The following is a 115,343-nucleotide window of genomic DNA, read 5'->3' as shown; positions in this document are numbered from 1 at the left end:
CTTGAGGACGTCCAGCACCACGGACTCGCCGACCTTGTGGCCCTCGGTGCGGGGCAGCCCGCGCTCCTTGGCCCAACGGCCGTTGCCGTCCATCACGATGGCGACGTGGCCGGGGACCAGCTCGCCGGGGAGCTTCGGGGGCCGTGCGCCGCTGGGGTGCGGGGTCGGGGGGACGTACGTCCTCTGCTTGCCGCCGCCGAAGAGCCGTCGCGCTGCCATGTGCTCACTTCTCCACGTATCTCATCGAGCGGATTCCCCGCTCCAGGTGCCACTGCAGATAGGCCGCGACCAGGCCGCTGCCCTCCCGCCAGTACCGCGGCTCACAGGCGTCGGCCGTCTGCCAGTCCCCTGACAACAGCGCCCCGAGCAGTACCAGTGTCTCAGGGGAGGGTACGGCACATCCGGGCACTCGGCAGTCCCCGCACAGCACCCCGCCCGCGGGGAGGGAGAAGAAACGGTTCGGCCCCTCCAGGCCGCACTTGGCGCAGTCGGTGAAGCTCGCGCCGTACCCGTTCACCGCGAGCGAGCGCAGCAGGAAGGCGTCCAGCACCAGGTGCGACTCGTGCAGCCCGGCCGCCAGCACGCGCAGCCCGCCGACCAGCAGCAGGTACTGCTGGACGGCCGGCTCGCCCTCGTTCTCGGCGAACCGCTCGGCGGTCTCCAGCATCGCGGTGCCGGCCGTGTAGCGGCCGTAGTCGGTGACGATCGAACCGCCGTACGGCGCGATGGTCTCCACCTGGGTGCAGAGCGGCAACCCGCGGCCGACCAGCTCACTCCCCCGGCTGAAGAACTGCACGTCCACGTGCGAGAACGGCTCCAGGCGGGCACCGAGCTTGGACTTGGTCTTCCGCACCCCCCGCGCGACCGCCCGCACCTTGCCGTGCTGGCGGGTCAGCAGGGTGATGATCCGATCGGCCTCGCCGAGCTTCTGCGCCCGCAGCACGACGCCGTCGTCCCGGAAAAGACTCATGGGGACCATTGTCCCCCACCCGCGCCCGGCGCCGGACAGCCGTGTTGCCCGCACCGGCGGCCGTGGGGGAGGCCCACAACGGTGCGGGTCACGGCGGGCCCGAGGTGGGGCGCAGGCCCGTTTTGTGGGGGATTCGAGATGGTCTACGGGGAGTCGGTCCACGGTGCTCGTGGACGGCCTACGGGTTCGCGGTCGGCCTTCGGGACGGAACGCCGCTACTTGTACGGCGCCCTGGTCGCCGCCTCCAGCAGCGCCCCGACCCGGGACTGCGGCAGGTCCAGGCAGCGCCCGACCGCGGCCAGCGCCTCGCGCTCCTGCGGCAGGTAGCGCCCGTCCGCCAGCGCGATGGCCGCGCCCTGCAGCAGCAGCCGCTCGCGGCCCTGCCGGGCCAGGTGCGGGGTGAGCGGTTCGAGCACCGCGTGCAGTTCGACGGCCAGGCCGCCGGACATCCCGTGGGCCTCGTGGAGTTCGCCGCCGAGCCCGGAGAGCGCGGCGAGCGAGGCCAGCACCTGGGCCTCGCCGCAGTCCTCGAACCCGGCCTCGCGCACCGCCGCGCAGGCCGCGTCGCGGGCCGCCCGGTGGGCGGTGCCGCCGGCCGCGAGCAGGGCCAGCGCGACGGTGTACTGGGCGTCCCGCAGCATCGCGCCGAGGCGCACGCAGGTGGGCTGCTCCAGGCTCTCCACGCCGTACCTGCCGTGGCAGCTGGTGCACTGCACACTGCCGATCACCGGGCCGAGCGGGGCCACCGGGGCCCCCAGCAACCGCAGCCACCGCCGGCCGTGCTGCCGGCGGTAGTTGCGGTCCCCGCCACAGCCCGGGCAGAAGAAGTCACCGAGAACGTCAGTCCGCCACCGCGGGCGAACACCCCACAACCTGGTCACGGCGCCACTCCCCAGACATGGCAGGCGGCCTGCTCGACGATGGGCAGGTCACGCGACCGGACACCGAGGCCGTCCCACCGACCCGGCTTTCCGGTGGATCGATGTTGCCACGGTTACCGGCACGTGTCAGTACCTCGAACGGCTTCCGATTCGAAAAAATGTGGCGCAGGCCACAACGGCAGGTGGACACGGCGAAGGGCCGCCCCGCGGGACGGCCCTTCGCACACCACCCGTTCGAATTAGCCCCGCTGCGAGCGGTTGACGGCGCTGATCATGGCCTTCAGCGAGGCCAGCACGGTGTTGCCGTCGATGCCCACGCCCCACAGCACCTTGCCGTCCACCGCGCACTCCACGTACGCGGCGGCCTGGGCGTCGCCGCCCTCGCTCAGCGCGTGCTCGGCGTAGTCCAGGACGCGCACGTCCACGCCGATCCGGGCCAGCGCGTCGGCGAAGGCCGAGACCGGGCCGTTGCCGGCACCGGTCAGCGTCACCGGCGCGCCGTCCACCAGGGCCTCGGCGGTCAGCGCGTCCCGGCCGTCCTCGGTGGTCAGGGTGCGCGAGCCGCTCAGCGAGATCCGGCCCCACGGGTTGTCGGTGGTCGGCAGGTACTCGTCCTCGAAGACCCGCCAGATCTCGGCCGGGCTGACCTCGCCGCCCTCGGCGTCGGTCTTGGCCTGGATGATCCGGGAGAACTCGATCTGCATCCGGCGCGGCAGGTCCAGCTTGTGGTCGTTCTTCAGCACGTACGCCACGCCGCCCTTGCCGGACTGGCTGTTGACCCGGATGACCGCCTCGTAGGTGCGGCCGACGTCCTTCGGGTCGATCGGCAGGTACGGCACGCCCCAGGCGTGCTCCTCCACCGGCACGCCCGCGGCCGCGGCGTCCGCCTCCAGGGCGTCGAAGCCCTTCTTGATGGCGTCCTGGTGCGAGCCGGAGAAGGAGGTGTACACCAGGTCGCCGGCGTACGGGTGGCGCGGGTGCACCTCCATCTGGTTGCAGTACTCGGCGGTGCGGCGCACCTCGTCGATGTCGGAGAAGTCGATCTGCGGGTCGATGCCCTGCGAGAACAGGTTCATCCCCAGCGTCACCAGGTCGACGTTGCCGGTCCGCTCGCCCTGCCCGAACAGGCAGCCCTCGATGCGGTCGGCACCCGCCAGGTAGGCCAGCTCGGCGGAGGCGACGGCGGTGCCGCGGTCGTTGTGCGGGTGCACCGACAGGCAGACGAACTCCCGGCGGGACAGGTGGCGCGACATCCACTCGAACTGGTCGGCCTGGACGTTCGGGGTGGCCCGCTCGACGGTGGCGGGCAGGTTCAGGATGATCTCGCGGCCCTCGCCCGGCTGCCAGACGTCCATGACCGCCTCGCAGACCTCCAGCGCGAAGTCCAGCTCGGTGTCGACGAAGATCTCCGGCGAGTACTGGTAGCCGAAGACGGTGTCGTCGCCCAGCAGCTTCTCCGCGTACTCCATCACCAGCCGGGTGCCCTCGGTGGCGATCGCCCTGGTGGCCGCCCGGTCGTTGCGGAACACCACCCGGCGGAACAGCGGCGCGGTCGCGTTGTACAGGTGGACGGTCGCCCGCGGGGCGCCGACCAGCGACTCCACGGTCTTCTCGATCAGTTCCTCGCGGGCCTGGGTCAGCACCGAGATGGTGACGTCCTCGGGGATCGCCCCCTCCTCGATCAGCGACCGTACGAAGGCGTGGTCGGTGGCCCCGGAGGACGGGAAGCCGACCTCGATCTCCTTGTAGCCCATCTTCACCAGCAGGTCGAACATCATGCGCTTGCGGGCCGGCGACATCGGGTCGATCAGCGCCTGGTTGCCGTCCCGCAGGTCGGTGGACAGCCAGCGCGGCGCCTTGGTGATCACCTGGTCCGGCCAGGTGCGGTCCGGCAGGTCGACGGTGCCGAACGGCTGGTAGCGCCCGTACCGCATGCCGGAGGAGTGCTGGCGCACCGAGGCGGCGGTGATCGGGGTGGGGCGGTCCACGAAGGGACGGCCGGCGGGGGCGGACACGGCGGAGTTCTGCTCGGTCATGGAGGTGACTCGGCTTCCTGTGATGCGTGGAGCGGGCGGGTCGGGGGTGGTCAACACCTGGTTGACACCGACTGGCCGGCCTCTGCTGCCGCTCGCGATACACCGTCGGATCGCCGATCGCGCGCACAGCACGTTCCCCGCGGCGAGGGTGCCGGCCCCAGTGGACTACAGGCCCTCGACGCGGCAGCTAAGAAGAAGCAGCCCGTTGCGCATGATGGCCCCAGCGTAACCCAGCGCCGCGCGCCCCCGAAGTGATCCGGGCTACCGTTCCACTCCTTGAGACACCGATCGGTCCCGACAAAGCTGGTGACAACCGGTCACCATGGCCTCACCCTGGGCGACATGACTGCAGCAGCACCGATCTGCACGATCGTCCCGCCGTACGTCCTGGACCGCCTCGCCGAGGCCGGTCACGAACCCGCCGCCCACTCCCTGGCCCTCGACGCCGCGCACCGCACGGCCCGACTCTCCCCCGCCCCGCCGGCGGCCGCCGTCCCGCCGGTCGCCGCCGCCCCGGGCCTGGACCGGGTGGTCTACGACGCCGGCCACGGCCAGCGGCTGCCCGGCCGCAGCGTACGCGGCGAGGGCGCGCCCGCGTCCTCCGACCGCTCCGTCAACCAGGCCTACGACGGCCTCGGCGCGACCTTCGCGCTCTACGCGGACGTCTTCGGCCGCCACTCGATCGACGACCGGAACCTGCGGCTGGACGCCAGCGTCCACTACGGCCGCAACTACGACAACGCCTTCTGGAACGGCCACCAGATGGTGTTCGGCGACGGCGACAACGTGGTGTTCGGCGACTTCACCGCCTGCGTCGACGTCATCGGCCACGAACTCACCCACGGCGTCACCCAGTTCACCGCCGGGCTGGACTACCAGGACCAGCCCGGCGCGCTCAACGAGTCGGTCTCCGACGTCTTCGGCTCGCTGGTCAAGCAGTACGCGCTGCACCAGGGCGCCGCCGACGCCGACTGGCTGATCGGCGCCGGGCTGCTCGCCCCGGGCGTCCAGGGCGTGGCGCTGCGCTCGATGAAGGCGCCCGGCACCGCCTACGACGACCCGCAGCTCGGCAAGGACCCGCAGCCCGCGCACATGCGGGACTACGTGAACACCACCCGGGACAACGGCGGGGTGCACATCAACTCCGGCATCCCCAACCACGCGTTCTACCTGCTGGCCACCGCGCTCGGCGGCTCGTCCTGGGAGCGCGCGGGGCGGATCTGGTACGACGCCCTGACCGGGGGCGCGCTGCCCGCCGACGCCGACTTCACCGACTTCGCCCGGGCCACCGTGGCCGCCGCCGGGGCCCGCTACCCCGACGACCGGTCGGTCGCGGACACCGTCACGGCGTCCTGGGCCCAGGTCGGGATCAGCCCGACCTGACCTCCGGCGCCGGTCCGGGGCGGCGGGGGGCGCGCCTGAAGGGTGGTTGAGACCGGGTTGAGGCGGGCTTAAGGTCACGGTCCGGGAAAAGCCCGGCAAACCCCCTCCCTGCGTAGCACCATGGACACCATGCGTATCCAGGTGACCCGGACCGGCGGCTTCGCGGGGATCGTCCGCCAGGCGGAGATCGACACCGCCGACCGCACGGACGCCCCGCACGTGCACGCACTCGCCCGCGAGGCCGTCGCGGGCGGGCTGCGCGCGCCCTCGTACGGGGTGCCGGACGGCTTCCACTACGAGATCACCGTCGACGGCCGGTCGGTGTACTGCGCCGACCCGAAGCTCACCGACTCGCAGCGGGAACTGGTCTCCCTGGTGCTGCGCGAGGGCGCCTAGCACCCGGCGCGACGGCGCGTCGCACCCCGGCGCGAGGGGGCTCAGCACCAGGGAGCCCCGGCGGTCAGAGCCAGCCGTCGAGCGCGGCCAGGAAGCCGGCCGGGTCGTCCCGGTGGACGGTGTGGCCCGTGCCGGGGACGGTGCGCACCTCGAAGCCCCGGGCGCGCAGTGCCTCGGCGCTCGCCGCGTCCACCAGCAGGCTGCGGTCGGCCAGCACCACCAGCGAGGGCACCGCCGGCCGGGCCGGCAGGTCCGAGCCGCGTTCGGCCATGGCCTGCGCCGAGTCCGGGTCCCAGGCGGCCACGGCGGCGAGTTCGGCGTCCACGTCGGCCGGTTCCCACTTGGGGCTGAGCGCGACGACCTGCTCCCGGGTGAGGTGCCTCAGCTCCGCCATCACCCGCGGGTCCATGCCGGACTGGGCGAACCGCCAGGCCGGGTCGACGTACACCGCGCGGGCCGGCTTGAGCCGCTCGACCGCGTCGGCCAGCGCGATGCCGCCCAGCGAGTGGCCGATGGCCAGCTCCGGTCCGGCCGGCACGGTCTCCAGCAGGTCCTCGGCGTACGCCTCCAGCGGGTAGCGCTCCAGCGGGCTCGCGCCGGTGCCGCGCGGGCTGGCCCCGTGCCCGCGCAGGTCGACGGCGACCACCCGGTAGCCCCGCTCGGCCAGCGCCGGGCCGACCAGCCGCCAGGTCCGGTGGTCGGACATGATGCCGTGCACCAGCACGGCCAGCCGGTCCCCGCTGCCCCACTCCCGGGTGTGCAACTTCATCGCGGTGTTCCCCTTCTGACGTCGCGTACGGCCGGGCCACGGCGAAGGCCCGCCCGGACGCACAACGTCCGGACGGGCCCCAGGCCTCCCGGCGGCGCGGACTCCCGCGCCCCGGGCTCGGATTCCGGGCTCAGAAGCCCAGCTTGCGCAGCTGCTTGGGGTCGCGCTGCCAGTCCTTGGCGACCTTGACGTGCAGGTCCAGGTAGACCGGCGTGCCGAGCAGCGCCTCGATGTGCTTGCGGGCGGTGGTGCCGACGTGCTTGAGCCGCGAGCCCTTGGCGCCGATCACGATCGCCTTCTGGCTCTGCCGCTCGATGTAGACGTTGGCGTGGATGTCCAGCAGCGGGCGGTCCGCCGGACGGCCCTCGCGCGGCAGCATCTCCTCGACCACCACGGCCAGCGAGTGCGGGAGTTCGTCGCGCACGCCCTCCAGCGCGGCCTCGCGGATCAGCTCGGCGACCATGATCTGCTCGGGCTCGTCGGTGAGGTCGCCCTCCGGGTAGAGCTGGTCGCCCTCCGGCAGCAGCTTGGTGAGCAGGTCGGCGACCAGCTCCACCTGCTTGTCGCCCACCGCGGAGACCGGGATGATCTCGGCCCACTCGAAGCCCAGCTCGACGCCGAGCTGCTGGATGGCGATGAGCTGTTCGGCCAGGCGCTTGGAGTCGACCAGGTCGGTCTTGGTGACGATGGCGACCTTCGGGGTCTTCTTGATCCCGGCGATCTCCTTGGCGATGAACTTGTCGCCGGGGCCGATCTTCTGGTCGGCGGGCAGGCAGAAGCCGATCACGTCGACCTCGGCCCAGGTGGTGCGGACCAGGTCGTTGAGGCGCTCGCCGAGCAGGGTGCGCGGCTTGTGCAGACCGGGGGTGTCGACCAGCACGAGCTGGGCGTCCGGGCGGTGCACGATGCCGCGCACGGTGTGCCGGGTGGTCTGCGGGCGGTCGGAGGTGATCGCGACCTTCGTCCCCACCAGGGCGTTGGTCAGGGTCGACTTGCCCGCGTTGGGCCGGCCGACGAAGCACGCGAACCCGGAGCGGTACGAGGAGGAAGGGGCATTCATGGGCTCCATTCTCCCTGATCACCGGAGCCCCGCTGTCCGGGCCCACCCCCCGGGGCGCCCGGAGGCGCGCTCAGCCCTTCTTCCCGCCCTTCCCGCCGGTGCCGTCGGTGGGGATCAGCGAGACCACCACCAGCACCAGCAGGAAGCCGAGCGAGCCGAACAGCCAGACCTCCGACCCGGTCTCCTGCCACTTGCCCAGCCCCATCACGAACAGCAGCAGCCCGGCGAAGAACGCCACCGCCCCCATGCCCCCAGCCCCCTCAGCGAGTCCCACTCCCCCGGTGAGACTATCCGCCGCCGGACCTGGCCGGGACCGTGCCGGGCGGTACCGCCGCCGAGGGCCCGCCCCGGGCCCCGGCCGGCCCTCGGCAGCCACGACGCCGGCCCCTCGCCGGCCCCGCACCGGGCCCCGGCACCAGCCCCGTACGGGCCCTCGCCGGGGACGGTCTCAGCGCGCCTCGGCGGACACCCGCAGCGTCCCGTCCGGCCCGGCCAGCAGCACCGGCGTCCCGGCCCCGCCCAGGTCCCGCACGGCCGCGAGGTCCGCCTCGGCCGGCTGCTGCGCCTCGCTCACCACGGCCGCCGCCTCCAGCGACCGGGCGCCGCTGGCCACCGCCATCGCCACCGCCGTCTGCAGGGCGCTCAGCCGCAGCGACTCCAGCGCGACCGTCCCGGCCACGTAGGTGCGTCCGGTCTCGTCACGCACCGCGGCCCCCTCGGCGACGCCGTTGCGGGCGCGGGCCGAGCGGGCCAGGGTGATGATCTTCTTGTCTTCGGGGTCGAGCTCGACGATGTCACTCATGCCGCCGAGCATAGGCACCCGGCGCCGGTCAGTGGCCGACCGGGTGGGTCCGCCCCGGGTTCGGCCTGAGGACCTTCACGAAGGTCTTCGGCCCGGTCGGCAGCGGCTCCTCCTGCTCGACGCGCTCGCGCCAGAACGGGTTGTCGTGCGGCAGGTGGCTGCTCACCCGGCCGTACATCCCGAAGGTCGTCAGGACGATCCCGAAGACGAACGCGAACAGCACGTTCGACATCCGGAAGTTGAGGATGTTCGCGTCCGGCCGCCCGAGCACCGTCAGCCCGTAGAAGCCGGACAGGACGAACAGCACGCCCGCCGCCATGTTGAGGTTGGACGCGAAGTTCCCGCCGATCACCGCCCCCAGCACCAGGATCGCGCCCACCACGATGGACAGGATGCTCAGCGCCCCGTTGGTCGACAGCCCGGCGATCCGGTCACCGTGGGTGGCCAGGAAGCCGGGGTGGTCGGCCAGCCCCAGGCATCCGAACACGATCAGGAAGATCCCCCCCAGCCCCGCTCCGATCCGCCACACCAGGGCGAGTCGGCGGTCGACGGGCTTCAGCGAGTCTTGCAGCTTCATGGCGGCCTCCAGAGCCCGGCCGTGGTCCGGCCGTGCCTAGCTGTAGGGATGGAGCTTCTCCATGTGCGGCGTCTCGTGCATGTAGAGCGAGCCGCACTGCTGGCAGCAGCGCAGCCCGGTGCCCCACTCCTGCTCGGGCCGCGTCTCGGCGTCGTGGGACACCGTCCGGCCGCAGAGCGCCGTCGACAGGTCCTCGTCCCGCACCACGTGCCAGGACTTGACTCCGCCGGCCGCCCCCTGCGGGCCGTACTCCGCGCGAAGTTTGTGCGTCATGCCCTCCATGGTCGCTCGGCGACCGCCCACCCGCTACTCGCCCGCCGGGACCCCGGCCCCGTCGGTGCCCCGGACGGGGGCGGCGACCATGGAGCCGATCCGGTTGCGGCGGCCGGCCGAGGACTCGGCGGTCAGCAGGATGCCGGTCAGGCCGCCGTCGACCGGCTCGGGCAGCGGGATCTCGCAGGACGAGCCGGGGATCGGCACCCGGCCCAGGTGCTTGGCCAGCAGGCCGCCGACGGTCTCGACGTCCTCGTCCTCCAGCTCGATGCCGAACAGCTCGCCCAGGTCCTCCACCAGCAGCCGGGCGGTGATCCGGTACGAGCCGTCGCCGAGGTCCTCCACCGGGGCGATCTCCCGGTCGTACTCGTCGGTGATCTCGCCGACGATCTCCTCCAGGATGTCCTCGATGGTGACCAGGCCGGCCGTGCCGCCGTACTCGTCGATCACGATCGCCACGTGCGAACGGCGCTGCTGCATCTCGCGCAGCAGGTCGCCGGCCGGCTTGGAGTCCGGGACGAAGACGGCCGGGCGCATCACCGCGCCGACCTCCTCGGACTCCGCCTCCCGGTTGATGTGGGTGCGCCGCACCAGGTCCTTGAGGTAGACGATGCCGACCACGTCGTCCTCGCTGTCGCCGACCACCGGGATCCGCGAGAAGCCCGAGCGCAGGGCCAGGGTGAGCGCCTGCCGGACGGTCTTGTGCCGCTCGATCATCACCAGGTCGGTGCGCGGCACCATCACCTCGCGCACGATGGTGTCGCCCAGCTCGAAGACCGAGTGCACCATCCGGCGCTCCTCGTCCTCGATCAGGTCGTCCTTCTCGGCGAGGTCCACCAGGGACCGCAGCTCCGCCTCGGAGGCGAACGGGCCCTCCCGGTAGCCCTTGCCCGGGGTCAGCGCGTTGCCGAGCAGGATCAGCAGCCGCGGGATCGGGCCCAGCACCGCCGCCAGCGGCAGCAGCACGAAGGAGGCCGCGGTCGCGGTGGTGAGCGGGTGCTGGCGCCCGATCGTGCGCGGCGAGACCCCCACCGCGACGAAGGACACCAGCACCATCACGCCGAACGCCAGCAGCACGGCCTGCCAGGTCGGGCTGACGTTGCGCACGCAGACCACGGTGACCAGGACGGCCGCCGCCATCTCGCTGGCCACCCGGATCAGGGTGGCCAGGTTGAGGTAGCGGATCGGGTCGGAGGCGACGGTCAGCAGCCGCGCGGAGCCGCGCCGGCCGCTGCGCACCGCCTCCTCCGCCCGGAACCGGGAGACCCGGGAGATGCCCGCCTCGGCGCACGCGGCCAGCCAGCCGAGCACGACGAGCAGCACGGCACCGAGGATGAAGCTCGTACTCTCACCACTCACAGGGGTTCGGGCTCCGCGCTCAGTGGGTGGTGGGGGCCGGGGAGATGCCGCCGAGGCCGCGGCCCGCCCGCCAGTCGTCCAGGATGCGCTTCTGGAGGGCGAACATCTCCTCCTCCTCCTCGGGCTCCTCGTGGTCGTAGCCGAGGACGTGCAGCACGCCGTGCACGGTGAGCAGTTGCAGCTCCTCGTCCATCGAGTGCTTGGAGGGGGCCGCCTTGCCCTGCTGCTCGGCGACCTCGGGGCAGAGCACGATGTCGCCGAGCAGGCCCTGCGGCAGCTCCTCGCCCTCCTTGCCGGGACGCAGCTCGTCCATCGGGAAGGACATCACGTCCGTGGGCCCGGGGAGGTCCATCCACTGGATGTGCAGCTCCTCCATCGCCGCACCGTCCACCAGGATCACGGACAGTTCGGACTGCGGGTGGATCCGCATCTTGTCCAGGGCGAAGCGGGCGACGTCGAGGATGGCTTCCTCGTCGGCGTCCCAACCGGACTCGTTGGCGATGTCGATCGACATGACGGGCTGTGTGCTCAGCTTTCGGTGCGATGGGACTGTCGGGGTGCGCGGGGCGCGGTGGCCTTGCCGGTGCGCCGCTGGGCGGGCTTGCGGGCCGCCGGTGCGGCGTCCTCGGCCTCCTGGCGGGCGTCCCAGCGCTCGTAGGCGTCCACGATCCGGCCGACCAGCTTGTGGCGGACCACGTCGGTGCTGGTGAGGACGGAGAAGTGGATGTCGGGCACGTCGGCCAGGATCTCCTGGACGACCTTGAGGCCGCTGCGGGTGCCGCCCGGGAGGTCGATCTGGCTGGTGTCGCCGGTGACCACCACCCGGGAGTTGAACCCGAGGCGGGTGAGGAACATCTTCATCTGCTCGGGCGAGGTGTTCTGGGCCTCGTCGAGGATGATGAAGGCGTCGTTGAGGGTGCGGCCGCGCATGTACGCGAGCGGGGCGACCTCGATGGTGCCGGCCGCCATCAGTCGCGGGATGGAGTCCGGGTCCATCATGTCGTGCAGCGCGTCGTACAGCGGGCGCAGGTACGGGTCGATCTTCTCGTAGAGGGTGCCGGGCAGGAAGCCCAGCCGCTCCCCCGCCTCGACCGCCGGACGGGTCAGGATGATCCGGTTGACCTCCTTGGCCTGGAGGGCCTGGACGGCCTTGGCCATCGCCAGGTAGGTCTTGCCGGTGCCGGCCGGGCCGAGGCCGAAGACGATCGTGTGTTTGTCGATCGCCTCGACGTAGCGCTGCTGGTTGAGGGTCTTCGGGCGGATCGTGCGGCCCCGGTTGGACAGGATGTTCGCGGTGAACACCTGGGAGGGCGCCGGGCTGTCCGGGTCCTGCTCCTGGCTGCGGAGCATGGCGATGGAGCGCTCCACGGAGTCCTCCGTCAGGGGCTGGCCGGTGCGCAGCACCAGCATCATCTCGTTCAGGAGCCGCTGGACGAGGGCGACCTCGGCCCGGGCCCCGGTGGCGGTCACCTCGTTGCCGCGCACGTGGATGTCGGCGGCGGGGAAGCCCCGCTCGATCACGCGCAGCAGCGAGTCCGCGGTGCCGAGCAGGGTGACCATCGGGTGCTTCTCGGGGATGACGATCCGGGTGCTGACGCGGCCGTCGTCGGCCGGTTCGGGGCGCGGCTGTCCGTTGGTACGGGTCTGCGATGTGTCACTCATAGGTCGGCGCTGGGGCCTGCCTCATCCCATCCGTGGTGTCGGGTGCCGCTCGGTGTCTCCGGGGCACCAGGGTACGCCGCGACCGTGATCGCCGTGGCGGGCGGCGGGGCCGCACCCGACGATGCTGCGGCAGTTCGCGGGCCGACGCGAACCCTTTTTCGGGCTGTTCACGACCTTCACAGCGCTCGCGGCGCGCCCGGTCTTCCCGACCCCGGCGCCGGGGGCGCTCGCGGCGGCCGCGGCGGTGGCGGCCGTCATGACGGGCGGCGGGCCGGGACGGGCACCCGGTCGAGGTCGGCGGCCAGCACCAGCTCCCCGTCGAAGTGCTTGCGGGCGTCGGCCAGGTGCTGGCCGAGGTCCGGGTAGCGCTGGGAGAAGTGGGTCAGCACCAGGGTGCGCACCCCAGCCTCGGCGGCGACCTTGGCCGCCTGCCCGGCGGTGAGGTGGCCGTGCTCCTCGGCGAGCCGGGCGTCGGCGTCGGTGAAGGTCGCCTCGACGACCAGCAGGTCGGCGCCCTCGGCGAGCCCGTGCACGCCCTCGCACAGCCGGGTGTCCATCACGAAGGCGAACTTCTGGCCCGGCCGCGGCTCGCTGACCTCGCCCAGGGTGACGGTGCGGCCGTCCACCTCGATCGCGCCCTCGTGCTGGAGGCGGCCCACCGCCGGGCCGCGCACGCCGGACGCGGCGAGCCGCTCCGGCACCAGCCGGCGGCCGTCCGGCTCGGACAGCCGGTAGCCGAAGGACTCCACCGGGTGGTCCAGCCGGACGGCGTCCAGCGCGAAGCGGGCGCCGGGCGCGGGCAGCGGCCCGGCCTCGTCGATCGGCCGGGGCCGCAGCACGGCCGTCTCGTGGTAGGCGGTGGAGTGCCGCAGCCGCTCGAAGTAGACCTCACCGGAGGCCGGGAAGTAGACGTCGACCGGGTGCGGGACCCGGTCCAGGTTGATCCGCTGGATCACCCCGGCGAGGCCCAGGCAGTGGTCCCCGTGGAAGTGGGTGACCGCGATCCTGGTGATCTGGGTGGCGGTGACCCCGGCGTGCAGCATCTGGCGCTGGGTGCCCTCGCCGGGGTCGAACAGCAGGCCCTCGCCGTCCCAGCGCAGCAGGTAGCCGTTGTGGTTGCGGTGCCGGGTGGGCACCTGGCTGGCGGTGCCGAGGACGACGAGTTCGCGCTGGGACACCTGCGGTCAGACCATGCGCTCGGTCATCGGCTTGCCGCCGAGCACGTGGACGTGCGCGTGGAAGACGGTCTGCCCGGCGCCCGCACCCGTGTTGAAGATCAGCCGGTAGTCCTCGATGCCCTCGTCCCTGGCCACCGCGCCCGCCTCGGCGAGCAGTTCGCCGGCGGTCTCCGGCTCGGCGGCGGCCAGCGCGGCCGCGTTCGGGTAGTGGACGTGCGGGATCACCAGCACGTGCACGGGCGCCTTGGGGGCGATGTCGCGGAAGGCGAGGATGCGCTCGGTCTTGCGCACCACGGTCGCCGGGATCTCGCCCGCCACGATCTTGCAGAACAGGCAGTCGGGCTGCGGCTCGCCGGCCATGGCTCTCTCCTCGGGATCGGTACGTCGGGTGGTGGGGCGGTACGGGCGCAGCCTAGCCGAGCCGGGCGACGGCCTGCTGGTACTCCTGGAGGTGCTTCCAGCGCACCGCGCGCATGCCGACGACGTCGCCGTCGTCGGTGTCGAAGTCCTCGGCGAGGAAGGCGACCGCGAGGATGACGAAGCCGAGCAGCCAGCGCCTGGTGAGCCGCCAGGTGTTCGGCCGCATCACGCCCTTGCGGCGCACCAGCCGCATCGCCATGATCCCCTTGCCCACGCTGAAGCCGGTCAGCCGGGCGAGCACCACCTGGTTGAGGAAGGACGTGCCGAGGCCGACCACCAGCAGCGCCACGAAGTAGGGCACCACCGGCCCGCCGCTCTGCACCGCGTGGCCGGCCATGTGCCGGGTCTTCGGGCGGCTGGCGGCGTTGGCGGCGACGAAGCCGAGGCCGACCGCGAACAGCCAGTCCAGCACGATCGCCAGGAACCGCCGGCCGCCGCCCGCCTCCTTGGGGCACGGCGGCAGTGCCGCCCGCCGCGGCTGCTCGGGCCGCGGGTGGGGGTTCGGGTACGGCTGGGCGTACCCCCGCGGCGGCTGGGCCTGCGGCGACGGGTAGCCGCCCTGCGGCGGGTACGGCTGCGGTGGGTACGGCTGGGCCGGCGGGTAGCCCTGCGGCCGCGCCGGCGGATGGGGCTGCGGCTGCTGTGCGTAAGGATTCTGGCCGTACTGCGGCGGCGGGTAGCCCTGCGCCATGTGGTTCCCCCGTGAGCTGTGGATCAAGAGCAGCCCCGCATCCTACCCACGCCCCGGGCTCCGGAGCAGGAGGTCGGACGGGCCGACTTCCCGCTCCGGAGCGCCGCCCGGCCGGCCGGTCAGAGCCAGGGCAGTGGCGGCGCCGTGCGGGCCGGGGTCTCGGCCAGCCCCGCCAGGGCGATCCGGACGCCCTCGGCCAGCTGCGGGTCCTCGCCGGCCGCCCAGTGGTGCGGGGCGAACGGCACCTCGACGTCCGGGTCGACCCCGTGGTTCTCCAGGCCCCAGCCGTAGTTCTCCAGCCAGAGCGCGTACTTGGGCTGGGTGACCAGGGTGCCGTCGACCAGCCGGTAGCGGCTGTCGATGCCGATCACCCCGCCCCAGGTGCGGGTGCCGACCACCGGGCCGATCCCGAGCGCCTGGACGGCGGCGTTGACCACGTCGCCGTCCGAGCCGGTGAACTCGTCGGCGAGCGCGACCACCGGCCCGCGCGGGGCGTCCGCCGGATAGGGCACCGGGTGGTCGGTGTCCCGGATGACGTCCCAGCCGATGATCCGGCGGGCCAGCTTCTCGATCACCAGCTGCGAGGTGTGGCCGCCGCGGTTCCCCCGGACGTCGACGACCAGGCCCTCCCTGGCCATCTCGGTGCTCAGGTCGCGGTGCAGCTGCGCCCAGCCGGCCGTCTGCATGTCGGGCAGGTGGAGGTAGCCCAGCCGCCCGCCGGACAGTTCGCGCACCGCGGCCCGCCGCCCGGCCACCCAGTCGTGGTAGCGCAGCGCCTCCTCGTCGGCGAGCGGGACGACCACCGGGTGGCGCCGGTCGGTGCCGTCCTTCCCGGCCACGGTCAGCTCGACCGGCTGCCCGGCGGTGCCGGCCAGCAGCGGGGCCGGCCCGGTGACCGGGTCCACCGGGCGGCCGTTGACGGCGAGCAGCGCGTCGCCCGGGCGGATAGCGGCGCCGGGCGCGGCCAGCGGCGAGCGGGCCCTGGGGTCGGAGGACTCCCCGGGCAGGATCCGCCCGATCCGCCACCGCTCGCCGTCCCGGACCAGGTCGGCGCCGAGCAGGCCCTGGCGCCGGGCCGGCTCGGTGTACCGGCCGTACGGCATCACGTAGGCGTGCGAGGTGCCGAGTTCGCCGTGCACCTCCCAGAGCAGGTCGACCAGTTCGTCGTGCGAGCCGACCCGCTCGACCAGCGGCCGGTAGCGCTCCAGCACCCCGTCCCAGTCGACGCCGGAGAGGTCGGGGCGCCAGAAGTTGTCCCGCATCAGCCGGCCGTTCTCGGCGTACATCTGCCGCCACTCGGCGGCCGGGTCGACGGTCACCCGCAGCCGGGCGAGGTCGACGGCGGTCTCCTCGTCGTCGCCGCCCTTGTGGTCGGCCGGGACGACCCGCAGCTCGCCCTCGTCCAGCACGGCCACCCGGGTGCCGTCCGCGCTGACCGCGAAGTCGTCCAGGCCGTGCACCAGCTGCTCGACCCGGCGCTTCCTCAGGTCGAAGCGCTCCAGCACCGGGCGGGGCCGGTCGTCGTCCAGGGACGCGGCCCCGTCGCCGAGTTCGCCGGTCAGCGGGGCCCTGGTCCAGAGCACGCCGTCCTTGGCCGCGGCCAGTTCCTCGAAGCGGCCGCCCTCGACCGGGAAGGGGACGATCCGGTCGGCGATGCCGTCCAGGTCCACCCTGGTCACCGGCGCGGCGCCGGCCGCCGCCTCCTCTCCGTCGGCCTTCCCGGCCTTCGGCTCGTCCTCCTCCCCGCCGAGCGGGCGCCCGGCCCGCTGCGGCCCGAACGGGGACGGCGTGTCGGCGGCCAGCGTGACCAGGTAGGGGCGGCAGCCGTTCGGGAAGGACAGGTCGAAGACGTGCGCGTCGTACACCGGGTCGAAGTTGCGCACCGACAGGAAGGCCAGGTAGCGGCCGTCCGCGGTGAAGGAGGGCGAGGTGTCCACGAAGCGCGGCTGGGTGACCTCGCCGACCGTCCGGGTGGCCAGGTTGGCCAGCACGATCTGGCGCAGCGAGTGCGGGCCCATCCCGCGCACCGGGCGCGACCAGGCCAGCCAGGCCGAGTCCGGGCTGAAGGCCGGCCCGCCGGGCTCGCCGTCGGCGCTGCGGTCCAGCTCGTGCACGGCGCCGTCGGCCAGCGTGACCAGCAGCAGCCGGCCGTCGTGCACGCCGAGCGCGGCCTGCTTGCCGTCCGGGGAGACCACCAGCGAGTTGACCCGGCCCAGCTGCCCCGCGGCGAGCCGGCGACGCTCCTCGCCGTGCAGGTCGGGGGCGAACTCCAGGGCGTCCTCGCCCTCGGCGTCGGTCACCCACAGCACGCCCTGGGCGCCGTCCTCGCCCGGCACCACCCGGACCAGGCGCCCGCGTACGCCCGGGGTCTCGTCCAGCACCCGGGCCGGGCCCTCGCGGTGGGTCAGCCAGTGCACGCTGCCGCGCACCACCACGGCGCTGCCCCGGCCGGTGCGGTCGGGGGCGACGGACTCCAGCCAGTGCGCGGCGGGCACCGGGCGGGGGCGGCGCCCGGCCCGGGGGCCGGCCAGCCGGACGTCCAGCCGGCGCGGCTCGGCGCCCTCCAGGTCGTCCAGCAGCCACAGGTCGCCGGCCCGGTGGAAGACCACCCGGGTGCCGTCGGTGGTGGCGTTCCGGGCGTAGAAGCCGTCGGGGTCGGTGGTGTGGCGGCGCAGGTCGGTGCCGTCCGGGCGGCTGGACCACAGCTCGCCGACGCCCTCGTGATCGGAGAGGAAGGCGATGCGCTCCCCGACCCAGAGCGGCGAGTCCAGCTGCCCGTCCAGCTCCGCGTGGACGCGGACGAACTCGTCCCGGCCGAGCCACAGCTTGCCGGCCCGCCCGCCCCGGTACCGCTTCCACCAGGCCGGGTCACGGCCGTTGACGCTGGCCAGCAGCACCCTCCCCCGGCCTTCGGCCGGGGGCGCCCCCATGTCGCCCGGCTCGAAGGCGATGCCGCCGACCGGCCCGTACGGCAGCCGCCGCGGCTCGCCGCCGTCCAGCGGCACGGCGTGCGCCCAGGTGCGGCGGAAGCCGGACTCGCCGGCGGCGGTGACCGCGATCGGGCGGCCGTCGGCGGCCCAGCCGAGCACCCGGGTCTGGTGGCTGCCCCAGTGGGTGAGCCGGCGCGACGGACCGCCGTCCACCGGCACCACGTGCACCTCGGGGGCGCCGTCCCGGGTGGAGGTGAAGGCGAGGTGCCGCCCGTCCGGGGAGAACCTCGGGTGGTGGACCGGCAGGTGGTCCGCCGTCAGCCGCCAGGCCCGGCCACCGTCCAGCGGGGCGAGCCAGAGGTCGTCCTCGGCGACGAAGGCGACCAGGTCGCCGTGCAGGTGGGGATGGCGCAGGTAGGCGCCGGCCGGGGTGCTCAGGGAGTCCGTCACCCGGCCAGCCTAGGCAGCCGCGCGTACGGTCCGCGCCGTTTTCGGCAGACTCCCGGCGCCGCCCGCGGACGGCCGTGACGCGCTCGCGCCGGGCGCCGTCCCGGGCGCCCCGGGCGCCCTGCGGGCGCGGTCAGGACCAGCGGCCGCTGCGCCCGAGCAGCAGTGCGCCGGCGGCCACCCCGGCGGTGGAGGTGCGCAGCACCGAGGGGCCCAGCCGGTACGGCTCGGCGCCCGCCTCGGCGAAGGCGGCCAGCTCCTCCGGGGAGACCCCGCCCTCGGGGCCGACCACCAGGACGATGTCCCCGGTCTCCGGCAGCCCGGCGTGCGCCAGCGGCTCGGCGCCCTCCTCGTGCAGCACGGCGGCGAACGCGGCCTGCGCCAGGACGGGGGTCAGCTGCCGGGTGGTCATGACGTCCCGGACCACGGGGAAGCGCAGCCGGCGGGACTGCTTGCCCGCCTCCCGGGCGGTGGCCCGCCACTTGGCGAGGGCCTTGCCGCCGCGCTCGCCCTTCCACTGGGTGATGCAGCGCGAGGCGGACCACGGGATCACCACGTCCACGCCGACCTCGGTCATGGTCTCCACGGCCAGCTCGCCGCGGTCGCCCTTGGGCAGCGCCTGGACGACGACGATCCGCGGCGCGGGCTCCGGCTCCCGGCGCACGGCGGCGACCGCCACGTCGATCTCGTCCTTGCCGAGCACCTCGGCGACCGTGCCGTCCACGCCGAGCCCCAGCCCGTCGGCCAGGGTCACCGCCTCGCCCGGCTGCAGCCGCTTCACCGCGGCCGCGTGGCGCCCCTCCGGGCCGTCCAGGCGCACCACGGCCCCGGGCACGGCGGCGGCGATCCGCTCGGTCTCGACGAAGAAGACGGGCGCGGTCATGGCGGGGACCTTTCCAGGAGGGGCCTGCGGCCGGAGAGGGGGAAACACCGGAGGGGTGCCGGGGGCTTCACCCCCCCGGCACCCCTCCGCGGACGGCTACCGGCCGTTGAAGGCGTCCTTCAGCCGGGAGAACAGGCCCTGCTGGCCCGGCGCGAACTGGCCGGACGGCCGCTCCTCGCCGCGCAGCACCGCGAGGCGGCGCAGCAGCTCCTCCTGCTCGGCGTCGAGCTTGCTGGGCGTCTTCACCTCGACGTGCACTATCAGGTCGCCCCGGCCGCCGCCCCGCAGGTGCGTGATGCCCCGGCCGTGCAGCGGGATCGACTGGCCGGACTGGGTGCCGGGCCGGATGTCGACCTCCTCCAGGCCGTCCAGGGTCTGCAGCGGCACCTGGGTGCCGAGCGCGGCCGCCGTCATCGGGATGGTGACGGTGCAGTGCAGGTCGTCCCCGCGCCGCTGGAAGATGTTGTGGGTGGTCTCGGCGATCTCCACGTACAGGTCGCCGGCCGGGCCGCCGCCGGGGCCGACCTCGCCCTCGCCGGCCAGCTGGATCCGGGTGCCGTTGTCGACACCGGCCGGGATCTTGACGGTCAGGGTGCGGCGGGCGCGGACCCGGCCGTCGCCGGCGCACTCCGGGCACGGGGTCGGCACGACGGTGCCGAAGCCCTGGCACTGCGGGCAGGGGCGGGAGGTCATGACCTGGCCCAGGAAGGACCGGGTGACCTGGGAGACCTCGCCCTTGCCGCGGCACATGTCACAGGTCTGCGCCGAGGTGCCGGGGGCCGCGCCCTCGCCACTGCAGGTGGTGCAGGTGACGGCGGTGTCGACCTGGAGCTCCTTGGTGGTGCCGAAGGCGGCCTCCTCCAGGGTGATCTCCAGCCGGATCATGGCGTCCTGGCCGCGGCGGGTGCGCGAGCGCGGGCCGCGCTGGCCGGCCGCGGCGCCGAAGAAGGCGTCCATGATGTCGGAGAAGCCGAAGCCGGCCGCACCGGCCCCGAAGCCGCCCGCTCCGCCGCCGCCCGGGGACAGCGGGTCCCCGCCGAGGTCGTAGACCTGGCGCTTCTGCGGATCGGAGAGCACCTCGTAGGCGGCGTTGATCTCCTTGAACCGCTCCTGCGTCTTCGGGTCCGGGTTGACGTCCGGGTGCAGTTCGCGTGCCAGGCGCCGGAACGCCTTCTTGATCTCGTCCTGCCCCGCATCCCGTCGGACGCCGAGTACCGCGTAGTAGTCCGTGGCCACCAAATGCTCCGCTTGTTCCGCCTGTAGTAGTGCTGCGACTGGTCGCCGCCGCCGGATTTCCGGCGACGGCCGCTTGCTAGGACTCGGCCAGGATCTGGCCCACGTACCGCGCCACCGCTCGCACCGCCCCCATTGTGCCCGGATAGTCCATCCGGGTCGGACCGATCACACCCAGTTTCGCCACGCTCTCGTCGCCCGAACCGTAGCCGACCGAGACGATCGACGTGGAAGTCAGCCCCTCGTAGGCGTTCTCCCGCCCGATCCGGACCGTCATCGCGGCGTCCGCGGTCTCACCCAGGAGGCGGAGCAGGACGACCTGCTCCTCCAGGGCCTCCAGCACCGGCTGGATGGAGAGCGGGAAGTCGTGCCCGAAGCGGGTCAGGTTGGCCGTGCCGGCCAGCATGATCCGCTCCTCGTTCTGCTCGGCGAGCGTCTCGAACAGGGTCGCCAGGACCGTGCTGACGGTCGGCCGGTCGGCCTGCTCGAACTGCGCGGGCAGCTCCTCCAGCAGCCCGGGGACCTCCGGGAGGCGCTTGCCGGCGGCTCTCGCGTTGATCCGGGCCCGGAGGTCCGCCAGCACCGTCTCGCCGACCGGGCCCGGGCAGTCGACCATCCGCTGCTCGACCCGGCCGGTGTTGGTGATCAGGACCAGCATCACCTTCGCCGGGGCGAGCGCCACCAGCTCGATGTGCCGGACGGTGGAGCGCGTCAACGACGGGTACTGCACCACCGCGACCTGCCGGGTCAGCTGGGCGAGCAGCCGCACCGTGCGGGCGACCACGTCGTCCAGGTCGACCGCGCCGTCCAGGAAGTGCCGGATGGCCCGGCGCTCGGGGGCGCTCATCGGCTTGATCTCGGCGAGCTTGTCGACGAAGAGGCGGTACCCCTTGTCGGTCGGGATCCGGCCGGCGCTGGTGTGCGGCTGGTGGATGTAACCCTCCTCCTCCAGCGCCGCCATGTCGTTGCGGACGGTCGCCGGCGAGACCCCGAGGTTGTGCCGTTCCACCAGGGCCTTGGAGCCGACCGGCTCCTCGGTGCCCACGTAGTCCTGCACGATCGCGCGGAGCACGGCGAGCTTGCGTTCGTCCAGCTGGCGGACCTCACCGGCCATGGGGCACGCACCTCCGTCTTCGCACGTTGTCCGACTGTGTCCCTCGTTGCTGCGGGCCGCTCCGGAAGGCCCTCGGCCTTGGCACTCTGAACACGCGAGTGCCAAAACCGTACCTGCCAGTGTACGGCCCGGGTCCTACGGCAGGAACGGCCCGACCGGGGTGATCCTCCCCGCAGTTCCGCCCACGGCCCGCGGGGCCCCCGCGGTTCGGTCGTTCCGGCGCCGGGGTGGTGCCGGGAGGCCGTCCGGGTGGCAGCATCGAAGGCGACGGCGAACGGAGGAGCAAGCGATGTCGAGCTCGGGCCAGCACACCCGTTTCGCGCCCGACCGCGGCCTGACCGGCCGCATGGTCGCCACGATGTTCGTGATCGGGCTGCTGTACGTCGGTTTCACGGGCCTGCTGATCGCGCTGATGCGCGGCGCCTGGCCACTGATCGTGCTGATCTCCGGCGGGCTGTTCGTGGCCCAGTTCTGGTTCAGCGACCGGATCACCGAGCGGGCGATGGGCGCCCACCGGGTGTCCCCCGAGGAGTTCCCCCAGCTGCACGGCACCGTCGACCGGCTCTGCGCCCTGGCCGACATGCCCAAGCCCCGGGTGGCGGTCGCCGACAACGACATGCCGAACGCCTTCGCCACCGGCCGCAACCCGGGCAACGCGGTGGTCTGCGTGACCACCGGGCTGCTGCGCCGGCTGGAGCCGGAGGAGCTGGAGGGCGTCCTCGCGCACGAGCTGTCGCACGTCGCCCACCGGGACGTGGCGGTGATGACGATCGCCGGCTTCCTGGGCGTCCTCGCCGGGGCGATGACCCGGATCGCCGTGTACGGCGGGTTCATGGGCGGCGGGCGCAACAACAACGACCAGAACGCGGCCGTCCTGGCGCTGGTCGTCCCGCTGGTGTCGATGGTCGTCTACGCGGTCAGCTTCCTGCTCACCCGGCTGCTGTCCCGCTACCGCGAGCTGGCCGCGGACCGGGCCGCCGCCCAGCTCACCGGCCGGCCCAGCGCGCTGGCCTCCGCGCTCACCAAGGTGACCGGGCAGATCGCGGCCATCCCCGGCAAGGACCTGCGCCAGGCGCAGCCGTACAACGCCTTCTACTTCGCCCCCGCGCTGAGCGCCCGGGAGACCGCCTCGCAGCTGCTGTCCACCCACCCGAGCCTGGAGAAGCGGCTGGCGCAGCTGGCGAGGATCTCCGAGCAGCTCGGCCGCTGACCCCCGAACCCGAGAGGACCGCCGTGGGAATCCTGGACGCCCTGTTCGGCCGCACCAAGCCCGTCAAACCCGACCTCGACCAGCTGTTCGGCGTGCCGTCCGCCGCGCTCACCCTGGAGGCCGGAGCCGGGTTCACCCCCACCGGGCTCGGCTCGGTCTGCTTCGCGGCCGTCGAGGGCGCGGCCTTCGTCCAGGTCGAGCAGCAGGTCCGGGCGCTGCTGGACGCCGACACCGGGCGCGGCGGCGTCCCGGTGGAGGCCTCCAAGGACGCCTACGGCTACTCCTGGCTGCTCGCCCGGCACCGGCCCGAGGAGCTGCCGGAGCTGGTGAACGACCTGCACGCGGTCAACAGCGAGCTGGAGGCGAACGGCTTCGGGCCGCAGCTGCTCTGCTCGCTGGTCGCCTTCCGGAACCCGCAGGGGCAGTCGCTGGCCCTGGTCTACCTGTACAAGCGCGGCACCTTCTACCCCTTCGCGCCGGTGCCCGGCGGCGGGGAGAAGCGCAACAGCCCGCTGGAACTGCAGGTCAACGCGATGCTGGGGAACGACCTGCGGCTGGAGAAGGACCTCGGCCGCTGGTTCCCGGTCTGGGGCGCGCCGGGACTCTGACGGGCCGTCCGCCCTCCCTATGATCACCCGTATGCGCAGCCGCCAGTACGGACCCGACCTGACCCCGCCGTGGAAGAAGCAGCAGGCCGCCCCGGAGGTGCCCGCCGAGCGGGACCTGGTGGTCGAGGAGGCGGCGACCGGCTTCTGCGGGGCGGTGGTGCGCTGCGAGAAGACCGCCGAGGGGTTCACCGTCACCCTGGAGGACCGGTTCGGCAAGCACCGGGTGTTCCCGCTGGTGCCGCGCGGCTTCCTGCTGGAGGGCAGGGCCGTCACCCTGGTGCGCCCGGCCGGCCCGGCGGCGCCCCGCACCCCGGGCCGTACCGCCTCGGGCTCGATCGCCGTCCCCGGCGCCCGCGCCCGGGTCGCCCGCGAGTCGCGGATCTACGTCGAGGGGCGGCACGACGCCGAGCTGGTCGAGCGGGTCTGGGGCGACGACCTGCGGATCGAGGGCGTGGTCGTCGAGTACCTGCGCGGCATCGACGACCTGCCCGCGATCGTCGCCGACTTCGCCCCCGGCCCGGGCCGGCGCCTGGGCGTCCTGGTCGACCACCTGCTCCCGGGGACGAAGGAGCACCGCATCGCCGCCCAGGTCACCGGCGAGTCCGTGCTGGTCGTCGGCCACCCCTTCATCGACATCTGGCAGGCCGTGAAGCCCGCCAGCGTGGGCATCCCCGCCTGGCCCGCCGTCCCGCGCGGCGAGGACTGGAAGGAGGGCACCTGCCGCCGCCTCGGCTGGCCGGTGGACACCCCGGCGGCCTGGAAGCACATCCTGTCGAAGGTGGACAGCTACCGGGACCTGGAGCCCGAACTGCTGGGCCGGGTGGAGGAGTTGATCGACTTCACGGCCCTGCCGGGCCAGGAGTAGGTCTGGAACTCCGAGGTGTCGAGCGTGACGCCCAACAGGCCTGAAGTAGTCACGCAGACACGACAGGTCCTCGATCAGTCCACCAGGTCACGGACGACGGCGTCGGCCAGCAGCCGGCCCTGGAGGGTGAGGGCGGCGCGGCCGTCGGCGTACGGACCCGCGGCGAGGAGGCCGTCGGCGAGGTGCCGGTCCGCGGCCTTGCGGCCGGTGTCCGTCAGCAGGTCCAGGGGGATGCCGTCCACCAGCCGCAGCTCCAGCAGGATGCGCTCGACGCGGCGGTCCTCGTCGGCCAGCACCTCGCGGGCCAGGGCCGGGGTGCGGCCCTCGGCGAGGGCCCGGGCGTAGGCGGCGGGGTGCTTGGCGTTCCACCAGCGGACGCCGCCGACGTGGCTGTGGGCGCCGGGGCCGGCCCCCCACCAGTCGGCGCCGGTCCAGTAGAGCTCGTTGTGGCGGCAGCGGCCCTCGGGGGTGGTGGCCCAGTTGGAGACCTCGTACCAGGAGTAGCCGGCGGCGCTGAGCGCCTCCTCGGCGATCAGGTAGCGGTCGGCGTGGACGTCGTCGTCGATCATCGGCAGTTCGCCGCGCTTGACCCGGGCGGCCAGCCGGGTGCCCTCCTCGACGATCAGCGAGTACGCGGAGACGTGGTCGGGCCCGGCGCCGATGGCGGCGTCCAGGGAGGCCCGCCAGTCGTCGTCGGACTCGCCCGGGGTGCCGTAGATGAGGTCGAGGTTGACGTGGTCGAAGCCGGCCGCGCGGGCCTCGGCGACGCAGGCCTCGGGGCGGCCCGGGGTGTGGTGGCGGTCGAGCAGCCGCAGGACGTGCGGGCGGGCGCTCTGCATGCCGAAGGAGAGCCGGTTGTAGCCGCCCTCGCGCAGTTCGGCCAGGTAGGCCGGGTCCACCGACTCCGGGTTGGCCTCGGTGGTGACCTCGGCGCCCTCGGCGAGCCCGAACTCCTCGCGGATCGCGGCGAGCATCTTCACCAGGTCGCGGGCGGGCAGCAGGGTCGGGGTGCCACCGCCGAGGAACACGGTCCGCACCGGGAGGTCCGTGTCCCCCAGCACCTTGCGGGCGAGGCGGATCTCGGCGACCACGTTGTCCGCGTACGTCTCCTGCGAGGCGACCGCCCCGGAGGAGCGCAGCTCGGTGGCGGTGTAGGTGTTGAAGTCGCAGTAGCCGCAGCGGCTGGCGCAGTACGGCACGTGCAGGTAGAAGCCGAAGGGTCGCGGGCCCAGCCCGGCGAGGGCGTGCGCGGGCAGGGAACCGTCGGACGGCACCGGATCGCCGTCGGGAAGTGCGGAGGGCATGGACCCATTGTCCCGTACGGCCCGGCCTGACCGGCGGGCCGTACGGGAGCGGGGCGGATCAGGCCTCGTTGGCGCCCGCGTACATCGCGGTCACCGCGTCCGCGTAGGTCCGCTCGACCACCGGGCGCTTGATCTTCAGGCTCGGGGTGAGCTCGCCGTGCTCGATGTCGAGGTCGCGCGGCAGCAGGTGGAACTTCTTGATCGTCTGCCAGCGCTGGAGGTCGCCGTTGACCCGCTTGACGAAGCCCTCGATCAGCTCGTGCACGGCCGGCTCGGCGGCCAGCTCGGCGTAGCTCCGCCCGGCCAGGCCGTGCTCGGCGGCCCACGGCATCAGGACCGCCTCGTCCAGGCCGATCAGCGCGGTGCAGTAGTTGCGGCCGTTGCCGATCACCAGGATGTTGCTGACGAACGGGCAGACCGCCTTGAACTTGCCCTCGACCTCGCTGGGCGCCACGTACTTGCCGCCGGAGGTCTTGAACAGGTCCTTCTTGCGGTCGGTGATCCGCAGGAAGCCGTCCGGGGTGAGCTCGCCGATGTCCTCGGTGTGGAACCAGCCGTCCGGCTCCAGCACCTCGGCGGTCTTCTCCGGCAGGTTGTGGTAGCCGCGCATGACGCCCGGGCCGCGCAGCAGGATCTCGCCGTCCTCGGCGATCCGCACCTCGGTGCCGGGCAGCGGGCGGCCCACGGTGCCGATCCGCACGTCCTCCGCGCGGTTGACGCAGGAGCCGGCGCTGGTCTCGCTCAGGCCGTAGCCCTCCAGGATCGGCACCCCGGCGCCGAGGAAGAAGTAGCCGATCTCCGGGGCCAGCGCGGCGCTGCCGGAGACGGCGCCGCGCATCCGGCCGCCGAAGGCCGCCCGGATCTTCGCGTACACCAGCCTGTCGGCCAGCGCGTGTTGCAGCCGCAGGCCCAGCGGGGCGGTCCCGGCCCCGGTGGCGACCCGGTTCTCCTGGACCACCCGGGCGTGTTCGCGGGCAACCTTGGCCGCCCACAGGAAGATCTTGTACTTGGCGCCGCCCTCGGCCCGGGCCTTGCCCGCGATGCCGTTGTAGACCTTCTCGAAGATGCGCGGCGCCGAGGCCATGATGGTCGGCCGGATCGCCGGCAGGTTGTGGATGATCCGGTCCACCCGGCCGTCCAGCGCCATCACGTGCCCGGTGGCGATCTGCCCGGAGATCAGCGTCTTGCCGAACACGTGCGACAGCGGCAGCCACATGAACTGGACGTCGTCGGGGCCCAGCAGCCCGCTGGCCTCCTGCGCCCGGCCCTCGTACGCCCAGCAGTCGTGCACCAGGCGCACGCCCTTGGGACGGCCGGTGGTGCCGGAGGTGTAGATGAGGGTGGCCAGCTGCTCCCTGCCGAGCCCGTCGACGGTCTTCTCCACCGCGTCGGGGTGCTCCGCCAGGTACCGGGTGCCGCGCTCCTCCAGCTCGGCGAGGGTGATCACCTCCAGGCCCGCGGTCCCGGGGGCCTCGGCGGGCGCGTCGAAGAGGATCACGGTGCGCAGCTCGGGCAGTTGGTCGATCTGCTCGACGGCCTTGGCCAGCTGGGCCGCGTTCTCGGCGAACATCGCCCGGGAGCCCGAGTCGGACAGGATGAACGCGGTCTCGGACGCGTTGGTGCTCGGGTAGACGGTAGTGATCGCGGCGCCCGCGCACATGGCGCCGAGGTCGGTGAGGACCCACTCCAGCCGGGTCGAGGAGGCCAGGGCCACCCGGTCCTCGGGCCGGATGCCGAGCGCCATCAGGCCGGCGGCCACCGCCTTGACCCGGGTCGCGGTCTGCGCCCAGGTGAGCGAGCGCCACTGCTCGGCGCCGGGCGCGCCGTCGGCGGCCTGCTCGTCCACCGGCGAGGGGTAGCGGTAGGCCTCGGCGTTCGGGGTCAGGGCGACCCGCTCCAGGAACAGGTGGGCGACGGAGGCGGGGCGCCCGGCGACGAGGTCGGGCCTGCCGGAGTCGATCAGGGACTGCGCGGAACTCAACGAGGACCTCCGGGGGCGGGTGGCCGTCTGAGGGATTGTCGCGGCGTCCGTGGGGGCGGTCGCCGGGCCCCCGGTTCACCTGAGCGGTACCGGTCAGTAACAAAGGGGCAATCAGCAGCCTAGGGGGAAACCGGTCAATCCGTAAGAGGGCAGCGGCCGACGGCACACCGCCGCGGCACCCGTGCCGCACCCGGCCATTCGGCAAAAGCCCGGCAAACCTCCGGCTCCCGCACGCCGAATCGCCTGCGCGACGCTTGGGAACATCGAGAATTGGGGTGCGAACCCGACCGGCGACCGACAAGAGTGTGCTAGTGCTGATCAGACTGCTGAGGGCGTACCTGCGCCCGTACTCCCGACCGATCACCCTGCTGGTGCTGCTCCAGCTGGTGTCCACCCTCGCGGCGCTCTACCTGCCGACGCTCAACGCCGACATCATCGACGACGGGGTGGTCAAGGGCGACACCGGCTACATCCTGCGCGTCGGCGGGGTGATGATCGCGGTCACCGTCCTGCAGGCCCTGTGCTCGATCGGCGCCGTCTTCATCGGCGCCCGCACCGCCATGGCCTTCGGCCGCGACCTCCGCGCCGCCGTCTTCGACCGGGTGCAGGGCTTCTCCGCCCGGGAGGTCGGCCAGTTCGGCGCCCCCTCGCTGATCACCCGCACCACCAACGACGTCCAGCAGGTCCAGATGCTCGCCCTGATGAGCTTCACGCTCATGGTCGCCGCGCCGATCATGTGCGTCGGCGGCATCATCATGGCGCTCAACCAGGACGTCCCGCTGTCCGGCCTGCTGCTCGCCGTCATCCCGGCGCTCGGCGTCGTCGTGGTCCTGCTGGTCCGCGCACTGCGCCCCAGGTTCCGCAGCATGCAGGAGCGGATCGACACCGTGAACCGGGTCCTGCGCGAGCAGATCACCGGCATCCGGGTCATCCGCGCCTTCGTCAAGGACGACCAGGAGCAGGCCCGCTTCGCCGGCGCCAACGAGGACCTCACCCAGGTCGCCCGCCAGGTCGGCCGGCTGATGTCCATCATGTTCCCCGCCGTCATGCTGGTGGTGAACGTCTCCAGCGTCGCCGTGCTCTGGTTCGGCGCCCACCGCATCGACGACGGCGCCATGGAGATCGGCGCGCTCACCGCGTTCCTCTCCTACCTGATGCAGATCCTGATGAGCGTCATGATGGCCACCTTCATGTTCATGATGGTGCCGCGCGCCGAGGTCTGCGCCGAACGCGTCCAGGAGGTCCTCGGCACCCACAGCAGCGTCGTCCCGCCCGCCGCCCCCGTCACCGAGGTGCTGCGCCGCGGCAACCTGGAGCTGCGCGACGTCGACTTCCGCTACCCCGGCGCCGAGGCCCCGGTGCTGCGCGGCATCGAGCTCACCGCCCGCCCCGGCGAGACCACCGCCATCATCGGCTCCACCGGCAGCGGCAAGTCCACCCTGCTCGGCCTCGTCCCCCGGCTCTTCGACGCCACCTCCGGACAGGTCCTGCTCGACGGCGTGGACGTCCGCGAACTCGACCCCGCCGTGCTCGCCGAGAACGTCGGCATCGTCCCGCAGAAGCCCTACCTCTTCTCCGGCACCGTCGCCAGCAACCTCCGCTACGGCCGGCCCGACGCCACCGACGAGGAGCTCTGGCACGCCCTGGAGATCGCCCAGGCCAAGGAGTTCGTCGAGAAGCTGCCCGAGGGCCTGGACGCCCCCATCGCCCAGGGCGGCGGCAACGTCTCCGGCGGCCAGCGCCAACGCCTGGCCATCGCCCGGACCCTGGTGCGCCGGCCCTCCGTCTACCTCTTCGACGACTCCTTCTCCGCGCTCGACTACGCCACCGACGCCAAGCTCCGCAAGGCCCTCGCCCGCGAGACCTCCGACGCCACCGTCCTGATCGTCGCCCAGCGCGTGTCCACCATCCGCGACGCCGACCGGATCATCGTCCTCGACGAGGGCGCCGTCGTCGGCACCGGAACCCACCACGAGCTGATGGACGACAACCCGACGTACCGGGAGATCGTGCTCTCCCAGCTCACCGAGCAGGAGGCGGCGTGAACGACCGAAGCGAGCGAATCATCAAGAGGTGCGCACGGGCGAAGGCCCCTGCCGAGCGCAGCGAGGTGGGCGCGTGACCAGCCCCGGCAAGAAGCCCGACCTGAACAAGGGCCAGGCCCCGAGAGGCGCCGCCCCCGAGGACGCCCGGAAGAAGGACGCCGCGAATGACGCCGACCTGCCCAGTGACTCGCAGGCCGCCGCCGCCCGCCGCGGACCGGCCGGCCCCGGCCGCTTCATGGGCGGCCAGGGCACCGAGAAGTCCATGGACTTCAAGGGCTCCGGCAAGCGCGTCCTCGGCCTGCTGCGCCCCGAACGCAACACCCTGATCGGCGTCCTGATCCTCGGCGTGCTCGGCATCGGCTGCGCCGTCATCGGCCCCAAGATCCTCGGCGACGCCACCGACCTGATCTTCGCCGGCGTCGTCGGCGCCCGCTTCCAGTCCGGCGCCTCCAAGGACCAGGTCGTCGACGGGCTGCGCGCCCACGGCGAGGGCGGCGTCGCCGACCTGCTCTCCTCCGTCGACTTCGTCCCCGGCCAGGGCATGGACTTCGGCGCCATCGGCACCGTCCTGCTCTGGGTGCTCGGCGTCTACGTCGCCTCCGCCGTCCTCGGCGTCTTCCAGGGCCGGCTGGCCACCCACGCCATCCAGGCCGCCAGCTACCGGCTGCGCCAGGACGTCGAGGCCAAGCTCTCCCGGCTGCCGCTCAGCTACTTCGACAAGCAGCCGCGCGGCGAGGTGCTCAGCCGGGTCACCAACGACATCGACAACATCGGCCAGTCCATGCAGCAGACCCTCGGACAGGTCGTCAACTCGCTGCTCACCGTGGTCGGCGTGCTCGCGATGATGTTCTGGATCTCCCCGCTGCTCGCCCTGATCGCGCTGATCTCGGTGCCCGTCTCGGTGGTCGTCGCCACCAAGGTCGGCAAGCGGGCCCAGCCGCAGTTCGTCCAGCAGTGGAAGTCCACCGGCCAGCTCAACGCCCACATCGAGGAGATGTACACCGGCCACACCCTGGTCAAGGTGTTCGGGCGGCAGCACGAGTCCGCGGAGACCTTCCGCGAGCACAACGAGGCGCTCTACCAGGCCAGTTACAAGGCCCAGTTCATCTCCGGCATCATCCAGCCCGCGATGATGCTGATCGGCAACCTCCAGTACGTGCTGGTCGCCGTCGTCGGCGGCCTGCGGGTGGCGAGCGGCGCGCTGTCCATCGGTGACGTCCAGGCGTTCATCCAGTACTCCCGGCAGTTCAGCCAGCCGCTCACCCAGGTCGCCAGCATGGCCAACCTGGTGCAGTCCGGCGTCGCCTCCGCCGAGCGCGTCTTCGAGCTGCTGGACGCCCCCGAGCAGAGCCCCGAACCGGCCATGCCCGAACGGCCCGACGTGGTCCGCGGCCGGGTCGCCTTCCAGGACGTGACCTTCCGCTACGACCCCGAGAAGCCGCTCATCGAGGACCTCTCGCTCAAGGTCGAACCCGGCCAGACCGTCGCCATCGTCGGCCCCACCGGCGCCGGCAAGACCACCCTGGTCAACCTGCTGATGCGGTTCTACGAGGTCAGCTCCGGGCGGATCACCCTCGACGGCGTCGACATCGCCGCGATGTCCCGCGAGGAACTGCGCTCCGGCATCGGCATGGTGCTCCAGGACACCTGGCTGTTCGGCGGCACCATCGCCGACAACATCGCCTACGGCGCCGAGTCGGCCACCCGCGAGCAGGTCGTCGAGGCCGCCAGGGCCGCCCACGTCGACCGCTTCGTGCGCACCCTGCCGGACGGCTACGACACCGTCATCGACGACGAGGGCACCGGCGTCAGCACCGGCGAGAAGCAGCTGATCACCATCGCCCGGGCGTTCCTCGCCCAGCCGTCCATCCTGGTCCTGGACGAGGCGACCAGCTCCGTCGACACCCGCACCGAGGTGCTGATCCAGCGGGCCATGGCCCGGCTGCGCACCGGCCGCACCAGCTTCGTGATCGCCCACCGACTCTCCACCATCCGGGACGCCGACGTGATCCTGGTGATGGAGAACGGCTCGATCGTCGAGCAGGGCTCGCACGACCGGCTGATCGCCGCCGACGGCGCCTACGCGCGGCTCTACCAGGCGCAGTTCGCCGAGGCCGCGGTCGAGGTCGACTGACGCCCGGCCGACCGGCGGGCCGGGGCGGGGACTTCCCGCCCCGGCCCTTCGCGTTCCGGGCCTTCGCGTTCCGGCCCTTCCCGCCCCTGCCCTGCGCGTTCCGCACGCCGCGCGCTACCTTGGGCCCGTGATCGACGACCAGGCCCCCGACCACCCGGACACCCCGGAGACCTCGTCCGCCCTGTCGGCCCCGGACGCCCCGTCCGCCCCGGAGGCCCCGGAGGCGTCGGAGGCCCCGGACGCCCCGGACGCCTCGGACGCCTTCGAGGCCAACCGCCGCTACCTGGGCTCGGTCGCCTACCGGCTGCTCGGCTCGTTCACCGACGCCGAGGACGTCCTCCAGGACGCCTGGCTGCGCTGGCAGGGCGCCGACCGCACCGCCGTCGCCGACCCGCGCGCCTTCCTCACCACCGTCGTCACCCGGCTCTGCTACGACCAGCTGGGCTCCGCCCGCGCCCGCCGCGAGGCCTACTACGGCGAGTGGCTGCCCGAACCGGTCGTCAGCTACGCCGACGTCCCCGACTCCCCCGCCGAACTGGCCGAACGCGGCGAGTCCGTCTCGCTCGCCCTGCTCGCCGTGCTGGAGCAGCTCACCCCCGCCGAGCGGGCCGCCTTCGTGCTGCACGACGTCTTCGCGGTCGGCTTCGACGAGATCGGCGCCTCCCTGGAGCGCAGCCCCGACGCCGCCCGCCAGCTCGCCTCCCGGGCCCGCCGCCGGGTCCGCGACGGCGGGCGGGCCCAGGAGGGCGCCCGGCGCACCGGCGGGGCGGGCCCGGCCGAGCACCGCCAGGCCGTCGAGGCCTTCGCCGCCGCCAGCACCCGCGGCGACATCCTCGCCCTGATGGAGGTCCTCGACCCCGACGTGGTCTGGCACTCCGACGGCGGCGGCATCGTCCGCGCCGGCGTCCGCCCGATCCGCGGCGCCGACCGGGTGTCCCGACTGGTGGCCGGCCTGGTCGCCAAGTGGTTCACCCCCGACGCGGCCATCGGCCGCGCCGTGGTCAACGGCGAACCCGGACTGGTCTGGTACGAACGGACCACCGGCCGGGTCGGCGGCGTCCTCGCCTTCACCGTGGCCGACGGCCGGATCGCCGAGGCCTACGTCGTGGTCAACCCCGAGAAGCTCGCCCGCATCCCCGCCGTGGAGCTGTGACCCGGCTCACGGTCACACCCCGGGCCGCCGCGTCGTCCCCTTCCCGAACAGCGCTCCACCGGAGCGCCCTCGCGAGGAGGCGGACGAGATGAGCAGCACCACCACCGGCCGGCGGATCGTCGTACTGGGCGCCGGGTACGCCGGCCTGACCGCGGCCAACGGCGCCGGACGGCGCCACGCCGTCACCCTGGTCGCCCCCGAGGACCGGATCCTGCACCGCATCCGCCAGCACGAGACCGCCGCCGGCCGCGGCCGCGACTGGCCCACCATCGGCGAACTCACCCGCGGCCGCCGGATCACCCACCGCCGGGCCCGGGCCGTCGGCATCGACCCGGACGCCCGCGAGGTCCGGCTCGACGACGGCACCACCCTCGCCTACGACACCCTGGTCCACGCCCTCGGCAGCCGCACCGCCTGGCACGGCGTCCCCGGCGCCGAACAGCTCGCCTACTCGGCGGAGCGCGCGGCCGAACTGCGCCGCCGGATCGACGGGGCCGACCGGCCCGGCACCATCGCCGTGGTCGGCGGCGGCGCCACCGGCATCGAACTGGCCACCGAACTCGCCGAGGCCCACCCCGACTGGCGGGTCCGGATCGTCGCCTCCGGCCCGGTCGGCGGCGTCTACTCCGCCAAGGGCCGGGCCCACGTCCGGCGCGTCCTCGCCCGGCTCGGCGTGGCCGTCCACGAGGGCACCACCGTCACCGAGGTCACCGCGGACGGGCTGCGCACCACCGCCGGGCCGGTCGGCGCCGACCTCGTCGTCTGGGCCGCCTCGCTGGAGCCGCACCCGCTGGCCGCCGAGGCCGGGCTCGCCGTGGACGAGCGCGGCCGGGCCCTGGTGGACGACCGCCTGCGGTCGGTCTCCCACCCGGACGTCCACGTCATCGGCGACGCCGCCGCGGTCACCGTCCCCGGCGTCGGCACCCTGCGGATGGGCTGCGCCACCGCCCTGCCGCAGGGCCGGTACCTCGGCCGGCTGCTGGCCGGGCGCACCGGGAAGCCCTTCTCGTTCCGGTACGCGGTGCAGTGCGTGAGCCTCGGCCGGCGGGACGGGCTGCTCCAGGTGGTCCGCCCGGACGACTCGATGCGGCCCACCGTGTTCACCGGCACCGCGGGGCGCCTGGCCAAGGCGGCGATCGTCTTCGCGGTCCGCGGCAGCCTGAAGTAGACCCCGGGACGCCCCGCGGACGCCGGAAGGGCCCGGGCGGGTGCCCGGGCCCTTCCGCCGTGCGTCACCGCCGTGCCGTGGCTACTTCTTGTCCTTCGGCGTCTCGGCGTCGGTGGACAGCGCGGCGATGAAGGCCTCCTGCGGGACCTCCACGCTGCCGACCATCTTCATCCGCTTCTTGCCTTCCTTCTGCTTCTCCAGCAGCTTCCGCTTGCGGGAGATGTCACCGCCGTAGCACTTGGCGAGGACGTCCTTGCGGATCGCGCGGACCGTCTCACGGGCGATCACCCGGGAGCCGATCGCGGCCTGGATCGGCACCTCGAACTGCTGGCGGGGGATGAGCTTCTGGAGCTTGCCCGCCATCATCACGCCGTAGCCGTAGGCCTTGTCCTTGTGGACGATCGCGGAGAAGGCGTCGACCGCGTCGCCGTGCAGCAGGATGTCGACCTTCACCAGCTGGGCGGACTGCTCGCCGATGGGCTCGTAGTCCAGCGAGGCGTAGCCGCGGGTCTTGGACTTCAGCTGGTCGAAGAAGTCGAAGACGATCTCCGCGAGCGGCAGGGTGTAGCGCAGCTCGACCCGGTCCTCGGACAGGTAGTCCATGCCCTGCAGGCTGCCGCGGCGGGACTGGCAGAGCTCCATGATCGCGCCGACGAACTCGTTCGGCGCCAGGATGGTGCCGCGCACGACCGGCTCGAAGACGTCGGAGATCTTGCCGGACGGGAACTCGCTCGGGTTGGTGACGGTGTGCTCGGTGCCGTCCTCCATCACCACCCGGTAGACCACGTTCGGGGCGGTGGAGATCAGGTCGAGGTTGAACTCGCGCTCCAGACGCTCCCGGATGATCTCCAGGTGCAGCAGGCCGAGGAAGCCGCAGCGGTAGCCGAAGCCGAGCGCGACCGAGGTCTCCGGCTCGTACACCAGGGCGGCGTCGTTGAGCCGCAGCTTGTCCAGGGCGTCGCGCAGCAGCGGGTAGTCCGAGCCGTCCAGCGGGTAGAGGCCGGAGAACACCATCGGGCGCGGGTCCTTGTAGCCGCCGAGCGGCTCGGTGGCGCCCTTGTGCATCGAGGTGATCGTGTCACCGACCTTGGACTGCCGGACGTCCTTCACACCGGTGATGATGTAGCCCACCTCGCCGACGCCCAGGCCGTCGGCGACCTTCGGCTCGGGCGAGATGACGCCGATCTCCAGCAGCTCGTGGGTGGCGCCGGTGGACATCATCGAGATCCGCTCGCGCTTGGTGAGCTGCCCGTCCACCACACGGACGTAGGTGACCACGCCGCGGTAGGAGTCGTACACCGAGTCGAAGATCATCGCGCGGGCCGGGGCGTCCTTGACGCCGACCGGGGCCGGGATGGTGTTGACGATGTGGTCCAGCAGGTCCTCGACGCCCAGGCCGGTCTTGGCGCTGACCTGGAGCACGTCGGACGGGTCGCAGCCGATGATGTGGGCGATCTCGGCCGCGTACTTCTCCGGCTGGGCGGCCGGGAGGTCGATCTTGTTGAGGACCGGGATGATCGTGAGGTCGTTCTCCAGCGCCAGGTACAGGTTGGCGAGGGTCTGCGCCTCGATGCCCTGGGCCGCGTCGACCACCAGGATGGTGCCCTCGCACGCGGCGAGGGAGCGGGACACCTCGTACGTGAAGTCCACGTGGCCGGGGGTGTCGATCATGTTGAGGATGTGCGTCGTCCCGGCGTCCGGCCCGGTCTTCGGCGCCCACGGGAGGCGGACCGCCTGCGACTTGATGGTGATGCCGCGCTCACGCTCGATGTCCATGCGGTCGAGGTACTGGGCACGCATCTGCCGGGGGTCGACGACGCCGGTGATCTGCAGCATTCGGTCTGCGAGCGTCGACTTGCCGTGGTCGATGTGGGCGATGATGCAGAAGTTGCGGATCAGCGCCGGGTCGGTACGGCTGGGCTCTGGCACATTGCTGGGGGTCGCGGGCACCTTGGTCCGATTCTCCGTTGGTCCGGGGCCGGGGGTGTCCGGGTCATCGCTGACCGGTTTTCCCGGGGACCGGACGGTCTCGTCCGATCGAAATAGTTCCTCCCATCCTCCCACGAGCGCGGGGTGGACCGCCGGTCGGCACCGGGAGCGGCCGTCGCCCACGGCCGGTTTGGGCCACGGAGCGGGCCCCTGGTAGCGTGGTCAGCTGCACCTGGCCTCGGCATGCCCTCTCAGCTGGTCCGAAGGCCGCCGGGTGCGACCCCGTTCAAACCTTTCAGACAGACTGAGGCTCCTTCGTGGCGAACATCAAGTCCCAGATCAAGCGCAACAAGACCAACGAGAAGGCGCGCCTGCGCAACAAGGCCGTCAAGTCCTCGCTGAAGACCGCTCTGCGCAAGGCCCGTGAGGCCGCTGCCGCCGGCGAGACCGAGAAGGCCACCGAGCTGGCCCGCGCCGCCTCCAAGGCGCTGGACAAGGCCGTGAGCAAGGGCGTCATCCACGCCAACCAGGCCGCCAACAAGAAGTCGGCCATCACCAAGCGCGTCAACACCGCCGTCCAGGCCTGACGCCCCGGGGGCTTCCGCCCCCACCGCTTCGGGACGACCCGGCCCTCTACCCGGACCCCCGAGGCGCGCGAGACTCGCACCGCACGCGGCCTGCGTTCGCCACGCGGGTGCGGTGCAACGAAGCAGTACGGCAGGCGTCGCAGTCGGCCTCCTCCCCGGAGACCGCTGCGGCGCCTGTCGCGTTCCGCGGTCCGGCCGCTAGGGTCGGTGCCCGAGGACCGGCCCCGGGGCCGGTCAGGTCCGATCGGGGCGCGGGGAGCGCCCCGACGCCAGGCCCAGGGGGGAACCTCGATGTCGACGCCACCGCCGCCACCGCCGTCACCGGCACCGAACGGGCCGGGGTACGGCTACCCGCAGCAGCCGGGCGGGGGTGCGCAGCCCGTACCGGGCGTTCCCGGCCCCGGGAGTGCCTCCGGACCCGGAGGCGCGGCCGGCTTCGGCCCGCCGCCCGGACTGCCCACCTCGCCCGGGCTGCCCACGGCGCCCGGTCTGCCCACGGTGCCGCGGCCCGCTCCGCGCGGGAACCTGCGGCGCAACGCCGTCTGGGCGTTCGTCGGCGCGGTGATCGTCTCGGTCGGCTGGACCGCCGCCGTGCTGGCCGTCCCCGGGCTGGTCAGCAGCGAGTCCTCGCCGCGCGGACTGCGCGGCTACCACCTCTCCGACGACTTCTGCACCACCGCGAAGCCCACCAGGATCCTCCAGACGTACGCCGTCTCGGACACCTCCGCGCCGACCCACCACACCGACCGGCACCCGGCGCTGGACAGCATGAACTGCTCGATGTCGCTCAAGCGCACCGGCGGCGGCGACAGCGAGTACGCCAACCTCTACCTGCGCGCCGACCTCCACAAGGCGGTCAACCCGGCGCCCGAGCTGGAGGCCAACAAGGAGCTCTACCGGGCGCGCGGCTACCAGGCCAGCACCGTCCCGGGGCTCGGCGAGGAGGCGTACTTCCTGTACCAGGACGACGGCTCGGACCAGTACCACAGCGTCTACGCCGAGCTGGACGTCCGCGACGGCGGGATGACGTACTACATCACCTTCTCGGCCAGCTACACCGAGGGCAAGAGCAAGCCGCCGTCCCAGGAGGAGCTGCGCAGCGCCCTCGAGTCCGACGCGCGGGACGCCGTCCGGGCCATGAAGAAGTAGGCCCGGGCCACACCGTCGGTCGGCCCGGTCGGCCGGCCGTCAGTACGAGGGCCGGGAGCCGGCCCGGGCGGCGCGGGCGACGGCGACCACCGCGCGCTCCAGGGCGAAGGCCGGGTCGTCCGAGCCGCCCTTGACGGCGGCGTCGGCCTGGGCGATCGCGGTCAGCGCGGCGGCCACCCCGTCGCCCGTCCAGCCGCGCATCTGCTGGCGGACCCGGTCGACCTTCCACGGCGGCATGCCCAGCTCACGGGCCAGGTCGCCCGGGCGCATGTTCCGCCCGGCGCTCGCCAGCCGGCCGATGCTGCGCACGCCGGAGGCCAGCGCGTAGGTGATGCCGGTCGGCGGCTGGCCGACGGCCAGCGCCCAGCGCAGCCGCTCCAGCGCCTCCGCGGCCCGGCCGGTGACGGCCAGGTCGGCCACCTCGAAGCCGGTCGCCTCGGCCCGGCCGCTGTAGTAGCGGGCCACCACCGTCTCGTCGATCGCGCCCTCGACGTCCGAGGTCAGCTGGTGGCAGGCGGCCGCCAGCTCGCGCAGGTCGCTGCCGAGCGCGTCCAGCAGCGCCTGGCAGGCCTCCGGGGTCGCGGAGCGGCCCAGGGTGCGGAACTCGCCCTTGACGAAGGCCAGCCGCTCGCTCGCCTTGGCCAGCTTGGCGCAGGCCACCTCGCGCCCGCCGGCCTTGCGCCCGGCGTCCAGCAGGCCCTTGCCCTTGGCGCCGCCGGCGTGCACCAGCACCATGACCACTTCCTCGGCCGGCTCCTCGATGTACGCCTTGACCTCCTTCACCGAGTCGGCGGAGAGGTCCTGCGCGGCCCGGACCACGATCACCTTGCGCTCGGCGAACAGCGAGGGCGTGGTCAGCTCGGCCAGGCTGCCGGGCTGCAGGCCGCCGGGGGGGATGTCCCGTACGTCGGTGTCCGGGTCCGCGGCCTTCGCCGCCGCCACCACCTGGGCGACCGCGCGGTCCAGCAGCAGCTCCTCCTGGCCGACCGCGAGGGTCAGCGGGGCGAGCAGGTCGTCGGGTGCACTCTTCCTGGCCATCGCGTACCAGCATCCCACGGGCCGCGGACACTCCCGCCCGACGGAGCGGGCCGCCCGACCTGGACAATGGCCGGGTGACCGAGAACCACACCGCCGACCTCCCGACCGCCGACCAGCCGGCCGTCTCCGACCCGTACGCCCGGCAGCTGCTCGTCCTGCCCGACCGCGACACCGCCGAGGAGGCCTCCGAGGAGCTCGCCGCCACCCAGCCCGACCTCGGCGAGCTCGAAGTCGTCCGCGACGCGCTCGCGGGCGAGGACGACGCCGAGGACGCCCAGTGGCTGGTCGTGGCCGAGGCCCCGGAGAGCGGCTGGACCCCTGCCCTGCTGCACGTCCTCGACACCCTCGCGGCCGGCTACGAGGGCTGGCGCGAGGAGGCCTGAGGGCGGGGCCCCTGGGGAGCCCCGGCGGCTCCCCAGGGCTCCGGTCCGCTCCGGTCCGCTCCGGTCAGAAGTGCGGCGAGCCGGGGTTGCCCCCGAGCCGCAGGTCGCCGACCCCGTCGAGGATCCCCTCCGCCGAGGCGACGTGGCGGCCCGCGGTGATGACGTCGCGCAGGCAGCGGTCCAGCGGGGTGCGCTCGGTGTAGACCGCGGCCGATCCCACCACGTCGTACAGGAGTTGGACCGCCTCCCGGCAGGCCCGGTGCGCGAACCGGCGGGCCAGCGCGGCGGTGCCGCGCTCCGGTGCCAGACCCGCCGCCTGGGCGGCCCAGGCCCGCTCCAGCGTGGCGTACACGTAGGCGTCGGCCGCGCCGATCAGCGACTCGGCGTGCGCGAGGTCGGCCGGGGCGCCCGCGAAGGGCAGCGCGCTGCGCCGGGCGGACAGCAGCTCCCGGGCGCAGTCCAGCGCGGCCCGGCCGATGCCCAGCGGCACGCCCGCCATCTTCAGGGCGAGGTTGTCGGCGCGCAGGTGGAGCGGCTGCGGCCGGGTGCCGGACGGCGCCAGGGCGAAGGTGTGCCGCTCCGGGACGAACAGGTCGGCCACCTCGAAGTCGTGCGAGCCGGTGCCGCGCAGCCCGGTGGTGTGCCAGGTGTCGAGCACCCGGGCGTGCGCGGCGTCGAGGACGGCGATCCGCGGGGTGCCCTCCGGGGTCTGGAACCCGGCCATCACCCGGTCGGCGTGGGTGATCCCGCTGGCGTGGGTCCAGCGGCCGGTCAGCAGGTAGCCCCCGCCGTGCCGGACCGCCCGCCCGGCCGGCGGCAGCACCGTCGCGGTGATCAGGTCCGGGTCCGGGAACAGCTCGGCGAAGACGTCCTCGGGCAGCGAGACCACGGCCAGCGAGGCGTTCAGCGCGACGGAGGCGCACCAGGCGACCGAGGCGTCCCCCGCGGCCAGCAGGTCGATCGCCCGGGTGGTCTCCGGCACGGTCATCTCGACCCCGCCCAGCCGCGGCGGCAGGGCGGCCCGCAGCAGCCCGGTGGCCTTCAGGCCGTCGAGGACGTCAGCGGGGATCCGGCCCAGCCGCTCGGTCTCGGGCGCGGTGGCGGGCAGTCGGGCGGCGTAGCTCCGTACGCGTTCCAGGACCGATGCGGCGGTCCGGGCCGACCCGGTCCGGGGCGTCTCGGTCCGGGGCGTCTCGGTCCGGGGCGTTCCGGCCCGGGGCGGCAGTTCGAGGGTGGTCATCCGGTCCTCCGGGTTCGACGAGGGCGTCGGGCGATGGGTTCGGGTCGTTGCGCTGGTCCGGGTCACAGGTCGTTCAGCGCCTTGTCGAGCTCGGCCGCCAGGGTGTGGAGGTAGGGGGCGCGCATGACGCTGTAGTGGTCGCCGGGCACGTCGACGCTCTCCGCCCGCTCGCCGAGCAGGTCCAGCCACTGCCGGGTGGCGGCGGTGGTGGCCCCGTCCATCGCCCGCAGCAGCCGGACCCGGCCCCGGTACGGGACGGGGTCGTGCTCGGCCAGCGCCCGGCTGAGGCGCAGGAACCGGCCCGCGAGCCGCTCCAGGGTGGCGGCGTCGATCTCCTCCGGCAGCACCCCGGCCCGCCGGGCGCGGGTCAGCAGCTCCTCGACCGGGGAGCGGCCGCCGGTGGGCTCGAACTCGGCCGGACCGGGGTTCCAGTCGCGGCCGGCCAGCCCGGCCAGGTCGCGGGCGAACCGGGCCAGCAGCGCCGGCTCGGCGGCGGGCTCGGTACGGCCGGGCGGTTCGAGCAGGTCCACGGCGGCGACCAGCTCGACCACCGCGCCCCGCCCGGTGAGCAGCCGGGCGGTCTCCAGGGCGATCACGCCGCCCATCGACCAGCCGCCGAGCCGGTACGGGCCGTCCGGGAACCGGGCGGTGATCGCGTCGGCGTAGTGCGCGGCGAGCTCGGCCACGGTGAGCGGCGCGGGTTCCGCGGCGGGGTCGCGCCGGGGGTCCTGCTCGGAGTCCTGCCGGAGGTCCTGCCCGGGGTACTGGAGGGCGTGGACCGGCTGGTCCTCGTCCAGCAGCGCGCCGAGCCCGGCGTAGCAGAGCACGTCACCGCCGACCGGGTGGACCAGGAACAGCGGCGGCCTGGTCCCGGTGCCCCGGACGGTGACCAGGGCCGACCGGCCCTCGTCGCCGGTCCGGCCGTCCTCGCCCGCCCGGTCGCGCAGTTCCTCGGCCAGCGCCTCGACGGTCGGCCGGGCGAGCAGCGCGGCCACCGGCAGCGAGCGGCCGGTGCGCTGCCGGATCCGGGCCATCATCCGCACCGCGAGCATCGAGTCGCCGCCGAGGTCGAAGAAGTTCGCGCTGACGTCGAAGCCGTTCGCGGGGACTCCGGAGTCGTCCGCGGTGACGCCGGAGTCAGGGGAGTCCGGGCGGCCGCCGTCGGGGTCGGCCGGGCCGCCGAAGGGGTCGGCGGCGCCGTCGGCCGTCCCGCCGCGGGCGCCGAAGAACTCGGCCCAGATCCCGGCGAGCAGCCGCTCGGCGGCGTCGCGCGGGGCGACCGGCCCGCCGGAGCGCGGGGCCGCCTGCCCGGGCGAGGGCAGCCGGCGGCGGTCCACCTTGCCGTTGTCGGTCAGCGGCAGCTCGGCCAGCGGGACGATCCGGGCGGGCACCATGTAGCCGGGCAGCTCCCGGCCGAGCGCCGCGCGCAGCTCCTCCTCGGAGGCGTCCGCCACCGCGTACCCGACGAGCCGCCGCGGTCCCCCGCGCTCGCCCTCGGCCACCACGGCCGCCGCCCGGACCCCCGGGTGGCGCAGCAGCGCCGCCTCGACCTCGCCGAGCTCGATCCGGTGGCCCTGGATCTTCACCTGGAAGTCGGCGCGCCCCAGGAACTCGATGTCGCCGTCCGGCAGGTAGCGGCCGAGGTCGCCGGTGCGGTAGAGCCGCTCCCCCGTCGCCGGGTGGCGCAGGAAGGCCGCCCGGGTCTTCGCCTCGTCACCGAGGTAGCCGCGGGCCAGGCCGGTGCCGGCGATGTACAGGTCGCCGGGGACCCAGGTCGGGCGCGGCCGCAGCGCCTCGTCCAGCACATGGAAGCGCTGGTTCCGCATCGGTCGGCCGTACGGGATGCTCGTGCGGTCCGGGTCCACCTGGGTGACGGGGTGCAGGATCGACCAGATGGAGGCCTCGGTCGCGCCGCCCAGGCTGTGGATCCGCGCCTGCGGCAGGATCCCGGCGATCGCGCCCGGGAGGGTGACCGGGATCCAGTCGCCGCTCATCATCACCACCCGCAGCGAGGACGGGCCGCCGCCGAGCGCCCGCAGGTGCTCGACGAACATCTCCATCAGCGCGGGGACGCTGTTCCAGACCGTCACCCGGTGCCGGTGCACCAGCTCCAGCCAGGCGGCCGGCTCGCGCTGCGCCGAGGCGTCGGGCAGGACCACCGCGCCGCCGGCCGCGAGCAGGCCGAACACGTCGTAGACCGAGAGGTCGAAGTTGAGCGCGGACAGCGCCAGCACCCGGTCGTCCTCGGTCACGCCGAAGCGGTCGTTGACGTCCTGGATCGTGTTGACCGCGCCGGTGTGCTCGATCATCACGCCCTTCGGCACCCCCGTGGAGCCCGAGGTGAAGATCACGTACGCGAGGTCCTCGGGCCGGGCCGGGGAGGGCGGCAGCGGACCCTCCGCGCCGGTGTCCTCCGGCTCGGTGTCGACGTGCAGCGCGCGGATGCCGTCCGGCAGGTCGAGCCCGGCCGCCACGGCCGAGCGGGTCAGCACCAGGCCGATCCCGGCGCTCTCCACGATCATCCGCAGCCGGGGCCCGGGCATCGCGGCGTCGACCGGCACGTAGGCGGCGCCGGTCTTGAGGACGGCCAGCGCCGCGACGACCTGCTCCCAGCCCTTGTCCATCACGATGCCGACCAGCGCGCCCGGCCCGGCACCGTACCCGATCAGCCGGCGGGCGATCCGGTCGGAGCGGCGGTCCACCTCGCGGTAGCTGAGCGTCCGGGCGGCGGTGATCACGGCGGGCGCGTCCGGCCGGGCCGCGGCCTGCCGCAGGAACCCGTCGTGCAGCAGCTCGGCGGGGACCGGGCCGTCGGTGGCGTTGACGGCCCGGCGGACCTCCAGGTCGGCTGCCGGCACGGGCACCGACGGCGGGCGGCGCCACGCCCCCTCGTCGCAGAGGTCCCGCACCAGGTCCAGGTAGGCCTCCCACATCCCGTCGACGACGCCGTCGGGGAACACCTCCTCCACCACGTCCCAGTTCAGGACCAGCTCCCCGGCCTCCTCCAGGGCTTGGTGGTCGAGCCACACCTGCGGGGTGCGCACCGAGCTGGAGGCCAGCTGGCCGGCGGTGCCGAGGGTGGTCAGCGCGGTGAGCGCCCCGCGTTCGGCGTCGTCGGCGAGGCCGCCGCCGGAGAGGCCGCCGTCGCCGGCGCCGTCGAAGCCGTCACTGGCGAAGCCGCCGCCGGAGAAGCCGATCGTGCTGGTGAAGACCACCGGCATGCCCGCCAGGCCCGTCCCGCCCCGGGTGCGGTTGAGCTCGCGCAGCACCTCGACGCCGCTGACGTGGCCGTGTTCGAGGTCGGCCAGCAGCTGGTCCTGCAGGCGCGTGGCCCCGTGGACGAAGGCCTCGCCGGGAGCGGCGTCGACCTCCAGCAGGGTGGTGGAGCTGAGGTTCCCGACCACCCGGCCGGCGTCCTCGTGCAGCGGCCGCCGGTGGAACGCCAGCAGGTTGAGCGTGAAGCGCGGCGAGGCGCTCCAGGCCCCGAGCACCTGCGCGTACGCGGCGCACAGCGCGGCCGAGGGCGAGAGGCCCGCCACGGCGGCGTGCTCCTTGAAGCGCCGCCACGCCCCGGACTCCACCCGGGCCGTGCGGTGGACGAACAGCGGCTTCCGGGGCGCCGGGCCCGGGCGCAGCGGCAGGGCGGGGGCGGGCGGCAGCGAGTCGACCCGGGCCCGCCAGTACGCGAGCGAGGTCTCGCGCCGCTCGGCGTCCGCCTCGGCGGCGGCGAGCACGTAGTCGCGGTAGGTGACGCCCGGGGCGGGCGTCGCGGGCGTCCCGTCGCGGTAGGCCTGCGCCCACTCCCGGAACAGCAGCCCGGAGCTGCGGCCGTCGACGATCAGCGCGTCGAAGTTGAGGTGCAGCCGGGTGGTGCGGGCGTCCAGCAGGGTGGCCCGGACGTCGAACAGCGGCCAGACCTCGGTGTCGAAGACCTGGTCCCGCATCTCCCGGTGGATCCCGGCCAGGCGTTGCTCCCGGTCGGCCCGGTCGCAGGCCCGCAGGTCGACGGTGGCGATCCGGTAGTCGGGGACCTCGGCGAGCACCCGCTGGTGCCCGTCCCGGGAGACGACCGCGCGGAGCATGTCGTGCCGGTCGACGAGCTGTCGGAAGGAGGCGGTCAGCCGGTCGAGGTCGGTGTCCGTCAGGTCCACCTCGACCAGGAAGGAGGTGGAGACGTTGCCGAGTTCGAAGGCGTCGGTCCGGCCGACCAGGTAGGCCTGCTGGAGGTCGGTGAGCGGGAACGGCTCGTGGCGGGCCGCCGGGTCGGCGACCAGCGCCGCCCCGGGCCGGCCGCCTTCGCCGCCGCTGCCGCCGTCGTTGTCGTGGGCGGTCTGGGCGGTCTGGGCGGTCTGGGCGGCTTGGACGGCTTGGACGGCCCGGGCGATCGCGGTGACGCTGCGGCCGTCCAGCAGCTCGCGCAGCGGCAGGTCCACGCCGAGCCGCCGGGCGAGGGTCTGCCGGATGTCCGTCGCGATCAGCGAGTCGACGGCCAGGCGGCGCAGCGGCAGGTCCCGGTCGTCGCCGGTGACGGCCGCGCCGCGCGCCCGGCCGACGATGCCGGCCACCAGCTCGACCACGTCCTCCGGCCCGGGAGAGGCGGGCTCCCGCTCCCCCGCCGCCCGGGTGGGCGCGGGGGCGTCCGGCACCGCTTCCAGGCGCACCCCGTCGGCGAGCGCCACCGGCGCGCCGTCGGGGCCGACCAGCCGTACCTGCGCGACCAGCGACCCGTCCGGGGCAGCCGGAGCCCCGCCCCGGCGGGGGCCGCCGGTCCAGAGCCAGTAGCGCTCGCGCTGGAACGGGTACCCGGGCAGCGGCACCGGCGGCCCGCCGGGCTCGCCGTGCACCCGTGCCCAGTCGATCCGCACGCCCCGGGTGTAGAGCGCGCCGAGGCCGTCCAGCAGGGTGCGCCGGGCGTCCTCCCCCGGGCGCAGCGACGGCATGACGGCGGTGTGCCCGGCCGCCCGGACCTCGTCGAGCAGTGGCGAGGCGGGCCCGAGCTCCACGAAGGTGCGGTGGCCGTCCCGCAGCAGCGCGGCGAGGCCCGCCCTGAACCGCTCCGGACCGGCGGCGTCCGGCCCCGCGGCGTCCGGCACGCTCCGGGCCGCCACCAGCGCGTCCTCCGGGCTCATCGTGCCCGTGACGCACGCGGCCACCAGCTCGCCGGTGCCGTGGCCGAGGACGGCGGCGGGCCGCACCCCCCACGAGCGCCACAGCTCGGCGAGCGCGTACCCGACGGCGAACGGCGAGAGCCGGCCGCCGGGCGCCTCGGCGCACTGGTCCAGGGCGCGGCGGAAGACCGGCTCGGCCTCGGCCAGGACGGCGACCGCCTCGGCGTCCGGCCCGTCCAGGGGGCCGTCGGCCCCGGTCAGGAGGAACACCGGGCCCCGGCCGCTCTCCGGCGTCCGGGTGCCGACGCGGACGCCGGGCGGCGGCTCCTCGCCCCGGCGCGTCCGCAGGAGGAGGTCCCGCAGCTCGGAACAGGAGGAGGCGACGGCCGTGAGCCGGTGCGGGAAGTGCGCCCGGCCGAGACTGGTGGCGCGGCAGATCGCACCGAGCGGATCACCGGCTCCGCCCGCTTCGCCCGCTTCGCCCGCTTCGCCCGCTTCACCCGCGAGCAACTCGACGTAGCGGTCGGTGAGTTCGGCGAGCGCCGCGGGCGTCCTGGCCGACAGCGTCAGCAGCCGCGGACCGCCCGGCCCGGCCTCCTCGGACGGCTCCGCCGCCGGGGCCGCCGGGGCCTCCTCGATGATCACGTGGGCGTTGGTGCCGCTGATGCCCTGCGAGGACACCCCGGCGCGCCGGGGCCCCGACGTCTCGGGCCACTCCGTCTGCTCGGCGACCAGTTCGACCGCGCCCGCCGACCAGTCGACGTGCGGGGTCGGATCGTCCGCGTACCGGGTGGCGGGGAGGGTGCCGTGACGCATCGACAGCACCGTCTTGATGACTCCGGCGACGCCCGCCGCCGCCTGGGAGTGCCCGATGTTGGGCTTCAGCGAGCCGAGCTTCAGCGGCCGCTCCCGGTCCCGGCCGTAGGCGGCCAGCAGGGCGCGCGCCTCGATCGGGTCGCCGAGCTCGGTACCGGTGCTGCTCGCCTCCACCACCTGGACGTCTCCGGGCGACAGCCGCGCGTCCGCCAGCGCCTGCCGGATGACCCGCTGCTGCGCCGCCCCGCTCGGCGCGGTGAAGCCGTTGCTGGCACCGTCCTGGTTCACCGCGCTGCCGCGCACCACGGCCAGCACCTGGTGGCCGCGCCGCCGCGCGTCCGACAGCCGCTCCAGCAGCAGCACGCCCACGCCCTCGGAGAGCCCGCTGCCGGCGGCGCCGGCCGAGAAGGGGCGGCACCGCCCGTCCGGTGACACGCCCTGCATCCGGGTGAACTCGGTGAACAGCTGCGGGGTGGACATGATCGTCGCACCGCCCGCCAGCGCCATCTCGCACTCGCCGCCGCGCAGCGACCGGACGGCCAGGTGCAGCGCGACCAGCGAGGACGAACAGGCCGTCTCCACGGTCATCGCCGGGCCGCGCAGGCCGAAGGTGTAGGAGATCCGGCCCGACGCGGCGCCGCCCACCGCCCCGGTGGTCAGGAAGCCCTCGGCCTCCTCCGGCACCTCGCCGAGCCCCAACCCGTAGTCGAGGTTCGACAGGCCGGTGAACACGCCGGTCTCGGTGTCGCGCACCGACTCCGGGTCGATCCCGGCGTCCTCGAAGGCCCGCCAGGCGGTCTCCAGCAGCAGCCGCTGCTGGGGGTCCATGGCCAGCGCCTCGCGCGGGCTGATGCCGAAGAAGCCGGCGTCGAACTCGGCCGCGTCGTAGAGGAACCCGCCCGAGCCGGTCAGGCTCCGCCCGCCGTTGTCGGGGTCGTACAGCCCCTCCTCCCAGCCCCGGTCGCGGGGGAACTCGCCGACCGTCTCCCCGCCCGAGGCCAGCAGCCGCCACAGCGCCTCGGGCGAGTCGACCCCGCCCGGGTACCGGCACGCCATGCCGACGATCGCGATCGGCTCCCGCTCCCCCTCCTCCAGTTCGCGCAGGCGCCCGCGCGCCTCGTGCAGGTCGAGGGTGAGGCGCTTGAGGTATCCGAGCAGCTTCTCGTCCGATGCTGATGCCATGACGGATCGGTCCTTCCTCCGTGGGGGTGCGGTGGGCTCGCGGCGGGGTGGGGCGGGGGTCAGATGAGTTCGCGGTCGATGAAGTCGAGGAGTTCCTCGGCGGTCGCGGCCTCGACGAGCGCCGCCACGTCCTCGTCGAGGTCCCCGGCGGACGGCTGCTCGGGGGTGGACGGGCTTCCCTGGACGGACGGCGCTCCCTGGACGGGCGCGGTGTCCTCGACGGGTCCGGCGGCCTCGACGGATCCGGCGGCCTCGACGGGCGGCACGAGCCCGTCGTCCAGGACGGCGACCAGCTCGGGCAGCGTCGGCGCCTCGAACAGCAGGGTGAGCGGGAGCTTGAGCCCCGTCGCCGCGCCCAGGCGGTTGCGGAACTCGACCGAGGTGAGCGAGTCGAAGCCGAGCTCGCCGAACGGCCGGTCGTCCGGGATCGCCTCGGGCCGGGAGCCCAGGACGGCGGCCATGTGGGTCCGGATCAGATCGGCCAGCACGTCGGCGCGTTCACTGGCCGTCCGGCCGCTCAGCTCCTCGCGCAACGGCCGGTTCCGCCGCCGGCCGGGGCCGTTCCCGGCCTTCCCCGCCCCGGCGGCCGCCACCACCTCGCGCAGGACCGGCGGGAGGTCCGGCCCGAGGTCGCGCAGGACGTCCCGGTCGAGCCGGGCGGGCACCAGGACGGCGTGCGGCGACGGCAGCGCCGCGTCCAGCAGGGCCAGGCCGTGCTCGGGGGCGATCTCCACCAGTCCGGCCCGGGCGAACCGGGCACGGTCGGCGTCACCGAGGGCGCCCAGCATGCCGTCCTGGTCGCCCCACAGGCCCCAGGCCAGCGCGAGGGCGGGCAGGCCCTGCGCCCGGCGGTGCCGGGCGAGCGCGTCGAGGAAGGCGTTGGCGGCGGTGTAGCCGCCCTGGCCGGCGCCGCCGAGCGTCCCCATCACCGAGGAGACCAGGACGAAGGCGGTGAGCGGGTGGCCGGCGGTCAGCTCGTGCAGGTGCCAGGCGCCGTCGGCCTTGACCCGCATCACCCGGTCGATCTGCGCGGGGGTGAGCGAGGTGACCGGCGCGTCGTCGACCACGCCGGCCGCGTGGATCACGGCGGTCAGCGGGTGCCCGCCGGGGACGGCCGCGATCATCGCGGCGACGGCGGCCCGGTCCGCGACGTCCACGGCCGCGAACGCCACCTCGGCGCCGAGCCCGGTCAGTTCGGCCGCCAGCTCGGCCGCTCCCGGCGCGTCGCCGCCGCGGCGGCCGGCCAGCAGGAGCCGTCGGGCGCCGTGCCCGGTGACCAGGTGCCGCGCCAGCGCCCGGCCGATGGCGCCGGTCCCGCCGGTGATCAGCACGGTTCCGTCCGGGTCGAGGACCGGCGGGACGGTGAGTACCACCTTGCCGACGTGACTGCCCTGGCGCAGCAGCCCGAGGGCCTCGGGCGCCCGCCGGACGTCCAGGTCGGTGACGGCGGGCCAGCCGAACGCGCCCCGGGCGAACAGCTCGACCGTCCGGCCCAGCAGGCGGGCGAGGTGCTCGGGCGGCAGCTCCAGCAGGTTGAACGCCCGGTAGTGCACGCCGGGGTGCGCGGCAGCCACCTCGGCGGGGTCGCGCTGGTCGGTCCGGCCCAGTTCGACCAGGAGTCCGCCGGGGCGCAGCAGCCGCAGCGACTCGTCGACGAGCTCGCCGGTCAGCGAGTTCAGGACGAGCGCCATGCGGCGGCCGTCCGCGGCGAGGCGGGCGCCGAAACGGGCGCCGAAGCCCGGCTCGCGGGAGGACGCGAGGTGGTCGTCGTCCAGGCCGAGGGCGCGCAGCGCCGGCCACTTGGCGGGGCTGGCGGTCGCGAAGACCTCCGCGCCCAGGTGCCGGGCCAGCTGGACGGCCGCCAGGCCGACGCCGCCCGCACCGGCGTGGATCAGCACCGGGTCCCCCGCGCCCACACCGCCCAGTTCGACCAGGGCGTGCAGGGCGGTCAGGTGGGCGACCGGCACGGCGGCGGCCCGGGTGAAGGACCAGTCGTCCGGGATCCTGACCAGGGTGCGGTGGTCGGCCTGGGCCACCGTGCCGAACGCGGCGGGGAACAGGCCCATCACGCGGTCGCCGACGGCCAGGCCGGTCACCCCGGGGCCGGTGGCGGTGACCACGCCCGCGCCCTCCAGGCCGAGCGGGCCGGGGTCGCCGGGGTGCATGTCGAGCACGCCCAGGACGTCGTGGAAGTTGAGCCCGGCGGCGCGGACCGCGATCCGGACCCGGCCGGGGCCGGGTCCGGCGGCGGCCTCGGGGCAGGGGCGCAGCTCCAGGCCGCTGAGGGTGCCGCGCTCGGGGATGTCCAGGTGCCAGGCCGCCGCGTCCTGCGGGGGCCGCAGGGCGGGGTCGCCCGCGGCGGAGACCAGCCGGGGCACCAGGACGGCGCCGTCGCGGACGGCCAGCTGGTTCTCGTCCGGGGTCAGTGCGGCGGCCGGGACCGCCGGGGTGCGCTGCGGGGTGCGCTGCGGGTTTCCCGTCGGGTCGGTCTTCGGGTCGGCCTTCGGGTCGGCCTTCGGGTGGGCCTCCGGGGAGGTGGTGCCGGGGGCCAGGTCGACCAGGGCGAACCGGCCCGGGTGCTCGACCTGGGCGGTCCGCACCAGGCCCCAGACCGCCGCCTGGGCGAGGTCCCGGACGGTCTCGCCGGGCCGGACGGCGACCGCGCCCCGGGTGACCAGCACCAGGCGGGCGCCGGCGAGCCGGTCCTCGGCGAGCCAGCGGCCGAGCAGGTCACGGGTGCGGTGGACGGCGGTCCTGGCCGCCGCCGCCGGGTCGGGGCGGGCCTCGTCGTCTTCGGGTCCTCCGGCCGCCCCGGCCTCTCCGGTGGGGCAGGTCACGGCGGTGGGTCCGGCCGGGTCGACGGTGTCGAGGTCGAGGGTGTCCCAGGGGACGACCGGCACCTGACCGTCCGTCGGTCCGGGCGCCGGTCCGGAGGCCGATCCGGGCAGTGGTCCGGGCGTCGGCTCGGGCAGCGGTTCCCAGCCGAGGGCGAACAGCGAGTCGCGCGCGGCGGCCGCCGGGTCGGCCGGGCGGCCCGTCGCGACCGGACGCAGCTCCAGCGACTCGACCCGGCCCACCGGCTCCCCGGCGGCGTCGAGCAGGGTCAGCGGGAGGCCGCCGTCCACGGCGGGCCCGGCGTGCACCCGCAGGGACGTACGGCTGCCGGGCGTACCGGTGGTACCGGCCGTGCCGTGTGAACCGCTCAGACCGTTCGTACCGCTCAGACCGTTCATACCGTTCGTCAGGGACACTCCGCGCCAGCGCAGCGGCTGGACGGCCCGCCCCTCGTGGTCCGCGGCGGCGGCGATCAGGCCGTGCAGGGACGCGTCGAGCAGGGCGGGGTGCAGCCGGTAGGCCCCGGCGTCGGCGGCCGCCGGCTCGGGCAGGACGGCCTCGGCGTACTGCTCACCGCCGTCGCGCCGCCAGGCGGCCCGCAGGCCCTGGAAGGCCGGCCCGTGCTGGTGGCCGCGCAGGGTGAGGTCCTCGTACATCCGGGCCAGCGGCACCGGCGTCGCACCGGCCGGCGGCCACGCGGCGGGGGCCGGGACCGTGCCCGGAGCCGGAGCCGGAGCCGAGGCGGACGCGGACGCGGACGCGAGAGCCGATGCCGGAGCTCGGTCGGTGCCCAGGGTGCCGGTGGCGTGCTCGATCCACTCCCCGCCGGTCGCCCGGCCCGAGATCCGGCAGGTCCGCAGCCCGTCGCCGTCCGCACCCGACACCCGTACGCGCAGGTCGACGGAGCCGTCCGCGGGCAGCTCCATCGGTGTGCCGACGGTCAGTTCCTCGATCCGCGGCGTCCCGGCCTTGGCGCCCGCGTGCAGGGCCAGTTCCAGGAACGCGGTGCCCGGCACGACGACCGTCCCGGCGAGGGCGTGGTCGGCCAGCCAGGGGTGGCTGCGGGCCGACAGCCGTCCGGTGAACACCGTTTCGCCGTCGCCGAGTTCGACGGCCGCGCCGAGCAGCGGGTGGTCGGCCGGGGCCTGGCCGAGGCCGGCCGTACCGGACGGTCCGGCCGCGCCGGTGAGCCAGTAGCGGCGGCCCTGGAACGGGTAGGTGGGCAGGTCGACGGGGCCGGCGGCCGTCCCGGTCAGCCGCTCCCAGGCGACGGGCAGGCCGCGGACGTGGGCCTCGGCGACGGAGGTGAGGAAGCGGCGCAGGCCCCCGTCGTCGCGGCGCAGCGAGCCGATCACGATCCCGTCGGCGCCGGCCTCCTCCAGGATCTGGCCGATGCTGCCGCTCAGCACCGGGTGCGGGCCGACCTCGACGAAAGTGGTGTGCCCGGAGGCGACCAGTGCCTCGACCGCCTCCTCGAAGCGCACGGTGTGCCGCAGGTTCCGGTACCAGTAGGAGGCGTCGAGCCCGGCGCCGTCCTGCCAGTCGGCGGTGACCGAGGACATCAGCGCGATCCCGCCGGTGCGCGGCGTCAACGGCGCCATCCCGGCCAGGAGCTTCTCCCGGATCGGCTCGACCGCCGGGCAGTGCGAGGCGTAGGCCGCCGGAATCACCCGGGCGTTGACGCCCTCGGCCCGGTACCCCTCGACCAGGGCGGTGATCGCGTCCGGGGCGCCGGCCACGGCGGTGGTGGCCGGCCCGTTGACCGCGGCGATGCTCAGCGCACCGCTCACCGCCCCGGTCAGCGTGCCCAGGCGTTCGCGCACCCGCGCCGCCGGCAGCGGTACGACGGCCATCATCCCCCGGCCCATCAGGTCGACGGCCAGGGCGCTGCGCAGCGCGATGGCGCGGGCGCCGTCCTCCAGGGAGAGCGCCCCGGCCACGACGGCGGCGGCGATCTCGCCCTGGGAGTGGCCCACCACGGCGTCCGGGACCACCCCGGCCTCCCGCCACAGCTCGGCCAGCGACACCATCACCGCCCACAGCGCGGGCTGGACGACGTCGATCCGGTCGAGCAGCGGCGCGCCGGCCAGGACGTCGGTCAGCGACCAGTCGACGTACGGGTCGAGCGCCCGCTCGCACTCGGCCAGGCGGGCCGCGAACACCGGGCTCTCGGCGGCGAGTCGCGCCGCCATCCCGCGCCACTGGCCGCCCTGCCCGGGGAAGACCAGCACGGTCCGGCCCGGCTCGCCGGCCCGGCCGGTGACCAGGCCGGGGGCCTCCTCGGCGCGGGCCAGCGCGGCCAGGGCCCGCTCGGCCTCCGACCGGTCGGCGGCGACCACCACGGCGCGCTCGTCCAGGGCGGCCCGGGCGGTCAGGGCCGGCGCCGCGGCCACCGGGTCGAGCCGCCCGGACACCAGCCGCCGGGCCTGCTCGCGCAGGGCGTCCGCGGTCCGGGCCGACAGGACGACCGGCACCACGGCCGGCCGCACCGGCTCGTCCACGGCCTCCGCGCCGGGCTCGGCCGGCGGCTGGGACAGGATCACGTGGGCGTTGGTGCCGCTGATCCCGAACGAGGAGACGCCGCCGCGCCGCGGCTCACCGGTCTCCGGCCAGGGCCGGGCCCGGTCGAGCAGGGCCACCGAGCCCGCCGTCCAGTCCACGTGCGGGGACGGCTCGTCGACGTGCAGGGTGGCGGGCAGCGTGGACTTCCGGATCGCCTGGACCATCTTGATCACGCCGCCGACGCCCGCCGCGGCCTGGGCGTGCCCGATGTTGGACTTGAGGGACCCGAGCCACAGCGGCCGCTCCCGGTCCCGCCCGTACGCGGCCAGCAGGGCGTTGGCCTCGATCGGGTCGCCGAGGGCGGTGCCGGTCCCGTGCGCCTCCACGGCGTCGACCTGGCGGGGTACGAGCCCGGCGTCGGCGAGGGCGTCCTCGATCACGCGCTGCTGGGCGACGCCGCTGGGCGCGGACAGCCCGTTGGAGGCGCCGTCGGAGTTGACGGCGCTGCCGGCCACGACCGCCAGCACCGGATGGCCGTGCCGGCGGGCGTCCGAGAGCCGCTCGACCACGACCATGCCCGCGCCCTCGCCCCAGCCGGTGCCGTCGGCCCGGGCGGAGAAGGCCTTGCAGCGGCCGTCGGCGGCCAGCACCCGCTGACGGGACAGCTCCACGAACATGCCGGGGGTCGCCATGACGGTGACCCCGCCGGCCAGGGCGAGCGAGCACTCGCCGGCCCGCACCGCCCGTACCGCCTGGTGCAGGGCGACCAGCGACGCCGAGCACGCGGTGTCCACGGTCAGCGCGGGCCCGTTCAGGCCGAGGACGTAGGCGATCCGACCGGAGACCACGCTCACGCTGGTGCCGGTCAGCAGGTGCCCGGCGACCCCGTGCCCGGCCGTCTCCATGCTCGGCCCGTAGCCGGAGTGCATCGCCCCGGCGAACACGCCGGTCCGGCTGCCCTTCAGCGTCATGGGGTCGATCCCGGCGCGCTCCAGCGCCTCCCAGCCGACCTCCAGCAGGAGCCGCTGCTGCGGGTCCATCGCGAGGGCCTCGCGCGGGCTGATCCCGAAGAACTCCGCGTCGAAGTCCGGCACGTCCCGGACGAAGCCGCCCCGGCGGACGTAGGAGGTGCCGACCCGGTCCGGGTCCGGGTGGTGGAGCGCCGCCAGGTCCCAGCCGCGGTCGTCGGGGAAGTCGCCGATGGCGTCGGTGCCGGCGTCGACCAGGTCCCACAGGTCCTCGGGCGAGCGCACCCCGCCGGGGAAGCGGCAGGCCATGCCGACGATGACCACGGGGTCGTCGGCCTCGGCGGCGGCGCGTTCCGGCACGGCCACCGCCGGGGCGGCGGCGGTGGCCGCGAGCCCGGCCACCGCGGCGGCCAGCGCGGCCGGGCTCGGGTGGTCGTACAGGACGGTGCTCTCCAGGTTCAGCCCCGTCGCGGCCGCCAGCCGGTCGCGCAGTTCGAGCGTCATGGCCGAGTCCAGGCCCATCTCGCGGAACGTCCTCCCGGGCCGGACGTCGGCGGCCGAGCCGGCGCCCAGCACGACGGCGGTCAGGCTCCGGACCAGTTCCAGGGCCGACCGTCCGTCGGGGGGCGGGGTCTTCCCGGCGGGCTGTCCGGTGCTCTGTCCGATCGGCTGCTCGGCCGACTCTCCCGCCGTCTGCCCGGCCGTCTGCCCGGCCGTCCGCTGGACCGGCTGCTGGGCCGACTGCTCGACCGGCTGTCCGGTCGCCGGCCCGGTGGCCCGCTCGGCCGCCTGCTCGGACTCGGTGAGCCCGGCCCCGGTCATCCCGGTCGGCCAGCAGGAGCGGCGCTGGAACGGGTAGGTCGGCAGGTCGGCGAGCGGTGCCGAGTCGGGCAGCAGCGCCGACCAGTCCACCCCGACACCGCGGGCGAAGGCCTCGGCCACCGCCGTGAGAAACCGGCGGCGGCCGCCGTGGCCGCGCCGGAGCGTGCCCAGCGCGGCGCCCTCCCCGCCGCGCAGGTCGATCGCCTGCCGGACGCCCATCGCCAGCACCGGGTGCGGGCTGATCTCCAGGAAGGTCGAGTGGCCCGCGTTCAGCAGGCGCTCGACGGCCGGCCCGAACCGCACCGGTTCGCGCAGGTTGCGGAACCAGTACCCGGGGTCCAGCTCGGCGGTGTCGATCGGTTCGGCGGTGACGGTCGAGTGGAACGGCACGCCGGTGGAGCGGGGGGCGATCCCGGCGAAGGCGGCGAGCAGGTCCTCCCGCAGCCCCTCGACGGCCGCGCTGTGCGAGGCGTAGTCGATCGCGAGCCGCCGGGTGCGCACCTGCTGCCCGTAGTGGGCGGCCAGCGCGTCCAGCGCGGCCGTCGGCCCGGCGACCACCGTGTACGCGGGCCCGTTGACCGCCGCGATCGACAGCCCGGAGCCGCCTGCCGTCGCCGGGGCGCCCGCCGTGAGGCCGACCGTCGCGAGATCCCTCTCCACCCGTTCGACCGGCAGCTCCACCGACAGCAGGCCGCCGTCGCCCGCGATCCGGTTCAGCACCCGGCTGCGCAGGGCCACGATCCGCGCACCGTCCCGCAGCGACAGGGCGCCCACGGCGGTGGCGGCGGCGATCTCGCCCTGCGAGTGGCCCACCACGGCGGCGGGCTCCACCCCGGCCGAGCGCCACAGCGCGGCCAGCGACACCATCACCGCCCACAGCGCGGGCTGGATCACCTCGTCGCCCTCCAGCGCCGGCGCGCCGGGGGCGCCGCGCAGCACGTCGGCCAACGACCAGTCCACGTACGGGCGCAGGGCCTCCGCGCACTCGTCGATCCGCTCGGCGAAGAATGGGGAGGTCTCGATCAGCTCCGCCGCCATGCCCGTCCACTGCGAGCCCTGGCCGGGGAAGACGAAGACCGGCCGGACCGCCGCTCCCTCGTGCCGGCCCTCCACCACGGCCGCCGACGGCTGCCCGGCCGACCGGGCCGCCAGTTCGGCGAGGAAGCCGTCCCGGTCGTCCGCGACGACGACGCAGCGGTGCTCGAACGCGGTGCGGGTCACGGCCAGCGACCGGGCCACCGAGGCCGCCCCGAGCTCCGGGCGCGCCGCCACATGGGCGCGCAGCCGGTCGGCCTGGTCGCGCAGCGCGGCCTCGTCACGCCCGGACAGGACCCAGGGCAGTGCCCCGGCCTCCTCCTGCTCGTCGACGGCCCCAACATCCGGCCAATCTGAAAGGATCACATGGCAGTTGGTCCCGCCGATCCCGAACGAGCTCACTCCCGCCACCAGTCGCCCGCCCGACTCCAGCGGCTTCCCTCCCGCCTCCGCCGCTTGCTCGCTCGGCTCCGCCGGTTGCTCGCTCGGCTCCGCCGGTCGTCCATCCGCCTCCGGCGGAGCGGGCCAGGGGCGGGTCTCGGTGTTGACCCGCAGCCGCAGCTCGTCCAGCGGGACCCGCTCGCCGGGCCCGACGTGGTTCAGGCTGGGGACGAGCTCGCGCTCGCCGAGGCACAGGATGGTCTTGATGAACCCGGCGATCCCGGCCGCGCCCTCCAGATGACCGATGTTCGTCTTCACCGACCCGACCAGCAGCGGGAGTTCGGCCGGACGGGCCGAGCCCAGCGCGGCGCCGAGCGCGGCGGCCTCGACCGGGTCGCCGGCCCGCGTCCCCGAGCCGTGCAGCTCGACGTACTGGACCTCGCCCGGCTCGACGCCCGCGTCGGCGCAGGCCGCGAGGACCACCCGTTCCTGCGACGCGCGGCCCGGGGTGGGCAGCGTCTCGGTCGCACCGTCGTTGTTCAGCGCGCTGCCGCGGATGACGGCGTGGATGCGGTCGCCGTCCCGGACGGCGGCCTCCAGGAGCTTGAGAACCACCACCCCGCCGCCCTCGCCCCGGACGTAGCCGTTGGCGCGGGCGTCGAAGGTGAAGCAGCGCCCGTCCGGCGACAGCGTTCCGGCCCGCTCCAGTGCCAGGGTGCTCTCCGGCGCGAGGATCAGGCTCACCCCGCCGGCCAGGGCCAGCTCGGACTCGCCGCTGCGCAGGCTCGCGCACGCCAGGTGCACGGCGGCCAGCGAGGACGACTGGCCGGTGTCCACCACCAGGCTCGGGCCGTTCAGGCCCAGCGTGTAGGAGATCCGGTTGGCGGTCACCCCGCGCTGCAGCCCGGTCAGCGTGTGCCCGGTCACCGCCTCGGGGCCCATCCCGTGCAGCAGCGTCGCGTAGTCGTCCGCGATCACCCCCAGGAAGACGCCCGTCCGGCTGCCCGCCAGATCGCCCGGCAGGGTCCGGGCGTCCTCCAGCGCCTCCCAGGCCAGTTCCAGGGCCAGCCGCTGCTGCGGGTCCATCGCCACGGCCTCGCGGCGCGATACGCCGAAGAACTCGGTGTCGAACCCGTCCACCCGGTCCAGGAACCCGCCGCGCACCGGCCCCCGGCCACCCCGCCGCTCGGACACCGCGTCACCGCCGCCGTGCAGCAGCCGCCAGAACGCCGCCGGCCCGTCCGCCTGCGGAAAGCGGCAGCCGATCCCGACCACCGCGACCGCGTGCGGCGGAAGAGTACCCGCGCCACGACAACCAGCACTGTCCACCATCGATGCACCCCGCAGTGAATCCAGAGAAAGGCCCCGACAAACCGCCGAACGGCCCACCCGGGGCCGCTCCTGAAATTCCTTCGGTTTCCGCGAACCGGCATGCCGAACTCCCCGAACGGCGACTCCGGTCACGAGAAAACACCGGCCCCCACCTGGGCACCGGCACCCGCCCCACGAGGATGCCCCCGGGCCGAACACCACCGGAAGCCGTCCCGGGGGTTCATGATCGTGCGTTGCTGAACCCCGAAGGGGCCCACACATCCCCGACATACCGGGCACGGCCACCCTCCGGCCCGCGGACCGTCCGCCCGAAACCCCGGCCGCCGCCTGGCCAGGAGGTGAGGCTTTTCTGTGGCGCGCTCCGGGCCTGCCCGGAGCGCGCCACAACTGCCTTGCGGCTACTTGCGATTCCTGCGGCGCCTCGCTGCGGGGTGCCCTTTGTCCCCGGGCTTGCGTTCTTTTCACCGGCGCGCTCCGGGCTGAGCCCGGAGCGCGCCGGAACGTTTCTGCCAGCTTTGCGCCGCACCTCCTCCCACAACCCCCTTCACCCTTCCCATGCCCCACCTGGTTAATGGGAGGAGGCGAGCGCGGGGGTTACGCGGGCGGGGCTCGCGGGGCGGAGGACGTCCGCTCGGGGTGGGCGTGGGCTACGGAGGCGTGGGCGCCGGACCCTCCGGGCCCGCCGTGGCTACGGGGGCGGTGGGCACTGTGCGCGGGCTGGGGGTGGACGGCCACGCCCAGGGTGGCCGGGGAATCACCCGTCACCGCGATGTCTCCCTCCCGGTCGGTGCGCAGCACGGTGGCGCCGAGCGCGCGCAGGTGGTCGACCGTCCTCGGGGACGGGTGGCCGTACGCGTTGCCCTCTCCGCAGGAGATCAGGGCCAGTCGGGGCCGCAGGACGCCGGCCAGGTCCCAGTCCTGGTGGGCCGATCCGTGGTGCGCCACCTTCACGACGTCCGCCCTCCCGACCCGGCCCAACAGGGCCGACTGGGCCTGCGGTTCGAGATCTCCGAGCAGTGCCATCCGTAGTCCTCCTGTCAGTGACACCATCAATGCGACGCTTGCGTTGTTCGGCCCCGGCGCCTCGGCAGTCGCGCCGGGGACGGGCCACACCACGTCCCAGGCCAACTCCGCGCCGGCCGAGCGCCGTTCGCCCCGACCGGCTCTCAGCAGCGGGAGGCCGGCACCTGCCGCCCAGCCCGCCACCCGGGCCGCCTCGCCGGGTGGGTCGTCCAGCGTGGTGCCTTCGACCGCGCCGACCCTGCGGCCCCGCAGCACCCCCGGCACGCCCTCGACGTGGTCGGCGTGGAAGTGCGTCAGCAGCAGTAAGGGGACCGTCGTGATGCCGAGGTCGCGCAGGCACCTGTCCGCGGCGTTCGGATCCGGGCCGGTGTCGATCACCACCGCACTGCCCGGCGTCCCCGTCGCGAGGGCCAGCATGTCGCCCTGCCCGACGTCGCACATCACCAGCCGCCACCCCGGCGGCGGCCAGCCGGTGGCGATCCGGGTGAGCTGCGGCGGGCGCAGCAGCACGGCCAGCAGGACCGCCGTCAGCGCTCCGGCCGCCAGGGCTCGCACCCAGCGCCGGCGAGCGGGCGCCGGGCTCCCCGGCGCCGGCCGTCGGGGCAGCAGGAGTGGTGCCGCCCAGCAGGCTCCCAGGACGGCCAGTGCGACTGTCACCGTCCCGAACCACCCTCCCGGCCAGGACAGTTGGCCGCCCGGCAGTTCGGCGCCGCGGCGCGCCACCAGGGCGAGCCAGCCGACCGGCACCCCGGCCGGTTCCGCGAGCAGACGGGCCAGGACCGGGAGGAGCGGCTGCAGGACGAGAACTCCGAATCCGAGCAGCGTCGCCGGGGCCACCGCCAGCTCGGCCAGCAGGTTGCAGGGGATGCCGACCAGGCTGATGTGCCCGGACAGCACCACCGTCACCGGCGCGCACAGCGCCTGAGCGGCCGCCGTCGCCGCGAGCGCGCCCGCCAGGTGGTGGGGCCAGCGGCGGGCCCGCAGGGCCTCGGCCCAGTGCGGTCCGAGGATCAGCAGCCCGGCGGTGGCGAGCACCGAGAGCAGGAAGCCGAACGAGCGCGCCAGGAACGGGTCCAGCAGGACCAGGACCAGGACCGCCCCGGCGAGCGCGGGCACCGCCCGGCGGGGACGGCCGGTGGCCAGGGCCAGCATGCCGATCAGCCCTGTCCCGGCCGCCCGCAGCACGCTGGGTTCGGGCCGGCAGACGGTGACGAAGGCCAGCGTCAGCGCCGTGCCGAACAGGGCGCCGGTGCGCAGCGACAGCCCCAGCACCGCGGCCAGCCCGCGCCGCTCCGGAGTGCCGGCCTGCCCGGGCGCGCCCAGCAGCGCGCCGAGGAGGATCGCCAGGTTGGCCCCGCTGACCGCCACCAGGTGGACCAGGTCGGTGGCCCGGAAGGCGTCTTCGAGGTCGTCGGGCAGCCGCGAGGTGTCGCCGACGACCAGCCCCGGGAGCAGCCCGCGCGAGTCCGCCGGCAGTCCGTCGGTGGCCGAGCGCAGGCCTTCGCGCAACCGGCCGGCGATCCGCTGCGGCAGGCTCGGCGGCGCCAGCTGCCGGAGCGGCCCGTGGACGACCAGCAGCGCGGCGGACTCGGTGTCGTGGCCCTCCCCCGCCGGCTGCACCTCGGCCTCCACCGCCAGCCGCTGGGACGGGAGCAGTCGTTGCCAGGGCCCGCCCTCCGCACCGCGGACCATGACGGTCACCGGCGTGCGCGTGCGGGTGGTCGGCCCGGCCGGGACCAGGGTGACGCGGTCGGCCACCGCGTCGACGGTGAGGAGCGTCTGCCCGCCCGTGGGGCCGCCCCGGGAGGTGTGGGTCTTCGGGTCCCCCGCGACGGTCAGCTCCACCTCCACCACCGGGGACGGCGCCCGCGGCTCGGCGGCCACGGACGCACGGGCGAGTTCCGGCAGCGGCCCCCGGTGGAGGTCGGCGGTGTGCAGCGGGGTGGCGATCGCGGCCGCCGCGCCGGTGAGCAGGACTGCGGCCAGCGTCGCCGTGGGCCCGCGCCGGCGCAGCACCCCCGGCTTGGTGAGCAGCAGGACGCCCGTGAGCACGGCAAGGCCCGCCGCGGCGAGGACGAGGGCCTCGTACCCCGGCTCCAGGCGCAGCAGCGCCGCCGTGACCGCCCACGCCGAGACGGCCGGCAGCAACAGCCGGAAGTCGGCTCCCGGAGAGCGGGGTGCAGCGGCCGGACCCACCGGCGCGGCGGCGACGGACATGGGGGCACCTCCCTTCGGTGGCCGGGGAAACGGACGGAGAGACGGACGGGGAAACGGGCGGGGAAGCGGACAGGGAACGCAGGAGAGGGGACCGGGCAGAGCCGACGGGCGTCGCGGCGTCAGAGCGTGAGCAGCGGACGGAGTTCCGCGTACGTGCGGGCGCCGATGCCGCTGACCTGCCGGAGCTGGTCGAGGGTGCGGAAGGAGCCGTGCGAGGCGCGGTAGGCGAGGATGCGCTGGGCGAGGGTGGGGCCGACGCCGGGGAGGGTGTCGAGCTGTTCGAGCGTGGCGCGGTTGAGGCTGACGGGCGGTCGGGGCGCGGCGGGGCCCGGAGGTCCGCTCCCGCTCCCGCTTCCGCTTCCGACGCCCTGGGCGGGCACGGGCGTCTGTTCGCCGACCAGGATCTGCTCGCCGTCCACCAGGACGCGGGCCAGGTTGAGGTTCCTGGTGTCCGTATCCGGCAGTGGACCGCCTGCCGCCCGTAGGGCGTCGGCGACCCGGGAGCCGGCGGGCAGGGTGTGCAGGCCGGGGACGTGGACCCGCCCTCCGATGTCCACCACGACGCCCGCCACGGCACCGCCGGCGGCCTCGGCAGCGGTGCCGGGTCCGGCTCTGGAGTCGACGGCAGCGGCGTCGGCGGGGACGGACGGTTCGGCCCCCGACGGTGCCGCGACCGCCGCCAGCGCGGGCACGGCGACCGTCTGCGGCCGGGCCAGCCAGAAGTGCTGCACGGCGTAGCCGACCGCGAACAGCAGCAGGATGGCCAGCCCGGCCACCGCACGCCGGTCGAGCGCCAGCGCCGAGGCGTACGAGGGAAACGGGGAGAACGGGGAGAACCGCGGGCGCGCCCCCGCCTCCGCCGGGTCCGCCGCAACATCCGCATCCGACGGCACCGGCACGCCAACCGCCGACGGCGACGGCGACGGCGACGGCGACAGCGACAGCGATGGCTGCAGCGACGGAGGCCCGGTGGCAGCCACCGCCCGCTCCCCCGCCGCCGGCGGGGCCGCCCCCGGTGAACCGCCACCCGCACCACCGGCCGAACCACCGGCCGAACCACCGCCCGAGCCGCCCTCCGGCTCGTCCCCCGCCGCCGGCAGCAGCGCGGCCATCCGCAGCCGTACCGTCTCGTTGATCGCATGGCGCTTCGCCGCGCCCAGGCCCAAGGTCGTCATGCCGAGGACGGTAGGAGTCCTCCGGCGAGCGCGCGGAGAATAACCAAACCCTGTGGATAACCCAGGGGTTGTGGATAAAAAGTGTCACTCACGGGAGTGATCAGGACCGTCCGAAATTGACCACTCGCCGATCAGCCTGACCGACCGGCACCACCGACCGACCGCCTCAGCGCGGCGCGACCACCACCGCGAGCAGCCCCGGACCGACGTGCGCGCCGATCACCGCCCCCACCTCGCCCACGTACAGCTCCCGCAGCCCCGGCACCCGGGCCCGCAGCCGTTCCGCGAGCGGTTCGGCCCGGTCCTCGGCGGCCAGGTGGTGCACGGTGATGTCGACCTCCTGCTCCCCCGACCGCTCGACCGCGATCTCCTCCAGCCGCGCGATCGCCCGCGACGCCGTCCGCACCTTCTCCAGCGGCTCGATCCGCCCGCCGTCCAGGTGCAGCAGCGGCTTGACCGCCAGGGCCGAGCCGAGCAGTGCCCGCGCCGCCCCGATCCGGCCGCCCCGGCGCAGGTGCTCCAGGGTGTCGACGTAGAAGAAACCGCTGCTCCGGGCCGCCCGTCGGTCGGCCGCCCCGGCCGCCTCGGCCAGGCCCTGCCCGGCCGCGATCGCCTCGGCCGCCGCCACCACCCCGTACCCGAGGGCCATTCCGACCAGTCGGCTGTCCACCACCCGCACGGGTACGGGCGCCTCGGCGGCGGCCAGCCGGGCGGCCTCGACGGTGCCGGACAGCTCGCCCGAGATGTGCACGGAGACGATGCCCTTCGCCCCGGCCTCGGCGGCCGCCCGGTAGGTGGCGGCGAAGGTCTCCGGGTTCGGCCGGGAGGTGGTCACCCGCTGTTTGCCGCGCAGCGCCTCGGCGACGTCCTTCGGGGAGATCTCGACGCCCTCGCTCAGCACCGAGTCACCGACCGCGATGCTCAGCGGGACCACCGTGATCCCGTGCCGGTCGAGGGTCTCCTGCGGCAGATAGGCCGTGGAATCGGTGACGAGCGCGAGGTCGGAGGGCATGAGCCGGAGGTTACTCCCCGCCGGTCCGGGAGGACAGCGCCCGGTCCGGGCACCGGCCGGGGGCGCCGCGACGCACCGCCGGCTCAGCCCGCGGACGGCCCGGCCGAGGGCTTGCGCAGCCGCTGCGCCAGCTTGGCCAGCGGATCGGCGAGCCCGAGCAGCTCCTCAGCACTCGGGCGCCCCTTCCCGTCGGTCAGCCCGGCCCGCGCCGCACCCGCGGAACCGCCGGAACCCGAGCCCGACGCCCCGGCCGCAGACGAAGCCGACGGAGCCGACGGAGCCGACGCCCCCGAAGACGCCCCGCCCCCCGCGACATCCCAGTGCCGCAGGGCCCCCGCCTCGCTCTCGCACTCCTGGCTCAGCCGGCTCAGTTCGTCGTCCGCGAACCGGTGCATCCGGTCCTGCGCCGCCCAGCGCATGGTCTCCGCCGAGTGCGTGATCCGCTCAGCCCGCTCGCGCAGCTCCGGCAGCTTGGCGGCGATCCGCGCCGTGTCCGGCTCGCGCTCCAGCGTCCGCAGCTCGCCGTCGAGCTCGGCGGCGTGCGCGTCGAGCCGGTTGAGCAGGGCGAGCGCCTCGCCGAGCTGGCCGTCCTGGGCGAGGCCGCTCTCCAGCACCTGCCGGGTGCCGTCGAGCGAGGTCCGCAGGCCCAGCCGGACGGAGGCGATCTGGGCGGGCGGGCCGACCTTGGTGTACGTCTTCGCCTTGAGCGTGGCGTTCTCCACGGCGCGCCGGGCGTTGGCCTCGTGCTTCTCGATCTTCGCCCCGACGGCCCTGGCGGCCTTGACCGTGCCGACCACGGCCAGCACCATCACCGCGACCCCGAAGAGCAGGACCAGGCCGATCATCACGCCGAACACGTCCATCGCGCGCCACCTTCCGCCGTCGTTCCGGCCCTCACCGGGCCCAACGCGGGCCGCATCGCCGAGGTTTCCACGGTAGCCGCCGGGACCCGCCGGGGGGCAGCCCGAGAGGCCCCGGCGGACGGAGATCAGGGTCAGATCCGGGATCTCCCCGAGGGCCCCCGACGACCGCGAAACCGCCGGGCGAGCACCCCGAAACCGCCGGGCGAGCACCCCGAAACCGCCGAGCGCCCGCCCCGCAAACGCCGAGCGCCCGCCCCGCAAACGCCAGTCGGAGGCCCCCCGCAAACGCCGGGCGGGCGCCCCGAAGGACGCCCGCCCGAAAACTGCCGAAGCAACAGCGGCAACAGCGACCACGGCAACATCGGCTACAGCCGCCGCAGCCTCACGACGGCACTCAGCCGGTGACGATGTTCACCAGCTTCGGCGCCCGCGCGATCACCTTCCGCACCTCGGCCCCGCCGATCGCCGCCACGACGGCCGGCTCCGCCAGCGCCAGCGCCTCCAGCTCGGCGTCCGAGATGCCCGGCGCGACCTCCAGCCGCGCCTTGACCTTGCCCTTGATCTGGACCACGCAGGTCACCGTCTCGTCCACCACGTACGCCGGGTCGGCGACCGGGTAGTCGGCGTGCGCCAGCGACTCGCCGTGGCCCAGGCGGCGCCACAGCTCCTCGGCGACGTGCGGGGCCAGCGGAGCGACCATCAGCACCAGCTGCTCGGCCACCGTCCGCGGCGTGGAGCCGCGCTTGACCAGGTAGTTGTTCAGCTCGATGGCCTTGGCGACGGCCGTGTTGAAGCGCAGCCCGGCCATGTCGCCGCGGATGCCGTCGATCGCCTTGTGCAGGGCGCGCAGCGTCGCGTCGTCCGGCTCCTCCTCGGTGACGACCAGCTCGCCGGTGGTCTCCGAGACGATGTTGCGCCACAGGCGCTGCAGGAAGCGGTACGAGCCGACGACGGCGCGGGTGTCCCACGGACGGGAGACGTCCAGCGGGCCCATCGACATCTCGTACAGGCGCAGCGTGTCGGCGCCGTACTCGTCGGCGATGTCGTCCGGCGCGACGGCGTTCTTCAGGGACTTGCCCATCTTCCCGGCCTCGCGCTTGACCGGCTCGCCCTGCCAGGAGTACTGGCCGTCGCGCTCCTCGACCTCGGCGGCGGGCACCGGGAAGCCGCGCTCGTCGCGGTAGACGTCGGCGGTGATCATGCCCTGGTTGAACAGCTTGTGGAACGGCTCGACGGACGAGACGTGGCCCAGGTCGTGCAGCACCTTGTGCCAGAAGCGCGCGTACAGCAGGTGCAGCACGGCGTGCTCGGCGCCGCCGACGTACAGGTCGGCGCCACCGGCCGGCTTGGTCTCCGTCGGGCCCAGCCAGTACTTCTCGTTGGCCGGGTCGACGACCTTCGCGGTGTTCGACGGGTCGACGTAGCGCAGCTCGTACCAGCAGGAACCGGCCCAGTTGGGCATGGTGTTGGTCTCGCGGCGGTACTTCCTGACGCCGTCGCCCAGGTCCAGCTCGACGTTGACCCAGGCCTCGTTGCGCGACAGCGGGGTCTCCGGCGAGGAGGCGGCGTCGTACGCGTCGTAGGTGCGCGGCGAGTAGTCGTCGACCTCGGGGACCTCGACGGGCAGCATCGACTCGGGCAGCGCGTGCATGACGCCGTCCTCGTCGTAGACGATCGGGAAGGGCTCGCCCCAGTACCGCTGGCGGCTGAACAGCCAGTCGCGCAGACGGTAGTTGACGGTGCCCTCGCCGATGCCGCGCTCGGCCAGCCAGGCGGTGGCGGCGGCCTTGGCGTCGACGACGCTCAGGCCGTCCAGCGACAGGTCGCCCTCGGCGCGGGCGGAGTCGACGATGACGGAGTCGTAGGTGTCGAACGCGTCGTCCCACTCGGCCGGGTCGGTGCCGCGGCCGTCGGTCGGCTCGACGACGCAGCGCATCGGCAGCGCGAAGGCGCGGGCGAAGGCGAAGTCGCGGTGGTCGTGGGCGGGGACGGCCATGATGGCGCCGGTGCCGTAGCCCATCAGCACGTAGTCGGCGATGAACACCGGGACGGACGCACCGCTGACCGGGTTGACGGCGTAGGCGCCGGTGAAGACACCGGTCTTGACCTTGGCCTCGACCTGCCGCTCGACGTCCGACTTGGCGGCGGCCGCGGCGCGGTAGGCGGCGACGGCCTCGGCGGGGGTGGCGGCGCCGCCGGTCCACTCGGCGGGCACGTCCGCGGGCCAGGCGGCGGGGACGATCGAGTCGACCAGGCCGTGCTCGGGGGCCAGCACCATGTAGGTGGCGCCGAACAGGGTGTCGGGCCGGGTGGTGAAGACGGTGATCTTCTGGTCGCCGGGAGCGGCGAAGTCGACCCGGGCGCCCTCGGAGCGCCCGATCCAGTTGCGCTGCTGCAGCTTGATGGCCTCGGGCCAGTCCAGCAGGTCCAGGTCCTCGATCAGCCGGTCCGAGTACGCGGTGATGCGCATCATCCACTGGCGCAGGTTGGACTTGAACACCGGGAAGTTGCCGCGCTCGGAGCGGCCGTCCGCGGTGACCTCCTCGTTGGCCAGTACGGTGCCCAGGCCCGGGCACCAGTTGACCGGCACCTCCTTGGCGTAGGCCAGGCGGTACTCGCCCAGCACCTCGTCGCGCTCGGCGACGGACAGCTCGGCCCAGGCGCGCCCGCCCGGCAGCTCACGCGCGCCGGACTCGAACTCGGCGACCAGCTCGGTGATCGGACGGGCCTTGCGGGCGTCCGCGTCGTACCAGGAGTTGAAGATCTGCAGGAAGATCCACTGGGTCCAGCGGTAGTAGTCCGGGTCGATCGTGGAGATCGAGCGGCGCGGGTCGTGGCCCAGGCCCAGCCGGCGCAGCTGCTGGCGCATGTTGGCGATGTTGGCCTCGGTGGAGACCCGCGGGTGGGTGCCGGTCTGCACCGCGTACTGCTCGGCGGGCAGGCCGAAGGCGTCGTAGCCCAGCGTGTGCAGCACGTTGTGGCCGGTCATCCGCTGGTAGCGGGCGAAGACGTCGGTGGCGATGTAGCCCAGCGGGTGGCCGACGTGCAGACCCGCGCCCGAGGGGTACGGGAACATGTCCATGATGAAGCTGTGCGGCTTCGCGGCGACGTCGCCGGCCGCCGGGTCGGCCAGCGCACCGGTGGGGTTGGGGGCGTGGAAGGTGCCCTCCTTCTCCCAGATGTCCTGCCAGCGGGACTCGATCTCGGCCGCCAGCGCGGCGCTGTACCGGAACGGCTCGGTCACGGTCTCGGCCGCGCCGGACGCAGGGGTCGTCTCGCTCATGGTCCTTCAAGCTCCATCGATGTCAGTTGGCGAACCGCACAGGCGGCCGGCCCGGAGGACCCGGCCCGGTACGGGGTCGGGGGCGGAAAACAAAAAATCCCCTCGCAGGAGGGGACGCCACGCCGACTCCGGCACCGCCCGAGGGCTCAGCCGGTCCTGGTCAGCGCGGCCGGCTAAGGAGCAGGCGCACGGTTCGCATGGGCTCAGGGTACCGCAAGCGGGTCGACGCGCTCCCGGGTGCACCGCCCGGCCGACGACCCCGCACCCCCGCCCCCACCCCCACCCCCACCCGCACGCCGGGTCACCGCGCGGCCGCCCGCCCCGCCGCGTCGAACTCCCGCAGCGCCTTCGCCAGCCGCTCGGACTGCATCCCCGCCGCCAGCGAGCGCGCCAGCGCAGCGGTGCGGGCCGCCTCCCGCTGGTCGCCGAGCCTGCGGTGGGCCTCGGCGAGGCGCACCATCAGCAGCGCCTTGGAGCGGGCCCGCCCCGGCCCGAGCCCGGCCACGGCCTCGGCGAGCAGCACCTTGGCCAGCCGGTGCTGGCCGAGCGCCAGCCGTCCCTCCCCCACCATCCCGGCGAGGGCGGCCCGGGCCTCCTCGGCGCCGGGCAGGCCGTCCAGCTCGGCGAAGGCCCGGGCGGCGGCGGCCTCGGCCCGCTCGGCCTCGCCCCGGCGGCCGTACGCGCGGGCGAGCCGGCCGTACTGGCGGGCCCGGGCGGTGGGGCTGAGCGCGGCGCCGTGGGTGTCCAGGGCGGTGGCGAGCGCGGAGACGGCCTCCAGCCCGCGTCCGCCGGGGCCCTGGGTGGCGAGCACGACCAGCGCGCCGAGCACGGCGACCCCGAGCCGGGGGTCGCCGCCGACGTGGGCGGCGCGCAGCGCGGCGACGAAGGCGCGCTGGGCGGCCGCGTCGTGGCCGAGGTCGTACGCGGCCCAGCCGGCCAGCCGGGCGAGTCTGCTGGCCGTGCCGTACAGCTCGCGGCCGAGCCGTTCGTCGTACGCGCCGAGTTCCAGCAGCTTGGCCAGCATGGCGAGTTCGGCCCGGACGGGGCCGAGGACGAGGCCGCCGCCGCAGGCCCGTTCGAGCTTCTGCTTGCTGCGGTAGGACAGGCCGAGTTCGCCGACCAGCCCGGGTTCGACGCGCAGCGCGCCCTCGCCGCCGCCGACGGGCGGTGGCGGGGAGTCGAGGCGGGCGGCGGCCTGGTCGAGGTCGGCGCTGCGGAACAGGTCGGTGAGGCGGACCGGTCCGGCGTCGGTGGCGGCCTCGCGCAGCGCGGTCTGGGCGGTGTCGGCGGTCCACGGGTCGGTGAGCAGCCGGGGCGAGAGGATCTTGGCGCCGCGGTGGCCGCCCATCCGGCCCCAGAGCTGTTCGTAGGTGACGGCGATGCCGAGGGTGCGGCTGAGCACCTCGCAGACGGCCTGGTCGTGCGGGCTGCGCGGCACCATGCCGCGGTCGCGCCACTTGTACGGGGCGGTGGAGCTGATGGCGAGGCCCGGCGGCAGGGCGAGGCTCACCTCGCGGGCGAGCCGTTCCGGACTCCAGCCGAGCTGGTGGAGTATCCGGGCCAGTTCCTCGTTCCGCCTTCGCTCCAGATCGGCCATGGCACGACGGTAGCGGGATTCCGGGCCCGCCGACCGGTGGCGCGGGCAGAACGGCGAAGAGCCGCCTCCCGTTTCCGGGAGGCGGCTCTCGACTGCTGTGGAGCTATGGGGAATTGAACCCCAGACCTCTTGCATGCCATGCAAGCGCTCTACCAACTGAGCTATAGCCCCTTGACCTGCGATGTCACCGTGGTTCCCGGTTGTTTCCGGCCGTTTCCCTCGGCGACATCGACTACTTTACACGGTCCGGGGCGTGCTCCAGAAATCCGTTTCCCGAGGTCCGCACCACACGCCCCGGGAGCCCCCGCCGCCCCCGCCCCCGGAGCCCCGCCGACCCGCGCCCCGGGCGTACGCCTCACGCCCGGGGCGCGCAGCCGCACACGCGCCTCGCAACACCCCCCAAGGCCGCCTCCCCGCACCACCTCCGCTACCGCACCACGTCCGCTACCGGACCCTCCCCGCTACCGCGCCGCGCGCCGCGAAGCCCGCCGCGACCAGCACCGCCGCGGCGTCGACCAGCAGGGTGGTCCACAGCGCCGCCCCCGACGCCGCGGCCGGCGCCGGCAGGTCGACCTGGCCCAGGAACACCGAGCCCAGCACCGCGACCCCGATCACCTGGCCGAGCTGGATGACCGTCACCATCACGCCGCTGGCGTCGGCCGCGTCCTCGGGCGCCACCCCCGCGAGCGCCCGGGCGAACAGCGGCGAGTACGCGCAGCCGGCGGCCAGGCCGAGCCCGGCCATCTCCACCAGCGGCCCGGCGCCGATCCCCGCCCCGCCGCCGAGCATCAGCCCGAGCAGCAGGTAGCCGCCGCCCAGCAGCGCCCCGGCGAGGGCCGGCAGGGCCCGGTGCAGCCGGCCGGGCAGCCGGTGCCAGTGCAGGCTGGACAGGCCGAAGCCGACGGCGACGGGCGCCGAGCAGAGCCCGGCCTCCAGCGCGGTGTGGCCGAGCCCGGACTGCTGGTGCAGGGCGAAGGCGAACATGAAGCCCGCGAAGGCCGCCATGATCGCGAACAGTCCGGCGGCCGCGGGCCGCAGCCCGGGGGCGCGCAGCACCCGCCCGGAGATCAGCGGCTGTCCGCCGCGCCGGGCGACCCGGCGCTCGACGGCCACGAACACGCCGAACAGCAGCACGCCGGCCGCGATCATCACCCAGCCCCAGAGGGGCCAGCCCAGCTCGTGGCCGAGGACGAGCGGGACCACCAGCAGGCCGAGGGCCGCGCCGAGCACCACCAGGCCGGGGACGTCGAAGCCCCGGGTGGCGTCGCCGGGCAGCCGGGGCAGCAGCCGGGCGCCGGCCGCCAGCAGCAGCACCCCGATCGGCACGTTGACCAGGAACACCGGCCGCCAGCCGCTGCCGAACAGGTCGGCGCTGACCAGGACGCCGCCGAGCACCTGGCCGAGCGCCATGCCGCCGGCCAGCACCGCCGAGTAGAGGCCGAGCGCCCGGGTGCGGGCGGCGCCGGTGAAGGTGCGCTGGAGCAGGCTCATCACCTGGGGCACCATCAGGGCCGAACCGGCCCCCTGGAGCAGCCGGAAGGCGATCAGCCAGCCGGTCGCCGGGGCGAGGCCGCAGGCCAGCGAGGCGGCGGTGAAGACGGCCAGGCCGAGCTGGAAGAGCCGGCTGTAGCCGTACCGGGCGCCGAGCCTGGCCCCGGTGATGAGCAGCACGGCGTAGGCGATGGTGTACCCGGCGATGACCAGTTGGAGGGCGGCGCCGGAGGCGCCCAGGTCGGTGCGGATGGTGGGGACCGCGACGTTGACGATGGAGAGGTCGAGCACGGCCATGAACTGCCCGCCCAGGACGAGCGCGAGGAGCAGCCCGGGCCGGATCGCCGGGGCCCCGGTGGTGCGTCCGGCCGCGTCGGGCCGGATCTGAAGGTCCGTCATGGCAGCCAGCCTCGGGCCGCGCCGGTACTGGTGGTTAGAGCCTGCCGATCCTGGTACTGGCAGCACCTGTATCGGTGGGCCGGGCTGCGGCACGATGGGGCCATGACCGTCCTGGAGGAACTGCCCACCGCGACCGGCGGGCGCGACCGCCGCCGCACCGAGCTGGCCCGCTTCCTGAAGGCCTGCCGGGCGCGGGTCACCCCCGAGGACGTCGGGCTGCCGCCGGGGCTGCGCCGCCGTACGCCGGGGCTGCGGCGCGAGGAGGTCGCGCAGCTCGCCGGGGTCGGGGTCACCTGGTACACCTGGCTCGAACAGGGGCGGCCGATCAACGCGAGCGAGCAGGTGCTGCTGGCGGTGGCCCGGGCGCTGCGGCTGGACGGCACCGAGCGCCGGCACCTGTTCCGGCTGGCCGGGGTGTCCGTCTCGGCGCGGGCGCTGCCGGCCGCGCCGGAGCTGTCGCCGTCGATCCAGGTGATCCTGGACTCGCTGGCCCCGCTGCCGGCGGCGGTCTCCAACACCCGGTTCGACGTGCTGGGCTTCAACGGCCCGTACCGCGCGATGTTCGGCACCGACCGGATGCGCCCGTCCCGCGGGGTGGTGTTCAACAGCCTCTGGTGCATGCTGACCGCCCCGCCGTGTTGCAATCCGTGCGAGAACCGGGAGGAGACCCTGCCGCGGATGGTGGCGGTGCTGCGCTCCGCGTACGGCAGGCACGTGGGCGAGCCGGCCTGGGAGGAGCACGTGCAGCGGATGTCGGCGGGCAGCGAGCTGTTCCGGGAGTTCTGGGAGCGCCAGGAGGTCGCGCCGCCGGAGACCTGGCTGCGGGTGTTCCGCCACCCCGAGGTCGGGGTGCTGCGGCTGAACGCGACCTATCTGACGATGCCGGGCGTCGCCGAGTGCTACATCGTGGTGTACGTGCCGGCCTCGCCGGAGGACCGGGCCCGGGTCGAGCTGCTCGACTCGCTGCCGCCCGGCGGCTGGTCCCACGTCTGCGAGGCCTGAGGCGCGCGGCCCGGAACGCCGGAAGGCCGCCACCCTGGGGTGACGGCCTTCCGAAACACTGTGGAGCTATGGGGAATTGAACCCCAGACCTCTTGCATGCCATGCAAGCGCTCTACCAACTGAGCTATAGCCCCGCGACACGGGCGACCCTGGCTGACCACGACCGCCGATGCGGAGTGGAGCTATGGGGAATTGAACCCCAGACCTCTTGCATGCCATGCAAGCGCTCTACCAACTGAGCTATAGCCCCGCACTCACCGGATCTCCCGCTTCCCTTCCGGGCCGCGTTCCTTCCCTGCGAACGAGGAAGACTCTAGCTGGTCAGGGCCGGAACTGCGAAATCCGCTCCCTCGGCCCCGGTCGGCGGCCCCGCCGAACCCCGGCCGACGGCCCCGCCGAGCGCCCGCCGAGCGCCCCGGGAGGCCCGCCGGACCGGCGCCGGGACCGGCCCCGGAGTCATCCCCCGGTGCCGCCCGGGAGCCTTCACCCGGTGCCGCCCGCGCCGGGACCGCTCAGGTGTCGTCGCCGATGACCGGCTGCGGGAGCGTGCCCGCGTTGTGCTCCAGCAGGCGCCAGCCGCGCGCCCCCAGGCCGAGCACCGACCAGCAGCAGTTGGACAGCCCGCCGAAGCGCTCCCACTGGGGCGGTTCCAGGTCGAGCAGCCGCCCGAGCATGGTGCGGATCGTCCCGCCGTGGCTGACCACCACCAGCGTGCCGTTCTCCGGGAGCTTGCCTACGGCCTCCAGGACCACCGGCACCGAGCGGTCGGCGACCTCGGTGGCCAGCTCGCCGCCACCGCCGCGCCGGACCGGCTCGCCGGCCGACCAGGCCTCGTACTCCTCCGGGAAGCGCTCCCGGATCTCGGCGTTGGTCAGGCCCTGCCAGGAGCCCGCGAAGGTCTCCCGCAGTCCCTCGTGGTGCTGCACGTCCAGCCCGGTGACCGCGGCCAGCTCCGCGGCGGTGCGCCGGGCGCGCTGGAGGTCCGAGGAGATCAGCAGGTCGGGACGGAGGCCGGAGAGCAGCCGGGCCGCCCGCTGGGCCTGCAGGACACCCTGGCCGGTCAGCTCGATGTCCGTGGTGCCCTGGAAACGCGATTCGAGGTTCCAGGCGGTCTGGCCGTGCCGCCAGAAGACGATGCGCGGGCCGCGCGCACCCCGGCTCAGTGCAGGTCCTCGGGCTTGCCGAAGTCGTCGGCGGGGGCGAGGGCGTTGCCGGCCTCGTCGGTGTGGGCGTCCGGACGGTTGCGCGAGGCCAGGGCGTCCTCGGGCAGCGGCAGCTCGGGGCAGTCCTTCCAGAGCCGGTCCAGCGAGTAGAAGGAGCGCTCCTCGGAGTGCTGGACGTGCACGACGATGTCCAGGTAGTCGAGCAGGATCCAGCGGCCCTCGCGCTCGCCCTCGCGGCGCACCGGCTTGATGTCCAGCTGCTCGCGCAGCTGGTCCTCGATCTCCTCGGCGATCGAGCGGACCTGGCGGTCGTTGTTCGCGGAGGCGATCAGGAAGGCGTCGGTGATCGACAGCACCTCGCTGACGTCGAAGGCGATGATGTTGTGCGCGAGCTTGTCGGCCGCCGCCTGCGCGGCGACGGTGATGAGCTGCTGGCTGTGGTCGGTGACGGTCACGGTGTTCTTCCGGCTCGGCGGCTTGGGGCGCCCCGGCGCGCGGCCGGGGTCGCCTTCCAGGATCTCACGCCGCCCGGGCGGGCCCGGAACCGTTTTCCGCGCCCGCCCGGGCCACCGCTCCGGGGCTCCCGGGCCGCGCGGGCCCGGGCCACCGCCCTACTGGGCCTTCGGCGGCTGGTAGTCCTTGCCCAGCACGACCAGCAGGTCCGCGTTCTGGGTGTCCCCGGTGACCTTCTTCACCGCCGTGTCCGGCAGGCCGAGGCTGGTCGCCAGCGACTTCGCCGCGCCCTGCCGGGCGTCGTCGGTGTAGCGGATCTCACTGGTGGGCTGGGGCGCGGCCTTGGCTCCGCCCGGGATGAAGGTCAGACCGGAGTTGACGATCTGGACCTGCGCGGCGGCCGCCGCGGCGTCGCTGCCGCTGGCGTCCTGGACCGCGACCCGGGCCGGGGCGTCCCCGGCGGCCGCGGACTTCACGGTGCCGCCCAGCACGTCCTTGACCTGCTTGCCCGCGGTCGCCTCGTCCAGGCTGCCGTCCGGCTTGACGGTCAGCGCGGTGGTGCCGAAGTGGCCGTCCTTCGCCTGCTGGGCGAGCTGGACGAGCACCCCGGCGAGGGCGTCCTCGGGCAGCGAGGGGTCGAGCACCGCGTTCATCCGGTGCACGTCGTCCTTGGCGTCCTTGAACTCGGTCGGCATGGTGCGCACCACCGCGTCCATGACCTGCCCGAACCGGGCCAGCTGGGCGTCCCGGTTCTCGCCGGGGTTCTGCAGCGTGGCGTACGCGACCGCGGCCTTCCCGCTGAGCAGGGTGTTCTTCCCGGCCGCGGACAGCAGCTTGCCGTCCGGCCTGCCGCCCTCGTGGGTCTCGGCGTTGGTGTCCACCCGGACGCCGCCGAGCTGGGAGACCAGCAGTTCCAGGTACGGGGTGTCCAGCCGCCAGGTGCCGGCCACCGGGGCGCCGAGCACGGTGGACAGGCCCTCCCGGGTCGCCGAGGCGCCGATGCCGTCCATGGACTGGCCGACCGTGGTGACCGGCGGGTCGCCCGGCCCGGGCAGCCGCAGGTTGTCGGGCAGCAGCAGCACCGTGCCCTTCTTCCCGGAGGCGTCGTTGACCAGCAGCGCGCTGGACACCTTGCCCTGGAGGTCGCGCAGGTGGACGACGTTGACCTGGCGCCCGCCGGCGGCGGCGGCCGCGGTCGGCTTGTCACCGGTCAGGAAGAGGTAGCCGCCGACGCCGCCGGCCGCGAGCGCCACCACCACACCGAGGCCGATCAGCCGGTTGCGCAGCTTGCGGCGGCGCTCGGCGCGCACCTCGCTGCGCGACTCGGCGAACTTCAGCCAGTCGATGACGTCCTCGGTCTCCTCCGCCTCCTCGTCGACGAAGGTGAACTCGCCCGTGGTGTAGCTGTCCTTGGGCGCCTTGCTCCCGGCCTTCCCGGCCCGCGCCCCGGCGACCTGCTCGGACGGCGGCTCGGCCTTGGCCGGCGCCGGCTCCGCGGCGGGCCGGGACACCCGCTGCCGCGCCGGCGCGGCGGCAGCGGCACCGGCAGCGGCGGCCGGTGCCGGGGACGACGCCGGCGCCTGCGGCTCGGCGGCGACCGGTTCGGCGGCCTGGTACGGCTGCTGCTGGTACCCGTCGTACCCCTGGTAGCCCTGCTGCTGGTAGCCGTACGGGTCCTGCCCGTACACCGGCTGCCCGTACTGGTCGTACTGCTGCTCGTACGGCTGCTGCTCGTACGACTGCGGCTGCGGCTGCGATTGCTGCTGCTGCGGCTGTTGCTCGTAGCCCTGGTACGGCTGCTGGTACTGCCCGGTGGACCAGTCCTCCGGCCGCCGGCCGTCGTTGCGATCAGTCATGCACCGCTCCTGGATCAGTCCCCGCGCGGCGCGTACAGCGCCCGCTTGTCGATGTAGCGGACCACGCCGTCCGGGACGAGGTACCAGACCGGCTCGCCCTTGGCGACCCGGTTGCGGCAGTCCGTGGAGGAGATGGCCAGCGCCGGGACCTCCACCAGGGAGACCCCGCCCACCGGGAGCCCGGCGTCCGACAGAGTGTGCCCCGGGCGGGTGCATCCGATGAAGTGGGCCAGCGAGAAGAGTTCGTCGGAGTCGCGCCAGGACAGGATCTGGGCGAGCGCGTCGGCGCCGGTGATGAAGAACAGGTCGGCGTCCGGGTGCAGCGCGTGCAGGTCGCGCAGGGTGTCGACGGTGTACGTCGGGCCCTCGCGGTCGATGTCGATCCGGCTGACCGAGAACTGCGGGTTCTCGGCGGTGGCGATGACCGTCATCAGGTAGCGGTCCTCGGCCGGGGTGACGTGCCGGTCGCTCTTCTGCCACGGCTGCCCGGTCGGCACGAAGATCACTTCGTCCAGGTGGAACGCGCTCGCGACCTCACTGGCGGCGACGAGGTGGCCGTGGTGGATCGGGTCGAAGGTGCCGCCCATCACGCCGAGGCGCTTCTTCACCGGTTCCGGTCCGCCGGGATTCCCGGCCTGCTCTCCCATGCCGCCACACCTTACGCGACGCCCGTTACGGTGCGGGAACGGCCGGGTGAGGGTTCTCACCCCATGCGTGAGGGAGCGGCCGGCCCGGTGGCCGGACGCTCCCCGAGCGGCCCCAGGACCAGGTTCAGCGGTCCCGGTTGAAGCGGGTGGTGATGTAGAGCAGGACCAGCAGGATGACCAGCGCGGCGCCACCGGTCAGGGCCGGGTTCAGGCTGTCGTGGTTGCCCCCCTCGCCCTCGGCGAGAAGGTTCAGAACGGGGAGTGCGGCAGCAGTGCTCATGGTCGGCGGGACCTTCTCGGCTCGGTGAACGGACCTGGGGGTTTGTTCCGGGCCGGTGAGGGCCCACCCGTCATCGTACGGGGGGTCACACGGCAACCGCTCGGCGGCCCACCGCCGCTGACCGGGCGTGAGCGCGAGCCGGCCGGAGCACCGGGACCGGGCCGGGGACGGCCGCGGAGGGGCCGGTCCTAGTTGTTCTTGAACGCGCGGGCCATGAGCCAGACCAGCAGCCCGATCCCCACGAAGGACGCGACCACGATGATCCGCAGGAACAGGCCCGGGCCGGCCTCCTCGGAGATGGGCGCGGCCAGGCTGACAAGGGTGTCGGTGGACATCTGCGGGGGCTCCTCGAACTGCTCGGTACCGCGGCCGGGTCCGGTCTCGGTCGTCCAGTCCTCAGGTTAGACCGGCCTCACACCGGCGCCACCCACCGGCCCCGACGGCCCGCCCGTCGGGGCCACCCGCACCGCCCGCCGCCCCACCGGCACCACCCGCCGCCACCCGCCGCCCACCGCCCACCGCCCGCACGGCGGACCGCGCGTACGCTGACCCCGGGGACGAGTACGCAACCACGCGCGTTGCAAAGACAGTCGTTGCAGGCGAAGACCAACGGGGGGCGGGCCAGCGGGCCGCGGCCGCCGTCGACCAGGAGGTACTCAGACCATGACCGACACGACCGCGAAGAGCCCGAGCCGCCGCCGCGAGCGCTTCCCCGGGATCTCCACCCGGGCCTGGGAGCACCCGGCGGACCGCTCGGCCCTGGTGGCGCTGCGCAAGCTGACCGGCTTCGACGACATCCTGAAGAAGCTGGCCGGCCTGGTGTCCGAGCGGGCGATCCGGCTGATGTTCCTGGCCACCGCCGTGAAGACCTCCGAGCGCCAGTTCCCGGAGCTGCACGAGATGGTGCGCGACGCCGCCTACGTGCTCGACCTGGAGAAGGTCCCCGACCTGTACGTCTCCCAGGACCCGGCGGTCAACGCGTACTGCATCGGCATCGACACCCCGATCATCGTGGTCACCAGCGGCCTGGTCGAGCTGCTCGACGAGGAGGAGCTGCGCTCCGTCATCGGCCACGAGGTCGGCCACGCGATGTCCGGCCACGCCGTCTACCGGACGATGCTGATGATCCTCACCAACATCGCCGCCCGGATTGCCTGGGTGCCGCTCGGCAACCTGGCGATCACCGCGATCATCACCGCGCTCAAGGAGTGGTTCCGCAAGGCGGAGCTGTCCAGCGACCGGGCCGGCCTGCTCGCCGGGCAGGACCTCCAGGCGTCCATGCGGGCCCTGATGAAGCTGGCCGGCGGCCACAACCTGGCCGAGATGAACGTCGACGCCTTCCTGGAGCAGGCCGAGGAGTACGAGAAGGCCGGCGACCTGCGCGACGGCGTGCTCAAGGTGCTCCAGCTGCTGCCGCAGACCCACCCCTTCGCGGTGGTCCGGGTCGCCCAGCTGAAGAAGTGGGCGGAGAGCGACGACTACCGCTCGATCATGGCCGGTGCCTACCCGCGCCGCTCGGACGACCCGGACGCCTCGGTCGGCGAGCAGTGGAAGGCCGCCGCCGAGCACTACACGACCTCGGTCAAGGAGAGCAAGGACCCGCTGATGGGCCTGCTCCGGGACGTCGCCGGCGGCGCCGCGACCGTCGGCGGCAAGCTCCGCGACACCTTCACCGGCGGCGCCGGCCGCAACGGCTCCTCCGGCAACGGCTCCTCCGGCGGCAGCTCCACGGGCAGCGGCTCCGCGGACCGCGACGGCAGCTGACCCCACCGGGACCGCGACAGCGGCCGGTGTCCCGCCCGGGGCACCGGCCGCCGCGCCGTTCCACCGCCCGGGCGGGTGCGCTCAGCCGCCCGCCAGCACCCCGCACACCTGCCAGCCCGGCCGGGCGTGGTCGGCGGGGTCGACCGGCGCCGGCGGCGCGACCACGGTGCCCTGCTCGGTGGCCAGCACCGGCTGCAGGAAGCCCGCCAGCGAGGTGCCGCAGGGCTGCGGCCCGGCCTGCACCACCGAGTCCACCAGCCGCAGCTGCGCCGAGGCCAGGTCGACCCGGTCGAACTGGAAGGTCAGCTGCCGCCGCACGGTCTCCAGGGTGACCGGCGCTCCGGCCGGGGCCCCGGCCGGCTTCAGCGCGTAGACGAAGGTGTGGTCGGTGGTGATCCGCAGGGTCCCGCCGTCCGCCTCGTCGATCAGCATCGCGCCGGCCACCCTCACGGTGTTCGACGCCAGCGCGACCTTCGCCGGGTCGAAGCGCACCATCCAGCCGGTCGCCGCGTGGTGCCGGTCGTCCACGGGCTGCGCCACGCTCGCGTCGAACTCCGCCAGCTCACCGGGCGTCACGAAGGCCCGTACGTCGGCGGTGGCGCCCTGGACCAGCACGGTCGGGGACATCGAGGACGCGACCAGGTAGCGCTGGACGGTGTCGAGCGCCTTGGTCACCTCGACCCGGCTGAAGTGCCCGGTGGGGGCCCCGGTCGGGGTGTTCAGCCCGAGCGCGCCGTCCCCGTACCCGGTCGGCAGGGCGGCGAACGGGTTCGCCGGGTCGGCGACCGGGCGGACGGCCGAAGCCGGGCTCAACGCGACCAGGCTGACGGTCAGTTGACTGCCCTCGGGCCGTGCCGCGGTCCCCTTCGGGGAACTCACCCCGAAGTACACCGCGGTCCCGAAGGCGAGCAGGATGAGCAGCAGCAGGATCAGCGCCTGGCGCGGGACGGTGCCCAGCGGGCCGAGCCGCACCCGCGGCCGGGTGGCCTTGCCGAAGGAGCCCGCCAGCCGCTCCCGGGCGGACAGCTCCTGGATGCGGGCAGCCCGCACGAACGATTCGTCGAAGACGACGGACCGGAATTCGTCCTCGTTGCCGGAACCGCCCTCGGGCGTACCCTCAGGAGGTTCTCGCGGGTCACCCACACCACCAGGGTAGGCGGACACCAGCGCCGCCACGAGGGTCCGGGCGCACTTTCCCGGGAACGCTCCGTGACCACCGCCCCGGGCGTGCGCCCCGGAGCGCCCTAGCCGGCGGGTGCGGTGACCACCAGCGGAGGCTCGGCCGGGGCCTGCCCCGGGTCGACCCCGGCGCTGCTGCTGCCGGACTCGGGGCGCCGGGGCGTGCCGGCGGAGCCGCCCACGCCCTGGTAGACCGCCGCGACCGCGACCGCCACCAGGCTCACACCCATGATCACCGCGAGCACCCAGGCCACCGGCCGGTGCCAGCGCTGCTGGGCCACGTAGCGGCCGTGGGCGCGCACCGGGTCGTAACCGCGTCGCCACCGCCGCCGGACCCTGCGGTCGGCCGCCCGGCCCGGCCCCGACCAGGGATCGGGGTAGAGGTGGTCCGCGTCGAGCCCGCTCGGGTACGGGCGCAGCTCCAGCGGGAGCCCGTCCCCGGCCGCCGGAACGTCATAGCCCCAGCCCGGGCCCGCGGTGTCCGGCTCGAACCGGGCCTCGGCGGCGGCGAGTTGCCGTTCCTTGGCGGTCGGCTCGTGCACGGCGGCGGACCGGACGAAGGCCTCATCGAAGACCACGGTGGCGAACTCGTCGTCCGCACCACCGTGGTCGGCGCCGTCGGGGTACGGAGAGCCCCCCACATCCTCAGCCACGGATTCAGCGTATTACCGGCCGGACGATTTGTCTGTGGCTCCCGGCAGTTGGTCCGTCACACGTGTGACGGCCGCCCCTCACGCGCCCCTCACCCGGCGTTCAGCGGGCGTCCGCGTCGCCGCCCACGGTCTGCGTCGCCTCGCCCCGGACGTGCCCGTCACCAGTGACGATGTACTTGGTGCTGGTCAGCTCGGGCAGGCCCATCGGGCCGCGGGCGTGCAGCTTCTGGGTGGAGATGCCGATCTCCGCGCCGAAGCCGAACTCACCGCCGTCGGTGAAGCGGGTGGAGGCGTTGACGGCCACCGTGGTGGAGTCCACCAGCCGGGTGAAGCGGCGGGCGGCGGCCTGCGAGGTGGTGACGATCGCCTCGGTGTGGCCGGAGGACCAGCGGCGGATGTGCTCGACGGCGGCGTCCAGCGAGGGCACCACGGCGGCGGCCAGGTCCAGCGAGAGGTACTCGGCGCCCCAGTCCTCCTCGGTGGCCGGCACCACGGTGGCCGGGCCGCCCTCGGCGGCCTTCAGCACCGCCTCGTCGCCGTGCACGGTGACCCCGGCCTCGGCGAGCGCCGCCAGCGCGAGCGGCAGGAAGGCCTCCGCGACGTCCTGGTGGACCAGCAGCGTCTCGGCCGCGTTGCAGACGCTGACCCGCTGCGCCTTGGAGTTCAGCAGGATCCCGACGGCCATCGCCAGGTCGGTCTCGGCGTCCACGTAGACGTGGCAGTTGCCGGTGCCGGTCTCGATCACCGGGACGGTCGAGCCCTCGACCACGGTGCGGATCAGCGAGGCGCCGCCGCGCGGGATCAGCACGTCCACGTGGCCGCGGGCGCGCATCAGCTCCCGCACCGAGTCCCGGCTCTCCCCCGGCACCAGCTGCACCGCGTCGGCGGGCAGCCCGGCCGCGGCGACGGCGTCGCGCACCACGGCGACCAGGGCGGTGTTGGAGCGGTAGGCGGAGGCGGAGCCGCGCAGCAGCACCGCGTTGCCGGACTTGAGGCAGAGCGCGGCGGCGTCGGCGGTGACGTTCGGACGGGCCTCGTAGATGATGCCGACCACGCCGAGCGGCACCCGGACCTGCCGCACGTCCAGGCCGTTGGGCAGGGTGTAGCCGCGCACCACCTCGCCGACCGGGTCGGGCAGGCCGGCCACGTCGCGCACGTCGGAGGCGATCGCGGCGATCCGCTCGTCGGTCAGGGTCAGCCGGTCGATCACCGACTCCGGGGTGCCGGCCGCCCGGGCCCGCTCCACGTCCTCGGCGTTGGCCGCGACGATCTCGGCACCGCGGGCCACCAGCGCGTCCGCGACCGCCAGCAGCGCGGCGTCCTTCGCCGCGCGCGGCAGCGGGGCGAGCACGGCGGCGGCCTCCCGGGCTCGGCGCGCTACGGCGAGGACGGGGCTGTCGGCGGTGGCGAGGTCGCTGGTCATGCCGCCAAGGGTAGCGACTTCACCGGCCCCGCCCGGGCGGTATTTCGCCCGGTGAGACGCCACCGCGACGATCCGGCCGGACGGGGCCGCCCGTCCCGGCGAAGCGTCCGGCCCGACGGGGCTGCCCGACCCGTCGGGCCGGCTCAGTACGGGTGCACGCCGCCCGGGTGCGGCGGTGGATCGCCGAAGCCCTCCGCCACCCGCTTGCGGTACGTCGCCCGGTCGACCACCTCCAGCCCGACGATCTCCCAGGGCGGCAGGTTCGCGGTGACCTTGTGCTCGCCCCACAGCCGCAGCGCGATGGCCGCCGCGTCGTGCAGGTCGCGGGCCTGCTCCCAGTAGCGGATCTCGGCGTGGTCGGCCGCGTAGCGGGCGGTCAGGAAGAACGAGTGGTCGTGCGCCAGCTGCTCCAGCGAGGCCCGCAGCGACGGCAGCGGGGTGACCTGCCCGGCCACGCTGAGCACCACGTGCCACAGCCGCGCCTGCTCGGGCACGGTCGGCGGCTGGGCCGCCCGGTCACGGTCGGGCCGCAGCCTGCGCACCCCGCCGGGCTTCTGCGACGGCGGACCGGCCGGCTCGGCGGGGCCGTCCCCGCGTCCGCCGTCGATGCTGGTCAGCCGCCGGCCCGCCGTCCCTGCGGTCAGCGCTGCCTCGCGCCTGCGTTCCACCGGCGGCCTCCTGTTCGGCGATGTCGTGTCGTCCCCACCGGCCCCGTCGGCGCCCTGCCGACGGGTACGGCTGCGCCCCTCCTCGCCCGTGGCCGGGCCGCTCCCGGTACGGAGCGGCCCGCCGTCCGCGCTGCGCCGATCGGCCGGGCGGCCGGTCCCGGCCCGCCGGGCCGGTCAGCCGCGCAGAACGACCAGGTCGTCGCGGTGGACGACCTCGCGCTCGTACGCGGCGCCGAACTCCTGGGCCAGGTCGCGGGTGGACCGGCCGAGCAGGCGGGGCAACTCCCTCGCATCAAAGTTGACCAGTCCGCGCGCCACGATGTGGCCGTTTTCGGCAAGAAGGTCCACCGGATCACCCGCGGCGAACTCCCCGTCGACCCTGGTGACCCCGGCGGGCAGCAGCGAGGCGCCGCCGGAGACGACCGCCCGGACGGCGCCCTCGTCCAGGTGCAGCGTCCCGCGCGGGCTGCTCGCGTGGGCCAGCCAGAGCATCCGGTCGGAGGTCCGGCTGCCGGTGCGCAGGAAGAGGGTGCCGGTGGGCCGGCCGGCCAGCGCGTCGGCGGCCTGGCTGGCGGCGGTGAGCACCACCGGGATGCCCGCGCCGGTGGCGATCCGGGCCGCCTCGACCTTGGTGACCATGCCGCCGGTGCCGACCCCGGCCTTGCCGGCGCTGCCGATCTCGATGCCGTCGAGGTCCTGCGGTCCGCGCACCTCGGCGATCCGGCTGGTGCCGGGGCGGGACGGGTCGCCGTCGTACAGGCCGTCCACGTCGGAGAGCAGCACCAGCAGGTCGGCGCGGACCAGGTGGGCGACCAGGGCGGCGAGCCGGTCGTTGTCACCGAACTTGATTTCGGCGGTGGCGACGGTGTCGTTCTCGTTGACGATCGGCATCGCGCCCATCGCCAGCAGCTGGTCCAGGGTGCGGTAGGCGTTGCGGTAGTGGGCGCGCCGGCTGGCGTCCTCGGCGGTGAGCAGCACCTGGCCGACCCGGATGCCGTACCGGGCGAAGGAGGCGGTGTAGCGGGCGACCAGCAGGCCCTGGCCGACGCTGGCGGCGGCCTGCTGGCGGGCCAGGTCCTTGGGCCGCCGGTCCAGGCCGAGTGGGGCGAGCCCGGCGGCGATGGCGCCGGAGGAGACGAGCACGACCTCCGGTGCCTCGGGGCGGGCGCGCAGCTTGGCGAGCGCGTCCACCAGGGCGTCGACGCGGTCGGCGTCCAGGCCGCCGGCCGCCGTGGTCAGGGAGGAGGAGCCGACCTTGACGACGATCCGCCGCGCGGTCAGCACCTCCTCGCGCAGGGAGTCCTCGCTCATCTCGCTGTACGCCCTTCCGGTGTGGTGCGGGTGCGACGGGGCACGGGCCCGGCCGTCACCCCCGAAATCTACGCGATCCGCGCAGGTCGCCCGCAGGGTGTTTCACCGGCTGGACCCGGGCCGGTCACGGCCTCGCCACAGCCCGTCCGGCAATCCGGATGACTGGTATGGTCCCTGACCGCAAGCCAGATCGGGGGACGGCTTCTTGCCCGCTGGACCCATGTCGTCATCGACCCTTCCTGTCACGACGGGCGGCGCCGCACTGGGCAAAGGCCGGCAACGGCCGCGGCCGCGCGCCCAGGAGAAAAGCGCATCATGCGTTCGTACACCACCAAGCTGACCGTCGCCGCGCTCGCGGCGGCCACCGCCCTGTCGCTCGCCGCCTGCGGGCCGGAGAACGCGGACACCCCGGCCGGTACCGGCGGCGCCACCGGCGCGGCCCCGGCCCAGACCGGAGCGACCCCGGGGGCCACCGCCGGGGGTGCGGCCGCGGGCGGCGCGGCCGGCGGTTCCACCGCGGCGCCGTCGGGCGCGGCGAGCGGCGGTGCGACGCCCGGCGGCGCCGCGGGCGGTGCCGGCACGGCCGGGGCCGCGGGCGGCGGGGCCGGAGCCGGGGCGGGGGCCGTCCCGGCGGCCGCCACCAGCGTGAAGATCGGCCAGAGCGCCACCGTGGACTTCGCCGACAAGACCGCCAAGGTCGCCACCAAGCTGGAGATCACCGTCACCGGCGTCGAGGTCGGCTCGATCCAGGAGCTCACCGCCGCCAAGGTCAACACCGTCGGCCTGGACGGCCGCACCCCGGTGTACGTCAGCTACACCATCAAGAACGTCGGGGACGCCAGCCTCTCCTTCACCGCCCCGGACTCGAAGTTCGTCCTCTTCGACAGCTCCGGCAAGAAGGGGCTCAACGTCATGTCCGCCGCCAACCCGCTGCCCAAGTGCACCAGCGCGAAGGTCCAGGGCGTGACCAAGGGTGCCGAGGCCAAGGGCTGCACCATCATCTCCATCGCCGGGAACACCCCGGCCGCGGTCGGCTACACCGACCTGGCCGACCCGCTGAAGCTCCAGGCCTCCTGGACCAAGTGACGCCGCGTCGACGCGCAGCACGCCGAACGGCCCCCGCCACCTCGACAGGTGGCGGGGGCCGTTCGGCGTGCGGAGCTCGGCAGGCTCAGTGGTCCTCGTCGTCGTCGCCCTCGATGGCGGCCTGGCGGCCGCTGGAGAGCGCCTCGAAGGCGAGGAACTCGGCCTCGGCCGCGTCCCGGCCCTTCTGCTTCTCGCGGCGGCGGTCGACCGCCGGGCGGGGGGACTCGAAGCGGTGGTCCTCACCGCGGCGGCCGAGCATCTCGGCGCCGGCGGCCATGGTCGGCTCCCAGTCGAAGACGACGGCGTTCTCGTCCGGGCCGATGATGACGGTGTCGCCCTCGTGCGCCCCGACCTTCCACAGCTTGTCCTCGACGCCGAGGCGGGCCAGCCGGTCCGCGAGGTAGCCGACGGCCTCGTCGTTGCTGAAGTCGGTCTGGCGGACCCAGCGCTCCGGCTTGACGCCGCGGATGCGGTAGGCGCCGTCCTCCTCGGTGATGGTGAAGCCGGCGTCGTCGACGGCCTTGGGGCGCAGCACGATCCGGGTCGACTCCTCGACCGGCTTGGCGGCGCGCGCCTCGGCGACGATCCCGGCCATCGCGAAGCTCAGCTCGCGCAGGCCCTTGCGGGAGGCGGCGGAGACCTCGAACACCCGGTAGCCGCGCTCCTCCAGGGAGGCGCGGGTCAGGTCGGCGATGTCCTGGCCGTCCGGGACGTCCACCTTGTTGAGCGCGACCAGGCGCGGGCGGTCGTCCAGGCCGCCGTACTCGGCGAGTTCGGCCTCGATGGTCTCCAGGTCGGTCAGCGGGTCGCGGCCGGGCTCCAGGGTGGCGCAGTCCAGCACGTGCACCAGCACCGAACAGCGCTCGACGTGCCGCAGGAACTCCAGGCCCAGACCGCGGCCCTGGCTGGCGCCCGGGATCAGACCGGGCACGTCGGCGACGGTGTAGACGGTGTCGCCCGCGGTGACCACCCCGAGGTTGGGGATCAGGGTGGTGAACGGGTAGTCCGCGATCTTCGGCTTGGCGGCGGAGAGCACCGAGATCAGCGAGGACTTGCCGGCGCTCGGGTAGCCCACCAGGGCCACGTCGGCGACGGACTTGAGCTCCATCACGATGTCTCGGGCCTCGCCGGGCTCGCCGAGCAGCGCGAAGCCGGGCGCCTTGCGGCGGGCCGAGGCCAGCGCGGCGTTGCCGAGGCCGCCGCGGCCGCCCTGGGCGGCGACGAAGCTGGTGCCGTGCCCGACCAGGTCGGCCAGCACGTTGCCCTGGCGGTCCAGCACCACGGTGCCGTCCGGCACCAGCAGGACGAGGTCCTCGCCGTCCGCACCGGTGCGGTTGCCGCCCGCGCCCGGCTTGCCGTTGGTGGCCTTGCGCTTGGGCGAGTGGTGGTACTCGAGCAGGGTGGTGACCTGCGAGTCCACGGTGAGGATGACGCTGCCGCCCTCACCGCCGTTGCCGCCGTCCGGGCCGCCGAGCGGCTTGAACTTCTCGCGGTGCACGGAGGCGCAGCCGTGGCCCCCGTTACCCGCGGCGACGTGAAGTTCGACGCGGTCCACGAAGGTGGTCATGGGTGTGCCTCCAGTGCGCGAGAGTCTGCTTGCTACCTGCGTAAAGCGCGAAGGGTGGACCGGAGAATTCCGGCCCACCCTTCACTGTGGGTCTTCTCAGACCCGGTGAGTCCGTCCGGACCCGGCGGGTCCGTTCAGACTCGGGAGTCCGCGGGGACTCAGGCCTCGACGGCCACGATGTTGACGACCTTGCGGCCGCGACGGTTGCCGAACTGCACCGCACCGGCGGTCAGCGCGAACAGGGTGTCGTCGCCACCGCGACCGACACCGGCACCCGGGTGGAAGTGGGTGCCGCGCTGGCGGACGAGGATCTCGCCGGCGGAGACGACCTGGCCACCGAAGCGCTTCACGCCGAGGCGCTGGGCGTTCGAGTCACGGCCGTTACGAGTAGAGCTTGCGCCCTTCTTGTGTGCCATTTTTCGCTATCCCCTTACTTGCTGACCGAGTCGATGCTCGTGATGCGCACCGCGGTGTGCTGCTGACGGTGACCCTGACGACGGCGGTAGCCGGTCTTGTTCTTGTAACGCAGGATGACGATCTTGTCACCCTTGGTCTGGTCGACCACCTCGGCGTGAGCCTTCACGCCGGCCAGGACCCACGGGTCGGAGGTGACGGCGTCACCGTCGACGACCAGGATGGTCGAGAGCTCGACCGAGTCACCCGGCTTGGCCTCGATGCGGTCGATCTCCAGCACGTCGCCCACGGCGACCTTGTGCTGGCGGCCGCCTGCGCGAACGATCGCGTACATGCGGTACCTGCTTTCCTTGCTCGGTCGGAACCCCCGACGCCAGCCACCTGGGTACGGACACAGGAGCCTCTCCCCGGCCCCCCGCGCGGACGCGGCGACCTCGGGAAGGTGATGTGCTCGGGAGCAATGGCGTAGACACGCCGATGGTCAAGAATACGGACCGGCCGCCCGGGGGGCAAACCGGCCCGTACGGCCCGGGGCGGGATCGCTCCCGCCCCGGGCGTGGGCACTACTCGGACGCCGTATCACCCTCGGCGGCCGCGGCCTTCTTGGCCGCCGCGCTCGTCCGCTTGGTGGCGGTCTTGCGGGCGGTGGTCTTCTTGGCCGCCGTGGTGGTCTTCTTGGCGGCCGTCTTCTTCGCGGCGGTCTTGCGGGCGGCCCGCTTCTTCGGCGCCGGCGCCTCCTCGGCCGGAGCCTCGGCGGCCTCGGCGGCATCCTCGGTGGCCGCAGCGGCCTCGGCGACCTCAGCGGTCTCCGGGGACTCGGCGGCGACCGCGGCCTCCGCGGCCGCGACCGGCTCGCCCGGCGCCTCGACGACGGCCTCGGCGGCGGCTTCCGCGACCGCCGGGGCGGCGGCCTCCAGGGCCGCCTCCAGCGCCGCCTCGGCCTTGGCCTGGAGCACCACGATCTCGGCGGTGTCCGGGGAACCGGCCGGAGCGGTCGCCTTGCGCACCGCCCGGCGGCGCGGACGGCCCGCCGGAGCGGCGGCCGGGGCCTCCGCCACGGGAGCCTCCACGACGGGGGCCGGCACGGCCTCCGCGGCGGCCTCGGCCGGGGCCTCGGCGCCCGGGACCTCCAGGGCCAGCTGGCCCTCGATCTCCTCGCGCACCGGCTCCGCCAGTTCGGCGACGTCCTCCACGGTCAGCGGCCCGGCCTCGGCGGCCACCGCGGCCTCCACGGCCTGCGGCTCCTCGTGGCCCGCGCCGCCCTTGCCCCGGCGACGGCGCTTGCCGCCCGAACCGGCCTCGCCCGCCGCCACCGGGGGGTGGACGTGGGCGCTCGGCTGCTCCATGTGGACGATCACGCCGCGGCCGTTGCAGTGCACGCACGGCTCGGAGAAGGACTCCAGCAGGCCCTGGCCGACCCGCTTGCGGGTCATCTGGACCAGGCCCAGCGAGGTGACCTCGGCCACCTGGTGCTTGGTCCGGTCCCGGCCCAGGCACTCCAGCAGACGGCGCAGCACCAGGTCGCGGTTGGACTCCAGCACCATGTCGATGAAGTCGATCACGATGATGCCGCCGAGGTCGCGCAGCCGCAGCTGGCGCACGATCTCCTCGGCCGCCTCGATGTTGTTCCGGGTGACCGTCTCCTCCAGGTTGCCGCCCTGGCCGACGAACTTCCCGGTGTTGACGTCGATGACGACCATCGCCTCGGTGCGGTCGATCACCAGCGAACCGCCGCTGGGCAGCCAGACCTTGCGGTCCAGCGCCTTCATCAGCTGCTCGTCGATCCGGTAGGTGGCGAACACGTCCACCTCGGAGGTCCACCGCTGGAGCCGCTCGGCGAGGTCCGGGGCCACGTTGGAGACGTACTCGTGGATGGTCTTCCACGCCTCGTCGCCGGAGACGATGACCTTGCTGAAGTCCTCGTTGAAGATGTCGCGGACGACCCGGACGGTCATGTCCGGCTCGCCGTACAGCAGCGCCGGGGCGTTGCCGGTCGCGGCCTTCTTCTGGATGTCCTCCCACTGCTGCTGGAGGCGCTGGACGTCGCGGGTCAGCTCCTCCTCGGAGGCGCCCTCGGCGGCGGTGCGCACGATCACGCCCGCGTCGTCCGGGACGATCTTCTTGAGGATCTGCTTCAGCCGGGCGCGCTCGTTCTCCGGGAGCTTGCGCGAGATGCCGGTCATCGAGCCCTCGGGCACGTACACCAGGTAGCGGCCGGGCAGCGAGATCTGGCTGGTCAGGCGGGCGCCCTTGTGGCCGATCGGGTCCTTGGAGACCTGCACCAGCACGGACTGGCCGGACTTCAGCACCGACTCGATCCGGCGCGGGCCGCCGTGGCCGCCCAGCGCGCCGAAGTTGACCTCACCGGCGTACAGCACCGCGTTGCGGCCCTTGCCGATGTCGACGAAGGCGGCCTCCATCGACGGCAGCACGTTCTGGACCTTGCCCAGGTAGACGTTGCCGACGTACGAGGTGGCCTGCTCCTTGTTGACGTAGTGCTCGACCAGCACGCCGTCCTCGAGCACGCCGATCTGGGTGCGCTGGCCGCTCTGGCGCACCACCATGACGCGCTCGACCGACTCGCGGCGGGCCAGGAACTCCGCCTCGGTGATGATCGGCACCCGGCGGCGGCCCAGCTCGCGGCCCTCGCGGCGGCGCTGCTTCTTCGCCTCCAGACGGGTCGAGCCCTTGATGGACTGCACCTCGTCCGGGTCGAAGGACGGCTCGGTGGAGCGGCGGCGCGGCTCGCGCACCTTCACCACCGTGCGGACGCCGTCCTCGGTGGTCTCGGCGGCCTCGACGGCGCCGGCCTCACCGCTGCGGCGGCGACGGCGACGGCGGCGGCGCGACGAGGACAGGCCGGCGGCCAGGTCGTCGTCCTCCTCGCCCTCCTCCTCGGCGACGGCCTCGGCCGACTCCTCGGCGGGCTGCTCGGTCTCGACGGCCTCGGCGGCCTCGAAGTCCTCGGCCTCGCCACGGCGGCGGCGGCGGCCGCCCCGGCGGCGACGGCGCGACGGACGGCCGTCCTCCTCCCACTCGCCCTCGGTCTCCGGACCGGCGGCGGGCGCGGGCGCCTCCACCGCGGGGGTCTCGACGACGGGCGCGGGAGCCTCGACGACGGGCGCGGCGACCGGCGCGGCGGCCTGGGCCCTCGCGGGCGCCTTCGCCTTCGCCTGGGCGCCCTTGCGACGGGTCGGCTCGACCCGGGTGCGGACCCGGCGACGGCGGCCGACACCGCTGTACTCGAACTCGTCCTCGTCCTCGCGCTCGGCCTCCACCTTGGCCTCGGCCTCGGCCGGAGCCTCGACCTGCGCGGGGGCGGCGGCGGGCTGCTGCGGCGCGGCGGGCGCCACGAACGGGGCCGGCTCCTGGAACACCGGGGCCTGGAAGACCGCGGTGGCCGGACGGACGGCGCGACGGCGCACCCGGTGCGGCGGCTCGGCCTCGGCCGGCGCGGCAGCCGGGGCCGGAGCGGCGGCGGCAGGGGCGGGCGCGGCGGCGGGGGCCTCGGCGACGGCCTCGGCGACGGCCTCGGCGGCCTCCTCCTCGGGCTCCTCGGCGACGGCGGGCTCCTCGACCGGCGCCTCGACGACCGGCGCGGCCTCGACCACACGACGGCGGCGGGGGCGACGGGCCGGAGCGGCGGGAGCCTCCTCGGCCACCGGCTCGGCGACGGGAGCGGGGGCGGCCTCGGCAGCCGGCGCCTCGGCGGCCGGAGCGCCAGCGGCCTCCGCCTCGACGGCGGGGGCGCCGGCGGGCGCCTCGGCACGCTTGCGGGTACGGCGCGCCCGGGCGGGCTTCTCGGCCGGCTCCGACGTCTCCGCCGTCCCGGTCGTGTCGGCCGTCCCGGCCTTGTCGACCTTCGCGGCCCTGGCCTTCGCCGGGGCCTTCGCGGCGGCCGGCGCGGCCGGTTCGGCGGCGGCGTCCGGCGCGGTCACCACGATCGCGGTGGCCTCCGGCGCCCCGGCCGGGGCCTCGGCGCGCTTGCGGGTCCGGCGGGCCCGGACCGGCTTCTCGGCGACCGGCTCGGCCGCCGGCTCCACGGCCGGAGCCGCAGCGGCCTCGGCCGCCGGCGTCTCGGCCGGCAGGACCGTCTCGGCCGCCTCGGCGGCCGCGCCCTGCGGGGTGCCCGCCGGGCGGGACACCGCACGGCGACGGCGGCGCGGCGGCGCGGCGGACGCGCCCTCACCACCGGTCGCGGCGGATTCGTTCTGTTCCGTGGCCGCAGTCTGCTGCGGATCGGTGTTATCGAGCATGCGGGTGGATCTCCCGTCAGGCCCCCGGGCTCCGCATCCGGGCACGGCGCGGCACCGCTGGGCGGCCGGCATCGCTGACGATGCCCGGACCGGACCCTTTGACGGTGCCGCCGCGCGGACGCGAGGCCGCACAGGGGCTCGTAGTCTCGCTCGGCGCCCCGCACTCGGCGGGGTGTCGAAAGTCTTCTGGTCTGACCAGTCTTCTGAGGTTTTCCCAAGCTGCGCCGTCCCCCAACCCCGGGTGGCTCCCGGACGGGGTCCCGGGCCGGCCGACCTTCCTGGTCGGCAGGCCCCGGGTGGCAGGCCTGCGCTGCGACGACGCTCGCTCCCCTGGGGAGCCGCGGGAACCCTGGAGGACCGTCGGGCCCAGTGAGTCACTGGGCCCGGCCTCCCCCCGCTAGGCGGACGCGGTAGCGTGCGGCCCTGCGGCAGGCTCCGAGCCGGCCGGGGCCGCGGCGCGGTCGAGCGCCAGCGGGTCGGTCACCGTGCCGGCCTCCTCGTCGAGCGGCCCCTGCGCCAGCCTGGTCACCTCTGCGGGGACCGGCGGCGCCAGGTCGGCCGTCGCACGGAGACCGGACAATACGTCGTCGGGTCGTACGGCGGGTGTGGCGTGTCGTACTACCAGGCGCAGTATCGCACAGGGACGGCCGGTCCGAACATCGTGGTCGGTTCCGGCCCCGCCGTCCGCACCGGCCTCGACCTGCGTCGAGACGGATTCCAGCGCCGCCACCGCGCCCCGCGCGTCGAAGACCCGCAGGCCGTTCTTGGTGCGGCGCTCGACCTCGACCCGCTCGGCGGCGAGGAACCGCGCGACCGCGTCGGCGGCCACGTCGGGCTCGACGCCGTCCAGCCGGACCAGCCACTCGGAGGCCTCCAGGCGCTCCACGAAGTTCGGCGTGCGCACCTCGACCGCGTCGATCACGTCCAGGCCGGCCGGCAGCGACTCGTCCAGCTGCGCCCGCAGCTGCTCGGGGTCGCGCACGGCGGCCAGGCCGATCTCCAGGTACTCCGCCTCGCTCGCCACCCCGGTGGGGGCCGCGTTGGCGTAGGACACCTTCGGGTGCGGGGTGAAGCCGGCCGAGTAGGCCATCGGAACGGCGGACCGGCGCAGGGCGCGCTCGAAGGCGCGCTGGAAGTCGCGGTGGCTGGTGAAACGGAGCCGGCCGCGCTTGGTGTAGCGGAGACGAATCCGCTGCACCGTCGGCGCGGGCGGCGGACCGTCGGGCGTACGGCGTGCCAGGGTCGCTCAGTCCTTAGTCAGTTGTCCCCGTCCGGCGTGGCGTCTTCCCGCCACTGTCCGGACTCTGTCACCTCAAAGGGTACGCGCCCCGCCGCCCGCCTCGCTCCGCCCCTGGTCAGAGCCCGTTCTCAGTCCAGCGACCCCGGCTCGGCCAGCCATCTGGCCCGAAGGTCGGTGTGCTTGGCGATGACCTCGAAGTCCCGGTCGTAGTGGAGCACGGTCAGCCCGTGGTGCATCGCCGTGACGGCGACCATCAGATCGGCGATCCCCGCCGACCGATGCTGGCCCACGTTCACCAACTGCTGCTGGATCTCCAGAAGTCGACGCCACGCACCGCTCGGCACAGGGCGCCATACGTACATGTCCGCCAGGGCGTCCTTGAGCTCCGTGTAGTGCCGTTTCGACTGCGAGGAGTAGAGCAGCTCCGCCTCGGTCGGCTCGCACATCCCGATCCGCCCCTGGTCGATCACCTCGCCCCAGATCTCCTCGGCCTTCGGCCGAACGATCCGGACATGCGCGGAGGTGTCGATGAGGAACTGCTCAGCACCGCTCATTCAGCTCCATGCCTCTTCCTTGAACCCCGGCTCCAGCGCCTTGTCGAACACACCCTCGTCCGCCAGCGCTCGCATCCGCTCCCGGGCACGCCGACGACGCTCACGCATGCCGACCTCAGCGAGGGCCGCGTTGACCGTGTCCTTCTTGGTGGTCGTGCCAAGCACCTCAGCCGCCAACGACAGAGCCTCTTCATCGATGTCGATCATCGTTTTGGCCATACCATACACCTCCATTCCCCAATCCAGCGATAGCGATATATTTTATACTCACTCCCGCACTTCATCTACCCAAATACTGGATTGACATACATCCAGAAATGACCAATCCCCGACCGAAAGAGATCGGCCGGGGATTGGTCTTGTCAGTTTCTACTTGTTGACGACCGTCAGCGGGAGCAGCTTCTTGCCGGTCGGGCCGATCTGGATGTCGAGGCCGAGCTGCGGACACACCCCGCAGTCGAAGCACGGCGTCCAGCGGCAGTCGTCGACCTCGACCTCCTCCAGGGCGTCCTGCCAGTCCTCCCAGAGCCAGTCCTTGTCGAGGCCGCTGTCCAGGTGGTCCCAGGGCAGCACCTCCTCGTAGGAGCGCTCGCGGGTGGTGTACCAGTCGACGTCGACGCCGGTGCCGGCCAGGGCCTTGTCGGCGCAGGCCATCCAGCGGTCGTACGAGAAGTACTCGCGCCAGCCGTCGAAGCGGCCGCCGTCCTCGTAGACCTCGCGGATGATCGCGCCGACCCGGCGGTCGCCGCGGGAGAGCAGGCCCTCGACGATGCCCGGCTTGCCGTCGTGGTAGCGGTAGCCGATGTTCTTGCCGTACTTGCGGTCGCCGCGGATCGAGTCGCGCAGCTTGGCCAGGCGGGCGTCGGTGGCCTCGGCGGACAGCTGCGGGGCCCACTGGAACGGGGTGTGCGGCTTGGGCACGAACCCGCCGATGGAGACGGTGCAGCGGATGTCGTTCTGGCCGGTGACCTCGCGGCCCTTCTGGATGACGTTCTTCGCCATCTCGCCGATCTGGAGCACGTCCTCGTCGGTCTCGGTGGGCAGGCCGCACATGAAGTACAGCTTCACCTGGCGCCAGCCGTTGCCGTACGCGGTGGCGACGGTGCGGATCAGGTCCTCCTCCGACACCATCTTGTTGATCACCTTGCGCATGCGCTCGCTGCCGCCCTCGGGGGCGAAGGTGAGGCCCGAGCGGCGTCCGTTGCGGGACAGCTCGTTGGCGAGGTCGATGTTGAAGGCGTCGACGCGGGTGGACGGCAGCGACAGGCCGATCTTGTCCTCGGTGTAGCGGTCCGCCAGGCCCTTGGCGATGTCGCCGATCTCGGTGTGGTCGGCGCTGGACAGCGACAGCAGGCCGACCTCCTCGAAGCCGGTCGCCTTCAGCCCGCGCTCCACCATCTCGCCGATGCCGGTGATGCTTCGCTCCCGCACGGGGCGCGTGATCATGCCGGCCTGGCAGAAGCGGCAGCCGCGGGTACAGCCGCGGAAGATCTCCACGGACATCCGCTCGTGCACCGTCTCCGCGAGCGGGACCAGCGGCTGCTTCGGGTACGGCCACTCGTCCAGGTCCATCACGGTGTGCTTGGACACCCGCCACGGCACGCCCGGGGCGTTCGGCACGACGCGGCCGATCCGGCCGTCGGCCAGGTACTCCACGTCGTAGAACTTGGGGACGTAGACCCCGCCGGTACGGGCCAGGCGCAGCAGCAGCTCGTCCCGGCCGCCCGGGCGGCCCTCGGCCTTCCAGGCCCGGATGATCTCGGTGATGTCGAGCACGGCCTGCTCGCCGTCGCCGACCACGGCGCAGTCGATGAAGTCCGCGATCGGTTCCGGGTTGAAGGCCGCGTGGCCGCCGGCCAGGACGATCGGGTCCTCGTCGGTGCGGTCGCGGGCCTCCAGCGGGATGCCGGCCAGGTCGAGCGCGGTCAGCATGTTGGTGTAGCCGAGCTCGGTGGAGAACGACAGCCCGAAGACGTCGAAGGCCTTCACCGGGCGGTGGGCGTCCACCGTGAACTGCGGGACGCCGTGCTCGCGCATCAGCGCCTCGAGGTCCGGCCAGACGCTGTAGGTGCGCTCGGCGAGCACGCCCTCACGCTCGTTCAGCACCTCGTAGAGGATCATGACGCCCTGGTTGGGCAGGCCGACCTCGTAGGCGTCGGGGTACATCAGTGCCCAACGGACGTCGCAGGCGTCCCAGTCCTTGACGGTCGAGTTCAGCTCGCCGCCGACGTACTGGATCGGCTTCTGGACGTGCGGGAGGAGGGCCTCCAGGCGTGGGAAGACCGATTCGACAGTCATGTACTAGGAACCCTTACGACGTGATTCGGTGCCGCGAGTCGGCACGGGAGGGGTGACCCTCAAGGGTAGCCCAATTCGGGGAACGGGCCGTCAGCCGGATCAGGGCCCCCTCCGTGCCCCGGCGCGACCCGGCCGCCGGGTGTCCGCCCGCACCCGCCGTTGCCCGCCCCGGCACGCGCGGTGCGCACCCGCCGGCCGGTGCCGTCCGCCGTTGACACGCCCGAACGGACCGTGCGGTACTGACAGGGCTCCGCCAAAGAGACCTGCACCCCTTCCGGACAAGGAAGTTGAGTCGTACGCTCGGCCCTCGTCGGTTTTCCGGCCGGCACGACCCCTCCCTCACCACGGGCCACCCCGGCACGGCCCCGTCCGCCCCTGCCGGGCCCTACCCGGCCCGCCCGGCCGCCGTTCCCCGGCAACGCGGTGCCACGCCCCAGACACCCCCAGCCCCGTCCCCGCCCGCTTCCGCCCCCCGTCCCCCGCCCGCACGCCGTGCCCGGCGGCGCACCCGTACGCCCGCGCCCCGGCGGCCGTACGACCGGCGCAAGGAGAACCATGACCGACACCGGTCGGCGGATCCGCCCCCTCCGGCCCCTCGACGCCCGGCCGGCCCGCTACCCCACGCCGGCCCAGGCCGAGTCCGCCGCGCGGCGGCTCGCGCTGCGGCACCCGGACCGCTGCCGGCTGCGCGAGGTGGGCCGCTCCCGGGCCGGGCGCCCGCTGATGCTGCTCTCCGTCGACCGCGGGCCGCGCGCGGTGCTGGTGGTCGGCGGCCCGCACCCCAACGAGCCGATCGGCACCGCCGGGACGGTGCGGCTCGCCGAGGTGCTGCTGGACCGCCCCGCCCGCCCCGGGCTCTCCTGGCACCTGCTGCTCTGCCTCGACCCGGACGGCGCCGCGCTCAACGCCGGCTGGCTGGACGGCCCGCTCACCATGCGGCGCCACTACGAGCACTTCTTCCGCCCCTCCTTCGAGGAGCAGCCCGAACTGCTGCCCGCCCCCGGCTCCGGCCGCCCGGCGATGCCGGAGAGCCTGGCGCTGACCGGGCTGATCGACGAGCTGCGCCCGTTCCTCCAGTGCTCGCTGCACGGGGTGGACTTCGGCGGCGCGTTCGTCCAGCTCACCGGCCCGGTCCGGGGCCTGGCCGGGCGCTTCGCCCGCTCCGCGGAGCGGGCCGGCGTCCCGCTGGACGTGGACTCCTTCGACGCGATCGGCTGGGCCAGTCCGGACCCCGGCACCTACCTGATGCCGGCCCCGGGCACCGGGGGCTCCCGGGCCCTGCCGGACGAGCCCGAGCTGTCCACCTGGTCCTACGCGGCCCGGTACGGCGCGGTCACCGCGGTGCTGGAGGTCCCGATGTGGGCCGTCGACGCGGTCGGCGACGCCCGGCTCCACCCCGCCGGGGCGCGGGCCCTCGCGGCGGCCGCCCGCGACCTCACCGAGCGGGCCGCGGAGCTCACCGCCCTGCTGCCGGGCGTCCCCGCGGACGGCCACGAGGCGGCCGGGGCGCTGCTGCGCACCGCCGGGTTCAGCCTGGCGGTCGCCCCGCGGGTGGCCGAGGAGTGGCTGGAGCGCTGGGGCGCCGAGCCGCTCACCGTCTCCCGAGTGACCACCGCCGGGCTGGTCGCGGCCCGCGTGCCGCTGCGGGTGGCGTCGGTCCTGCTGCGGCTGCTCGCGGACGCCCGCGGCCCCGCCGCCGAGGCCGCCCGGGACCGCGCCCGCGCCGTCGTCGCCGACAGCCTGGACCGGCTGCGCCACCGCTTCGGCGCCCGCTGGGTGCCGGTCCAGGAGCAGCTCGCCCACCAGACCCGCGCCATCCTGACCACCGCCGACTGCCTCGTCTAGGAGCAGCCCCGGCCGGTCGCGGCAGCCCCGGCAGGCCCGGGACGGCCCCGGACGACGGAGCGGGGCCGGTCCGGGAAGTCCCGGACCGGCCCCGCCGTGAAGCGCGTGTCAGGCCGCTATCGGCCGCTGGCTCCGCACCGCCTGGAGCAGCCCGACGGCCATCCAGTTGGCGAACATCGAGGAGCCGCCGTACGAGACGAACGGCAGCGGGATGCCCGCGACCGGCATGATGCCCAGGCACATCCCTATGTTCTCGAAGGCCTGGAAGGCCAGCCAGGCGATGATCCCGGCCGCCACGATCGTCCCGTACAGGTCGGTCGCCTGCCGGGCGATCCGGCAGGCCCGCCAGAGGATCACGCCGACCAGCACGATGATCGCCATCGCCCCGATGAAGCCCAGCTCCTCGCCGGCCACGGTGAACACGAAGTCGGTCTGCTGCTCCGGCACGAACTGCCCGACGGTCTGGGTGCCGTGGAACAGTCCCTTGCCGGTCGGTCCGCCCGAGCCGATCGCGATCCGGGCCTGAGCGGTGTTGTAGCCGACGCCGTTCGGGTCCAGCTGGGGGTTGGCGAAGGCGGCGAAGCGGTCGATCTGGTACTGGCTCAGCAGCCCGAACTTCCATATCGCCACGCATCCGGCGGTGCCGGCCATCAGCAGGCCGAGCACCCAGCGGTTCGCCGCGCCGGAGCCGAGCAGGATGCCCAGCACGATCGCGGCCATCACCATCACCGAGCCGGCGTCCGGCATCAGCATCACGATGGCCATCGGCAGCCCGGCCCAGATCAGCCCGCGGAACACCGCCCGGTGCGAGGGGAACTCCCGCTCCCCCGCGTCCACCTGGTCCGCCAGGACGACCGCCATCGCCAGCACGATCGCGAGTTTCGCGAACTCGGCGGGCTGGATCGAGAAGCCGCCGCCGAGCTGGATCCAGGAGTGCGCGCCGTTGATGGTCGAGCCCAGCGGGCTGAGCGTCGCCAGCAGCAGCACGATCACGCCGACGTACAGGAACGGCACGATGGTGCGGAAGCGCCGGCTCCCTATCGCTATCACCACGGAGCACAGCACCAGTCCGACCACGAAGTTGGTCAGGTGCCGGTACAGGAAGTACTGCGGGTCCCCGTGGGTCAGCGAGTCGCGCCCGCGGGTGGCCGACCAGACCAGCAGCGAGCTGCCGGCCGAGAGGGCCAGCGCGGCCAGCAGCAGTATCCAGTCCAGCCGCCAGAGCGGGGAGTCCTTGGCCAGGGCCTTGGAGACCCCGTTGCGCTGCGGGGCCAGCCGCAGCTGCCGGTACGAGCCGTAGGAGGTCATGCCCGTCCCCTTCCCGGTCCGCGCGTGGGTTCGAGCGCGGCGTTCGCCGCGGTGTACGCCGCCGGACGGTCGGCCGGCGGCGCCTGGTCCAGGAAGGCCGTCGCGGGGGCCGGCCGCGCGGGGGCCGGGTCGAGCGTCGCCGGAGCCGCCGCGACGGCCGGCGCCTGGGCGGCCGGAGCCGCGTCGGCGCCGTACGAGACCGGCTTGATGATCGCGGTGCCGTCCGGGTTGAACTTCGGCAGTTCGGCCTGCGGCACGGGCAGCAGCGCCTTGGCGTTGTCGATGACGCCCTTGTCGTCCACGCCGTACAGGGCCTGGTAGATCCGGCGGACGGCGTCGCCGGAGCCGCCGGAGCCGGTGCCGCCCTGGCTTATCGTCATGACGACCGCGTAGTCCTTGCTGTACGTGGTCAGCCAGGAGGTGGTCTGCTTGCCCTCGACCTCGGCGGTGCCGGTCTTGGCGTGCAGCGCGATCTTGTCCTGCGGCCAGCCGGCCTGCGCGAACTTCCAGGCGGCGGTGCCGCTCTTGACGACGCCCTCGGTGGCCTGGTTGATGTAGCTGAGCAGCTTCTCGTCACCGGGGAACTTGGCGTCCGCCTGCGGGGCGATCTCGCGGACGAGGTTCCCGCTGGGGCTTATCACCGCCTTGGCGATGGTCGGCCGGTAGAAGGTGCCGCCGTTGGCCAGCGCCGAGTAGATCCGGGCCATCTGGACCGGGGTGACGAGGGTGTCGCCCTGGCCGATCGCGAAGTTGACGGCGTCACCGGCGCGCATCTGGTAGCCGTCGACGCAGTTCTCCCGGGCGATCTGGTCGGAGTAGCTGTTGCCGCCCTTCTGCCCCTGGGCGCACCAGGCGTCCTTGTTGTTGTCGTAGAAGGACTGCTTCCACTGCCGGTCCGGCACCCGGCCGGGGACCTCGGAGGGCAGGTCGATGCCGGTCTTGGCGCCGAGGCCGAACTCGTGGGCGGTCTTGAAGAACCAGTCGGCCGGCTCCTTCTTCGGCTTGATGCCGCCGTCCTTCAGCCACTGGTCGTTCGCCAGGCCGTAGAAGACGGTGTCGCAGGAGACCTCGAGCGCCTTCTCCAGCGTGATGGAGCCGAAGCTCTCGCTCTCGAAGTTCTTGAACTCGCGGCCGCCGATGACCAGGCTCTTCGGGCAGGGGTAGGTGCCGTCGAGCGGGTAGCCGGCCTGCACCGCGGCGGTGGTGGAGATGACCTTGAAGGTCGAGCCGGGGGCGGACTGACCCTGTATGGCCCGGTTCAGCAGCGGGAAGTTGGACTCCTTGCTGGTCAGCGACTGGTAGTCCTTGCCGCTGATGCCGCCCACCCAGAGGTTGGGGTCGTAGGTCGGGGCGCTCGCCATCGCGACGATCCGCCCGGTGTGCACGTCCATCACCACGGCGGCGCCGGAGTCGGCCTCGTAGTTGCGGTTGGTGACCTTGTCGAAGGTCTTCCGGGCGTCGGCCATGGCCTGCGCCAGGTTGTCCTCGACCACCTTCTGCACCCGGGCGTCGATGCTGGTGACCAGGTTGTCACCGGTCTGCGGGGCGACGGTGCCGGCGTTGCCGATCACCCGGCCGAGGTTGTCCACCTCCAGCTTGGTGATGCCCGCGGTGCCGCGCAGGTCGCGGTCGTACACCGACTCCAGGCCGGCCCGCCCGATCTGGTCGGCCGGCAGGTAGCGGTCCAGGCCGCTCTTGCCGGCGGTCTTGCTGACCTCCTCGTCGGTGACCGGCGAGAGGTAGCCGAGCACCTGGGCCATGTTGGCGCCCTCGGCGCCGGTGTAGCGGCGCACGGCGGTGGGCTGCGCGGTGATCCCGGGGAAGTCCTCGCGGCGCTCCATTATCTGCATCGCCTGCTGGGTGGTCGCCTCCTTGGTGACCGGGATCGGCTGGTAGGGCGAACCGTTCCAGCAGGGCTGCGGGGTCTTGGCGTCGCAGAGCCGGACCTTCTCCTGCACGTCCTTGGCGGGCATCCCCAGCACCTCGGCCAGCCGGGCGAGCACCGCCTTGCCGCCGTCCTTCTGCTGGAGCAGCGAGGTGCGGCTGACCGAGACCACCAGCCGGGTCTCGTTGCCGGCCAGCACCCGTCCGGAGGCGTCCAGGATCTCGCCGCGGACGGCCGGTTCGACCACCTCGCGGATGTGGTTGCCGGTCGCCTTCGCGGTGTACTCCTCGGCGTTGCGGATCTGCAGGTACCACAGCCGTCCGCCGAGGGTGGCGAGCAGCGACAGCACCAGGATCTGCAGCACCACCAGACGGATCGTCACCCGTCGGGTGCGGCCGGTCTCGGGGATGTTGCTCACGTCTCGTGCGCTCCAGGATGCGGGGAGGTCGGGTGGTCGGGGCCGGCCGGCTACGGGCGGCGGGCGAAGCCGGGCACGCGCCGCTTCTTGTACGACGGGCCGGTGGAGGCCTCGCGGGTGGTGCGGTAGCGGGCCAGTGTGCCCAGGCCGGAACCGCTCTCGTCGTCGTCCGCGGCGGCCACCGGGTCGCGCCCGAAGCGGCGGCCGAGGTACATCACCAGCGGCACCACGAAGGGCGCCAGCAGCAGGTCGTAGAGCAGGGCGCTGATGACCAGTCCGCCGAGGCCGACGTGCCGGGCCGCGGTGTCGCCGACCAGGGCGCCGACCATCGCGTAGAGCAGGGTGGAGGCGATCGCGGCGGCGCCGACGACCACCAGTGAGCCGCCGACGGAGCGCTGGCGGCCGTGGTCCGGGCGCAGCAGCCCGGCGGCGTAGCCCATCAGGCAGAGCACCAGTGCGTAGCGGCCGATCGCGTGGTCGGAGGGCGGCGCGAGGTCGGCCAGCAGGCCCCCCGCGAAGCCGACCAGGCAGCCGCCGGTGGGTCCGTAGACCATGGCCAGGCCGACCACGACGAGCAGCAGTATGTCCGGGGTGGCTCCCGGGAGCTGGAGCCGGCCGAACACGCTGACCTGGAGGATCAGGCCGAACAGGACGAGGCCGGCGGAGACGGGGATGCGGGCGAGGCGCATGGCTCAGTTCCCCCCAGTGGGCTTGGCGGGCGGGGCGGCGGGCGCGGTGGCCGGGGCCTGCCCGGGCGCGGCGGCCGGGCCGGGTGCGGCGGCCGGGCCGGGTGCGGCGGCCGGGCCGGGTGCGGCGGCCGGCTGGCCCGCGGCGGGCGCCGGCGGCAGGACGGCGTCGCGCGGGTCGGCGCGCGGCGGTACGACCACCACGCCGACCAGGTCGAGCCGGGTGAACTGGACGAAGGGTTCGACCAGGACGGTCTTGGTCAGCTGGCCGGCGTTGGCCTGGACCTCGACGACCTTGCCGATCGGGACGCCGGGCACGAACGGGCGGCCGCTCTGCGAGCCGAAGGTGACCAGCCGGTCGCCGGCCTTGACCTGGGCCTTGCCGTTGAGCAGGGAGACCTTCATCGGGCTGTCGCCGCCGCCGGAGGCGAAGCCGATCTCGCCGGTGCCCTCCAGCCGGGTGCCGGCCGAGAAGCCGGGGTCGGAGGCGAGCAGCACGGTGGCGGTGGTCGGGGCGACGGTGGTGATCCGGCCGACCAGGCCCTGACCGTTGATCACCGTCATGTCGCGGGTGAGGCCGTCGTCGCTGCCGGCGTCGAGGGTGATCGTCCAGGAGAAGCCCTGGGCCGGGCCGATCGCGATGACCTGGGCGGCCTTGACGGTGTAGCCGCCGGCGCCGGCGGTGCGCAGCAGGTCGTCCAGCTGTCTGGTGCGCCCGGCGGCCATGTCGGAGGAGGCGAGCTTCTGGCGCAGTTCGGTGTTCTCACGGGCGAGCTGGTCGGTGCGGCCGCTGTCGGTGGCCGCGTCCCGGAAGGCGCGGACGGTGTCGGCGACCGGGTCGACGACGGTGGCGGCGCCGCGCTCGACCGGTCCGAGGACACTGGCGGCGGCGTTCCGGGCCGGGTCGAGCGGGGAGTCCTCGCCGCCCTTGATGTCCACGGTGATCAGCGCGAAGGCGACGGCCACCAGCAGGATCAGCAGCAGCCGGCTCTCTCGGGTGTCCCTCACGGTGCTGGTACTGCCCCTTCGTACCTGGCCGCCGGCCCGGGCCGTGGGGCCCGGGCGGCGGCCCGTTCGGTCGAGTGTCGGATGTGACGCGTGGTGCCGGTGGTGCGGCGACCTGTCAACGACGCGGCGAGGCGTCGAGTACCTGCTGGAGCGCCTCGAACTCCTCGACGCACTTGCCGGAACCGAGTGCGACGGAGTCCAGCGGGTTCTCCGCGATGTGGATCGGCATGCCGGTCTCGCGGCGCAGCCGCTCGTCCAGGCCGCGCAGCAGGGCGCCGCCGCCGGTGAGCACGATGCCCCGGTCCATGACGTCGCCGGCCAGCTCGGGCGGGCACTGGTCGAGGGTGGTCTTGACCGCGTCGATGATCGCGTTGACCGGCTCGTCGATGGCCTCGCGGACTTCGGCGGCGGAGATGACCACGGTCTTGGGCAGGCCGCTGACCAGGTCGCGGCCGCGGATCTCGGCGTGCTCGTCCTTCTCGCCCTCCAAGCCGAAGGCGCTGCCGATGCTCATCTTGATCTGCTCGGCGCTGCGCTCGCCGAGGAGCAGCGAGTACTCCTTCTTGATGTGCTGGACGATCGCGTTGTCCAGCTCGTCGCCGGCCACCCGGATGGACTGGGCGGTGACGATGCCGCCGAGCGAGATCACGGCGACCTCGGTGGTGCCGCCGCCGATGTCGACGACCATGTTGCCGGTGGCCTCGTGGACGGGCAGGCCGGCGCCGATCGCGGCGGCCATCGGCTCCTCGATGATGTGCACCTGGCGCGCGCCGGCCTGCGAGGAGGCCTCGATGACGGCGCGGCGCTCGACGCCGGTGATGCCGGAGGGCACGCAGACCACGACGCGCGGGCGGGCGAGGTAGCGGCGCCGGTGGATCTTGAGGATGAAGTACCGCAGCATCCGCTCGGTGATCTCGAAGTCGGCGATCACGCCGTCCTTGAGCGGGCGGATGGCGACGATGTTGCCCGGGGTGCGGCCGATCATCTTCTTGGCCTCGGCGCCGACGGCGAGGATCCCGCCGGTGTTGGTGTTCACCGCGACGACGGACGGCTCGTTCAGGACGATGCCCTTGCCCCTGACGTACACCAGCGTGTTGGCTGTTCCGAGGTCGATCGCCAAGTCGCGGCCGATGAACGACAGGTTGCTCGCCATGGGGTGTGGGTGCCTTCCCGGGCTCGGAGTTCATGGGGGGTGGACGAATGTGCGCCCACGCTTGGGCGGAGACCAGCTGAGCTGCCTTACCGGGCCCTAAGTCGCGTCCATCGTAGTCACGCCGCGCGGCACGGACGTCGACGTGGGGCATACCGTCCATTGTCCGGGGCGTGATCGCATCTCCGAGGATTGGGACGCCGTGTCGGCGTCGCCAGTTCCCTATTTCACGATAAGAATGCCCCGGCCGGGCCAATGGTCCCGACCGGGGCGGTACGAACGTCCCGCCGGGCGTGTCGCCCGGGCCCGCTCGTCGAATCAGGCGTGCGCGGGGAAGAAGATCTTGATCTCGCGCTCGGCGGACTCCGGGGAGTCGGAGGCGTGGATCAGGTTCTCGCGGGTGATCGTCGCGTAGTCGCCGCGGATGGTGCCGGCCCCGGCCTCCAGCGGGTTGGTGGCGCCGGCCAGCATGCGGATGCCCTTGACGACCTCCTCGCCCTCGACGATCAGCGCGATCGACGGACCGGAGGTCATGAACTCCAGCAGCGGCTCGTAGAACGGGCGGCCGACGTGCTCCGCGTAGTGCTGCTCCAGCGTCGCCCGGTCGAAGGTGCGCAGCTCGACGGCGGCGAACCGCCAGCCGGCCTTGCGCTCGATGCGGCTGATGATCTCGCCGGCCAGGCCGCGGCGGACGGCGTCGGGCTTGAGCAGGACGAGAGTGCGCTGGGACACGGTGCGTCTCCTGGGGATTCGGTTCGGCAGACAGTCGGGTCGACAAGGGTGCCGACACGGCAGAGATTACCTGGCGTACACGGCGTGTCGGTCCGCCGGTCCGGGCCTCAGGCCTGTACCGCGGCGGCCTCCGCGGCCGCCCGGGCGGCCTTGAACTCGTCCACCTTGCGGCCGTAGTGCACCGAGCACCACCACAGGCCGGCGAAGACCACGCCGAGGCCGAACATGGTCGGCAGGATGAAGCCGCTGGCGATCAGGCCGATCTGCAGCGCCCAGCCGATCTGCACCGCGCCGGGGCGGTTGATCATGCCGCAGAGCAGGACGCACAGCGCCATCGCGATGCCGCTGACGGTCCAGATCTCCGCGTCAGACACGTCGGAGAGCCGCATCGCGACCAGGGCGGCGAAGAGGACCAGCAGCGCTTCGCCGATCAGCGTCGAGGAGCAGAGCGTCCTCATGTCACTTCCTCCCGAGCAGCAGGCGGGCCTCGCCCACCGTGATGACCGAACCGGTGACCAGCACCCCGGCGCCGCCGAGGTCGCCCTCCTCCTCGGCGAGGGTGACGGCGGCGGCGATGGCGTCGTCGAGCCGGGGCTCGACCTGGACGCGGTCCTCGCCGAAGACCTCGACGGCCAGGGCGGCGAGCGCGTCGACGTCCATCGCGCGGTGGGTGGAGTTCTGGGTGATGACGACCTCGGCCAGGATCGGCTCGAAGGCCTCCAGCACGCCGGCCACGTCCTTGTCCCCGGAGGTGCCGATCACGCCGACGAGCCGGGTGAAGCCGAAGGACTCGGTGAGGGCGGCCACGGTGGCGCGGGCGCCGTGCGGGTTGTGGGCGGCGTCCAGGACGATCGTGGGGCTGCGGCGGACGACCTCCAGGCGGCCCGGCGAGGAGACGCCGGAGAAGGCCTGGCGGATCTTCTCCACGTCCAGTTGGCCGCCGCGCGCGCCGCCGACGCCGAAGAAGGCCTCAACCGCGGCCAGCGCGAGGGCCGCGTTGTGCGCCTGGTGCTCGCCGTGCAGCGGGATGAAGACGTCCTCGTACTCCTCGCCGCCGAGGCCGCGCAGCGTCACCAGCTGGCCGCCGACGGCGAGTTCACGGCGGATCACGCCGAACTCCATGCCCTCGCGGGCGACCGTGGCGTCGATCTCGACGGCGCGGCGCAGGATGGTCTCGGCGGCGTCCAGCTGCTGCTGGGCGACGACCGCGACGGAGCCGGTCTTGATGATCCCGGACTTCTCGACCGCGATCTCGCCGGTGGTCTCGCCGAGCTTGTCGGTGTGGTCCAGCCCGATCGGGGTGATCACCGCGACGGCGGCATCGATGACGTTGGTGGCGTCCCAGGAGCCGCCCATGCCGACCTCGACCACGGCGACGTCCACCGGGGCGTCGGCGAAGGCGGCGTAGGCCATGCCGGTCAGCACCTCGAAGAAGGACATCGGCACCGGCTGCGCCGCGTCGACCATCCGCACGTAGGGCTCGATGTCGCGGTAGACCTCGACGAAGCGCTCGGGGGTGATCGGGGCGCCGTCCAGGCTGATCCGCTCGGTGACGAACTCCACGTGCGGGCTGGTGTAGCGGCCGGTGCGCAGCTCGAAGGCGTTGAGCAGCTGCTCGATCATCCGGGCGGTGGAGGTCTTGCCGTTGGTGCCGGTGATGTGGATGGAGGGGAAGGACCGCTGGGGCTGGCCCAGGATGTCCATCAGCGCCTCGATCCGATCGAGCGAGGGCTCCAGCTTGTTCTCCGGCCAGCGCTCGGAGAGCTCCGTCTCGACGTCGCGCAGGGCGTCGCCGGTGCCGCCGTCGGCGGGGCGGATGGTGTACGGGTTCGGGTCGGCCTTGTCGCTCACGACCACAGTCTACGGAGCGCTGGCGGCTCCTCCTCACGGGGTGAGAACGACCACTTTGCCCGTTCTTTCCCATGATCATCTAGTTTCCTCCCTTTACTATTGATTTAGCGACCTGAACCGCAATGAAGCATCGATTCGCAGCCGACAGGAGCCTTCAGCCTTTGATCATGAGGAGCATTGCGCCATGCCCGACGCCCTGCACGAATGGGTCGTGCTTCGCCAGGACGCCGTCGTCTGGGTCGCCGGACTGATCTCGCTGGCCCTCGTCGGCTACATGGCCCTGGTCTTCGGGCGCTTCCTCGTGTACTGGGCGGGCTCCCGGCACGCCTTCCGGCACAACCGGCCCGCCGAGCCCGGCGACCCCGCCACCCTCCAGTGGCACCTGGTGATCCCCTGCCGCGACGAGGAGGCCGTGGTCACCCAGACCCTGGACGGCCTGCGGACCAGCGCGCCCGAAGCCCACCTCTGGGTGATCGACGACGACAGCGAGGACGCCACCCGCGACCTGGTGCTCGCCGCCGCGGCCCGCGACCCGCGGGTCCACCTGGTCCAGCGCCGCCGCCCGCACGCCCGGATCGGCAAGGGCGCCGCCCTCAACGCCGCCTACCGGGAGATCTCCGCCTGGCTGCCCGAGGACACCGACCGCTCCCGGGTGGTGATCGGCGTGGTCGACGCCGACGGGCAGCTCGACCCGGGCACCCTCGCCCAGGTCTGCAACGCCAAGGCGCTCGGCCGGCCCGACACCGGCGCCGTCCAGATCGGCGTCCGGATGCGCAACGCCGACGACGAGCTCCCGCTGCCGGGCCGCGGCCGGGCCGCCAACGCCCTGGCCCGCGCGCTGGTGCGGATGCAGGACGTCGAGTTCCAGGCGAACAACGCCGGCATGCAACTGCTGCGCCGCCGCACCGGCAGCGTCGGCCTCGGCGGCAACGGCCAGTTCGTCCGGCTCACCGCCCTCGACTCGCTGACCGCCGAGGAGGGCCGGGCCGGCCGTCCCTGGCCGGAGCGCGCCCTGCTGGAGGACTACGAGTCCGGCCTCGACCTGCGGCTGGCCGGCTGGCGGCTCACCCACGTCACCGAGGCCCAGGTCTCCCAGGAGGGCCTGATCTCGCTGCGCCGCTTCCTCACCCAGCGCACCCGCTGGGCCCAGGGCAACATGCAGTGCCTGCGCTACACCGGCCGGGTGCTGCGCTCCCCGCACTACACCCTGTCCGGCAAGGCCGAGGTGCTGTACACCTTCCTCCAGCCGGTGGTCTGCGTGCTGCTGGTGCTGCTCTTCCCGCTCTCGCTCGGGATCACCGGCGCCGGGCTGGTGCTCTTCCCGGAGGAGACCGCCGAGTTCCAGCTCCGGTTCGGCCCATGGATGCTGCTCGTCCTCGTGCTCGCCACCCTGCCGATGGTGTTCTGGGGCTTCGCCTACCGCCGGCTCGTCCACCCCGGCCGCGGCCGGCTCACCGGCCTGCTCTGGGGCGTCCTGGTCTGGCTCTACGCCTACCACCTGTTCGTGGTCGCCGCCCGGGCCGCCGTCCGGATGCTGCTCGGCCGCAACGGCTGGGCCAAGACCCGCCGCAACGCCGAGAAGGTCTCCCTCGGCGCCCCCACCGCGCTCGAGTCGTGAGCCCCGCGCCCCGCCGCGCCCCCGCCCCCTCGCCTCCCCTCCCCCACCGCCTCCGGAGTCCCCGCATGAGCCCGTACCTGCCCCCGTCCAGCGTCGCCGTCGTCCTGGGCACCCGCCCCGAGCTGGTCAAGCTCGCCCCGCTGATCCACGAGCTCGGCGACGCCACCCGGCTGGTGCACACCGGCCAGCACTGGGACGAGGCGATGTCCGGCCGCTTCCTGCGCGACCTCGACCTGCCCGAGCCCGAGCTGCTCACCGGTGTCGGCGGCCGCCCCCGGGCCGGCCAGATCGCCCAGTCGCTGGGCCAGCTGGACGCCGCCTTCGCCGAGGACCGCCCGCTCGCCGTGGTCGTCCAGGGCGACACCAACGCCACCCTGGCCGGCGCGCTGGCCGCCAACGCCCGGGAGATCCCGCTGGTCCACGTCGAGGCCGGGCTGCGCAGCTTCGACCGGGCGATGCCCGAGGAGCACAACCGGGTGATGGTCGACCACGTCTCCGACCTGCTCTGCGCCGCCACCGGCGAGAACGTCGCCAACCTGCGCGCCGAGTCGCTGGCCGAGGACCGGATCGAGCTCACCGGCAACACCGTCGTCGAGGTGGTCCGCCGTCAGCTGCCGGACGCGCCCGCCCGCGCCGCGCTGCTCGCCGCGCACGGGCTGCGCCCGGACGCGTACGTGCTGGCCACCGTGCACCGCCCGGAGAACACCGACACCGCCGAGGCGCTCGGCGCGGTGCTCGCCGAGCTGGACCGGATCGCCCGGGCCGGCACCCCGGTGCTGTTCCCGATGCACCCGCGCACCCGGGCCGCCGTCGAGCGGTTCGGCTTGGACGGCCTGCTGGAGCGGCTGGCCGTCACCGGCCCGGTCGGCTACGGCGACTTCCTGGGCCTGGCGAGCCACGCGGCGCTGCTGGTCTCCGACTCCGGCGGCGTGCAGGAGGAGTGCACCGTACTCGGCCGCCCGCTGCTGGTGGTGCGCCGCTCCACCGAGCGCCCGGAGGCGATGGCGGCCGGCTTCGCCGCGCTGGTGCGCCCCGGCGAGGAACTGGGCACCCTGGCCCGCGCCTGGCTCTCCGACACCCCCGAGCGGCTCGCCCGGCTGGCGGCCACCCCGAGCCCGTACGGGGACGGCCTGGCCTCGGCCCGGATCGCCGCCCTGACCGCGGCGATCGCCGAGTCCGCCGAGGCCGAGGTCGAGCTGCTGGCCGCGTAAGGCCCCCTTGACAGCAGAATTGGTCTACTCCACCTTGTGAGGCAAGTCTCCTTTCCCGACAGGGACTTGAGTTGTCGGTAGCTCCCGCACGCACCATCGACACCCCGGACGGCGCTCCTCCCCCACGAGGCGCCGCCGGGCCTCCCCCACTGGAGACGGCCTCATGCCACCTGCCCGACACCGGCGCCCGCGCGCCGTCCACTCACTGCTCGCCGGAGCGAGCGCCCTGGTCATCGGCCTGGGCGGACTCGTCCTGGCCGGCGGCACCGGCGCCCACGCCGCCGACACCGACCTGATCGCCAACGGCGGCTTCGAGAGCGGGAACCTGACCGGCTGGACCTGTTCGAGCGGCACGGTCCAGAGCACCACCACCCACTCCGGCGGCTACGCCCTGCGGTCCACCCCCGTCGGGAGCGACACCGGCGAGTGCACCCAGACCGTCGCGGTGAAGCCCTCCTCCGCGTACACCCTGAGCTCCTGGGTGCAGGGCTCGTACGTCTACCTGGGCGCCCGCGGCACCGGCGGCACCGATCCGAGCACCTGGACCCCGGGCGGCACCGCCTGGTCCCAGCTGAGCACCGGCTTCACCACCGGCCCGAACACCACCAGCGTCACGGTCTACCTGCACGGCTGGTACGGGCAGCCGGCCTTCGCCGCCGACGACGTCTCGCTGCTCGGGCCCGGCGGACCGCAGCCGTCCCCGAGCCCGACCGCGACCGCCACCACCACCGCCTCGCCCAGCCCGACGGCCACCGGGACCGGCAGCTCCTCCCCGACCGCGACGGCGACCACGACGGCGACCCCGACCAAGCCCCCGGGCCTGCCCAAGCACATCCTCACCGGCTACTGGCAGAACTTCGACAACGGCGCCACCGTCCAGCGGATCAGCGACGTCCCGGCCGCCTACGACATCATCGCGGTCTCCTTCGCGGACGCCACCGCCACCCGCGGCGGGCTGAGCTTCACCCTCGACCCCGCCCTCTCCTCCCGCCTCGGCGGCTACACCGACGCCCAGTTCAAGGCCGACATCGCGGCCAAGCGGGCGGCCGGGAAACGGGTGGTGCTCTCGGTCGGCGGGCAGAACGGCACGGTCTGGGTGGGCGATTCCGCCTCCGCCGCGAACTTCACCGGCACCGCCTGGGCGCTGATGCAGAACTACGGCTTCGACGGGATCGACATCGACCTGGAGAACGGCATCAGCTCCACCTACATGGGCCAGGCGCTGCACGCCCTGGCAGCAAAGGCGGGGAGCGGATTCGTCCTCACCATGGCGCCGCAGACGATCGACATGCAGTCGACCGGCATGGAGTACTTCAAACTGGCGCTGAACGTGAAGGACATCCTCACCATCGTCAACATGCAGTACTACAACTCCGGTGCGATGAACGGCTGCGACGGGAACGTCTACTCCCAGGGCACCGAGAACTTCCTCACCGCGCTGGCCTGCATCCAGCTCAAGGGCGGGCTGCGGCCCGACCAGGTGGGCCTCGGGGTACCGGCCTCCACCAGCGCCGCGGGCGGCGGGTACGTCGCCGCGGGCACCGTCAACAACGCACTGGACTGCCTGGCCTCCGGCACCAACTGCGGCAGCTACAAGCCGGACACCACGTGGCCGGGCATCGGCGGCGCGATGACCTGGTCGACCAACTGGGACGCCAAGGCGGGCAACCCGGTCGCCAACACCATCGGCTCCCACCTGCACGCCATGCCGTAACCGGCGCGGCCGGCCTGCCGGAGGCCCGGGCTCAGACCCCGGCCCGGGCCTCCGGCACATGCGCGGCGCCGCCGTGCCGACGGCGCAACTCGGCCGTGATCTCGGCCAGTTCGCCCTCCGGCAGCAGCGGCAGCATCATCGCGACGCCCTGCAGCAGACCGCCCAGCAGGAAGGTGGTGTCGGGCGTCGCCGCCACCAGGCCGCGGACCTCGGCCACCTCGCCGGCCGCCACCGCCTCGATCAGCTGGGCGGCGCTCGCGGTCTCCTCGTCCACCTCGACCCCGCCGGTGTCGTCCGGGGCGCGCCGGGCCATCGCCCGCAGCACCCGGTCGCCGACCTCGGGGGCGTACGCCTTGCGGACGGCCTCGGCGGCGATCCAGGCGAGCAGGGTGGTCACCTCTCGCTCGGCGTGCTCGGCGAACAGCAGGTCCAGCTCGTGGTCGAACGCGAGCTGGTTCCCGTGCCGGAACGCGAGCAGCAGGGTCGCCGCCCTGGCCTTGGCCTCCTCGACCGCCTCGGCAGGCAGTTCGTCGACCAACTCCTCGGTCACCACCACGCCATGCCCTCCCGTCCGTCGCTCAGCTGGAACGCTCAGCGGAAACGCCCATTCGGAAACTCCGTGCACACGGTACACAGCGGACCTGCAAACTTCCGCGAACCCGCGCGGGCAAGACCGGAATCAATTCGCTCGGAATAGGACCTCACCCGGTCGCAGGATGATAATTCGCCGGAAGGGAGCAATGTTCCTGGGCTATTTGGTGTAGTGAAAGCACCGGGAAGCCGTTCCGGAAGCGGGCCCCGGAAAAAGCCCGAGGGGCCGCACCCCGCGTGTCGCGGTGTGCGGCCCCTCGGGACCGGTCCGGGCTCAGCCCTGCGGCAGCGCCGCCAGCTGGGCGGTGATCCGGGCGATGTCGGCCTCGGCGGCCTCCTGGCGGCCTCGGATCTTGGCGACCACCTCGTCCGGCGCCTTGGCGAGGAACGCCTCGTTGCCGAGCTTGGCGGTGGTCTGGGCCTTCTCCTTCTCGGCGGCCGCGAGGTCCTTGGCCAGGCGCTTGCGCTCGGCCTCGACGTCGATGGTGCCGGAGAGGTCCAGCGAGACGGTGGCACCGGCCACCGGCAGCGAGGCGGTGGCCGTGAAGCCCTCCTCGGGGACGGTCAGCCGCAGCAGCGAGCGGATCGCGTCCTCGTGGGCGGCCAGCACGGTGCCGCCCAGCTCCAGCCGCGCCGGGACGCGCTGGCCCGGCTTGAGGCCCTGGTCCGAACGGAACCGGCGGACCTCGGTCACGACCTGCTGCAGCGTGGCGATCTCGGCCTCGGCCTCGGCGTCACGGTACCCGCTGTCCTGCGGCCAGTCGGCGATGACCACCGACTCGGCGCCGGTCAGCGTGGTCCAGAGGGTCTCGGTGACGAACGGCACGATCGGGTGCAGCAGGCGCAGCGTGACGTCCAGGACCTCGCCGAGCACCCGGCGCGCGGCGTCGGCCTGCGGGCCGCCCTTGGCCAGGGTGGTCTTGGAGAGCTCGACGTACCAGTCGAAGACCTCGTCCCAGGCGAAGTGGTACAGCGCCTCGGAGAGCTTGGAGAACTGGTAGTCCTCGTACAGCCCGTCCACCTCGGCCACGGTGCTGTTGAGGCGCGACAGGATCCAGCGGTCGGTCGCGGTCAGCTCCTCCGGCGCGGGCAGCGGGCCCTCGACGGTGGCGCCGTTCATCAGGGCGAAGCGGGTGGCGTTCCAGATCTTGTTGGCGAAGTTGCGGGCCGCCTGGACCCAGTCCTCGCCGATCGGCACGTCGACGCCCGGGTTGGCACCGCGCGCCAGCGTGAAGCGCAGCGCGTCGGAGCCGTACTTGTCCATCCAGTCCAGCGGGTTGACCACGTTGCCGAAGGACTTCGACATCTTCTTGCCGTTCTGGTCACGGACCATGCCGTGCAGCGCGATGGTGTGGAACGGCGGGGTGCCGTCCATCGCGTAGAGGCCGAACATCATCATCCGGGCGACCCAGAAGAACAGGATGTCGTAGCCGGTGACCAGGACGGAGTTCGGGTAGAACTTCGCGAGGCTCTCGGTCTGCTCCGGCCAGCCGAGCGTGGAGAACGGCCACAGGCCGGAGGAGAACCAGGTGTCCAGGACGTCGGTGTCCTGGTGCCAGCCCTCGCCGGTCGGCGGCTGCTCGTCGGGGCCGACGCAGACGATCTCGCCGTTCGGGCCGTACCAGACGGGGATGCGGTGGCCCCACCACAGCTGGCGCGAGATGCACCAGTCGTGCAGGTTGTCGACCCAGTCGAAGTACCGCTTCTCCATCTCCTGCGGGTGGATCTTGACCTTGCCGTCGCGGACCGCGTCACCGGCGGCCTGGGCGAGCGGGCCGACCTTGACCCACCACTGCATGGACAGCCGCGGCTCGATGGTGGTCTTGCAGCGCGAGCAGTGGCCCACCGAGTGGACGTACGGGCGCTTCTCGGCGACGATGCGGCCCTCGGCACGCAGCGCGGCGACGATCGCCGAGCGGGCCTCCAGGCGGTCCAGGCCGAGGAAGGGGCCGTGCACGGTGATGACGGCGTGCTCGTCCATGACGGCAATGTTCGGCAGGTTGTGCCGCTGGCCGATCTCGAAGTCGTTCGGGTCGTGCGCGGGCGTCACCTTGACGGCGCCGGTGCCGAACTCCGGGTCGACGTGGGCGTCGGCGACGATCGGGATCCGGCGGCCGGTCAGCGGCAGCTCGATCTCGGTGCCGACCATGTGCTTGTAGCGCTCGTCCTCGGGGTGGACGGCGACCGCGGTGTCGCCCAGCATCGTCTCGGCGCGCGTGGTCGCGACGACGATGGAGTTCTCGCCCTCGCCGTAGCGGATCGAGACCAGCTCGCCGTCGTCGTCCTGGTACTCCACCTCGATGTCCGAGATGGCGGTCAGGCAGCGCGGGCACCAGTTGATGATGCGCTCGGCGCGGTAGATCAGCTCGTCGTCGTAGAGCTTCTTGAAGATGGTCTGGACGGCCTGGGACAGGCCCTCGTCCATGGTGAAGCGCTCGCGGGACCAGTCCACGCCGTCGCCGAGCCGACGCATCTGGCCGGAGATCTGGCCGCCGGACTCCGCCTTCCACTTCCAGACGCGCTCGACGAAGGCCTCGCGGCCCAGGTCGTGGCGGGACTTGCCCTCCTTGGCGAGCTCGCGCTCGACCACGTTCTGGGTGGCGATGCCGGCGTGGTCCATGCCGGGCTGCCACAGGGCCTCGTAGCCCTGCATGCGCTTGCGGCGGACCAGGGCGTCGATCAGCGTGTGCTCGAAGGCGTGGCCCAGGTGCAGGCTGCCGGTGACGTTCGGCGGGGGGATGACGATGGTGAACGGCGGCTTGTCGCTCTTCGCGTCCGCCGTGAAGTACCCACGCTCTACCCAGCGCTCGTACAGCTCGCCCTCTACGTCCGCGGGGGTGTAGGTCGTCGGGAGGGTTGCTGCTTCGTCCCCGGCAGAGGTGCTCACGGGGCGCTGGTTCGTCGTGTCGGTCACGACGCACAGTTTACGTAACCGGGAGGAGGGTCACGAACCGCTTTCGGTCCGCGGACCCGCCGCGCCCGGACGGGCCCCGGCCGGGTGCCGTGCGGTACCGTGCCCGGGCACTCGTCCGGCGGAACGGACGGGTACGGAACGACCGGACACCACGACAGGCCGCGGATGCGGCGGGGGAGCGCAGACGCAGATGTACGGCCAGGGACAGCAGTACCCGCAGGGACAGCCGCAGCCCTACGGGGGCCAGCCGCAGTACGGCCAGCCGCAGCAGCCCTACGGCGCGCCCCAGCCCCAGTACGGCTATCCGCAGCAGCAGCCCTACGGCGCGCCCCAGCAGCCGTACGGCGTGCCGCCGCAGGCGCCCTACGGCCAGCCGGGCTACCCGGTGGCCCCGCCGCCGAAGGGCAAGGGCGGCCTGGTCGTCGGCCTGGTGATCGGCGCGCTGGTGCTGGGCGGCGGCGGCTTCGCGGCGTGGAAGTTCCTCGGCGGCAGCGACGCGGGCGGCCAGTACAAGCTCAGCGCCCCGCAGACGCTGCTGGACGGCTACGTCCAGAAGTCGGCGAAGGAGGAGGCCGCCGACATGAGCAAGCCCGACGTCGCGAAGGTCGGCAAGGACCTGCACGCGCTGGTTGCCAGCTACAGCAAGGGCACCGACGTCAAGAACGTGGACTCCCTGTCGGTGGTCGGCATCTACGGGGACATCAACGACCCGGACCAGATCATCACCGAGTCGAAGTCCTCGAGCGGCGCGGCGACCTGGACCACGCCGATGGCCGACTACCCGGCGAAGGACAGCCGTGCCTCCGCGGGCAAGCTCAGCTGCGGCGTCATGAGCGTCCTCGCCGGCAAGACCGGCTCGACGGTCTGCGTGTGGGCGGACAAGTCCACCTACGGCCGGGTGACCTTCACCAAGATGAGCCTGACCGCCACCGGTGACACCGGCGGCCAGGGCATCACCCCGGACCAGGCCGCGGAGAAGACCCGGGCGATCCGCGACGCCATGAAGGTCGCCAAGTAGCGCGCGGCACGCGAAGGGGCCCCGCACCGGATCCGGTGCGGGGCCCCTTCGCGTGCCGAAGGCCTCGGGTCAGGCGCTCTTCTCCCGGCGCTCGCGCTTGATCATGTCGCGCGGCACCAGGGTGGGGATGGCGTGCTTGGAGACCACGTCACCGGTGACCACCACGCGGGCGACGTCCTGGCGCGAGGGGACCTCGTACATCACGGACATCAGCACCTCCTCCATGATGGCCCGCAGCCCGCGCGCGCCGGTGCCGCGCAGGATCGCCTGGTCGGCGATCGCCTCCAGCGCGTCCCGGGAGAACTCCAGCTCCACGCCGTCCAGTTCGAACAGCTTGCGGTACTGCTTCACCAGCGCGTTGCGCGGCTCGGTGAGGATCTGGAGCAGCGCCTCGCGGTCCAGGTTGTGCACGCTGGTGATCACCGGCAGACGGCCGATGAACTCGGGGATCATGCCGAACTTGACCAGGTCCTCGGGCATCACCTGGCGGAAGTGGTCGCTGGCGTCCGACTCCCGCTTGGAGCGGATGTTGGCGCCGAAGCCGATGCCCTTGGCACCCGCGCGGCCCTCGATGATCCGCTCCAGGCCGGCGAACGCGCCGCCGACGATGAACAGCACGTTGGTGGTGTCGATCTGGATGAACTCCTGGTGCGGGTGCTTGCGCCCGCCCTGCGGCGGCACCGAGGCGGTGGTGCCCTCCAGGATCTTCAGCAGGGCCTGCTGCACGCCCTCGCCGGAGACGTCCCGGGTGATCGACGGGTTCTCGCTCTTGCGCGCGACCTTGTCGATCTCGTCGATGTAGATGATCCCGGTCTCGGCCTTCTTGACGTCGTAGTCGGCCGCCTGGATCAGCTTGAGCAGGATGTTCTCGACGTCCTCGCCGACGTAGCCGGCCTCGGTCAGCGCGGTGGCGTCCGCGATCGCGAACGGCACGTTCAGCATCCGGGCCAGGGTCTGCGCCAGCAGCGTCTTGCCGGAGCCGGTCGGGCCCAGCAGCAGGATGTTGGACTTGGCCAGCTCGATGGCGTCCTCGCGGCCGTTGCCACCGCTGCGGCCCGCCTCGCCGGCCTGGACCCGCTTGTAGTGGTTGTAGACGGCGACCGACAGCGCCTTCTTGGCGAGGTCCTGGCCGACCACGTACTGGTCCAGGAACTCGTAGATCTCGCGGGGCTTCGGGAGCTCCTCGAAGCGCACCTCGGAGGTCTCGGCGAGTTCCTCCTCGATGATCTCGTTGCACAGGTCGATGCACTCGTCGCAGATGTACACGCCTGGGCCGGCGATCAGCTTCTTCACCTGCTTCTGCGACTTGCCGCAGAACGAGCACTTGAGCAGGTCGCCACCGTCTCCGATGCGTGCCACGAGGTGCTTCCCCTTCGCCAGGGGCCCCGCGGGGGTTCCGGGGCCTGGTGCTGTGGACCGTCAACGCCGACGGCGCTCGGTCTCGCTATCCGACGGTACTCTGCCGGGCCCGTGATTCCGGCCTCTTCGCCAGGTCTGCCCTACGCCCTGGGCGAATTGATACCGAACAGATGCCGTCGCGCGGGCCCGCGGATGGGCCGGGGCGGGGGGGGGGCCCCCGGGGGGCCCCCCCCCCCCCCCGCCCCCCCCCCCCCCCCCGCCGGCGGGGGGGGGGGGGGGGCGCGGGGGGGCGGCGGGGGGGGGGGGGGGGGGGTTTTTTTGG

Annotated in this window: 84 protein-coding genes and 3 tRNA genes (1 of these 87 only partly in view); 20 read left to right on the top strand and 67 right to left on the bottom strand. The window is 73.9% G+C overall.

The window, feature by feature from the left end:
* The 4 genes from ACFY0X_RS03505 to leuA form a co-directional block, all read right to left on the bottom strand.
* Nucleotides 1–219, bottom strand: the 5' end (the start) of a protein-coding gene (locus ACFY0X_RS03505) for an isoprenyl transferase (RefSeq protein WP_387748328.1). 615 nt of this gene lie to the left of the window's left edge; the window shows 219 of its 834 coding nt (coding positions 1–219); the start codon lies at nucleotides 217–219; its stop codon lies beyond the left edge, outside the window.
* A gap of 4 nt (nucleotides 220–223) precedes the next feature.
* Nucleotides 224–970, bottom strand: a complete 747-nt coding sequence (gene recO, locus ACFY0X_RS03500; protein ID WP_387748326.1) for a DNA repair protein RecO — start codon at nucleotides 968–970, stop codon at nucleotides 224–226.
* Between the two features lie 215 nt (nucleotides 971–1,185).
* Nucleotides 1,186–1,851, bottom strand: a complete 666-nt coding sequence (locus tag ACFY0X_RS03495) for a TerB family tellurite resistance protein (protein WP_387748324.1) — start codon at nucleotides 1,849–1,851, stop codon at nucleotides 1,186–1,188.
* 239 nt (nucleotides 1,852–2,090) lie between these two features.
* Nucleotides 2,091–3,887 carry a 2-isopropylmalate synthase gene (gene leuA / locus ACFY0X_RS03490; RefSeq protein WP_387748322.1) on the bottom strand — a complete coding sequence of 599 codons (1,797 nt, stop codon included), beginning with the start codon at nucleotides 3,885–3,887 and terminating at the stop codon, nucleotides 2,091–2,093.
* 342 nt (nucleotides 3,888–4,229) lie between these two features.
* Between leuA and ACFY0X_RS03485 the strand changes: the two genes are divergently transcribed.
* Nucleotides 4,230–5,270 carry a M4 family metallopeptidase gene (locus ACFY0X_RS03485; RefSeq protein WP_387748320.1) on the top strand — a complete coding sequence of 347 codons (1,041 nt, stop codon included), beginning with the start codon at nucleotides 4,230–4,232 and terminating at the stop codon, nucleotides 5,268–5,270.
* Nucleotides 5,271–5,399: 129 nt separating this feature from the next.
* Nucleotides 5,400–5,666 carry a protealysin inhibitor emfourin gene (locus ACFY0X_RS03480; RefSeq protein WP_049651101.1) on the top strand — a complete coding sequence of 89 codons (267 nt, stop codon included), beginning with the start codon at nucleotides 5,400–5,402 and terminating at the stop codon, nucleotides 5,664–5,666.
* Nucleotides 5,667–5,730: 64 nt separating this feature from the next.
* Here ACFY0X_RS03480 and ACFY0X_RS03475 read toward each other — a convergent pair whose 3' ends face one another.
* From ACFY0X_RS03475 to hrcA, 16 genes are all read right to left on the bottom strand, one after another.
* On the bottom strand, nucleotides 5,731–6,435 hold the full coding sequence (locus tag ACFY0X_RS03475; RefSeq protein ID WP_387748318.1) for an alpha/beta fold hydrolase: 705 nt from the start codon (nucleotides 6,433–6,435) through the stop codon (nucleotides 5,731–5,733).
* A gap of 130 nt (nucleotides 6,436–6,565) precedes the next feature.
* The gene (gene era / locus ACFY0X_RS03470) at nucleotides 6,566–7,495 is read right to left on the bottom strand and encodes a GTPase Era (RefSeq protein ID WP_030290771.1); all 930 of its coding nucleotides are present in this window, start codon (nucleotides 7,493–7,495) and stop codon (nucleotides 6,566–6,568) included.
* A gap of 70 nt (nucleotides 7,496–7,565) precedes the next feature.
* The gene (locus tag ACFY0X_RS03465; RefSeq protein ID WP_387748316.1) at nucleotides 7,566–7,769 is read right to left on the bottom strand and encodes a hypothetical protein; all 204 of its coding nucleotides are present in this window, start codon (nucleotides 7,767–7,769) and stop codon (nucleotides 7,566–7,568) included.
* A 174-nt stretch (nucleotides 7,770–7,943) separates the two neighbouring features.
* Nucleotides 7,944–8,297 carry a cytidine deaminase gene (locus tag ACFY0X_RS03460; protein WP_387748314.1) on the bottom strand — a complete coding sequence of 118 codons (354 nt, stop codon included), beginning with the start codon at nucleotides 8,295–8,297 and terminating at the stop codon, nucleotides 7,944–7,946.
* A gap of 28 nt (nucleotides 8,298–8,325) precedes the next feature.
* Nucleotides 8,326–8,874, bottom strand: a complete 549-nt coding sequence (locus tag ACFY0X_RS03455; RefSeq protein WP_387748312.1) for a DUF4383 domain-containing protein — start codon at nucleotides 8,872–8,874, stop codon at nucleotides 8,326–8,328.
* 36 nt (nucleotides 8,875–8,910) lie between these two features.
* Nucleotides 8,911–9,147: a hypothetical protein gene (locus ACFY0X_RS03450; protein ID WP_387748310.1), complete on the bottom strand. Its 237-nt coding sequence runs from the start codon at nucleotides 9,145–9,147 to the stop codon at nucleotides 8,911–8,913.
* Nucleotides 9,148–9,180: 33 nt separating this feature from the next.
* A complete protein-coding gene (locus ACFY0X_RS03445; protein ID WP_387748308.1) occupies nucleotides 9,181–10,506 on the bottom strand; it encodes a hemolysin family protein in 1,326 nt (441 codons plus the stop codon).
* A gap of 19 nt (nucleotides 10,507–10,525) precedes the next feature.
* Nucleotides 10,526–11,020 (bottom strand): rRNA maturation RNase YbeY, encoded by a 495-nt coding sequence (gene ybeY, locus ACFY0X_RS03440; protein WP_030061268.1) that lies wholly within the window; start codon nucleotides 11,018–11,020, stop codon nucleotides 10,526–10,528.
* A gap of 14 nt (nucleotides 11,021–11,034) precedes the next feature.
* Entirely contained in the window at nucleotides 11,035–12,066 is a 1,032-nt protein-coding gene (locus ACFY0X_RS03435; RefSeq protein ID WP_387749256.1) for a PhoH family protein, read from the bottom strand.
* Nucleotides 12,067–12,422: 356 nt separating this feature from the next.
* Entirely contained in the window at nucleotides 12,423–13,346 is a 924-nt protein-coding gene (locus ACFY0X_RS03430; RefSeq protein WP_387748306.1) for a ribonuclease Z, read from the bottom strand.
* A 6-nt stretch (nucleotides 13,347–13,352) separates the two neighbouring features.
* Nucleotides 13,353–13,706: a histidine triad nucleotide-binding protein gene (locus ACFY0X_RS03425; RefSeq protein ID WP_387748304.1), complete on the bottom strand. Its 354-nt coding sequence runs from the start codon at nucleotides 13,704–13,706 to the stop codon at nucleotides 13,353–13,355.
* 52 nt (nucleotides 13,707–13,758) lie between these two features.
* Nucleotides 13,759–14,457 (bottom strand): RDD family protein, encoded by a 699-nt coding sequence (locus ACFY0X_RS03420; RefSeq protein WP_387748302.1) that lies wholly within the window; start codon nucleotides 14,455–14,457, stop codon nucleotides 13,759–13,761.
* A gap of 119 nt (nucleotides 14,458–14,576) precedes the next feature.
* Entirely contained in the window at nucleotides 14,577–17,837 is a 3,261-nt protein-coding gene (locus tag ACFY0X_RS03415; RefSeq protein WP_387748300.1) for a PDZ domain-containing protein, read from the bottom strand.
* A 130-nt stretch (nucleotides 17,838–17,967) separates the two neighbouring features.
* Nucleotides 17,968–18,717, bottom strand: coding sequence for a 16S rRNA (uracil(1498)-N(3))-methyltransferase (locus tag ACFY0X_RS03410; protein WP_387748298.1), 750 nt, complete (start codon nucleotides 18,715–18,717; stop codon nucleotides 17,968–17,970).
* A gap of 96 nt (nucleotides 18,718–18,813) precedes the next feature.
* Nucleotides 18,814–19,953: a molecular chaperone DnaJ gene (dnaJ, locus tag ACFY0X_RS03405; protein WP_387748296.1), complete on the bottom strand. Its 1,140-nt coding sequence runs from the start codon at nucleotides 19,951–19,953 to the stop codon at nucleotides 18,814–18,816.
* Between the two features lie 76 nt (nucleotides 19,954–20,029).
* Nucleotides 20,030–21,064 carry a heat-inducible transcriptional repressor HrcA gene (hrcA, locus tag ACFY0X_RS03400; RefSeq protein WP_387748294.1) on the bottom strand — a complete coding sequence of 345 codons (1,035 nt, stop codon included), beginning with the start codon at nucleotides 21,062–21,064 and terminating at the stop codon, nucleotides 20,030–20,032.
* A gap of 289 nt (nucleotides 21,065–21,353) precedes the next feature.
* Here hrcA and htpX point away from each other — a divergent pair, with 289 nt between their 5' ends.
* Genes htpX through ACFY0X_RS03385 form a run of 3 tightly spaced genes read left to right on the top strand, consistent with a single transcriptional unit; the run spans nucleotide 21,354 to nucleotide 23,747 of the window.
* Nucleotides 21,354–22,274 (top strand): zinc metalloprotease HtpX, encoded by a 921-nt coding sequence (gene htpX / locus ACFY0X_RS03395; RefSeq protein ID WP_387748292.1) that lies wholly within the window; start codon nucleotides 21,354–21,356, stop codon nucleotides 22,272–22,274.
* A 23-nt stretch (nucleotides 22,275–22,297) separates the two neighbouring features.
* Complete coding sequence (locus ACFY0X_RS03390; protein WP_387748290.1) at nucleotides 22,298–22,882, top strand: hypothetical protein; 585 nt, start codon at nucleotides 22,298–22,300, stop codon at nucleotides 22,880–22,882.
* Between the two features lie 31 nt (nucleotides 22,883–22,913).
* Nucleotides 22,914–23,747 (top strand): DUF3097 domain-containing protein, encoded by an 834-nt coding sequence (locus ACFY0X_RS03385; protein ID WP_387748288.1) that lies wholly within the window; start codon nucleotides 22,914–22,916, stop codon nucleotides 23,745–23,747.
* A 74-nt stretch (nucleotides 23,748–23,821) separates the two neighbouring features.
* Here the strand turns inward: ACFY0X_RS03385 and hemW are convergent, their stop codons facing one another.
* A complete protein-coding gene (gene hemW, locus ACFY0X_RS03380; protein ID WP_387748286.1) occupies nucleotides 23,822–25,051 on the bottom strand; it encodes a radical SAM family heme chaperone HemW in 1,230 nt (409 codons plus the stop codon).
* Nucleotides 25,052–25,109: 58 nt separating this feature from the next.
* Nucleotides 25,110–27,032 (bottom strand): AMP-dependent synthetase/ligase, encoded by a 1,923-nt coding sequence (locus ACFY0X_RS03375; RefSeq protein ID WP_387748284.1) that lies wholly within the window; start codon nucleotides 27,030–27,032, stop codon nucleotides 25,110–25,112.
* Between the two features lie 311 nt (nucleotides 27,033–27,343).
* On the opposite strand from ACFY0X_RS03375, the gene ACFY0X_RS03370 reads away from it, so the two are divergent.
* The 4 genes from ACFY0X_RS03370 (at nucleotide 27,344) to ACFY0X_RS03355 (ending at nucleotide 33,532) form a co-directional block, all read left to right on the top strand.
* Nucleotides 27,344–29,077, top strand: a complete 1,734-nt coding sequence (locus ACFY0X_RS03370; RefSeq protein ID WP_387748282.1) for an ABC transporter ATP-binding protein — start codon at nucleotides 27,344–27,346, stop codon at nucleotides 29,075–29,077.
* 235 nt (nucleotides 29,078–29,312) lie between these two features.
* The gene (locus ACFY0X_RS03365) at nucleotides 29,313–31,211 is read left to right on the top strand and encodes an ABC transporter ATP-binding protein (protein ID WP_387749254.1); all 1,899 of its coding nucleotides are present in this window, start codon (nucleotides 29,313–29,315) and stop codon (nucleotides 31,209–31,211) included.
* A 127-nt stretch (nucleotides 31,212–31,338) separates the two neighbouring features.
* A complete protein-coding gene (sigJ, locus tag ACFY0X_RS03360; RefSeq protein WP_387748280.1) occupies nucleotides 31,339–32,364 on the top strand; it encodes an RNA polymerase sigma factor SigJ in 1,026 nt (341 codons plus the stop codon).
* A gap of 88 nt (nucleotides 32,365–32,452) precedes the next feature.
* Nucleotides 32,453–33,532 carry an NAD(P)/FAD-dependent oxidoreductase gene (locus ACFY0X_RS03355; protein ID WP_387748278.1) on the top strand — a complete coding sequence of 360 codons (1,080 nt, stop codon included), beginning with the start codon at nucleotides 32,453–32,455 and terminating at the stop codon, nucleotides 33,530–33,532.
* Between the two features lie 81 nt (nucleotides 33,533–33,613).
* Here ACFY0X_RS03355 and lepA read toward each other — a convergent pair whose 3' ends face one another.
* Entirely contained in the window at nucleotides 33,614–35,482 is a 1,869-nt protein-coding gene (lepA, locus tag ACFY0X_RS03350; protein ID WP_387748276.1) for a translation elongation factor 4, read from the bottom strand.
* Nucleotides 35,483–35,778: 296 nt separating this feature from the next.
* On the opposite strand from lepA, the gene rpsT reads away from it, so the two are divergent.
* Entirely contained in the window at nucleotides 35,779–36,048 is a 270-nt protein-coding gene (gene rpsT / locus ACFY0X_RS03345) for a 30S ribosomal protein S20 (RefSeq protein ID WP_030309778.1), read from the top strand.
* A gap of 291 nt (nucleotides 36,049–36,339) precedes the next feature.
* A complete protein-coding gene (locus tag ACFY0X_RS03340) occupies nucleotides 36,340–37,197 on the top strand; it encodes a hypothetical protein (RefSeq protein ID WP_387748274.1) in 858 nt (285 codons plus the stop codon).
* A 39-nt stretch (nucleotides 37,198–37,236) separates the two neighbouring features.
* On the opposite strand, the gene holA is transcribed toward ACFY0X_RS03340, so the two are convergent.
* Nucleotides 37,237–38,235, bottom strand: a complete 999-nt coding sequence (holA, locus tag ACFY0X_RS03335) for a DNA polymerase III subunit delta (protein WP_387748272.1) — start codon at nucleotides 38,233–38,235, stop codon at nucleotides 37,237–37,239.
* Between the two features lie 146 nt (nucleotides 38,236–38,381).
* Here holA and ACFY0X_RS03330 point away from each other — a divergent pair, with 146 nt between their 5' ends.
* Nucleotides 38,382–38,618, top strand: coding sequence for a hypothetical protein (locus ACFY0X_RS03330; protein ID WP_387749251.1), 237 nt, complete (start codon nucleotides 38,382–38,384; stop codon nucleotides 38,616–38,618).
* 64 nt (nucleotides 38,619–38,682) lie between these two features.
* Here ACFY0X_RS03330 and ACFY0X_RS03325 read toward each other — a convergent pair whose 3' ends face one another.
* The 11 genes from ACFY0X_RS03325 to ACFY0X_RS03275 all read right to left on the bottom strand — a co-directional run bounded on the left by ACFY0X_RS03325 (nucleotide 38,683) and on the right by ACFY0X_RS03275 (nucleotide 69,899).
* Nucleotides 38,683–39,858 (bottom strand): acyl-CoA dehydrogenase family protein, encoded by a 1,176-nt coding sequence (locus tag ACFY0X_RS03325; RefSeq protein WP_387748270.1) that lies wholly within the window; start codon nucleotides 39,856–39,858, stop codon nucleotides 38,683–38,685.
* A gap of 62 nt (nucleotides 39,859–39,920) precedes the next feature.
* Nucleotides 39,921–46,964, bottom strand: coding sequence for an amino acid adenylation domain-containing protein (locus ACFY0X_RS03320; protein WP_387748268.1), 7,044 nt, complete (start codon nucleotides 46,962–46,964; stop codon nucleotides 39,921–39,923).
* A 59-nt stretch (nucleotides 46,965–47,023) separates the two neighbouring features.
* Nucleotides 47,024–56,839 carry a type I polyketide synthase gene (locus tag ACFY0X_RS03315; protein WP_387748266.1) on the bottom strand — a complete coding sequence of 3,272 codons (9,816 nt, stop codon included), beginning with the start codon at nucleotides 56,837–56,839 and terminating at the stop codon, nucleotides 47,024–47,026.
* A gap of 594 nt (nucleotides 56,840–57,433) precedes the next feature.
* Nucleotides 57,434–60,079 carry a ComEC/Rec2 family competence protein gene (locus ACFY0X_RS03310; protein ID WP_387748264.1) on the bottom strand — a complete coding sequence of 882 codons (2,646 nt, stop codon included), beginning with the start codon at nucleotides 60,077–60,079 and terminating at the stop codon, nucleotides 57,434–57,436.
* 119 nt (nucleotides 60,080–60,198) lie between these two features.
* On the bottom strand, nucleotides 60,199–61,254 hold the full coding sequence (locus ACFY0X_RS03305) for a helix-hairpin-helix domain-containing protein (RefSeq protein WP_387748262.1): 1,056 nt from the start codon (nucleotides 61,252–61,254) through the stop codon (nucleotides 60,199–60,201).
* 166 nt (nucleotides 61,255–61,420) lie between these two features.
* Nucleotides 61,421–62,266, bottom strand: a complete 846-nt coding sequence (locus ACFY0X_RS03300; protein ID WP_387748260.1) for a DegV family protein — start codon at nucleotides 62,264–62,266, stop codon at nucleotides 61,421–61,423.
* Between the two features lie 83 nt (nucleotides 62,267–62,349).
* The gene (locus ACFY0X_RS03295; RefSeq protein ID WP_387748258.1) at nucleotides 62,350–63,129 is read right to left on the bottom strand and encodes a hypothetical protein; all 780 of its coding nucleotides are present in this window, start codon (nucleotides 63,127–63,129) and stop codon (nucleotides 62,350–62,352) included.
* 394 nt (nucleotides 63,130–63,523) lie between these two features.
* Complete coding sequence (gene leuS, locus ACFY0X_RS03290) at nucleotides 63,524–66,412, bottom strand: leucine--tRNA ligase (protein WP_387748256.1); 2,889 nt, start codon at nucleotides 66,410–66,412, stop codon at nucleotides 63,524–63,526.
* Nucleotides 66,413–66,713: 301 nt separating this feature from the next.
* Nucleotides 66,714–68,009, bottom strand: a complete 1,296-nt coding sequence (locus ACFY0X_RS03285) for a hypothetical protein (protein WP_387748254.1) — start codon at nucleotides 68,007–68,009, stop codon at nucleotides 66,714–66,716.
* Nucleotides 68,010–68,107: 98 nt separating this feature from the next.
* Nucleotides 68,108–68,180: transfer RNA gene (locus ACFY0X_RS03280), tRNA-Ala, on the bottom strand.
* A 273-nt stretch (nucleotides 68,181–68,453) separates the two neighbouring features.
* The gene (locus tag ACFY0X_RS03275) at nucleotides 68,454–69,899 is read right to left on the bottom strand and encodes an MFS transporter (RefSeq protein ID WP_387748252.1); all 1,446 of its coding nucleotides are present in this window, start codon (nucleotides 69,897–69,899) and stop codon (nucleotides 68,454–68,456) included.
* A 102-nt stretch (nucleotides 69,900–70,001) separates the two neighbouring features.
* Between ACFY0X_RS03275 and ACFY0X_RS03270 the strand changes: the two genes are divergently transcribed.
* The gene (locus ACFY0X_RS03270; RefSeq protein WP_387748250.1) at nucleotides 70,002–70,901 is read left to right on the top strand and encodes a helix-turn-helix transcriptional regulator; all 900 of its coding nucleotides are present in this window, start codon (nucleotides 70,002–70,004) and stop codon (nucleotides 70,899–70,901) included.
* Nucleotides 70,902–70,962: 61 nt separating this feature from the next.
* On the opposite strand, the gene ACFY0X_RS03265 is transcribed toward ACFY0X_RS03270, so the two are convergent.
* The 8 genes from ACFY0X_RS03265 to ACFY0X_RS03230 all read right to left on the bottom strand — a co-directional run bounded on the left by ACFY0X_RS03265 (nucleotide 70,963) and on the right by ACFY0X_RS03230 (nucleotide 75,635).
* Nucleotides 70,963–71,035, bottom strand: a tRNA-Ala gene (locus tag ACFY0X_RS03265).
* Between the two features lie 43 nt (nucleotides 71,036–71,078).
* Nucleotides 71,079–71,151: transfer RNA gene (locus ACFY0X_RS03260), tRNA-Ala, on the bottom strand.
* 262 nt (nucleotides 71,152–71,413) lie between these two features.
* Nucleotides 71,414–72,064 carry a histidine phosphatase family protein gene (locus ACFY0X_RS03255; protein ID WP_387749248.1) on the bottom strand — a complete coding sequence of 217 codons (651 nt, stop codon included), beginning with the start codon at nucleotides 72,062–72,064 and terminating at the stop codon, nucleotides 71,414–71,416.
* Nucleotides 72,061–72,519 (bottom strand): ribosome silencing factor, encoded by a 459-nt coding sequence (gene rsfS, locus ACFY0X_RS03250; protein WP_387748248.1) that lies wholly within the window; start codon nucleotides 72,517–72,519, stop codon nucleotides 72,061–72,063. The genes ACFY0X_RS03255 and rsfS overlap by 4 nt, the downstream gene beginning before the upstream one ends.
* Nucleotides 72,520–72,675: 156 nt before the next feature.
* A complete protein-coding gene (locus ACFY0X_RS03245) occupies nucleotides 72,676–74,373 on the bottom strand; it encodes an LCP family protein (RefSeq protein ID WP_387748246.1) in 1,698 nt (565 codons plus the stop codon).
* A gap of 14 nt (nucleotides 74,374–74,387) precedes the next feature.
* The gene (gene nadD, locus ACFY0X_RS03240) at nucleotides 74,388–75,020 is read right to left on the bottom strand and encodes a nicotinate-nucleotide adenylyltransferase (RefSeq protein WP_049658574.1); all 633 of its coding nucleotides are present in this window, start codon (nucleotides 75,018–75,020) and stop codon (nucleotides 74,388–74,390) included.
* 124 nt (nucleotides 75,021–75,144) lie between these two features.
* Nucleotides 75,145–75,300, bottom strand: coding sequence for a hypothetical protein (locus ACFY0X_RS03235; protein ID WP_387748244.1), 156 nt, complete (start codon nucleotides 75,298–75,300; stop codon nucleotides 75,145–75,147).
* A gap of 188 nt (nucleotides 75,301–75,488) precedes the next feature.
* A complete protein-coding gene (locus ACFY0X_RS03230; protein ID WP_387748242.1) occupies nucleotides 75,489–75,635 on the bottom strand; it encodes a hypothetical protein in 147 nt (48 codons plus the stop codon).
* A 328-nt stretch (nucleotides 75,636–75,963) separates the two neighbouring features.
* On the opposite strand from ACFY0X_RS03230, the gene ACFY0X_RS03225 reads away from it, so the two are divergent.
* Nucleotides 75,964–77,064: a M48 family metallopeptidase gene (locus tag ACFY0X_RS03225; RefSeq protein ID WP_387748240.1), complete on the top strand. Its 1,101-nt coding sequence runs from the start codon at nucleotides 75,964–75,966 to the stop codon at nucleotides 77,062–77,064.
* An 81-nt stretch (nucleotides 77,065–77,145) separates the two neighbouring features.
* Here ACFY0X_RS03225 and ACFY0X_RS03220 read toward each other — a convergent pair whose 3' ends face one another.
* The 5 genes from ACFY0X_RS03220 to proB form a co-directional block, all read right to left on the bottom strand.
* Complete coding sequence (locus ACFY0X_RS03220) at nucleotides 77,146–78,207, bottom strand: hypothetical protein (protein WP_387748238.1); 1,062 nt, start codon at nucleotides 78,205–78,207, stop codon at nucleotides 77,146–77,148.
* A gap of 101 nt (nucleotides 78,208–78,308) precedes the next feature.
* On the bottom strand, nucleotides 78,309–78,896 hold the full coding sequence (locus ACFY0X_RS03215) for a hypothetical protein (RefSeq protein ID WP_387748236.1): 588 nt from the start codon (nucleotides 78,894–78,896) through the stop codon (nucleotides 78,309–78,311).
* Between the two features lie 100 nt (nucleotides 78,897–78,996).
* On the bottom strand, nucleotides 78,997–80,319 hold the full coding sequence (locus tag ACFY0X_RS03210) for a glutamate-5-semialdehyde dehydrogenase (RefSeq protein WP_387748234.1): 1,323 nt from the start codon (nucleotides 80,317–80,319) through the stop codon (nucleotides 78,997–78,999).
* Nucleotides 80,320–80,462: 143 nt separating this feature from the next.
* A complete protein-coding gene (locus ACFY0X_RS03205; RefSeq protein ID WP_387748232.1) occupies nucleotides 80,463–80,987 on the bottom strand; it encodes a hypothetical protein in 525 nt (174 codons plus the stop codon).
* A 174-nt stretch (nucleotides 80,988–81,161) separates the two neighbouring features.
* The gene (gene proB / locus ACFY0X_RS03200) at nucleotides 81,162–82,298 is read right to left on the bottom strand and encodes a glutamate 5-kinase (RefSeq protein ID WP_387748230.1); all 1,137 of its coding nucleotides are present in this window, start codon (nucleotides 82,296–82,298) and stop codon (nucleotides 81,162–81,164) included.
* 315 nt (nucleotides 82,299–82,613) lie between these two features.
* On the opposite strand from proB, the gene ACFY0X_RS03195 reads away from it, so the two are divergent.
* A complete protein-coding gene (locus ACFY0X_RS03195) occupies nucleotides 82,614–83,384 on the top strand; it encodes a hypothetical protein (RefSeq protein WP_387748228.1) in 771 nt (256 codons plus the stop codon).
* A gap of 85 nt (nucleotides 83,385–83,469) precedes the next feature.
* On the opposite strand, the gene obgE is transcribed toward ACFY0X_RS03195, so the two are convergent.
* From obgE to ACFY0X_RS03155, 8 genes are all read right to left on the bottom strand, one after another.
* Nucleotides 83,470–84,951, bottom strand: a complete 1,482-nt coding sequence (obgE, locus tag ACFY0X_RS03190) for a GTPase ObgE (protein WP_387748226.1) — start codon at nucleotides 84,949–84,951, stop codon at nucleotides 83,470–83,472.
* A 158-nt stretch (nucleotides 84,952–85,109) separates the two neighbouring features.
* A complete protein-coding gene (gene rpmA / locus ACFY0X_RS03185) occupies nucleotides 85,110–85,367 on the bottom strand; it encodes a 50S ribosomal protein L27 (RefSeq protein WP_030058248.1) in 258 nt (85 codons plus the stop codon).
* Between the two features lie 14 nt (nucleotides 85,368–85,381).
* Nucleotides 85,382–85,699, bottom strand: coding sequence for a 50S ribosomal protein L21 (gene rplU, locus ACFY0X_RS03180; protein WP_045696828.1), 318 nt, complete (start codon nucleotides 85,697–85,699; stop codon nucleotides 85,382–85,384).
* Between the two features lie 229 nt (nucleotides 85,700–85,928).
* Nucleotides 85,929–89,621, bottom strand: coding sequence for a ribonuclease E/G (locus ACFY0X_RS03175; RefSeq protein WP_387748224.1), 3,693 nt, complete (start codon nucleotides 89,619–89,621; stop codon nucleotides 85,929–85,931).
* A gap of 397 nt (nucleotides 89,622–90,018) precedes the next feature.
* Complete coding sequence (locus ACFY0X_RS03170) at nucleotides 90,019–90,819, bottom strand: TIGR03936 family radical SAM-associated protein (protein WP_387748222.1); 801 nt, start codon at nucleotides 90,817–90,819, stop codon at nucleotides 90,019–90,021.
* A 170-nt stretch (nucleotides 90,820–90,989) separates the two neighbouring features.
* Nucleotides 90,990–91,415: a PIN domain nuclease gene (locus ACFY0X_RS03165; protein ID WP_387748220.1), complete on the bottom strand. Its 426-nt coding sequence runs from the start codon at nucleotides 91,413–91,415 to the stop codon at nucleotides 90,990–90,992.
* A complete protein-coding gene (locus ACFY0X_RS03160; RefSeq protein ID WP_387748218.1) occupies nucleotides 91,416–91,634 on the bottom strand; it encodes a type II toxin-antitoxin system VapB family antitoxin in 219 nt (72 codons plus the stop codon).
* Between the two features lie 150 nt (nucleotides 91,635–91,784).
* Nucleotides 91,785–93,713 carry a TIGR03960 family B12-binding radical SAM protein gene (locus tag ACFY0X_RS03155; protein ID WP_387748216.1) on the bottom strand — a complete coding sequence of 643 codons (1,929 nt, stop codon included), beginning with the start codon at nucleotides 93,711–93,713 and terminating at the stop codon, nucleotides 91,785–91,787.
* A gap of 555 nt (nucleotides 93,714–94,268) precedes the next feature.
* Here ACFY0X_RS03155 and ACFY0X_RS03150 point away from each other — a divergent pair.
* Nucleotides 94,269–95,558: a M14 family zinc carboxypeptidase gene (locus ACFY0X_RS03150; protein WP_387748214.1), complete on the top strand. Its 1,290-nt coding sequence runs from the start codon at nucleotides 94,269–94,271 to the stop codon at nucleotides 95,556–95,558.
* Nucleotides 95,559–95,666: 108 nt separating this feature from the next.
* On the opposite strand, the gene rodA is transcribed toward ACFY0X_RS03150, so the two are convergent.
* The 8 genes from rodA to ACFY0X_RS03110 form a co-directional block, all read right to left on the bottom strand.
* Nucleotides 95,667–96,866 (bottom strand): rod shape-determining protein RodA, encoded by a 1,200-nt coding sequence (gene rodA / locus ACFY0X_RS03145; RefSeq protein ID WP_387748212.1) that lies wholly within the window; start codon nucleotides 96,864–96,866, stop codon nucleotides 95,667–95,669.
* Nucleotides 96,863–99,169 carry a penicillin-binding protein 2 gene (gene mrdA / locus ACFY0X_RS03140; protein WP_387748210.1) on the bottom strand — a complete coding sequence of 769 codons (2,307 nt, stop codon included), beginning with the start codon at nucleotides 99,167–99,169 and terminating at the stop codon, nucleotides 96,863–96,865. Before mrdA ends, rodA begins: the two co-directional genes overlap by 4 nt.
* A 50-nt stretch (nucleotides 99,170–99,219) precedes the next feature.
* Nucleotides 99,220–99,858, bottom strand: a complete 639-nt coding sequence (gene mreD, locus ACFY0X_RS03135; RefSeq protein ID WP_387748208.1) for a rod shape-determining protein MreD — start codon at nucleotides 99,856–99,858, stop codon at nucleotides 99,220–99,222.
* 3 nt (nucleotides 99,859–99,861) lie between these two features.
* Complete coding sequence (gene mreC, locus ACFY0X_RS03130) at nucleotides 99,862–100,863, bottom strand: rod shape-determining protein MreC (RefSeq protein ID WP_387748206.1); 1,002 nt, start codon at nucleotides 100,861–100,863, stop codon at nucleotides 99,862–99,864.
* Nucleotides 100,864–100,978: 115 nt separating this feature from the next.
* Nucleotides 100,979–102,004: a rod shape-determining protein gene (locus tag ACFY0X_RS03125; RefSeq protein ID WP_049648984.1), complete on the bottom strand. Its 1,026-nt coding sequence runs from the start codon at nucleotides 102,002–102,004 to the stop codon at nucleotides 100,979–100,981.
* Nucleotides 102,005–102,331: 327 nt separating this feature from the next.
* The gene (ndk, locus tag ACFY0X_RS03120) at nucleotides 102,332–102,745 is read right to left on the bottom strand and encodes a nucleoside-diphosphate kinase (RefSeq protein WP_380456603.1); all 414 of its coding nucleotides are present in this window, start codon (nucleotides 102,743–102,745) and stop codon (nucleotides 102,332–102,334) included.
* A gap of 107 nt (nucleotides 102,746–102,852) precedes the next feature.
* Complete coding sequence (locus ACFY0X_RS03115; RefSeq protein WP_387748204.1) at nucleotides 102,853–103,203, bottom strand: DUF4233 domain-containing protein; 351 nt, start codon at nucleotides 103,201–103,203, stop codon at nucleotides 102,853–102,855.
* Between the two features lies 1 nt (nucleotide 103,204).
* On the bottom strand, nucleotides 103,205–104,596 hold the full coding sequence (locus tag ACFY0X_RS03110) for a bifunctional folylpolyglutamate synthase/dihydrofolate synthase (protein ID WP_387748202.1): 1,392 nt from the start codon (nucleotides 104,594–104,596) through the stop codon (nucleotides 103,205–103,207).
* 184 nt (nucleotides 104,597–104,780) lie between these two features.
* Between ACFY0X_RS03110 and ACFY0X_RS03105 the strand changes: the two genes are divergently transcribed.
* The 3 genes from ACFY0X_RS03105 (at nucleotide 104,781) to ACFY0X_RS03095 (ending at nucleotide 109,139) form a co-directional block, all read left to right on the top strand.
* A complete protein-coding gene (locus tag ACFY0X_RS03105) occupies nucleotides 104,781–106,214 on the top strand; it encodes a glycosyltransferase family 2 protein (RefSeq protein ID WP_387748200.1) in 1,434 nt (477 codons plus the stop codon).
* 65 nt (nucleotides 106,215–106,279) lie between these two features.
* Nucleotides 106,280–107,425 carry a non-hydrolyzing UDP-N-acetylglucosamine 2-epimerase gene (gene wecB / locus ACFY0X_RS03100; protein ID WP_387748198.1) on the top strand — a complete coding sequence of 382 codons (1,146 nt, stop codon included), beginning with the start codon at nucleotides 106,280–106,282 and terminating at the stop codon, nucleotides 107,423–107,425.
* 163 nt (nucleotides 107,426–107,588) lie between these two features.
* A complete protein-coding gene (locus ACFY0X_RS03095) occupies nucleotides 107,589–109,139 on the top strand; it encodes a chitinase (protein ID WP_387748196.1) in 1,551 nt (516 codons plus the stop codon).
* A gap of 31 nt (nucleotides 109,140–109,170) precedes the next feature.
* On the opposite strand, the gene ACFY0X_RS03090 is transcribed toward ACFY0X_RS03095, so the two are convergent.
* Entirely contained in the window at nucleotides 109,171–109,695 is a 525-nt protein-coding gene (locus ACFY0X_RS03090) for a hypothetical protein (RefSeq protein WP_387748194.1), read from the bottom strand.
* A 309-nt stretch (nucleotides 109,696–110,004) separates the two neighbouring features.
* The gene (locus ACFY0X_RS03085; protein ID WP_387748192.1) at nucleotides 110,005–112,644 is read right to left on the bottom strand and encodes a valine--tRNA ligase; all 2,640 of its coding nucleotides are present in this window, start codon (nucleotides 112,642–112,644) and stop codon (nucleotides 110,005–110,007) included.
* A 190-nt stretch (nucleotides 112,645–112,834) separates the two neighbouring features.
* On the opposite strand from ACFY0X_RS03085, the gene ACFY0X_RS03080 reads away from it, so the two are divergent.
* Nucleotides 112,835–113,662: a hypothetical protein gene (locus ACFY0X_RS03080; protein WP_387748190.1), complete on the top strand. Its 828-nt coding sequence runs from the start codon at nucleotides 112,835–112,837 to the stop codon at nucleotides 113,660–113,662.
* A gap of 69 nt (nucleotides 113,663–113,731) precedes the next feature.
* Here ACFY0X_RS03080 and clpX read toward each other — a convergent pair whose 3' ends face one another.
* Nucleotides 113,732–115,021, bottom strand: coding sequence for an ATP-dependent Clp protease ATP-binding subunit ClpX (gene clpX / locus ACFY0X_RS03075; protein WP_045696864.1), 1,290 nt, complete (start codon nucleotides 115,019–115,021; stop codon nucleotides 113,732–113,734).
* Nucleotides 115,022–115,343: the final 322 nt, after the last annotated feature.

It is taken from the genome of Kitasatospora sp. NPDC001547 (assembly GCF_042894165.1).
In the GTDB taxonomy this organism is placed as follows: domain Bacteria; phylum Actinomycetota; class Actinomycetes; order Streptomycetales; family Streptomycetaceae; genus Kitasatospora.
Note: the sequence above shows the minus strand (reverse complement) of the source record. Positions and strands in the feature narration are given on the sequence as shown.

Coding starts and splice junctions, on each gene's coding strand:
- recO (WP_387748326.1), bottom strand. CDS start 970: ATGAGTCTTTTCCGGGACGACGGCGTCGTGCTGCGGGCGCAGAAGCTC.
- leuA (WP_387748322.1), bottom strand. CDS start 3,887: ATGACCGAGCAGAACTCCGCCGTGTCCGCCCCCGCCGGCCGTCCCTTC.
- ACFY0X_RS03485 (WP_387748320.1), top strand. CDS start 4,230: ATGACTGCAGCAGCACCGATCTGCACGATCGTCCCGCCGTACGTCCTG.
- ACFY0X_RS03480 (WP_049651101.1), top strand. CDS start 5,400: ATGCGTATCCAGGTGACCCGGACCGGCGGCTTCGCGGGGATCGTCCGC.
- ACFY0X_RS03475 (WP_387748318.1), bottom strand. CDS start 6,435: ATGAAGTTGCACACCCGGGAGTGGGGCAGCGGGGACCGGCTGGCCGTG.
- era (WP_030290771.1), bottom strand. CDS start 7,495: ATGAATGCCCCTTCCTCCTCGTACCGCTCCGGGTTCGCGTGCTTCGTC.
- ACFY0X_RS03460 (WP_387748314.1), bottom strand. CDS start 8,297: ATGAGTGACATCGTCGAGCTCGACCCCGAAGACAAGAAGATCATCACC.
- ACFY0X_RS03455 (WP_387748312.1), bottom strand. CDS start 8,874: ATGAAGCTGCAAGACTCGCTGAAGCCCGTCGACCGCCGACTCGCCCTG.
- ACFY0X_RS03450 (WP_387748310.1), bottom strand. CDS start 9,147: ATGACGCACAAACTTCGCGCGGAGTACGGCCCGCAGGGGGCGGCCGGC.
- ybeY (WP_030061268.1), bottom strand. CDS start 11,020: ATGTCGATCGACATCGCCAACGAGTCCGGTTGGGACGCCGACGAGGAA.
- ACFY0X_RS03435 (WP_387749256.1), bottom strand. CDS start 12,066: ATGGTCACCCTGCTCGGCACCGCGGACTCGCTGCTGCGCGTGATCGAG.
- ACFY0X_RS03425 (WP_387748304.1), bottom strand. CDS start 13,706: ATGGCCGGCGAGCCGCAGCCCGACTGCCTGTTCTGCAAGATCGTGGCG.
- ACFY0X_RS03420 (WP_387748302.1), bottom strand. CDS start 14,457: ATGGCGCAGGGCTACCCGCCGCCGCAGTACGGCCAGAATCCTTACGCA.
- ACFY0X_RS03410 (WP_387748298.1), bottom strand. CDS start 18,717: ATGACCGCGCCCGTCTTCTTCGTCGAGACCGAGCGGATCGCCGCCGCC.
- hrcA (WP_387748294.1), bottom strand. CDS start 21,064: ATGGCCGGTGAGGTCCGCCAGCTGGACGAACGCAAGCTCGCCGTGCTC.
- htpX (WP_387748292.1), top strand. CDS start 21,354: ATGTCGAGCTCGGGCCAGCACACCCGTTTCGCGCCCGACCGCGGCCTG.
- ACFY0X_RS03385 (WP_387748288.1), top strand. CDS start 22,914: ATGCGCAGCCGCCAGTACGGACCCGACCTGACCCCGCCGTGGAAGAAG.
- hemW (WP_387748286.1), bottom strand. CDS start 25,051: ATGCCCTCCGCACTTCCCGACGGCGATCCGGTGCCGTCCGACGGTTCC.
- ACFY0X_RS03365 (WP_387749254.1), top strand. CDS start 29,313: ATGGGCGGCCAGGGCACCGAGAAGTCCATGGACTTCAAGGGCTCCGGC.
- ACFY0X_RS03355 (WP_387748278.1), top strand. CDS start 32,453: ATGAGCAGCACCACCACCGGCCGGCGGATCGTCGTACTGGGCGCCGGG.
- ACFY0X_RS03340 (WP_387748274.1), top strand. CDS start 36,340: ATGTCGACGCCACCGCCGCCACCGCCGTCACCGGCACCGAACGGGCCG.
- holA (WP_387748272.1), bottom strand. CDS start 38,235: ATGGCCAGGAAGAGTGCACCCGACGACCTGCTCGCCCCGCTGACCCTC.
- ACFY0X_RS03325 (WP_387748270.1), bottom strand. CDS start 39,858: ATGACCACCCTCGAACTGCCGCCCCGGGCCGGAACGCCCCGGACCGAG.
- ACFY0X_RS03320 (WP_387748268.1), bottom strand. CDS start 46,964: ATGGCATCAGCATCGGACGAGAAGCTGCTCGGATACCTCAAGCGCCTC.
- ACFY0X_RS03315 (WP_387748266.1), bottom strand. CDS start 56,839: ATGGTGGACAGTGCTGGTTGTCGTGGCGCGGGTACTCTTCCGCCGCAC.
- ACFY0X_RS03310 (WP_387748264.1), bottom strand. CDS start 60,079: ATGTCCGTCGCCGCCGCGCCGGTGGGTCCGGCCGCTGCACCCCGCTCT.
- ACFY0X_RS03305 (WP_387748262.1), bottom strand. CDS start 61,254: ATGACGACCTTGGGCCTGGGCGCGGCGAAGCGCCATGCGATCAACGAG.
- ACFY0X_RS03300 (WP_387748260.1), bottom strand. CDS start 62,266: ATGCCCTCCGACCTCGCGCTCGTCACCGATTCCACGGCCTATCTGCCG.
- ACFY0X_RS03295 (WP_387748258.1), bottom strand. CDS start 63,129: ATGGACGTGTTCGGCGTGATGATCGGCCTGGTCCTGCTCTTCGGGGTC.
- leuS (WP_387748256.1), bottom strand. CDS start 66,412: ATGAGCGAGACGACCCCTGCGTCCGGCGCGGCCGAGACCGTGACCGAG.
- ACFY0X_RS03285 (WP_387748254.1), bottom strand. CDS start 68,009: ATGGCCGATCTGGAGCGAAGGCGGAACGAGGAACTGGCCCGGATACTC.
- ACFY0X_RS03275 (WP_387748252.1), bottom strand. CDS start 69,899: ATGACGGACCTTCAGATCCGGCCCGACGCGGCCGGACGCACCACCGGG.
- ACFY0X_RS03270 (WP_387748250.1), top strand. CDS start 70,002: ATGACCGTCCTGGAGGAACTGCCCACCGCGACCGGCGGGCGCGACCGC.
- ACFY0X_RS03245 (WP_387748246.1), bottom strand. CDS start 74,373: ATGACTGATCGCAACGACGGCCGGCGGCCGGAGGACTGGTCCACCGGG.
- nadD (WP_049658574.1), bottom strand. CDS start 75,020: ATGGGAGAGCAGGCCGGGAATCCCGGCGGACCGGAACCGGTGAAGAAG.
- ACFY0X_RS03235 (WP_387748244.1), bottom strand. CDS start 75,300: ATGAGCACTGCTGCCGCACTCCCCGTTCTGAACCTTCTCGCCGAGGGC.
- ACFY0X_RS03230 (WP_387748242.1), bottom strand. CDS start 75,635: ATGTCCACCGACACCCTTGTCAGCCTGGCCGCGCCCATCTCCGAGGAG.
- ACFY0X_RS03225 (WP_387748240.1), top strand. CDS start 75,964: ATGACCGACACGACCGCGAAGAGCCCGAGCCGCCGCCGCGAGCGCTTC.
- ACFY0X_RS03210 (WP_387748234.1), bottom strand. CDS start 80,319: ATGACCAGCGACCTCGCCACCGCCGACAGCCCCGTCCTCGCCGTAGCG.
- proB (WP_387748230.1), bottom strand. CDS start 82,298: ATGAGCGAGGACTCCCTGCGCGAGGAGGTGCTGACCGCGCGGCGGATC.
- ACFY0X_RS03195 (WP_387748228.1), top strand. CDS start 82,614: ATGCGTTCGTACACCACCAAGCTGACCGTCGCCGCGCTCGCGGCGGCC.
- obgE (WP_387748226.1), bottom strand. CDS start 84,951: ATGACCACCTTCGTGGACCGCGTCGAACTTCACGTCGCCGCGGGTAAC.
- rpmA (WP_030058248.1), bottom strand. CDS start 85,367: ATGGCACACAAGAAGGGCGCAAGCTCTACTCGTAACGGCCGTGACTCG.
- rplU (WP_045696828.1), bottom strand. CDS start 85,699: ATGTACGCGATCGTTCGCGCAGGCGGCCGCCAGCACAAGGTCGCCGTG.
- ACFY0X_RS03175 (WP_387748224.1), bottom strand. CDS start 89,621: ATGCTCGATAACACCGATCCGCAGCAGACTGCGGCCACGGAACAGAAC.
- ACFY0X_RS03165 (WP_387748220.1), bottom strand. CDS start 91,415: ATGAGCGGTGCTGAGCAGTTCCTCATCGACACCTCCGCGCATGTCCGG.
- ACFY0X_RS03160 (WP_387748218.1), bottom strand. CDS start 91,634: ATGGCCAAAACGATGATCGACATCGATGAAGAGGCTCTGTCGTTGGCG.
- ACFY0X_RS03155 (WP_387748216.1), bottom strand. CDS start 93,713: ATGACTGTCGAATCGGTCTTCCCACGCCTGGAGGCCCTCCTCCCGCAC.
- ACFY0X_RS03150 (WP_387748214.1), top strand. CDS start 94,269: ATGACCGACACCGGTCGGCGGATCCGCCCCCTCCGGCCCCTCGACGCC.
- rodA (WP_387748212.1), bottom strand. CDS start 96,866: ATGACCTCCTACGGCTCGTACCGGCAGCTGCGGCTGGCCCCGCAGCGC.
- mreD (WP_387748208.1), bottom strand. CDS start 99,858: ATGCGCCTCGCCCGCATCCCCGTCTCCGCCGGCCTCGTCCTGTTCGGC.
- ACFY0X_RS03115 (WP_387748204.1), bottom strand. CDS start 103,203: ATGAGGACGCTCTGCTCCTCGACGCTGATCGGCGAAGCGCTGCTGGTC.
- ACFY0X_RS03105 (WP_387748200.1), top strand. CDS start 104,781: ATGCCCGACGCCCTGCACGAATGGGTCGTGCTTCGCCAGGACGCCGTC.
- wecB (WP_387748198.1), top strand. CDS start 106,280: ATGAGCCCGTACCTGCCCCCGTCCAGCGTCGCCGTCGTCCTGGGCACC.
- ACFY0X_RS03095 (WP_387748196.1), top strand. CDS start 107,589: ATGCCACCTGCCCGACACCGGCGCCCGCGCGCCGTCCACTCACTGCTC.
- ACFY0X_RS03080 (WP_387748190.1), top strand. CDS start 112,835: ATGTACGGCCAGGGACAGCAGTACCCGCAGGGACAGCCGCAGCCCTAC.